Here is a 113056-nt window from a genome sequence, read left to right on the forward strand (position 1 = left end):
GCCAGAAGGCGTGGTCTGTGGTCTCGGTGTCGGCTGTGCGTCCGTTGGTCATCGTGCTCACTTCTCCTCCAGATGTTCGCGATCTTCGAGATATGCGGACTTCTCCACGAATCGTGATCATTTGCCGGGATCGTGCATCTGTGGCAGCGTCTCTTCCCCGCCGTGGCGGTCGCACCCGTGAAAGTCCCGGAGCGATGCCCCGGGGGTGGGCCCCGTGTCGCGGGACCCGGGGTTGAGCTGACGCGGAGGCGTGTCACCCGCGCTTCCGGCGCATCATTGGAGGTCACGATCGTTCTCGACCCCCCGATGGGGACGTACGACCACCTGCAGGGCGTACTCAGCGTGGAGTTCTCACTCCTCGAGTACGGCGATTTCGAGTGCCCGTACTGCCGCAGCGCGGCCCCCGTGATCCGAGAGCTGAGGGAGCGTCTCGGCGAGCGCATGGTCTTCGGGTTCCGCCACTTCCCGCTGGCCGAGATACATCCCTTCGCCCTGCCGGCCGCCCTCGCGTCGGAGGCTGCGGCCGTCAAGGGCCGGTTCTGGCCGATGTACGACCGGCTCATCTCGGGTGACGAGCCGCGGCTACGGCAGGAGGACCTGCGCCGCTACGCGGAGGAGATCGGCATCCCGCCGGAGCACGTGGTGTGGCCCGCCACCCAGTTCGTGGAGGACCGGGTGGAGGCCGATTTCAACTCGGGTGTCCGCAGTGGGGTGCGGGGCACACCCACGCTGTTCGTCAACGGAAAGCGGTACCACGGGACCGTGTCCGTCGGCGACCTGCTGACGGCGATCGAGAAGTCCGCCGGGCACGCCGAGAAATAGCGAGCCGACGCGGAAAACCGAACCGCACGATTCGAGAAGAATTCCTGGCCGAGATCACTTGTTGTGCCGGCTGGATCATGGTCATACGCTCTCGATCATGCCTCGGCACATTCTCGTGGCGGCCTCCCGGCGCCTTCTCGGCCCATGGAGAGAGATCGTCACGATTCGACACGCCGCTGTTGTGTGCATGGTCGTGGCGGTGATGCTGTGGATTACGTCGGCCGCCGCCGCCACGACACCCACACCGGCTGCCACGACATGGGAGTCCGACAAGCGCACCGAGCTGTTCTTCGGCGGCACCAGGCGGGACGACAGTGCGATCACGCCCGCGGAGTTCGAGATGTTCCTCGACAAGGACGTGACACCCGCCTTCCCCGAGGGCCTGACCTGGCTGCCCGTCCATGGCCAGTGGATGGGCGGCAAGCAGGACTCCTACCTGCTGATCCTGCTGTACCCGGACGACAACCGGCGGGCCGACCAGGACATCGAGGAGATCCGGTCCGACTACAAGAGCCAGTTCGGGCAGGAGTCCGTGCTCCGCGCGGACAGCACCGAGCGCGTCTCGTTCTAGGGACGGATCTTCGGTGCTCCTGGTCGCGCCCGGGCGCTCTATCGGCGGTCGCGCCGGCTGAATTCTTCGAGAAGGCTGAACGCGGCGGGCCGGACAGCGGCGATGACCTCGCCGTACTCGGAGATCTCGCTCATGAGCCGGGACACGTCGGGATTGCGGGGGGAGGCCCACGTGGTGGTGTTGCCGTCGACGAAGCAGACGATGTCGTAGTCGGCGCAGTCGCGATCGGACCGGTCGCGATCGGACCGGTCGTGATCGGACCGGTCGCGATCGGTTCCCCGCGATCGGTCTCCGACGCGGGTGACATCCACGGTCCAGCCCTCTGCGGTGAAGACGGACAACGGATCGTTGCCGCCGCCGTCCGCCGGGGCCGCGGTGAGGACGAGGAGGGCTCGGTGGGGTCGTTGTGGTGTCGTCATGGGCGGTCCTTCTGTCAGTGCTCCGGAGACCGGATCACGTGAGGCCTGTCCGGTGGTCCTGGATCTTCCGTCCGAACAAACCACTGACGTGCCGTTTCGCTCGTTCGAGCCTGACCGGGTGATAGAGGAGATCGGACCCGGAGAGTCACTGGTTGCCCTACCGGTCGCACCCGGGGTTGACCCCGGGCATCCCGGGGTTAGGCATCTCGAATGATCCGATGCGTAATCTGATCGAGAGGCCGGGCATACGCCGCTCGATTGGTAGGAAATACCCGATGGAGAGCCTACGGCGCGATCCGGACGAATTTCCGTCTGGTGTGGCGGAAGTATCGGCGAATTGTGGTTGCTCCGTTCGACGTATGGTGGAGGCGGTAATACACTCGCGATCTGTGTTGCTTTCACGGCGGTCCGTAGTCTCGCCGGACCGATCCGGTTCGGGCGCGTGGGCCAGGGCGGGCGGTGGCGCGGAGCTGCGCAGTGTGTCGAAGAGATATCCGGGTGTCGAGGCGCTCGTCGATTTCGATCTGAGGGTTGCCGAGGGCGAGTTCGTTGCGCTCGTCGGGCCGAGCGGGAGTGGCAAGACGACCGCGATGCGTTTGCTGGGCGGGTTCGAGCGGCCGGATTCCGGAAGCGTCTGGATCGGCGGTCGTGACGTCACGTGGTTGCCCCCGCAGAAGCGCGAGGTCAACACCGTCTTCCAGAACTACGCGCTGTTTCCTCACCTCTCCGTGGCCGAGAACATCGGATACGGCCCGAGGCTGCGTGGGGTGAAGGCCAGGGAGAGGCGCGCCTTGGTCGCCGGGCTCCTGCAGCTCGTGCAGCTCGAGGGTGTGCAGGAGCGGCGGCCTGCCGAGCTGTCGGGTGGCCAGCAGCAGCGGGTCGCCATCGCACGGGCTCTCGCGAACGAGCCGGCTGTGCTGCTCCTCGACGAGCCGCTGGGTGCGCTGGACTCCCGGCTGCGCGGGGATCTGCAGATCGAGTTGCGCAGGATCCACCGGGAGCTGGGCACGAGCTTCGTCTATGTCACACACGACCAGGACGAGGCCTTCGCCCTCGCCGACCGCGTCGTGGTCGTGCATGCGGGCCGCGTGGAGCAGCAGGGCAGCCCCGCCGAGATCTACGACGGCCCCGCGACGCTCTGGGCGGCGCGCTTCATCGGCGCGCAGAACTTCGTGACCGGACGGGTCGACGCCGTCCGCGGCTCGCGGTGGAGCATCGCCACGGACGTCGGGTTCCTGCATGCCGAGCACGCACACGGAACCCTCGCCGTGGGCGAGCCTGTCGTCGTCGCGGTGCGCCAGGAGCGGGTGGCGATCGAACCGAGCCCATCCTCCGCGGTGGACAACGCCGTGCCCGTGCGGGTGAACGAGGTCGTCGAAGTGGGTCCTGAGCTGCGGGTATCGGCGTCGACGCCCGGTGGCACGGCCTTTGTCAGCACAGCCCCGAGGTGGGGCAGCCACCAGAACCCCGGTGTCGGTGATGACGTGGTGGCCCATTGGCCCGCCGCGTCGGCGCACGTCTATCCCTCGTGATGAACGGTAGTCCTCGATGACCTTGCGCGACCGGAGAGGCAACGGGCCGACCGCCCGTTCCGCCTCCTCACTTCGGCTGACCCGCCGCAGCTTCCTCGGTGCCGCCGGAGCTCTGTCGGCCACCGCGTTCCTCTCCGCCTGTGGCGGCTCGGGTGGCGGTTCGGGTGGCAGCACTGCCCAGGCGTCGGAGATCGACATCTACAGCTGGGCCAACTACTTCGCTCAGAACAACCTGGCCGGCTTCACGTCGGCGACCGGTATCACGCCGAAGATCAGCACCTACGACTCCAACGACACGCTCTCGGCCAAGCTCAACAGCCCGGCGGGCACGGGGTTCGACCTCGTCATCCCGACGTCCGGATGGATTTCCGAGTACGCCTCCCGTGGCCTGATCCAGAAGATCGATCAGGGCAGGGTCGACCTGTCCGCGCTCGATCCCGCGCTGCTGAACCGGGAGTACGACCCGCACAACCAGTACTCGATCCCGAAGGACTGGGGGGTGTACGGCGTCATCTACGACCCGCGTGCGGTGGGCGGGGACATCACGTCGTGGCAGGACTTCCTCGACGCCGGTGAACGCCCCGGTGTGCAGGGCAAGATCCGGTTGGCCACCTCGGGATGGGAGAACGTGGCGATCGCGCTTTGGGCCAACGGCGAGGACTGGAACACCACTGATCAGTCGGTGATCCGGGCCGGCGGCGAGCGCATGAAGGACTGGGTCACCAAGACGAAGCCGCAGTTCACGAGCGCCAATGTCGATCAGATCGTCAACGGGTCGATCGTGCTGGCTGTGCACGACCAGTCGGGAGCGCGGCGTGCGATCGAGCAGAACCCCGCGCTGCGCTGGGCGGTTCCTGCTCCGACGAGCGAACTGTGGGTCGACTGCTATGTGATCCCGAAGGGCGCCCCGCACGTCGACGCGGTCTACAAGTTCCTCGACTACGAGCTGACGGAAAATGCGCAGATCACCGACACCCGGTTCATCGGCTACCCCACAGCGCTCGCCGGCCTGCGCGACAAGCTGCCCGCCGGCACCGACAACGTCGATCTCATCTTCGGTGGTCCCGGGGTGGACCTGTCGAAGCTCAGCACCTTCGTCGTGAACCCGGACACCGTGCCGATCTACCAGGACATCCAGACCGAGCTACATGCGCTGTCCTGATCCGGCGCCCCGCCGCCTGCGGGGGAGCGGGGCCGCTGTGCTGCCCCATCTGCTGGCCGCCGCGCCCGGGCTGTGGCTCACGGTCGTCTTCGTGGCACCACTGCTGGTGACCGTCGTCCTGTCCTTCGCCCACGCCGGCTTCGGCGAAGTGACCCTGGGCTTCACGCTCGACAACTATCGGATTGCGCTGAGCGGTCTGTACGCGCAGACCTTCGTACAGACGGTCGTGCTCGCCGTGGGCTGCAGCGCCCTCAGCGTGCTGCTGGGCATGCCGATCGCCTACTTCATCGCCCGGCACGCGGGACGGTTGGCCGGCCCGCTGCTGGCGGCGATCCTGCTGCCGTACTTCTCGAGCTTCCTCATCAGGGTGCTGTCGTGGCAGGTCATCCTCGCAAGCGGGGGCCCGGTCGACGTGGTCCTCCACTCGGCAGGCCTGCTGCACGCGCCGCTGGACCTCGTGGGCACCCGCACACCGGTGGTCATCGGCATCGTCTACGGCTACCTCCCGATCGCCGTCCTCCCGCAGTACGTGGTCTTCTCCCGCATCCCGCTGTCGACCACGGATGCGGCGGCCGATCTCGGGGCGGGGTCATGGCGCCGGTTCACCTCGGTGGTGCTGCCGCTCGCGCGACCCGGGGTGGCCACCGCCGCGCTCCTGACGGCCGTGCCGATGCTGGGCGAACTGGTGGTGCCACAATTGCTCGGCGGCGGCCGCGGCCTGCTGCTCGGGCAACTCGTGCAGTCGCAGTACGTCCAGTCCCAGAACTACGCGCTGGGTTCGGCGATCGCCGTGCTGATCCTGGCGGCGGTCGGCGTGCTGGTCGCCCTCCTGCTGCGCCTGACTCGCGGCTTCGACGAATCGCCGCCATGACGAGCGTCCGGTCCACCCGCACGGCCCTGGGTGTCGTCTGCGCCCTCGGGCTCGCCGTGCTGTACCTGCCGCTGCTCGTCTCCGTCCTCTACTCGTTCAACGTGGGCGTCGACGGCAAGCAGACCGCTCGTCTCACGGGCTGGTCGCTCGGGGCCTACGCCGACGCGTGGCAGGACGATTCGCTCCGCACAGCGGCACTCACCGGGCTCCAGGTCGCCCTCGTGGTGGCGGCCGTCTCCGGCCTGCTGGGCTCCGTATGGGGCTACTCGATGGTGCGCCATCCATCGGCACGGGTGCGCCGGGTGCTGGCCGGCCTGGCGTATCTGCTGGTCATCATGCCCGAGGTCGTGCTCGCCATCTCGCTGCTGCAGTTCGCCGGCAGGGTCGGCATCCCGCTCGGCTTCCTGACCCTGGCCGCCGCGCACACCCCGGTGACGATGGTGGTCGTCGCGCTCATCGTCCGGGCACGGGTGCTCACGCTCGATCGCCGGCTCGAGGATGCGGGGCGCGATCTGGGCGCGTCCGAGCTGCGGATCCTCGGCGACATCGTCGCTCCCGCCCTGCTACCGGCCGTGCTGACCGGCACCGTGCTGGCCTTCACCTTCTCCTTTGACGACCTCGTCATCTCGGCCTTCCTGACGACACCGTCCGTGAACACGCTGCCGGTGTACCTCTACAGCAGCCTCAACTACGGCACGACGCCCGCGGTCTACGCAGCCACCACGGCCGTGCTCGCGCTCACGATCGTTGCACTCGCCGTCGCGGGCCTCCTTCACCGCCGATCAGCCCGGCGGCGGCCGCGGGCGCTGCTGGTCCCGGGCGATTCGCGTATGGATGCGCGCCAACCTCTGCCGGCGAGCCGCCTGTCCGCATAACGTCGCGGCCATCCGTGACGCCGCATGAGGAGGCAGAGATGACGACTTTCACCGACGAGCGAGCGGCCGATGCGCGGGATTCCGTTGTCGAGCCGAGACGGCGATCATGATGATCGGGCAGGCACTCAACCGCGTCGAGGGCCCGTTGAAGGTCACCGGAAAGGCCACCTACGCCTACGAACAGTGGGACGAGGGCGGCGTTTCGCCCCTCTACGGTTTCATCGTCGGCGCGACGATCGGCAAGGGCCGCATCACCCGGATCGACACCGCTCGCGCCGAGGCCTCGACCGGCGTGCAGATGGTGATGACCCATCACGACACACCGCCGGAAGGCAGCCCGGATCACTCCGCTCGCCTCGAGTTCTACCGGGCGTTTCCGGCGCTGAGCGGTCCCGATGTCCATCATTACGGGGAGCCGGTGGCCCTGGTTGTCGCCGCGACGTTCGAGCAGGCACGGGCAGCGTCACACCTGGTGGATGTCGAGTACGCCGCTGAGGCGGGCAGGTACGACTTCGCCGCGTTCCAGGATCAGGCGTACGCCCCGGCGAAGCTGGTTTTCGGGATGCCCGTCGACACCACGGTGGGTGATTTCGCTGCCGGGTTCGATGCCGCCGAGATCAAGCTCGACCAGCGATACACCACTCCGTACGCGTTCTCTCTGCCGTTGGAGCCGCATGCGTGTCTGGCGGTGCCGCGGGGCGACGATCTGATCCTCTATCTCAGCACCCAGATCGTCGACGCGGCCCGTACATCGATCGCAGCCACCCTGCAGATGGACGCGGAGCGGATTCACATCGTCACCCCGTACGTCGGCGGGGGATTCGGGTCCAAGCTGAGGATCCATTACGAGACGATCCTGGCGGCGTTGGCGGCCCGCGCGTTGTGCCGGCCGGTCAAGATCGCGCTGACCAGGCAACAGACCTTCCACCTCGTCAGCCTCCGTCCCACGTCGAGCCAGCGGGTGCGCCTGGGCGCGGGACGGGACGGGCGGCTGGTCGCGATCGCCCACGAGGCCACGATGCACACCAGCCCCGAGGCGGAGTTCGTCGAGGCGACCGCCGTCACGACGCGCAGCCTCTACGCCGCGCCGGACCGGTTGACGAGCCACCTGATGGTCCCGCTGGATCTGGTGCGGGGTGAGTCCGTCCGGGCGCCGGGTGAGGCGCCGGGCCTGCTGGCGGTGGAGTCGGCGATGGACGAGCTGGCCCATGAGCTCGGCATGGATCCGGTGGAACTGCGGATCCTCAACGAGCCCTCCGTCGATCCCGAGCGTGGTGTGCCCTACAGCGAGCGGAAGCTCGTGGAGTGCCTGCGGGAAGGCGCCCGGCGGTTCGGCTGGGAGCGCCGCAGCGCTGAGCCCGCGAGCGTGCGCGACGGCCAGTGGCTGGTCGGGTACGGCATGGCCACGGCCATTCGCCGACACTCCCAGACAACGGCCACGGCACGGGTCCGACTCGAAACCGACGGAACCGCCGTCGTCGAGTCGGACATGACGGATATCGGTACCGGTACCTACACGATCCTGACCCAGGTGGCGGCCGATGGACTGGGACTGTCTCCTGAGCGCGTGCGGGTCGAGCTCGGCTCGTCCGAGTTCCCGGTCAGCATGGGGTCGGGCGGGTCGTGGGGAGCAGGCAGTTCGAGCACCGCCGTCCACCGTGCCTGTGCGGCTTTGCGCGAGAAGGTGCTGGCCGCGGCGTGTGGCGATGCGGGCTCCTCGTTGCACGGCCGGGACGCAGCGGACGCGGTGTTCTCGGACGGCAGGGTGAGCATCGACGGCGCCTCCGAGGGGCTCCGCGAGATCGTCGACCGCCTCTACCCCGAAGGGATCGAGGCGGAGGGATCGGTTCGCTTCATGTCGGACGAGCCGAACTACCAGAAGTACGGGATCCACACCTACGGGGCACAGTTCGCCGAAGTGGGAGTCGACACCGACACCGGGGAGATCCGTATGCGCCGGATGCTGGGCGTGTTCTCCGCGGGCCGCATCCTCAACGCGAAGACCGCGCGTTCGCAGTTGGTCGGCGGCATGATCTGGGGCGTGAGCGCGGCCCTCGACGAGGAGGGCGTTGTCGATATGCGGAGCGGCGCGTTCATCAACGCGGATCTTGCGCAGTACCTCGTGCCCGTCCACGCCGACGTTCCCGAGGTGGACGCCGTCATGCTCGACGGATTCGACGACAAGGCCAACGCTCTCGGCGCGAAGGGCATCGGGGAGCTGGGAATCTGCGGAGCAGGCGCGGCCGTCGCCAACGCCGTCTTCAACGCCACCGGGGTGCGCGTGCGCGATTTCCCCATCACGATCGAGAAGGTGCTACCCGGCCTGCCGCAGATCGACGTCTGATTCGACGCGGCGCCTGGATCGAACTGCGTTCGTGTCACCCGTTGGTCGGGGGCACAGCCTCCCGGGAAACGGTGAGGATGGCGATGTCGTCGTGGACCAGGTCGCGGCCGACCAGCTGAGCCATGATCACCGCACAGAGCCGCTCCGCGTTGTCGGTGGTCATCGCCTCGCAGAGCCGATCGAATCCGTCGTCCAGCGATGCACTCCGCCGTTCCACGAGCCCGTCGGTGTAGAAGCAGATGCTGCTGCCGGGCGTGAGGCTGGCGGCGGTGGAATGCCGCGGCCAGTGCGGGTCGACGCCGAGCGGCAGGTCGTGGTGGACCTCCAGGAGGGCGGCGTCGGCGCCCGGCCGGGCCACAGCCGGCGGGGGGTGCCCGGCGGTCGAGATCAGCAGCGTCTGGTGGTCGAGTTCGAGCGTGGCGCAGAGGACGGTGGCCAGCGTCGTCGATTCGAAGTGCCGGATGTGCTCGTCGACCTTGGCGAGGATGAGCGCGGGATCGTCGAGCTCCAGCGCGCAGGCGCGCACCACCGTGCGCAGCCTGCCCATCGTCACCGCCGCGGTGAGGCCGCTACCCGCGACGTCGCCCATCACGAGGCACAACCGGCCGGACGGGAGCGCGAAGACGTCGTACCAGTCGCCACCCACCGAGCCGTCGCCGGGCACGTAGCGGGCCGCGAACTCCAGGCCGGGTACGGACGGCAGTGCGGCGGGCAGCAAGCTGCGCTGCAGCGCGGCCGCGGCGGTGCGATCGGTGTGCGACAGCCGTGCCTGGGTGGCGAGGGCGACGCGGTCGCCGACGAGCTGCAGCAGGTGTGTGTCCTCCTCGGTGAAGCGCCGCGGGTGCAGGGTGCCGACGTGCAGGACGCCCAGGACCCTGCCCTCGTTCAGCAGCGGCACCCCCAGCAGTGAGCGGATGCCACGGCGGAGCAGGAGCGGGTTCTGCACGTTGCCGGTGTTGACCTCGTCGAGGACGACCGGTTGTTTCTCCGCTGCGATGCGGCCCGCGAACCCCTTGCCGAGGGGAATGCGCACACCCTGCTGCACCTCCTCCTCGATGCCCCGCGCAGCTGTCGCGACGAGCTGGCTGCCGGAGGGGTCGAGCAGGAGCACCGCCGCGGTGTCGACGTCGAGGAGCAGGCGTACACGTTCGAGGAGCGCGGTGAGGAGATCCTCGACGTCGAGGTGCGCGAGGTCGGCGTCGGTGACGACCTCGATGCGGTGTAACCGCTGCTCCGGTGACTCCACCGGCGCATCCTCCAACGACATCCGTCGATGCTATCGACCGCACCGGAGATGCCATCGGCATCGCGGGAGGCGGTCGCTCGGACGGTGCTTTGTACACCAGGGCGATCTGATCGACCCGGAGAGGGGCTGACCGGATCGCGGTGACGATCTAGGGTCCTTTGGAGAAAGAACGCGGACCGGCCGGACGGTACAGACGGGCAGGAGATCGCCATGCACGAAATCGCCATCCCTCCGGAGATCCTGGAGCGCGTCGTCAGGCGATGCGGCACCGAGCACCCGTTCGAGGACCTGGACCCCGCCCGCACCGCGTTCGTCGTGATCGACATGCAGGTCGGCTTCATCGACCCCGAGATCGGCCACGCGGCCTGCCCGATGGCGGAACGCATCGTGCCCGCGGTGAACCGCCTGGCCGCCGCCGTCCGGGACGCCGGTGGCGGCGTCTTCTGGGTGCAGAACGTGTACGACGCAAGCTGCGACACGGAGTGGAGCGTCATGCGGGGCATGGCCACTCCGGAGGCGCGGGCCCGTCGCGGGTCCGCGATGACCGAGGGCAGCGCCGGGCATGCGCTGTGGCCGGCGATGGACGTGCGGCCCGAGGACCGGCGCGTGTCCAAGCGTCGCTTCAGCGCCTTCATCCAGGGCTCGTCGGACATCGTGGAGCGGCTGCGGGCGGAGGGCTTCGACACGGTGCTGATCGGCGGCACGGTCACCAACGTCTGCTGCGAGAGCAGCGCACGCGACGCGATGATGATGAATTTCCGCACCGTGATGGTGGCGGACGCCAACGCGGCGATGTCGGACGCCGAGCACAACGCCTCGCTCGCGGCCTTCTGGCACATGTTCGGGGACGTGATGACCGTCGACCACGTCATCGCCCGTCTGACCGCAGACCGCCTCGCAGGCGCACCGTCCACATGAGCCGATTTCATCCCAAATAATGGGAGGATCGTTGCAGGATGTGGACGCTCGGGTTGAGGATCCGGGTGTGCGTGCTGCTCAGGAGACCTACACCCACGGCCACGCGGAGAGCGTGCTGCGCTCGCATCTCACGCGGACCGTCGACAACTCTGCCGCGTATCTCGCCGGCCACCTGCAACCCGGCACCGCGGTTCTCGACGTCGGTTGTGGGCCGGGGAGCATCACCCTCGACATCGCCTCCCGGGTGGCTCCGGGGCACGTCCTCGGGATCGACAGCTCGGCAGGCGTCCTCGACGGTGCCCGCGCGCTGGCCGCGCAGGCCGGCGCCGGCAACGTGACGTTCGCGCCCGGAGACGTCTACGCGCTCGACGCGGCGGACGACTCGTTCGACGTCGTGCACGCCCACCAGGTGCTGCAACACCTCGGCGACCCCGTCGCCGCGCTCCGTGAGATGTTGCGGGTCTGCCGCCCGGGCGGCGTCGTCGCCGCACGCGACGCGGACTACTCGGCGATGACCTGGTACCCGGCCGACCCCAGGCTCGACCGCTGGCTGGAGATCTACCGTGCTGTCGCGAAGAGCAACGGCGCGGAGCCGGACGCCGCCCGCCACCTGCTGGCGTGGGCACATGCTGCCGGCGCCGGCACTGTGGTCCCCAGCGCTTCCGTCTGGCACTACGCCACTCCCGAGCAGCGGGCGTGGTGGGGTGGGCTGTGGGCGGATCGGATCCTCAGTTCCTCGATCAGGCAGCAGGCGCTCGACGGCGGGTACGCCGGCGCCGAGGAGATCGCCGACATCGCGGCCGCATGGCGGGATTGGGCCGCGCACCCCGACGGCTGGTTCGCCATCGTGAACGGCGAGGTGCTCTGCCGCCCGTGACCACGGAGCGGGTTCCACCGCTGGTCGCTTGTACGATCGAGGAGTTCGGTCAGCGTCCGATGAGTGAACAAGCTGCGAAAAGCGAGGCTGTGATGGCGTCCGGAGCGGCCGGCACACAGGCCATCGAGATCGAGTTGTCGGCCATGATCGGCCACCTGCTTCGCGCCTGCCAGCAGCTCCATGTCGCCATCTGGTCCGAAGCCTTCCCCGCCGGTCTCACGTCCCCGCAGTTCGCCGTGATCCACGCGCTGGCCACGGAGGGCGAGCTCAACCAGACGACACTCCGGTCGCGCGCTCGTCTGGACCGTTCCACCGCGGCCGACGTGATCCGCCGCCTGGCGGCGCGGCGGCTGATCAGCCACGTGAAGGATCCCCGCGACGCCCGGCGCCGTCTCGTGCGCCTGACCAACGCCGGGCGGGCGGTGCATGCCGAGGCCGTCGAGCGTGCGTTGCAGGTCAACGAAACGATGCTCGACGGGTTCGACGACGCGCGGCGTACGCAGCTGGTCTCGCTCCTGAACGAGCTGCTCGACAACCACCGCGGGCTCCTGGGCTACCGCGACGACGACTGAGCTACGGCTCCCGTTCCGGCTGTTCCGGCGCCGGCGTCACCAGTCCGGCTGTTCGTGCCCGATGGCGAACCGCAGCGTGCTCTGCGACGGCGAACTGGGCGAGTTTCCAGAATCCGTCAGCATGCGGACGAATCTGGTTGTCGTTCAGTGAGTGACGTCGGCTGTGCTCCTTCGCACATTTCTCGCTGTGTTCGGCGATCATCAACGGAGTCGCGGATCCCTGCAAAACTCCAGCTAGATCGGGCCTGGGGGGGGCTGCTCGGAAGTGCGCCGTGACGTGGTCTCAGCTGGTCGCGCCCTGGCCGCCTCGTCGTGCCTTGACGTCAACTGGAGTCGATCCTAATTTCATCCGTATGCTGACGACAATGGTGAGCCTGGTCGGCGTCCCATGAGCCGCCCGGAACGCAGTGAGTTCCTCGTGATCGGTGGGGGTATCGGAGGCCTCACTGCGGCGCTCGCCCTGGCCCGGGCGGGCCGCCCGGTCCGCGTACTGGAACGGGCGGCCCAGTTCGGTGAGATCGGAGCGGGCCTGCAGGTGGCGCCCAACGCCTCTCGGGTGCTCGACCGCCTCGGCGTCCTGTCCGACGTCGTGCGCGACGCGTTCTTCCCCAGCCGGCTCGTCCTGGGCGACGCGATGACCGGCGAGCCGATCACGGCGTTGGAGACGGCCGACGCGTTCCGCGAACGGTTCGGTCACCGCTACTTCGTGACCCACAGGGCCGACCTTCACCGCGCCATCCAGACAGCGTGTGAGGAGAGCGGGCTCGTCGAGTTGCTGCCGTCGAAGCACGTGGTGCGCGTCGAGAGCCGGGAGGGCGGAGCGCTGGCCGCCTGCGCCGATGGCACCGAGTACGAGACCGCAGCGCTGGTGGCAGCCGACGGGCTTCACTCGACCACCCGCGACATGCTGATCGACGACGGCGCGCCCGTGGACTCCGGCTACGTCGCCTATCGCGGCACGGTGCCGGTCGAGGCCCTGGCCGAGCACGGCGGGCTGCGCGTGCCCGACGGCATGGTGATCTGGGCCGGTCCGGGTCTGCACCTGGTGCAGTACCCGGTGCGCCGCGGCGCGCTGGTCAACCAGGTCGCCACGTTCGACACACGCCGATACCCGTCGGAGGAGGACATCGGCAGGCAGGTCGACCGCGTCTTCGAGCGAACCTGTGCCGCAGTCGCCCACGGTGTCGGGCTCATGGATCACTCGCGGCGCTGGCCGATGGTGGACAGGGCTCCTACGGGCGGGTGGACCAGCGGACGCATCACGCTCGTCGGAGACGCGGCGCATCCGATGCTCCAGTACCTGGCACAGGGCGCCTGTCAGGCGATCGAGGACTCGGTCGTGCTCGCGGACAGCGTCACGGCGCATCCCGGGGACGTCGACGCCGCGTTCGCGGCCTACGAGGCCCTCCGCTTCCCGCGAACGTCCCGCGTCCAGACCACCGCCCAGACGTGGGGCGACATCCTTCATGTCGACGGCGTCAGCGCGATGATGCGGTCGGCGCTGCTCTCCCCGCGGGCGGGAGACGACTTCGGCATCGTCGACTGGCTCTACGGATACGACCCGACCAGCGTCGCCCGGGAGAATCTGCTCGCGCGGTGACCGCGACATCGGCGTGATGCCGATCCCGGCCTCGGAGGAAGGGGCTCGGCCATTTGCTTTCAGCCAGGCTGCCTGCGTATTCGGACGCACAAGCGGCGGTCGGACAGCTCAGCGGAAATGGATGTCGCTCAGGTTGATCCCGCCCATCAGGTGGTCGAGGTTCACCGTGCCGTCCGCGTCGGTCCGGTGGCGCGCCGCCTCGACGGGAGCCGCATGCCGTCGGCCTCCACGATGTCGTGGACGTACTGCACCCCGGCGAATCCGTTCGGTTGAGATGAGTTCGCCGAACGCTCGGGCGTGCGCTCGATCGACTCCATCCCATCCCACGCGGACGTTGCGAGCCAGTGCATCGCGTGAGTGGGATCAGGCGCTCGGAAATGCCTGAAAATGGTATTGGACCAGGCTCTCCGGGCGAATCAGTAGTGCTGCCGAAGTGGGGCTCAGTCCGCCAGGGCCGTGCTGTCGGGCACCACGATCGCGAAGATGTCGGCCAACGCGGCGAGGCTCGCGATCTGCAGAGCCGCCGCGCTGACCACCTCGCCCGTCACCGGGAGCGGTCGGGTCGCGGTGGCAGCGGCGACCACCGCCGGGGCGTAGCCGAGGTTGAACGCGCCGCGAGCGGTGGAGTTGATGCACATGTGCGTCATGAAGCCGGCGAGCACCAGGTTCTTCGCACCGCTCGCCTTGAGCCGTTCGTCCAGATCGGTGCCGATGAACGAGTTCGGGTGGTTCTTGACGATCACGGTCTCGCCCTCACGCGGCGCAACCGGGCCGGCGATGGCACCGATCTCGGCACGGATGTCGTAGGGCGAGCCTTCACCCCCGTCGTGCTGCACGTGTACGACCGGGATCCCGGCCGAACGCGCGCGGTCCAGCAGCGTTGCGCCCTCCTCGATCGCACGCGTGACGCCGTCGAGTTCGAGCGGGCCGCGCGTGTAGGTGTTCTGGAAGTCGATCATGATCAGCGTCGAGTCGGCGAGCTGCGCAGGTGCGCTCGGCAGGCCGCTGAGGGCACGCAGGGTCGTGACGTCGGGCGTCGGGCAACCTCGTGGCGGACGTGCGGGGGCGGCGCGCGCCGATCGGTGGAGCTGTGCTTCGCGGCTGCGCACACCTCGGACGAGGTCCATTCTGCGACGTTCCCGGCGTGGGCGCGCCGCCACTGTGGTCAGGTACCACCCGGCCCGGACGCCATGCTGTTGTGTACCGCCCCGCGCGGTCGGCCGGGGATGGCTGCCACCACGACGAACGCGTCGCCGTCGCCCCCGTGGAACTTTGGCGGGGGCGACGACGACGTGGGTCAGACGGTGATCGGAACGACAGTCGTGGGTGCGTCCGCGGTGGTGGCGGTGACCTCTTCGAACTCGGTCATGTTGTCGAGGTTGGTGCCCATCGCGATGTTGGTGACCCGCTCGAGCACGATCTCGACGACGACCGGGACCCGGAACTCCTCGGCCAGCTTCTTGGCCTCCTCGAGTGCGGGCAGGATCTCCTCGGGCAGCGACACCCGCAACGCCTTGCAGCCCAGTCCCTCGGCGACCTTGACGTGGTCGACGCCGTAGCCGTTGACCTCCGGCGAGTTGATGTTCTCGAACGAGAGCTGGACGGCGTAGTCCATGTCGAACCCGCGCTGAGCCTGGCGGATCAGCCCGAGGTAGGCGTTGTTCACCAGGACGTGGACGAAGGGCAGGTTGAACTGCGCGCCGACGGCCAGCTCCTCGATCATGAACTGGAAGTCGTAGTCGCCGGTGATCGCGACGACCTGGGCGTCCGGGTCGGCCTTCACGACGCCGAGCGCGGCGGGCACGGTCCAGCCCAGCGGCCCGGCCTGGCCGGCGTTGATCCAGTGGCGCGGCTTGTAGACGTGCAGGAACTGGGCCGCGGCGATCTGCGAGAGCCCGATCGTGGAGACGTAGACGGTCTCCGGACCGAAGCTGCGGTTCATCTCCTCGTACACGCGGTGCGGCTTGATCGGCACCGTGTCGAAGTGCGTCTTGCGCAGCAGCGTCCTCTTGCGCTCGTCGCACTCGTCGATCCACTGGCTGCGGTCGGGCAGGCTCCCGGCCGCGGCACGCTCGCGGGCCACCGTGACGAAGAGTTCCAGCGCGGCCTTCGCGTCGGAGACGATGCCGTAGTCCGGGGCGAACACGCGCCCGATCTGGGTCGGCTCGATGTCGACGTGAACGAACTTGCGGCCTGCTGTGTAGGTCTCGAGGCCGCCGGTGTGCCGGTTGGCCCAGCGGTTGCCGATACCCAGGACGAAGTCCGAGGCCAGGAAGTTGGCATTGCCGTAGCGCTGCGAGGTCTGGATGCCCGCCATTCCCGCCATCAGGCGGTGGTCGTCGGGGATCGTGCCCCAGCCCATGAGGGTCGGGACGACCGGCGTGCCCGTCAGCTCCGCGAACTCCACGAGCAGATCGGAGGCGTCGGCGTTGATGATGCCGCCGCCTGCCACGATGACCGGGCGCTCCGCTGCCGCGAGCATGGTGAGCGCCTTCTCGATCTGGGCGCGGCTGGCGGCCGGCTTGTAGACCGGGAGAGGTTCGTAGGTCTCGATGTCGAACTCGATCTCGGACAGCTGGACGTCGAGTGGCAGGTCGATCAGAACCGGACCCGGCCTGCCCGAACGCATCAGGTGGAACGCCTGCTGGAACGCGCCGGGTACCTGCGCGGGCTCCAGCACGGTCATCGCCATCTTGGTCAACGAGCCCGCGACCGTTGCGATGTCGACGGCCTGGAAGTCCTCCTTGTGGAGCTTCGCGACCGGCGCCTGGCCGGTGATGCACAGGATCGGGATCGAGTCGGCGGAGGCGGAGTACAGGCCGGTGATCATGTCGGTGCCGGCGGGGCCGGAGGTCCCGACGCAGACGCCGATGTTGCCGGCCTTCGCGCGCGTGTAGCCCTCGGCCATGTGCGCCGCACCCTCGACGTGCCGGGCGAGCGTGTGGCTGAGCGTTCCGTCGGCGCGGACCGCCGAGTAGAACGGGTTGATCGCGGCACCAGGCAGGCCGAACAGGTCGGTCACGCCCTCCTTGCGCAGGATCGCGACGGCGGCGTCGACTGTCCTCATGCGGGGCATGGGGGCTCCTCTCAGGAGGTGTGGGACTCGCCGGCGCGGCCGGAGAGCTCTTCGACGGACTTGAACAGGGCCGAGTGGTCGAGACCGCCGTGGCCTTGCGCGTTCAGCGACGCGATGAGCTGCGCGACTGCGGCACCGAGCGGGATGACCACGCCGGCCTCGCGTGCCGCATTGGTGACGATGCCCATGTCCTTGTGGTGCAGGGCGATCCGGAAGCCCGGGGCGAAGTTCCGTGAGAGCATGTTGCCGGCCTTGCGCTGCAACACCGTGCTGCCCGCGAGCCCGCCGCCCAGCACCTTGACCGCCGCTTCGGTGTCGACGTGGTGGGCCTCGAGGAAGACGATCGCCTCGGCGAGGAGCTCGATGTTGCCGGCGACGATGAGCTGGTTGGCGGCCTTGACGGTCTGGCCCGAGCCGGACGGCCCGACGTGCACGATCGTCGCTCCGACCGCGTCGAAGACCGGCGCGGCGAGCGCGAAGTCGTCCGCCGAGCCACCCACCATGATCGACAAGCTGCCCTCGATCGCGCCGGCCTCACCGCCGGAGACGGGCGCGTCGAGCACGCGCAGGCCACGTGCGGCGCCGACCTCGGCCATCCGGCGCGAGACGTCCGGCAGGATCGTGGAGAAGTCGATCACGAGGGCGCCATCACGGGCGTTGTCGAAGACACCGTCCTCGCCGGTGAGCACGAGCTCGACGTCGGGGGAGTCGGGGACCATGACGGCGATGACGTCAGCGCCCTTGACGGCCTCGGCGATGTTGCCGGCACCGCGGCCGCCCGCGGCGGCGACGGCCTCGATGGCCGCAGGCTCGAGGTTGTAGCCGACGACGTCGAAGCCGGCCTTGACGAGGTTGATGGCCATCGGGCGGCCCATGATGCCCAGCCCGATGAACGCGATCGTCTGCTTGGTGCTGCTCACGGTGTCCTTCTCCAAGAGTTGTCGTGGCGTCGACTGGTGCCGGGTGTCAGTGCGCTCCGCGCTGGTCCCTCGGCAGCCAGCCGAGGCTTTCCACCGTGTTGCCGCTGGTGGGCTTGTACTCCAGCGAGACCCAGCCGTCGTAACCCCTGGCACGCAGGTCCTCGAGCCGGGAGAAGAGGTCGAGCTCGCCGGAGCCGGGCTCGCCGCGGCCGGGGGTGTCGGCGATCTGTACGTGGGCGATGTCGGCGAAGTTTGCGGCGATGGCGGCGTCGAGGTCGTCGCCATTGCTCGCGAGGTGGAACAGGTCGCAGAGGAAGCCGACGTTGTCCGCACCGGCGGCGTGGACCCGATCGAGCACCGTGCGCACGTCCGACGCGGTCCGGAGCGGGTACGGCTTCGGGCCGCTCACCGGCTCGACGAGGACCGTCGCGCCGAACTCGGCCACGGCGTCCGCCGCGAACACCAGGTTCTCGACGGCGAGGTCGTCCTGCTCCGCGGGGGTCGCATCTGCGACGCGGACGCCGTACAGGGCGTTCAGGCCCCGGACGCCGAGCCGCGCGCCGATGGCCGCCGCCACCGCGACGTTGTCGCGGAACTCGGTGGAGCGCTTCGGGATCGACAGCGCGCCGGCGTCGGGCCCCGCGAGGTCGCCCGCGAAGAAGTTCAGGCCCACGAGCGCGACCCCGGCGTCCTCGATCGCGGTGACGAACGCGTCGACCTCGGCATCCGCGGGCACGGCCTCGGGGAACGGCCACCAGAACTCGACCGCATCGAAGCCCGCTGCCTTCGCGGCCGCGGGGCGTTCGAGCAGTGGCAGCTCCTGGAATAGGAGCGAGCAGTTGGGCAGGTAGCTGAGCTGCGGCGCACCCATGATCCACCAACTTCCGTACAGCGGAATAAAACTTCCCGAATACTGTATGGAAGGTAGGGCCGTCCCGGCGGGCGTGTCAACCGTGGGTCCATGGGAACGGGCCGTGAGCTGCGGCGATGCGCGCGATCGCGGATCCATTTCCATTCCGCTTCGTGGAAGTGGCAGAACCGACGCCCTTGCGCGGGTCGGACGAACCGGCCCGAGCGGCGACTACGGCGGCCGGCGCGGAAGGTGGATACGGCGACCGGCCGGCCCATCCAGGCTCCGTCGCCGAGGGCGCGATGCGTTGATCAACACTTCGGGCCCTGCAGCAGCACATGACCCGGTTCTCGACCCCGAAGCGGTGATCATGCAATGAGCCCCCGGTCGATCCCCGGCCTGAAGGCTCCACTCCCGGGAACTTGCAGCGAGCCTGTCGCCTGGCGGGCCGCACCGCGCGGGCGATCGACGAAGCCGACGCGCGATGCCAGGGCGACTATCGCCCCAGAACCTGGCTTCTGGCCGGCCGGTCAGCCTCTTGATCAACTTTTCGGGCCCCGTGGCAGGGCATGGCCCGGCTGCCGGTTCCGAACCGATGATCATGGGGAATCCGGCGCCCTCGCCCTCGCCCCCGCCCGCGGCCTCGACCCCGACCTCGACCCCGCCCGCGGCCTCGACCCCGACCTCGACCCCGACCTCGACCCCGACCTCGACCCCGACCTCGACCCCGACCCCAGCCTCGGGGTCCACCGTCCGGTCGGCGGCGACCCGTTGTCCGGGGTGATGCCGGGCCGGCCTTCACCCCTGGGCCTGGCATGTGGCCACCCTGCGGGGCTTTGATCAACTCTTCGGGCCCCGTGGCAGGGTATGGCCCGGCTGCCGGTTCCGAACCGATGATCATGGGGAATCCGGCGACCCCGGCCCCGGCCCCGCCCCCCGGCCCCGGCCCCGGCCCCGGCCTCGGGGTCCACCGTCCGGTCGGCGGCGACCTGTTGTCCGGGGTGATGGCAGGGCGACTATTGCCCCCGGACCTGGCTTCTGGCTGGCCTGCCGGCTCGGTTGATCAACACCTCGGACCCTGTGGCAGGGCACGGCCCGGCTGCCGGTTCCGAACCGATGATCATGGGGGATCCGGCGACCCCGACCCCGGGGTCTACCGTCCGGGCGGCGACCCGTCGTCCGGGGTGATGCCGGGGCGCTCTCGCCCCCCGGACCGGCGTCTGGCAGGCGGCCCGGCCGTTGATCAACTTCTCGGGCCCTGTGGCAGGGCATGACCCAGCTGCCGGTTCCGAACCGATGATCATGCGGAATCCGGTGCTCCCCGCCCTTGGCCTCGGCCTTGGTGATCCAGCGTTCGGAATCGGCGGTGGCCGGTTGCCTGGGGTGATGCCGGGGCGACTATTGCTCCCGGACCCGGCTTCTGGCCGGCCTGTCAGCCTCTTGATCAATTTTTCGGGCCCCGTGGCAGGGCATGGCCCGGTTCTCGACCCCGAAACGGTGATCATGGCGAATCCGGCGACCCGGCCCCTGGCCGCGCAGGTCCACCGTCCGGTCGGCGGCGACCCGGCGCCCGTGGGGGATTCCGAGTCGGCAGTCTCCGTCCGCCGGAGACGTGGTCCGGAACTCATGATCATCACTTCGGGCCCCGCAGCAGCACATGACCCGGTTCTCGACCCCGAACTGATGATCATGAGGACGATGAGCTGGCCCCGGCTGCCCAGCTCGCGGGCGGCCCGGATGCGGCGGCGAGCGGTGTGGTTACTTGTCGAACTCGCCCGCAAGCTGCTCGGACACCTGCCGCAGCAGCGGTACAGCGCGATGGATCAGTGCGTCGGTCATCCTCGGCGAGGGGCCGGAGATCGAGAATGCCGCGTGGGGCGTCCGGCCGGGCACGGCCACGGCCACGCACCGCACGCCGATCTCCTGCTCCTCGTTGTCCACCGCGTAACCCGCGGCCCGGACCATGTCGAGCTCTTCCTGGAAGAGGTCGATCGCGGTGATGGTGTGGATGGTCTGCGCCTGCATCGCCGAGCCTTCGACGATCGTGCGGACCTGCTCGACCGGCATCTGGGCGAGCATCGCCTTGCCCACCGCGGTGCAGTGGACCTGCGCCCGCCTGCCCACCTCTGTGAACATGCGCATGGCGTGGGTGCCGGGCATCTGTGCGGTGTAGACGATGTGGTCACCGTCCAGTGTCGCCAGGTTGGCACTCTCACCGATCTTGTCGACGAGCTGCCGGAGATACGGGAGCGCCCAGCTCCCGAGCAGGGTGCCGGCGTGTTCTCCCAGCCGGATGAGGCGGGGTCCGAGCGTGTACTCCCGCGAGGGCTGCTGGCGCACGTACCCGAGTTCCACGAGCGTGCGGATCAATCGATGGATCGTCGGCGGGGGCGTCTCCAGCCTGGCCGCGAGCTGCATGACCCCTGCCGTACCACCGAGGTCACTCATCGCCTCGAGCAGCTCGAACGTTCTCTCGACCGACTGAATGCGGCTCGCGCCGCGCTCGGTCGATTCGATCTGCCCGGCCACATGTCCCCCTCGTTCGCCAGCTGACTGCCAGCAACTTCCGACATGCGGAAGTATAGGCCAGTGCGATTGGGTGTCGGTCATCCGATTCTGCCCAGCCTGTGCCACGAGGGCATCGCGTGCCTGTGAGGTGAGCCCGTCCGAAATCGAGGTGGACTCTCACTTCCGTGATTCGGAAGTCGGGGCCTCGCGATCAGCGGCGGGCGAACCGGCGGCGGTAGGCCGGGGTCACGACGAAGACCGCGAGCGTCGCCATGACGACCTGGAAGAACAGCGCCCAGGTGGGCAGTCCGATGAGATGGGCGATGGCCGTGCCGCCGAAGGCGCCGACGACCGCGTCGAGGATCGAGCGCCAGGCCGGGATTCCCTGCCTGCGCGATGCGTACTTCCGTCCGACTCCACCGATGACGAGACCGATGACGAGAGCGGTGAGAATCGCGAAAAGGGCCGGGTCGATGGCGGTCGTGGTGGTCACAGTTTCCTCCCGGTGTGCCCAGCGGGCCTGATCGTGGAGGCCCGCTGCTGGTGGTCGGGCAAGAGATCCACCCCCTACACGGCCGGGCGTCGGAGCGGGTTCGGGCGCGCTCGCGCCCGATCGATCGCACCGTGGTCATCAGCCCCGGTGCCTGCTAACCACGAGCGGATCGCCCGCGCAGACCTATGACAGTGCCGCTCGCTCGATACGGGCGGCGGCCGGCCCGACGCTCCGCCCGCACCAACGGCCCGTCCACCCAGACCTAGCACACGGGAGTGCCGTTCGTTCAGCGCCCGGAGCCCGGAGCCCGGAGCCCGGAGCCCGGAGCCCGCGGCGCGGAGCCCGCAGCCCACGGACGCGTCCGGCCGTGTCGGTCCGGGCGCGAGCGCACCGCGTTCCGAGATCTGTGTTTCCGCCCTCGCGAGGGCGCGTGGCCACCTCTGACGGCGATCTTGGCGCGTTGATCGTTCCGAGATCCGCTTGTACGCCCCGGTGGGGGCAGATCGGCGGATCTCACCGCGATCTTGGCCGCGCCTGAGCGGCACGTCGGTGCAGATCGGACGGCCGTGCCGTTCGCACGTGGAGGTGGCTCAGGGCGGCGGGGCCAGCTCCTCGTCGAGGCTGTCGTTCACCTGCGTGAGCGTGTCGATGTGGTGTGCGAGCCACACCATGAACTGGGTGTCGGCGGAGCGGATGTCCATGCCCAGCACGCGGGAGACGCGGTCGAGCTTGTAGAGCGTGGTGTTGCGGTGCAGACCGAGGCGGCGGGCGGCGGCGTTGAGGTTGCCGGACTCGGCGATGTAGGCGAACACCACGCTCTCCAGGCTGCGGGCGTTGCCGTCGGCGCGGCGGAGCGGGGCGAGCATCTCGGTGGCGAAGGAGCGCCCGTTCTCGGAGTCGGCGAGGTCCCGGAGTGCGACGAAGATGCGCAGGTCGTCGTATCCGGCGACGGGCGGGACGTCGATCCGGCGGCCGAGCGCAAGTGCGGTGCGGGCCTCGCGGTAACTGGTCGCCACACCGCCCGCCCCGGTGCCCACGCGGCCGAACGCCACGCGGGCCTCGGCGTCGAGCCGCTCGCGCAGCACCCGCCGGACGGCACCGGCGACGTCCCGGACCGCCGCGGCGTCGACGCCGTTGGCGACCGGGTGGACGACGACGAGGTTGCCGCCGATCTGGGTGGCGAGGGTCGGCAGCGCCGCTTCGGGGTACAGCCGCTCCACCGCTCGGGCGGCGGCGTTGAAGCGGCGGACGGCGCGCACGTCGTCGGACGCCGGGGGGTCGAGCTCGGCCACGTAGACGGCGTACGTGCCGTCCACCGAGAACCCGTGGTGGCGCGCTCTGGCCTGCAGCTGCCCGCCGTCGGCGAACCGTCCGTGCACGAGCTCGACGACGAAGTCTCCGCGCGTGCGCTCCTCGGCCTCGGTCATCGACCGGATCCGCAGCATCTCGGAGCCGACGAGGACCGCTCCTTCCTCGGCGATGATCCGCCGCTGTGCCCGGTCGTGCGGGTCGCCGTACGGGGGTTCGAGGACGGCGACGAGCCCGCTGATCTCACCTCCGAACATCACCGCCGCGGCGATCGGGACCACCGCCGACCCTGCAGCGTCCACCGGATCCAGCACGGTCGCGCCGATGGGCAGCTCTCCGCGGACGAGGCCCTCCACGTGCCGGGCCAGGACCGCGGCCACGGGCGCCGGAGCTGGCTTGGTGCCGGCGGCCGTGGTCTCGTAGGCGAGCACGGTGCCGTCGAGATCCACGACCATCACGGGCGCTTCGCCCATCCGCGCCATCCCGTAGGCGAGCGAAGGGATGCCTGCGCCGCGGGCGTGGATCTCGCCGAGGGAACGGTGCACGCGATCGCTGTACTGCAGCACGTGGGTCGCCTGGGCGAGCACCTTCGTGGCGACGAGCTGGCTGACGGCTCGGTAGTCGGCGCTGGGCGGGAGCAGGGCGAGCGGCAGGCCCGCTGCGTCGGCGGCCGCCCTGGCCTCCGGGAACGAAACGCGCAGCTCGGCGGGGGAGGCGACGTCCGCGCGGCCGATCCGAACCAGCAACGCCACGGCGCCGGACGCCGCGACGCGCTCGACCGTGGCGGGGCCTGCTCCGTCGCGGAGGTGGTCGGCGTGGGCGTGCACCGCCACGCCCTCCTCGGCGGCGTCGGGGTCGCCGGTGATCTCCGAGAGGGGCAGACACCAGCGCACTGCACGGCCTGCGCCGGTCGCTCCGGCCACGAGGGTGTTGCGCAGCAGTGGCTCGGCGAGCAGATCGGAGACGGTGACGGGGTCCGGCGCGGGAGCGTGCCGGTGCAGCGACTCGTGTGGTGATCCCACGTACTCGGCCTGTGCCATGTGCCTAGATCCCGTCCGTGTTCGGGTGCACTTCGTCCAGTGCCAGCCATGGTGACCCGCCCGCACAATCGCCGGAAGCCGTCACACTCCACAATCCGTCGGAGGTTCTTCGTGCACTCCGCACCATCGGTTGCGTCGGCCGGGCTCTCGGTCCACCCCGGTCCGCCGTCGGACCGGTCCGTCGATCCCGCATCACCCGGCCGGGTCGTCCATGCGTACCGCACCTCCACCGCCGACGACGTTCGTGCCGCGCTGGCCGGAGCCGAGAGGGCTGCCCGGGAGTGGGCGCGGACCCCGCCGCTGCGCCGGGCCACCGTCCTGACCGGCATCGCCGACGTCCTGGAGCGCCGGGCCGACGAGGTCGCCGCACTGATCACCCGCGAGGAGGGCAAGCCACTCGGCGCCGCCCGCGGCGAGGTCGGCAAGTCGGCCGAGCAGTTCCGGCTCGCGGCGCAGCTCGCGTACCTCGTCGAGGGCAGCACGTACGCGACCGAGACACCCGGCACGTTCGCCTACACCCTGCGCGGGCCCCTCGGCGTCGTCGCGGCGATCACGCCCTGGAACTTCCCGCTCTCGCTCGCCGCCCGCAAGATCGCTCCCGCGCTCGCCGCAGGCAACACGGTGGTGTTCAAGCCGTCGCCGGTCACGGCGGGGGTCGGTGCGCTGCTCGCCGAGATCGCGGTCGAGGCGGCGCTTCCCCCGGCTGTTCTCCCCGTCGTCCAGGGCCATGACGCCGGGGCGATGGGTGCGCTGCTCGGTGACGTGCGGGTGCGCGGGATCAGCTTCACCGGCTCGGACGCCGTCGGCGCTCTGGTGCGCGCGCAGGCCCACGGGCACGCACGGCTGCAGTTGGAGCTCGGCGGCCGCAACGCCGCCGTCGTCTGCGCTGATGCGGATCTGAACAAGGCTGCCGCGGACGTCGCCGCGGGCGCGTTCGGGCTCACCGGGCAGGCCTGTACGTCGACGGACCGGGTGCTGGTCGCCCGGGTCGCCGCCGCCGAGTTCACGGCACTGCTCGCCGCGAAGGTGCGTGCGCTGAGGGTCGGGCCGGGGGACCGGTCCGGCGTCACGACGGGGCCGGTCGCGACGGCTGCGCAGTTCGAACGGCTCAGCGCGCTGAAGGACTCGGCGATCGCGGCCGGTGCGCGGGTGGTGGCCGAGGCCGAGCTGCTCGACGACCGTGACCCGGACGGCTTCTGGGTCGTCCCGACGCTCTTCGCCGACGTGCCCGTGGGTCACCCGCTCATCGACGGGGAGGTGTTCGGGCCGTACTGCTCCGTGGTCGCGGTCGACGACGCCGACGACGCGCTGCGGATCGTGAACTCCTCGACGCACGGCCTGGTCACCGCCCTGCACACCGGCGATCTCGCCGTGGCACACCGGTTCGCGGCCCAGGCAGCCTGCGGCATCGTGAAGATCAACGCCCCCACCACCGGCAACGGGGTCGCGCCGCCGTTCGGCGGCTGGAAGGCCTCCTCCGGCGGAGCCTTCCCGGAGGGCGGCCGGCAGGCGCTCGACTTCGTCACCGACACCAAGACCGTCTACCTCACCCACGGAACCCACGGAGAGAGCTGATGCAGACCATCCACCGCCTGACCCTCGAAGACGCGCTGGTGCTCCTCAAGGCCGCCGAGGCGGAGGCCGAGCGGATCGGCGTGAAGGAGACGATCTGCATCGCCGACGAGGGGGCGCACCCGATCGCGCTGCACCGGATGACCGGGGCGCGGCTCACCGGGGTAGACATCGCGATGGCCAAGGCGTTCACGGCCGCAGGCCACCAGCGCGCCACCCACCTGTTCAACGAGCCGCCGAACGGCCCGGCGCTGCCGGGCAACGAGGCGTTCGGCATCCAGCACATGCACACCGGCAAGTTCACGGTGTTCGTCGGCGGCTTCCCGATCGTCTACCGGGGCCAGGTCATCGGCGCGGTCGGGGTGAGCGGTGGCAACGGTGAGCAGGACAAGGCCGTCGGAGCCGCGGCGCTCGCCGCCTTCGAGGAGCACATCGCGGGTTCCGTCCCCGCGTAGGACCGGCCCCGTTCTCGGTCTGGAAGGTGCCCGCGCTGACCGCATTCGCCGAGGGCGAGGCCGGAGGCTGGGGGCGAGCCCGCCCGACCACCGCCGCGCGAGCGAGGATCGTCACGAGATGGGGAGTTCCGCCCTCGCAAGGGCGAACAACCGGATCTCGCGCCGATCATGGCGGCCGGGCTAGGGTCCCGGGTTGGGGCGACTCGCCCGCCCGCGAGTCGCCCCTCTTCCGGGGGTGTCAGCGGGGCGAGCGGCCCGCGAACGTGAAGACCAGGGCGAACAGGGCCGCGCCCGCGCAGACCAGCAACATCAGGGCGAAGGGGCCGGTGCCGGTCGGGGAGTCGCCGACGACGACCGCGACCACCGCCCCGCCGAGTGCGGCGCCGACGAAGCGCAGCATGTTGAACACCCCGAGGCCTGCGCCGGAGTCGGCATCCTGTGCCGAGCGGGTGGCGCCCGCGGCGGCCGGTGTCTGCGTGAACGCCATCCCCGCGCCGATCACCGCGGCCGCGCCGACGAGGGTGATCCCCGAGCCCACCCCGGCGCCGCCCATCCCGACGACGGCCGCGAGCGCCAGTTCGGCAGCACCGAGACCGAGCAGGCCCCACCGCAGCGCCCACCGAGGGCTCCAGCGCTCGGTCAGCATCCCGGAGACCGGTGCGAGCAGGGTCATCGCCAGCGGCAGCGCGACGATCAGGAGCCCCGCGGTGCGCGTGGCGACCCCGAGGTGGGAGGTCAGGTAGAGCGGGATCGTCAGCAGCGTGGCGGTGAGGCAGAACATCTGGCAGAGCGCAGCGACGGCCGAGCGGGCGAACCGTGGCTCGACGAGCAGGGAAGGCGGGACGAACGGCGCCGACCGCCTGCGCTCGACCAGCACGAATGCCACGAGCGCCACCGCGCCGCACCCGAATCCCACCCACACCACGGGTGAGGCGAGCCCGGCCGGTGCCACTGCCGATGCGCCGACCAGCACGAGCGCGACCCCCGCGGCGAGCGACAGCGCGCCCGCGAGGTCGAGCCGGACGGTGCGCGGCGGGGTGCGCGCCGCCCAGAGCCACGCCCCGATGAACGCGGCGACGGCGAAGGGCACGATCGCGACGAACACCGACCGCCAGCCGAAGGTGTCGGTGAGCAGTCCGCCGACCGTCGGGCCCGCGGCCTGCCCGGCTCCGTTCGCCGCCGCCCACCAGGACACCGCGCGACCGCGCCGCTGCGGCCCGGCGACCGCGGTGAGCAGCGCGAGGACGGTGGGCAGCACGAGCGCCCCGGACAGTCCCTGCACCGCGCGGAACCCGACGAGCAGCGGCAGCGTCGGTGCCGTCGCCGCGCCGAGCGCGCCGATCGTCACCCCGATCATCGACAGCAGGAACACCCGGCGCCTGCCGAGCCGGTCGCCGAGCCAGCCGGCGAAGGGCAGCACGACCGCGCAGGTCAGGTTGAACGCGACGACGATCAGGGTGCCGCTGGTCAGCGGCGCTCCGAGATCGGCGGTCATCACCGCCAGCGGCACGTTGACCAGCGTGTTCGCGATGGTGCTCGCGAAGGTCCCGACGACCAGCGCGGCAGCCACGAGCCCGAGCGGCCCTCCGGTGGTAGAGCTCGCGGGTCGATGTTGCTGTACCGCTCGGGTCACGTCTCGCCCTTGACGGCGGCGGTCAGTTCCACCTCGACGGGCGCGCCGCCCGGCAGCGCCCGCACCCCGACCGCGGCCCGGACGGGTAGCGCGTGCTCGCCGAGTCGCTCGGCCAGCACGTCCGACGCCCCATCGGCGACGGCGGAGAGCGCGGTGAACCCCTCGGCGCAGGCGATGTAGACCGTCATCCGGACGCAGCGCGCGATCCGGTCCAGCCCGCCCGCCGCCTCCGCCACTGCCACCAGGGCGTTGGTCGCGGCGACCCCGGCCGCAGCCGCGGCGGTGGGCACGTCGACGTCCTCGCCGACGAGTCCCACGACCGTCAGCACACCGTCGCGGCGCGGGGTCATCCCCGCGCTGTAGGCGAGCCCGCCGACCAGGACGGCCGCGGCGTAACGCCCTTGCGGCACCGGAGACGCGGGAAGGTCAGACACCGAGCGCCACTCCCTCCTGGCGAGAGTCGGAGCCGCCCGCGAGGAAGCCCCGTTGATGGTCAACGGATATCACCTGGGCGCTGCCGCCCGCGCCCCAGTCCCCGACCGGAACCACCGCATGCCCGCGGGCCCGCAGGCCGTCGAGCGTCGCGTTCCCGAGCCGGTCCTCGCAGCGGAGCTCGGCGGCGGAACCGAGATCCTCGGCGTCACTGCCGGGGAAGACCGAGAAGCGCGGCGCGTCGACGGCGGCCTGTGGGCCGGCGTCGTGGTCGAGCAGGTGGGAGATCAGCTGGGTGTTCCACTGCACCTGGCCGTCGCCGCCGGGGGTGTTGCCGACGTGCCGGAGCCGGCCCTCGTCGTCGGTCACGAGCCAGGCGTTCAGGGTGTGCAGCGGGCGCCGCCGCGGCCGGACCTCGTTGGGATGCCCCGGCACGAGGTAGGCGCCGCGGCCCAGCCGGTTGTTCAGGACGATGCCGGTGCCGGGGATGGTGATCCCGGCGCCGAAGGTGAACGCCAGCGAGTGGATCAGGCTCACCGCGCGGCCGTCGCCGTCGACCGCGACCATCGAGGTCGTGTCGCCCGCCGGGTCCGCCCCTGCCGGTGCGGGCAGGTCACCGGCCCGGATCCGGTCCCGTGCTCGCGCGATCGCGGTGGGTTCGCCGCCGCGGCGCCAGCCTTCCGTGTCGCTGCCCGCATGGGCGTAGCGGTCGGCGAAAGCGATCCGCGCGGCCCCGGCGAGCCAGTGCACGGCGTCGGCCGCAAGCGGCGGGCCGGCGAGCTCGCCCTCGCAGACGGCGAGCTGGTCGAGAACCATCCAGCCGGGCGTCGGCACCGGGGTCTGGTGCACCCAGTGCCCGCGGTAGCAGCGACGCAGGGCAGGCTCGGGACGGACCTCGCCACTCGCCGCCCACTCCTCGCCGGAGAAGGGCGCACCGAGCCCGGCGAGGAAGGCGACCGCCCGTTCGGCCTGCTCACCGGTGTAGAAGGCGGCGGGATCGGCCGCCAGCTGTTCGATCGACGCGGCGAGCAACGGCTGCGCGAGGCGGGTCCCCACGGCAGGCGCGCGCCGATCACGCAGCAACGTCGCTGCGGTGTCGGGATCGGCGGCGAGCCGTTCTGCGTGCCGGGCGAGGTCCCCGCTGGTCCGGGCGGTGCAGGGTAGCCCGGCTCGCGCGATCGCCACGGCGGGTGCCCAGAGCTCGGGCAACGAGCGGGTGGCGCCGGCGGCGTGAAGGGCGGACAGTGCGGCGACCGCACCCGGCACCGCGACGGACAACGGGCCGTACCGCGGGAGCCTGGTCAGCCCGGAGTAGTGCTCAGGCGTTCCGCCGTCGGGGCCGAAGCCGCTGCCGCAGAAGGCGCGGACCGAGCCGTCGGGCTCCCGGACCAGCGCGAACGCGTCACCGCCGATGCCGCACTGGCCGGGGAGCGCGAGCCATGCCACGGCAGCCATCGCGAGTGCGGCGTCAATCGCGTTGCCGCCGGTCGCGAGCACGTCCGCGCCCGCTCGGCTGATCGCGGGATGGCTCGCGGCGACCATCCCCTCGGCGCCGAGGGCGGCGGGCCGGAGCGCGTCCGGGAACGAGGCAGGGGGTGCCGTGACGGTCATACCTGCACGATGGACGGGCCTCGCAGAGACCAGTAGGTGAAATGTGCACAGAACCGGGCGGCGCCGACGTGCACTGTGCCTTAACGACAACGTGCACAATCCGAAACCCGTGCGCTGTGCACTGTTGTCGTAGCTGCGATCACGCTGGTAAGAGGACTGTGTCCCGCCACACAGCAGATGACCGCCGACGTCGGCGGGAAGGAGGCCGCGGTGGGACTGACCCCCGCGCACTGGGTCTACCTAGCGGGTGTGCTCCTGATCATCGGAGTCACCGTCGCACGCAAGAACGTCGTGGTCCCCGCCCTCGTGGCCACCGCCGTCACGGCGTGGGTCATGACGGGAAGCCCGGTCACGGGGATCCAGGCGATCTTCAACGCCAGCCTGATCGCAGCGTCCGAACTGTTCAACATCTTCTTGATCATCGCCATGGTCACCGCTCTGCTCGGCGCGCTCCGGGCGATGAAGGCCGACCAGCGCATGGTGACGCCGTTCCAGAAGGTCATGCGCGGCGGCTGGTCCGCCTACGCGGTGCTGGCCGTCGTCACCTACGGGATCAGTCTGTTCTTCTGGCCGACGCCCGCGGTGCCGCTGATCGGCGCGATTCTCGTGCCGGCCGCCATCCGGGCAGGACTCCCGGCGATGGGTGCCGCGATGGCGATCGCGGTCGCAGGCCAGGGCATGGCCCTGTCCAGCGACTACGTCATGCAGGTCGCACCCGGACTGTCCGCGACCGCGGCGGGTGTGGAGGGTTCGGCGGTCGCCGACGTCGCGCTCGTCCTGTCGCTGGTCACGGGGATCACCGCGCTGGTGATCGTCGGCGTCATGTTGCGCAGGCACATGCGCACCCCCGCCGAGGCCAACCTGGAGGAGTGGGAGGCCGGGGTCGTCGCCGAGCCCCGTCCGCCGCGCCGGCTCCTGCGTCGCATCTCGGTGTCGCCGGCCCGCGAGCTCGTCCCCGCGACCTCCGCCGAACGGATCGCCGAGCCGATCGCCGTGGTCGAGGAGAAGGTGCCGGTCGGTGCGACGGTCGGCGGGCCCCCGTCCACCGGGTCGGGAGGACCCGAGGACAACCCACCTCCCCCGGGCGGCTCCGGCTCTGACGGCGGGCAGGCCGACGACGCCGCGCCGGCCGACGACGTGGCGGATGCCCGCATCGAACGGCTGTCGAAGATCTTCTCGATCGTCGTCCCGATCGCCTTCCTGGCGATGATCGTCTACATGGTGCTCGGCAAGGTCACCGATCTCGTCCCCTCGCTCGAGGGCGGTTCGGCGGCCGCGCTGGTCGGCGGGCTCGCCGCGATCCTGGTGGTCGTCGCTGCGGCCTCATTGGACGGGCCGAAGAAGGCGCTGCAGTCCACCGGCGAGCACCTGACCGACGGCCTGGTGTTCGCGTTCCGGGCGATGGGCGTGGTGCTGCCGATCGCCGGGTTCTTCTTCCTGGGCAACGCCGACTTCGCGGGGAAGATCCTCGGTTACGAGGACGGGCAGCAGGCGCCTGGCCTGCTCGTCGACCTCGTCACCGCCTCGGAGCACTTCATCCCCGGTAACCCGATCGTCATGTGTTTCGGCGTGCTGATCATCGGGATGATGTGCGGGCTGGAGGGCTCCGGCTTCTCCGGGCTCCCGCTCACCGGTTCGCTCGCGGGCGCGCTCGGCCCGCATGCCGGCATGGATCCCGCGACGCTGGCCGCCGTCGGCCAGATGGGCTCGGTGTGGACGGGCGGCGGCGTGCTCATCGCCTGGTCCTCGCTGCTGGTGGTGGCCGGGGTGACCCGCGTGCCCGTGATCGAGCTGGCCCGGAAATGTTTCCTTCCCGTCGTGGCCGGTCTCGTGCTGTCCACGTTGGTTGCAGCCTTATTCTTCTGAGTGATTCCCGCGCATTTCCGCTCGGAAAGAAATGCACGACACCGGCCCCGGCGCTCCCTACCGGGGCCGGTGTCGTCTCCGGAGAGCCGTGTGCACACCCCTGCAAGATGGCCGCGGTCCTTGTGCTGAATGACCAGGATCCGGAAGCCCCACCGGATTAGCGTTCTCGTCATCGCCCCGTTCCACCACTTCCAGAACTCCCGAGGAGGGTTCGCCATGACCCTGACCGCAGACAGCGCTGCCGGCACTGCGGACGGAACGCCGGGTCTCCTGTCCCGTGACGACTTCCGTGCCGCGCTCGAGAACGCGATCAAGGGCCGTGAGGCCAAGAACGCGTCGTTCAGCAAGGCCTGGGCCGACGGTGAGCTGACCCGTGAGCACTTCGCCCGCTGGGCCGAGAACCACTTCCACTATGTCGGGCCGTTCGCCGACTATCTCGGCTACATCTACGGAAACACCCCGGACAAGTTCACCGACGCCAAGGACTTCACGCTCCAGAACATGTACGAGGAGGAGCTCGCCGACATCCGCCACACCGACCTCCTCATTCGTTTCGGTGAGGCCTGTGGCACCACGAGGGAACGCATCGAGGACCCGGAGAACATGAACGCGGTGACCCGCGGTCTCCAGTCCTGGTGCTACGCCGTGGCGATGCGGGAGCACTTCGTTGTGGCGACGGCCGCGCTGGTCGTTGGCCTGGAGTCGCAGGTGCCGAGCATCTACAAGAAGCAGATCATCCCGCTGCGTGAGTCCTACGGCTTCACCGAGGACGAGATCGAGTTCTTCGACCTCCACATCACCTCCGACGAGGTGCACGGCGAGCGCGGCTACCAGATCGTGCTCGACCACGCCGACACGCCGGAGTTGCAGCAGCGCTGCCTCCAGTACGTCCGCTGGGGCGCGGAGATGCGCTTCTCCTACACCCGTGCGCTCTACGACACCTACGTCGCGCCCACCCTCTGACCACCTCGCCGCGGCGGCCGCACCATCGCGTCCGCCGCGGTCCGACGCCCGGGAGCACCCGTGAGCGACACCGACACCGGGCAGTGGATCGCCACGGTCCCGCTCGCGGACCTGAAGCGCCGCAAGAAGCTCCGCGTCGAGGTGGGGGACCGGGCGGTCGCCCTGTTCCTGGTCGGTGAGCGGGTCTTCGCACTCGACGACACCTGTATCCACAAGGGACGGTCGCTGTCGCGCGGGGTGCTGTGGAAGGGCAAGGTCGTCTGCCCCGCGCACCAGTGGACGTTCGACCCCGAGACGGGAGCGGCCGACGACCAGGACGAGTGCCAGCCCGTCCACGACGTCCGAGTGATCGACGGCGTGGTGCACGTCAGCGCCCACCCCCGTCCATAGAGGAGACGACATGTCCGACCTACCGCGCAGCCTCGTCACGGTGGGCGCCGGTCAGGCCGCCGTCGCCGCCGTCCGGCTGCTGCGCCGGCGCGGTTTCGACGGGCGCGTGACCGTGCTGTCCGACGAGCTGCACGCTCCCTACCAGCGCCCGCCGTTGTCCAAGGAGTTCCTCCGCGGCGAGACCGAGCCGGAGGATCTCACCCTGCTCGACGAGGCCTGGTGCGCGGACAACGACGTCGAGCTACGCCTGGGCGTCCGCGCCGAGTCCGTGGCGGCGGGAGTCGTCCGGCTGATCGACGGCAGCGAGCTCACCACCGACGCGATCCTGCTGGCCACGGGTGTCAGCGCCCGGCGGCTGCCGGGCGTCGGGGGCGACCGGGTCGTGTACCTGCGCACCCTCGACGACGCTGCCCGGCTGCGCGGCATGCTGTCGGCCGCGGAGCGGATCGCCGTGGTCGGTGGCGGGCTGATCGGCTCCGAGGTCGCCTCTGCGGCCCGTGAATCGGGCATCGCCGTCACCGTTCTCGAGGCCGGGACGCTGCCGTTGATCTCCCAGCTCGGCCCGGAGATGGCCGGCTTCTACGCGGGCCTGCACCGGCAGCACGGCGTCGACCTGCGCTGCGGGCAGGAGATCGGCGCCGTCGACGAGACCGCAGGCGGCGTGGTCGTCCGCACCGCCGCAGGTGACGTCGAGGCCGACCTCGTGGTCGTCGCGGTCGGTGCGGTGCCGAACGACGAGATCGCCCGCGTCTCCGGGATCCCGGTCGACCCGGTTCGCGGCGGCATCGTCGTCGACGACGGGTGTCGCACGGCGGTCCCGGGCGTGTTCGCCGCGGGCGACGTGGCGAGCCGCGCCGTGGGCGACAGGTTCGTCCGCGTCGAGCACGTCGACAACGCCACGACACAGGGCACCGCGGTCGCGAAGGCGCTCATCGGCAAGCCCGCCGGTCCGGCCGACGAGGTGCCGTGGTTCTGGTCCGACCAGTACGAGCTGGGCCTGCAGTTCGTCGGCAGGCCGCGTCCGGGCGCCGAGATCGTGGTGCGCGGCAGCGTCGACGACCGCGACTTCACGGCCTTCTACCTCGCCGACGGTTGCGTGCACGCCGCGTTCGCCGTCGACCGCGGGGGAGACGTCCCGGCAGCCAAGCAGCTGATCGCGAGCGGCCTGCCGGTGTCACCGGCCGCCCTCGCCGACGACGACACCGACCTGTTCGACCTGCTCGACACCATCAGCGCCTGAGGAGAACGACGGTGGAGTTTCACAAGATCGCCCGCTCCGGTCAGATCCCCGAGGGCGTCGTCCGGCGGTTCTTCGTCGGCGACGTCGAGGTCGCCCTGTCGCGCTCCGAGGGCGAGATCCACGCGACGTCGAACTACTGCAGCCACCTCGACTGCCTGCTCTCGAGCGGCAAGGTGACCGACGAAGGTCTCCTGTGCTCGTGCCACGGCAGCGTGTTCGACCTGGTGAGCGGGGAGCCGCTCTGCCCGCCCGCGACCCGTCCGATCACGGTGTTCCCGGTCCGTGAGGAGGACGGGCACGTCTACGTCGGAATCGACGAGAAGCTCGCCGCGGCAGCCATGAAGCGGCGGGCGGCAGGCTCGCGCCGGCTCTCGGCACCCCGGACGACCTGACGGGGGCAGTCAGCCCGCAGCGACGGCCAGCCCCGCGAGCTGGTGGGCGAACGCGTCGAGGGCGGCTCGGGCGGCGTCGCTGTCGCGGTCGACGAGCCAGGCGAGCGTCACGCCGTCGGTGACCACGACGAGCATCCGGGCGAGCTGGGCGATCGGGAGCGTCCAGCGCACCGCGCACGCGTCGGCGATCTCTTCGAGCGTCTCCCGGGCGGTGCGGTGGTAGGCGGCGTACTGCTGCTCGGCGACGTCCGCGAGCTCCGGTTCGTGGAGCGCGTGCTGGGTGAGCGCCATCAGCACCGACTCGCGGTTGGGATCCTTCTCCACGGTCTCCCAGTAGCCGCGCAGCGTCGCCCGCAGCGACTGCGTGACGTCACCGCTGACGTGGACGTCGGCGCGTGCGGCCACGAGCCCGGCCATGGTCTGCGCGGTGAGCTCGGCGAGCAGCTCCTGCTTGGAGGCGAAGCAGTAGTGGAACGCCGCGAGCGGCGCGCCCGCCTCGGCGCACACCCGGCGGGTGGTGGCCGCGGCGAAGCCCTCGCTCCCGATCACCCGGAACGCGGCGTCGACGAGCTGCCGGCGACGCTCCCGAGCCGGTACCCGCGCCATGGCGACCCCCTCGATTCGGACTTCTGGGTCAATCGTCCCAGACGATTGACACACTCGCCTCTCCGTCGCACTCTGTGATCCACCTGACAAACAGGGGTCAGCGTGAGCGAGCTTGCGAGCGAACCAGTGTCACAGCGCCCTCGCGAAGCGTCGGCCCTGCGCCGAGCGCAGCGAGGGCATGCGATGAGTGAGTTCGGTTATGCGTCGCAGTTCCCGCGGGTGCTCCGGCGGTTCGCGCTCTTCGCGATCGCGTTCTCGATCGTCTCCATCACCACGGGGATCTTCGTCAACTACGCCTACGGGCTCACCCAGCTCGGTCCGGCGGCGGTCTGGCTGTGGCCGGTGGCCGCGGTCGGCCAGTTGCTCGTGGTGCTCGTCCTGGCCGAGCTGGCGGGGCACTTCCCGCTCGCCGGAGCCAACTACCAGTGGACCGCTCGCCTGGTGGGCTCCCGCTTCGGCTACCTCGTGGGGTCCCTGGGCGTGCTCTACGGCGCCGTCGGGCTGCCCGGCATCGCGCTGATCGGCCTGGCCCCGCTGACGGCCACCGTGCTCGGGCTGGACGCCGAGAACGTCCGGCTCCTGCTGTTCATCGCGGTGCTCGCGCTGGTGGTCGCCTACCTCATCAACGTCGTGCGGGTGCAGCTGGCCGCCCGCGTGAACAACGTGGCGGTGTTCGCCGAGATCATCGGAACCGTCGTGCTCAGCGTCGTGGTGTTCCTGGCGTGGGTGCGCGGCGGCGAGAATGCCGGTGACGGCCACGGTTTCGGCTTTTTGTTCACCACCGCCACGGGTGCGCCGCTCGCCGACGCGATCGTCGGCGGTGCGCTGATCGGGATCTTCACCCTCGTCGGCTTCGAGGCGGCGGCGGACATGGCCGAGGAGGCCGTCGACGCCCGGCGCGCGGTGCCCCGGGCGATGATCCTGTCCGTGGTGGTGTCCGGCGTGCTGGGCATGTTCGCGCTGGTCGGATTCACGCTGGCGATCCCCGACCTGCCCGCGGTCCAGGCGTCGCCGGTGCCGCTGGCCGCGATCGCCGAGTACTGGCTCGGGCCCGTCGTCACGAAGATCTTCCTGGCCATCGTCGTGTTCTCGATGTTCGCCCTGATCGTGGTCGCGGCGGCATCGAACTCCCGGCTGATCTTCGCGATGGCCCGCGACGGGATGCTGCCGTTCTCCGCCGCACTGCGGCGCGTCCACCCTCGCACCGGAACGCCCGTGCCCGCGCTGGTCGCGTCGCTGGTGGTCTGCCTGGTGCTGCTCATCTACGGCACCGCAGACGGCAACGCGTTCGCGGTGCTGGTGGGGGCCACGGCGCTCGTGCCGTACCTGGTCTACCTGCTCACCCTCGGTGGATACCTGGCCCGGCGGCGGGCACTCGTCGAGGCGGGCGAGGGCGGCTTCCGGCTCGGGGCCGCCGCCCTGCCTGTCGCGGGGCTGGCGCTGCTCTGGCTCGTCGCCGTGGTGGCGGCCCTGACGTTGCCGGAGGCCTTCCGCTCGGCCGACTACGTTGTGATCGGCGCGCTGGCGCTGGCCGGAATCTGGTACGTCGCGGCGCTGCGCCGGCGGCTCCGCGACGGCACCGCCGGCATCGGATCAGCTCGCCCCGACCCCGTGGAGATCGCATGACCTGGCGCAACTGGGCCGGTAACCAGCGCACCGACCCGCGTCGGACGGTCGTCGCGCGGGACGCCGACGAGGTCGTCGACGCGGTGAAGAAGGCCCAGCGCGACGGCCTGCGGGTCAAGGCGCTCGGCACCGGACACTCCTTCACCGGGATCGCCGTGCCCGAGGACGTGGCGCTGCGCCCGCCGTCGGACCCGGCACTGCTGCGGGTCGATGCAGCGACGGGACTGGTCAGCGCGCCCGCCGGGATGCCACTGCACCGGCTCAACATGCTGCTGTGGGAGCGGGGATTCGCCCTGCCCAACCTCGGTGACATCGACGCGCAGACCGTCGCCGGGGCGATCTCCACCGGCACCCACGGCACCGGCGTGACCCACCAGGGGCTCGCCGCGCAGGTGCGGGGGATCGAGATCGTGCCGGCCGACGGGTCGCTCGTGACGTGCTCGCCGACCGAGCGCCCCGAGATCTTCAGCGCCGCGCGCATCGGGCTGGGCGCACTGGGCGTGATCACGAGCGTGACGCTGCAGGCAGTACCGGCGTTCCGGCTGCACGCCGTCGAGACGGCGATGCCCCTGGACGACGTGCTCGCCGGCCTCGACGAGCTCGTCGCGGGCAACGAGCATTTCGAGTTCTACTGGTTCCCGCACACCGGGATCGCCGCCACGAAGCGCAACAACCGCACCGAGGCGGCCGGCCCCACCCGCGGGCGCGTCGCGGAGTGGGTGGGCGACGACCTGCTCGGCAACGGCGCGTTCGAGCTCACCTGCCGGCTCGGCGCGGCTCTGCCCAAACTCGTGCCGCGGGTCAACCAGCTGATGGCGAGGCAGATGGCCGCCGCCGAGTACGTCGACCATTCCTATCGGGTGTTCACCAGCCCGCGGCGGGTGCGGTTCCTGGAGATGGAGTACGGGATCCCGCGGGCCGCGATTCACGAGGCCCTCGCCGGGCTGCGGGCAGCAGCCGAGCGGCACGGCCAGGCAGTGACGTTCCCGGTGGAGGTGCGGTTCGCTGCCGCCGACGACGTGCCGCTCTCGACCGCCACGGGCCGTGAGAGCGCCTACGTCGCCGTGCACGTGTACCGCGGTCAGCCGCACGAGGCCTACTTCGGTGCCGTCGAGGCGGTGATGACCGCCCTCGGCGGGCGTCCGCACTGGGGCAAGCTGCACACGCAGACCGCGGCGACACTGCGCGAGCGCTACCCGGCGTTCGACGACTTTGTGGCGCTGCGCGACCGCCTGGACCCGGAGGGCCGTTTCACCAACGCCTACCTGAACCGGGTGCTGGGCGCACCGAAAGGTGAGCAAGGTCGGGTGATCGGGCCCTGATCAGCCCGATCACCCGACCTGTTTCACCACGTCGGGAAGGCCGATCTCAGTAGCTTTCGTGCACCTGGCCGCGCACAGCGCCGCCGGGGAACTCCTCGGTGTGCAGGTTGAAGTAGAACCGCTCCGGGTGGTCCTCGATCCGCTTCAGGAGATCGTGGTCCTTCACGGTCACGGAGCCGCTCGTGTAGTTGCGCCCGCCCGGGAGCTTCTTGCCGAAGAACGGGATCTTCACGTCACCGTTCTTGCCGGCCACACCCTCGTGGACGTGGCCCATGATCGGCGTACCGATGCCGGTCCAGCTGAAGTAGTAGTACACCTTGTCGCCCTGGATCCGCATACGCGCGATCGCGATGCCGTCCTTGTCGCCGACCTTCGGTCCACCCTTCACCGGAACCTCGTTCTTGCCCTTCAGCACTCCGGAGAAAGACCACGTCTTGTCGTAGTCGGCCTCGTGGTGCGCGCTCATCGTGGCGGCCGGAACGGCCGCCACGGTGACGGCGCTCGGCGCGGCGGCCGAGGGCTGCGCCGCGGCGGCCGTGCCGGCGCCCAGCGCCAGTCCGGCAACAGCCACGGTGGCTGCGACTCCGACGAGGGCGCGGCGGCTCAGGCTGCGGTTCATGTCGATCCTCCTGTTTGCGAGCCGATGCCCTGTGCACCGCCTCACGAGGTTGATCACGCAGCGACCGGCGCGCCGCGTTCAGCAGGATCAGGAGGTGAAAATCATGCCGTCCTACCACAACCGAAAGCGGGGCGCCTGCGTTCTCTCAGGGGTAGTGCTGGTAATGCGTTCATCATGAAAAGGTCGAGGTTCGGTATACGTGGGTTGATCAGCCCGCCCGTCGCTCGGCGCGACGAAGGGCCACCGGGATCGCCGAGGTCGTGCAGTAAGTCGAACAACGTGATCAGGCCGCATTCCCGCCGGGAAAGTCCTGGGCCGTCGCGACGTCGAAGCCCGGCCGGTTGTTCGGCGCCCGTTCGGTTGCGATCTTCCGTACATTCTCGATGCGGCGCATGGAAGGTCGTAACCGGCGGGAAGCGGGATTCGGAAACGTCTCGGTCGCGCGTGGAAATGCTCCACGGCATTCCCTGTGCGCCCATGATCATGGGCCGACTGTGTCCGGCGAAGATGGCGGTATCAGTGGTCGGAAAAAATACCTGAAATAATTACGAACGGATGATCGCTGTCAACCGGGCGTCAGCGACTGACCGTGCATCGTCCTGTCAGTCGAGTACGCCGTCGGTGACAGCGGCCCAGTCGTCGAGATCGTCCAGCCGGGCGTTGAGGGCTGTACGCATCGCGTTCGCACCGCTGCTGCCGAGGGCGAGGCGCAACGGTGCACGGTCACTGTCGACCGCGGTGATGATGCCGGCCGCGATCTGCTCGGCACTGACGAACGCACCCGGCGGCAGGGAGTCGATCTCGGCTTGTACCTGACGCACCGTGCGGTCGTAGTCGCCGATCGGCGTGGCGATCTCGAGGTTGTCCAGGAAGCTCGTCGCCGTCGGTGCGGGCTGGACGATCGTCACCCGGATCCCGAGCGGCTCCAGCTCGCTGACCAGCGCATCGCTCAGCCCTTCCACCGCGTACTTCGTGGCGGCCAGCAGCCCGACGCCGGGGTGCGCGAACTGGCCGTAGAAGGAGGAGCCCTGCAGCACGTGCCCGGACCGTTGCCTGCGCAGCACGGGCAGCGCCGCACGCAGGACGTTGAGCACCCCGAAGACGTTGGTGTCGAAGATCGCCCGCGCCTGCTCGTCACCTGCTTCCTCGACGGCCCCGAACAGGCCGTAGCCCGCGTTGTTGGCGACCACGTCGATGCGTCCGAACGACTCGACGGTCGCGTCGACGACCCGCTGCATGTCGTCCTCGTTGCGCACATCGGCGTCGATCGCGAGCACGGTGCCCGCGTACTTCTCCGTGAGGTCGCCGAGGCGTGCGCTGCGGCGGGCGACGGCCGTGACCTGGTCGCCGGAGGCGAGGACCTGCGCGACGAGCTCGCGGCCGATGCCGGAGGTGGCGCCCGTGACCAACCAGGTTCGCCGGCTGTTCGGCTGCGTCGTCGGGTCGGTCATCGGTCTCCTCCTGGGGCTCGGCTGTCCCCACGCTAGAAGGCGTTCCCCATGAACGGAAATAATTCGCGCGCTCGTGTCGGCGCCCATTCGATCAACGGTTCCCGGTGGTGGCTGTACGGCGTTTGGTGGGTCGATGCGACGTGGGCAGACAGCGCGCCCGGCCGCGATTAGTTTCTGATGTGGCTCCGGCGAACCGTTCGGCAAGGGGGGATATATGTCCGCAGCTGCGATGAATGTCGAGATGCGGCATCTGCGGGCGTTCACGTCCGTCGCGACGCACCGATCGTTCACGATGGCATCCCGCGAGCTCATGATCACGCAGCCCGCGCTCACCCGGACGGTGCAGCAGCTCGAGACCGTGCTGCAGGTCCGGTTGATCGCGCGCAACGCGCGGCCGGTGGAGCTGACCGATGTAGGACGGCGGTTCCTGGAGCGTGCCCGTCGGGTGCTCGCCGAGTTCGATCGTGCCATGGCCGCGACGAGCGACGAGCGGGAGTTGCGGCTGGGGTTCCACTGGGTGTTGCCGCACCCGTGGGCACAGCTTGCCATCGAGCGGTTCGAGCAGGCGACGGCGGCAACGGTGACGGTCTCACGCTGCGCCGACCTGGTTTGCGATCTGGGCGCCGGTGAGGTGGACGTGGTCGTCCTGCGCGGCGCCAGAGCGCTGCCCGGGCTCACCGCCGTTCACCTGTTCGACGAGGACCGCGTCGCCGCCGTCTCCGCGCGTTCTCCGCTCGCCGCGCGCCAGGAGTTGCACTGGGACGAGCTGGGCGAGCGGCCCCTGGTCGTGAACACCGTCTACGGGAGCACCCAGCCGGAGCAGTGGGCCCCTCGCCATCGCCCGCAGCGGATCGTGACCTGCTCGAACTTCGACGAGTGGCTCGAACTGGTCCGCGCCGACCACGGTGTCGGTGCCGTCCCTGCCTCGGTCGCCCGGCCGGGTTTGCACCCCGGTGTCGCCCTGATCCCCCTGGTCGGCGCGCCATCCGTTCCGGTGCGGCTCCTGTACCGGCTGCATCAGCCGGATCCGCTGCTTCGGCGCTTCCTCGACGCTGCGGTCTCGGCCGCCCACGAGCAGCCGGCCCCGACGGTCATGCCCTCGGGCCGTAGCTACCAGAGGGCATGACGGCCGCCTGCTGGTCCCGGATCACGGCGTGGGGGACTGCTCCGCCGCGATCATCCAGGCGCGCTTCTCAAGGTCGTCGATGATCGCGTGGAGCAGATCCGCGGAGGCCGGATCCGCGGCGTCGACCCTGTCGTGCACACCCCGCATGGTGTTGACGGCAGCGGTGATCCGTGCGGTCACGAGCTCGACCGTCTCCACCTTCTGTCGTGTTCCGCTGGGGTAGGCGGGCAGGCTCGTCGTCGCCGTGACCGTGTCCGACCGCCCGTCGGGAACGGTCTGGAGGGCGCGCATCCGCTCCGCGATGGTGTCGCTCGCCTCGCGGGCGGTGTCGACCAGCTCGTCCAGGCTGAGATGCATGGAGCGGAATCCGGGCCCGATCACGTTCCAGTGCGCCTGCTTGGCCTGCAGGTGCAGTTCTACGAGATCGACCAGTACAGCTTGGAGATTGTCAGCCAGTTCCGAGGGTGCAACGAACGGTCGAAGATCCTCGCTGCGGCGCCTGCTGGAGTTCTGGGTGGAGGTCATGCTGGTGATCGTAGATTCGGAAAGCGACCGCGGAAAATGCTTGTGATCGCGTCGGCATGCGTGGCGGGCATCGCGATCAATCGGTGACGCGACGAAATGGACATCCCGCTTATCGGCGAATTCGTTGCTTTGCGGTCGCAAACAGAGGAGTTACTCCGCACGTTCACCCCGGCGTGCCGCGGTCAGGTGCCCTGCCCGGCCTGGCGCCTCCCTCGCAGTGCCGACGCGATGGCGGCCAGCACCGCCAGTCCGGTAGACACGGCGAACACCAGCACCAAGCCCTGGTGGAACGGAGCCGAGAGCAGGTGCGGGAAGAACTCGCGGCCGGTGAGTGTCTGCTGGTTCGCCGCCGGCAACGACGTGAGCACGCCACTGGGCCCGAGCAGCGTCTGGATGGGGTTCACGCCCAGGATCGTCGCGAACAGCGACGACACCGGCGGCAGATCACCGATCTGCTGGGCGACGCCGTGCGGCACGCCCTGCTGCTGCAGGCTCGCCGTCAGCGAGTGCGGGAGGCCTGCGGCCAGCCCGGCGATCAGCAGCGTGAAGAACACGCCGATCGACAGCGACGTACCGGTGTTCTGGAACGTCGAGCGCATTCCGGAGGCCTCGCCGCGAGCCCGGGCGGGGACGCTGCTCATGATCGAGGCGGAGTTGGGGGAGCTGAACATGCCGATGCCGACCCCGTTGGCGACGATGAGCAGCGCGAAGACCCAGTAGTCGAAGTCGATGGGTAGCAGCATCAGGCCGACGAAGCTGCCGGCGAACAGGACCATTCCGCCGGTCGCGAGGCCGCGGGCGCCGATCCGGTCGGAGAGGTACCCCGAGATGGGACCCGCGACGAGGAAGGAGGCGGTCAGGGGTACCAGGAAGATCCCCGCCCACAGTGGCGTGTCGCTGTAGTCGTAGCCGTGCAGGGGTAGCCAGATGCCTTGCAACCAGATGATGAGCATGAACTGCAGCCCGCCCTGCGCGAGCCTCGTGGCGAAGCCCGCCAGGTTGCCTGCGGTGAAGGCCTGGATGCGGAACAGCGCCAACTCGAACATCGGCTCCGCGACCTTGACTTCGATCACGACGAACGCCGCGAGCGCGACCACCCCGCAGACGAGCGTTCCGAGCACCCAGGGGTCTGTCCAGCCCATCGAATGGCCGCCGTAAGGACGGATGGCCTCGGTGATGGCGACGAGGATCGCGCCCAGCCCCACGGCGAACGTGATGTTGCCCCACCAGTCGATGCGGACGGCGCCGGTCGGTCGTGTGCTGGTCTCCCGGAGCTTGCGGTAGGCCCAGATCGTCCCGAAGATCCCGACGGGGACGTTCACCCAGAACACCGCCCGCCAGTCGAAGATCGCCAGCACGCCACCGGCGATCAGCCCGACGAACTGGCCTGCCAGGCTGGCGACCTGGTTGATGCCCAGCGCGAAGCCGCGTTGGTCGCTCGGGAAGGCGTCGGTGAGGATCGCGGCCGAGTTGGCGGTGAGCATGGAGCCGCCGATGGCCTGCAGCGTCCGCCAGCCGATCAGCCATATCGCGCCATGGCCGCCGTCGAACGGGTCGAAGGACAGCAGGATGGACGCGAGGGTGAAGACGGCGAAGCCCGCGTTGTAGATCCGCACCCGGCCGTACATGTCGCCGAGGCGGCCGAGGGTGACGACGAAGATGGCCTGGACGAGCCGGTAGCCCATGATCATCCACAGCAGGTAGCTGACGTTCTCCGGCGCGAGCGGGTCCAGATGGATGCCGCGGAAGATGGCCGGCAGCGAGATGAGGACGATCGAGCCGTCGAGCAGGGACATGAACACAGCGGCGGTCGTATTGGCCAGCGCCACCCACTTGTAGCGGTCGTCCGGGCTCGCGTCCGCCGGGCGGCCCTCCAGCTCCGTCGGCATCAGTCGCCCTCGCCCGGCACCGGCGACGCCCGATCGAACCGCCCCGGCGCACCGATCCCGATCGGGCCGGTGCTCGTCAGCCGCGCACGGAGTACATCCGGGATCCGAGCCACTTGTCAATGCTAACTATGCGACCCGGGTCGGGCGCCCGAGCGCGGCGTGACAAGCGGGACACTCCTGCGCAACCTGGAGACCCGCGCCGGTGCGGGTGCCGGTCGGGCGGGTGGCCTCAGACGGCTGGTGCGAGCGGGATCGCTTCGGGGGAGCGCCAGGGGCGGACCCAGGCCTCTTCCTCGCGGGTGACGTGAACCCCGCAGCGAGGGCAGTCCCCGCCCGGCTCGACGGGCTCGCCGCACGTCCGGTGCACCACCTGCATGGGCGCGGTGGATTCCGCCGGGCCCGTGTGTGTGGCTCCCCAGTCATACATTGCATGCAGCACCGGGAGGATCGCCGCTCCGGCCTCGGTCAGCCGGTACTCGTTGCGGGTGCGGCCGCCGCTTTCGTCCCGGTACGGCCGCTTCGTGAGCAGGCCGTGCTCCACCAGCTTCCTCAGCCGGTCGGAGAGGATGTTGTCGGCGATGCCGAGGTCGGCCTTGAACTCGTCGAAGCGTGACATGCCGATGGTGGCGTTGCGCAGCACGAGCAGCGTCCATCGGTCACCGAGCACGTCGATCGCGCGTCCGATCGGGCAGGGACCACGGGCGTCCCCGCGTCGGGGTCCTGCCATTCGTCCTCCTGTTGTACTCCAGCTGGTTGTACTCCAGCTGGCTTTCTTCTCAATAGCTTACGACGTCGCTGCTGTCAACGATCCAGCATCCGCTCGCGCACGCGCAGGTGCAGGGTGGCCAGGTCGAGCAGCGGCGTCGCGACGCCGAGGGCGTGTCCGCGGTCGGCGAGGTCGGCCAGCACGTGCTCCACCTCGGTCCTCCGTCCCGCGACGACGTCGCGGTACATCGACGAGGCCAGGGGCGATCCGGGCTTGGTCACCGCGCTGCAGGTGTTCTCCAACGCCTCGCTGGGGACGGGGTGCCCGGCCGCCGCGGCGACCGTGGCGGTCTCGTCGAGCAGGCCGACAGCGAGGTCGGTGCCGCCCGGTGTGGCGGCGATCTCGCCGACCGGGGCGCGCATCAGGCACGTGAGCGCCCCGACGGTCGCGATGAGCGACCACTTCGCCCACATCTCTCCGACGATGTCGTCGGAGACCCGCACGTCGATTCCGGCACCGCCCAGGGCGGCCTGCACGGCCTTCGCGCATCCGGGCTGGGAGTCGGTTCGTTCGCCGACGGTGAGTTGCGCGGTCGGCGCCAGGACGACGACGTTGCCGTCCTCGTCGAGTGACGTGACGGTCAGCGCCACCCCGCCCAGAACGCGCTTGCGGTCGAAGCGGGCGTCGAGGACGTCCAGGTGGGCCATGCCGTTGAGAACCGGCACGATCGCGGTGTCCTCACCGACCGCCGGCGCCACGTCGTCCAGCGCCGCGGCGAGTGCGGTGGCCCGCAGGCCGAGAAGGATCACGTCCGCCGGGTCCTCGATGGCGTCCGCGGTGGTCACCCGGGGATGCACGACGTGGTGTTCGCCGCCCTCGGCGATGTGCAGACCGTCTCTGCGGATCTGCTCTGCCCGGCGCGGGCGCAGCAGGAAGGTGACGTCGCGACCGGCGTCGGTCAGGCGGGCACCGAAGAGTCCGCCGACCGCGCCGGCACCGACGATGAGGATTCGAGCGGGACGACGTGCGTTCGAGCTTGCACTCATAGCGAGCCCTCCGTCGAGACTGTGTGAGTTCGACGATGCCACTCTGACTATTGATCTGCAAGTAAGAAGGTCAGAAGGTCATGACACCGCGTTCGGTCAGCCGGGCGACGAGGAGGTCACCCGCGAGCGCCCCCGGGGTCCACATGCCACCCGCGGCGCCGGGAACGTCGTCGAGCAGGCAGCGGGCGACCTCGGTGACCATCGCCGCGGTCGCCTCGTCGCCTGCGTTGCCCTCACCCGCGACCGTGGTCCGCAGCCGACGTCCGTCGGTGTCGGTGCCGACCAGCAGAATCCGGTAGGTGGGCGCGGCCCCGGCGACCGGGTCGGCCTGAGCACCCCGTGCGGCGCCGGCCGCACGGGGTGCCACGATCGCCGCCATCACCGCGGTCATCTCCGCGGCGATCTCCCGGCCGAGATCTCCCGGGCCGGCGAGCATCAGCTCGTCGTAGGTGAAGTCCTCGCTCCAGGCGTGCCCCTGCAAGGCGTTCGAGCGGTGCAGGTTCGCCGCGTTGATCGGGCCCATCACCCACGGAGCCGCCCACATCCCGAGCCGGTCGTCGAACTCGGGCTGGGCGGGCCGGGGCTGTTCCGGGCCGCGGAAGCCTCCTGCCAGCACGAACGGGTCGTTCGACAGGGCGCCCAGCGCCGGGTCGGATCGTGCCGCTTCGGCCGAGGCCACGAGGCTCGCGATGCTCCCGGCGGTGAAGCCGCCGACGTCGGCGAGGGCGATCCGGCTGCTCACCCGCGGGAGCGGAACCCCCCAGCGCGCGAATGCCCTCGTCTCGAGGACGTGCACACCGAGCTCGAACGGCACGGACTCGAAACCGCAGGAGAAGACGATTCGGGCGCCCGTGCGCCGGGCGTCGGCCTCGAAGCGATCGATCATGCTCCGCATCCAGAGGGGCTCGCCGTTGATGTCGACGTAGTCCGTGCCGTTCGTCGCGCACAGCTCGATCAGCAAGGATCCGACGTGCTGGAAGGGGCCGACCGTGCTGAGCACCATCCGGGTGCGGGTCACGAGCGCGAGCAGCGACGGTGCGTCGTGTGCGTCGGCGACGATCAACGGCGTGTCCGGTGGGGCGCCGATCTCCTTGCTCAACCGCTGCAACGCCATCTCGTCACGGGCGGCCAATCCCCACCGCAGGCCGTGGCCGTGGCTCACGAGGCGCTCGGCGACGAGCCTGCCGGTGAATCCGGTGGCTCCCCAGACCACGAGGTCGAGCTCGGCGGGTGCGCGGCCGTCAGCAGAAATCACGCCAGCGGACCCTACAGATGCCCCCGGTGGACGGGACTCCCGTCGGACGAGCGAGGGCACCCGGCATCGGCGCGTCAGTCCTCGAGGAACGTCGCCAGCAGCGCGGCCACTCGCTTGTCGGCTTCGACGACGAGCATGTGGCTGCCGCCGTCGGCTCCGTCCACGACCTCCAGACGCGCGCCCGGTACGTGGTCGGCAACCCACTGTTGCCCGGCCAGCGGCACCACGCTCGCCCCGCCCGCGATGACGAGGGTGGGTTGCTCGATCCGCCGGACCTGGCGACGCCAGTCCTGGTGCGCGAGGTCGTCGAACAGCGCCGAGGAGAAGGCACCGTCGACGCGCAGGGCTCCGGTGATGACATCGCGCTTGCGCTCCTCGGGGAAATCGGGGAGGAACAGTCCCGACAGGAACTCGGGAAGCACGTGCTCGCGCGTCGCCGGGTTGGCGATGCCCGAAACGATCCCCGAGACCTGCTCCTCGGACAACGCCGAAATTCTGCGAGAAGACTCTTCGTCCGCGCCGGCCTCGTGGATCATCAGCGGGGTTTGGTCGGCGAACGCCAGCTTGTGCACCCTGGCGGGGCCGAACAGCTCGAGGTAGGCCCAGATCACCGAGCAGCCCATCGAGTGCCCGATGAGCGTCACGTCGTCGAGGGCCAGGTGGTCGAGAAGCTCGTGCAGGTCGAACGCCAGCCGGTGCAGGTGCCAGCCGGCCTCCGGGTCCGCGGACGCGCCGTGGCCGCGCTGGTCGTAGAGCACCCGCCGGTACCCGGCAAGCTGCTCGGCAACCGGGCTCCACAACTGGGAACTGCCCTGCCAGGCGTGCACGAACACCACGGGCGCGCCGGTGCCGTGGTCGGTGTAGCTGAGGCGCACGCCGTCGTTCGTCGTGAAGGTCGCGTTCACGCGATCCGCTCCTGAGGCTGGAGGCTGCTGGTCACCCTGAATCCTCGGCGCTGGACAACAAAAACAGCCACGACAGGGAGACGTACCCCACAACAAATAAGGGCGAATGTGATTATGGAGCCGTAAAGCCGTCAGGAGCACCTGCGGGGGAGAATTACGGCTCCACAATGCGAAGGACGCGCCGGCCACGGGTCCGTGGGTTTGCCCACGGCCCGTGGCCGGCGCTCGGGAGCGGACGTTTTCGCGCACGCATGCTTCTCTCAGTTCGCGGTCGGGAAGCTGTAGCTGGCACCCCCGCCCGTCTCGGAGTGGGGCCAGCGGGAGGTGACGACCTTGGCCCGGGTGTAGAAGCGGACGCCCTCGGGGCCGTGCACGTGCGTGTCGCCGAACAGCGAGTCCTTCCACCCGCCGAACGAGTAGTACGCCATGGGCACCGGGATCGGGACGTTGATTCCGATCATGCCCACGTGGACCTCGCGCTGGAACCGGCGCGCCGCTTCCCCGCTGCCCGTGAAGACGGACGTGCCGTTGCCGTACGGGTTGGCGTTGATCAGCGCGATCGCCTCGTCGAGAGTTTCGGCGCGCAGGACCACCAGCACGGGGCCGAAGACCTCGTTGCGGTAGACGTCCATCTCGGCCGTCACGTGGTCGATCACGGTGGGCCCGACGAAGTATCCGTCCTTCAGGGCGTCGGCCTGGATCGTGCGGCCGTCGGCCACGAGGGTGGCGCCCTGGCCCTCCGCCGAGGTGACGTACCCGATGATCCGGTCCTTCGACTGCTGGGTGATCACCGGACCCATCTCGCTGGTGGAGTCGGCGCCCGGACCGACCTGGACGGCTGCCGCTTTCGCACGCAGCGTCTCGACGAGCCTGTCGGCGGCGTCGCCCACGGCGACCGCAGCGGAGATCGCCATGCAGCGCTGGCCCGCGGAACCGAAGGCAGCAGCGGTCAGGTGGTCGGCGGCGAAGTCGATGTCGGCGTCCGGGAGCACCACGGCGTGGTTCTTCGCCCCGCCCAGCGCCTGCACGCGCTTGCCTGCCTGCGTCGCGCGTTCGTGCACGTAGCGGGCGATGGGGGTGGAACCGACGAAGGACACAGCAGCAACGTCCGGGTGGCCGAGCAGCGCGTCGACCGCCACCTTGTCGCCGTTCACGACGTTGAAGACGCCGTCGGGCAGCCCCGCCTCCGCCCACAGCTCGGCGAGCAGCACGGACGCCGATGGCACCCGCTCGCTCGGCTTGAGCACGAAGGTGTTGCCGCAGGCGATGGCGATGGGGTTCATCCACATCGGGACCATCACCGGGAAGTTGAACGGCGTGATCCCGGCGACCACTCCGAGCGGCTGCCGGAACGAGAAGCTGTCGATACCCGTGGAGACCTGGTCGGAGAACTCGCCCTTGAGCAACTGCGGGATCCCGCACGCGAACTCGACGACCTCGAGACCCCGTTGGACCTCGCCCCGTGCGTCGGCGAGCACCTTGCCGTGCTCGGACGTGATCAGCTCGGCGAGCTCGTCGGTGCGGGCCCGCACCAGCTCGCGGAAGGCGAACAGGATGCCCGTCCGTTTGCTCAGCGAGGTCTGCGACCACGAGACGAACGCCTCGGACGCGGCCCGGACGGCGAGGTCGACGTCACTGGCGTCGGCCAGGGCCACCTCGGCCTGTTGCCTGCCGGTGGCCGGGTCGTACACCGGGCCGACCCGGTGGGTCGTGCTTGCGGTCGGCTTGCCGCCGATCCAGTGGTCGATGGTTCTCATGGTCGTATTCCTTCGCTGACGATGCCCCCGGCGACGAGCCCGTCGACCGAAGTCGCGGGGTTGTCGTCGAAGAGGAACTCCCCGTGGGTTTCCGGGGTGAATGCCAGGCCGATGAACGCGATCACGATCAGTGCGGAGACCGCGGTCGTGGCCAAGGCAAGGCTGCCGCCGAACCACTGCGTCGCAATGGCGCCGGCGAGAAGTGGGCCGGCGGCGGTGAAGAGCCGGCCGATGCTGTTGGTGACCGCGAGGGCCGAGGCCCGCACCGAGGCGCCGAACAGCTCGGGGAAGAACACGGCGCTGCCCGAGAGCACGCCGAAGACGCCGAAACCGACGAAGGGCAGCAGCCACATGTAGGCCGTGAAGCTCGTGCCGAACGGGTAGAGCACGCAGACCGCGATGATGCCGATGACCAGGCTCATCACGAAGGTGGGCTTGCGGCCGATCTTGTCGGCGATGAACCCCCAGCTGGCGTACCCGATCAGGCCACCGAGGTTGAGCATGGCCGTGGCCCATGACACGTAGCCGACCACGGCGTTCCCGGTGATGCCGTGCTCCCCGACGATCTCGCGCACGATCTGCGGGGTCCAGGTGGTGACCCCCCAGAACGCGAACAGCGCGCCGATGCAGATGACCGTGCAGGGCAGGGTCCGCCGGAGCATCGGAGGCGTGAACAGCTGCGTGAGGACGAAGCGGTCGGCGGCGATCTTGCGGGCTCCCGCCGCCCGCTCCTGCTTGCGCACCGCACGCGCCGCCTTGACCGTCGCCGTCGACTCGGGCTCGTGGACGTGCTGGCGGATGAACAGCACGAGCAGGGCCGGAATGAGGCCGAAGGCGAGAGTGATCCGCCACCCGAAGCCGCCGACGAAGTTGTAGACGATCGCCGAGAGGAACGAGCCGATCGCCAGGCCGGACATCATGATGCCGCTGGCCTTGGCGCGGTGGCGGTTGTTCCACGCTTCGGCCACCAGCGCCGCGCCGATCGGAAGCTCCACACCGGATCCGATCCCGGCGATGAAACGCAAAACCGCGAAGTGCCAGAACTCGCCGGACAGCGTGGCCAGCGCGGTGAACACGGAGTAGGTCAGCACTCCGATGATCAGGACCCGGACCCGTCCGACGTAGTCCGCCAGCGCGCCGAACGCGATTGCGCCCACCGCCCAGCCGAACAGGAAGACCGTCACGGCGAGGCCGCTGTAGAACGAGGACGAGTGACCGAGCAGGTCGGTGGTCGCCGGGCCGGCGACCTGGGTGAACAGGCTGGAATCGAAGCCGTCCAGCGCCCACCCCATTGTGGTGGCGACCAGGACGGCCCATTGGTAACGGCTGATCTCATGACGCCAGGAGTGCGCGCCGGGGCGTGCGACTGCCATCGTCGGCTCCTTTGCCAGGCCGTTGCGGGGGATCAGGAATTCGTGGCGTCGCCGAGCAGGCGCAGGCGGCGCAAGCCGCCGACGACCAGGCGGTCGATGCTCAGCTCGAGGGCCTGGTCCTCGTCGAGGGAGCGGCCGGCCTGCAACATCTCCCGGATCTCGGCGTGGATGCGGGGATCGTGCTTGCGCAACGCGGTGATGCGCTCGTCGATGTCCTTGGTCAGCTCGTCCGGTCCGGAGACCACGGCGTTGAGCAGGCCCAGCTCCACCGCGCGTGCGGCGGTGATCTTCTCGCCGGTGGCGGTGAGCCAGAACGCCTGCCGCTCACCGACCACCTTGGGCAGCCAGGCCAGCACGAGTGCCGGTGCCAGGCCGATGCCGACCTCGGGGAACCAGAACTTCGCGGTCGAGACAGCGACCGCGACGTCACACGCCGCCAGGACGCCGACGCCGAACCCGGCTGCGTCGCCCTGCACCTGCGCGACGGTCACCAGCTTCGTCCGGCGCAGCGCGCGCTGGAGACCGACCAGCACCTCCGTCTCGGCGTGCAGATCCTCCGGAGTGGTGCCGGCCCGCTCACGGCCGAGGCAGAACGCCGAGCCGTCGGCCCGCAGCCGGAGGACGTGTGCGCCGGCCGGCGGGCGGAGCAACAGCTCGGTGAGCTGCTCGACCATCGCGATGCTCAGGAGGTTGTCCGACCCGTTGTCCAGCTCGACCTCGACGACGCCCTCGGCCGGCGTGGCGACGGTCAGGCCGCCCATCAGTTGAGCCTTTCCGTCGCGACGCCGCCGTACCAGTCGACGTCGTCCGGCGCCGTGCGGACGGTGATGGCGCGGACGTGGGTGAAGTCGTTGAAGGACTCCCAGCCGCCTTCACGGCCGACGCCGCTCTCGCGCAGGCCACCCCACGGCGACGACGGGTCGAGCCGGTGGTGGTCGTTGATCCAGACCATGCCCATCTCGAGCCGCCCGGCCACGCGGTGCGCACGGGCGACGTCCCGCGTCCAGACCGACGAGCCCAGCCCGTACGGCGAGTCGTTGGCCAGGGTGATGGCCTCCTCCTCGTCGTCGAAGGGGACGGCGACGACGAGCGGCCCGAAGATCTCCTCGCGGGCGACCTGCATGTCGTTGGTGACGTCGGCGAGGACGGTGGGCTCGATGAAGAACCCGCCGGGGAGACCGGGCACCTCAGCTGCGCGCCCGCCGGTGGCGACCCGTGCGCCTTCACTGCGGCCGAGCTCGACGTACCCGAGGATGCGTTCCTGGGCCCGCTTCGAGATGACCGGGCCGAGCTGAGTGGTCTCCAGTGCCGGGTCGCCGATGCGGATCGACCTGGCGACCTTCGACAGCGCCTCGATGACGTCGTCGTAGATGCGGCGCTGGATCAGCAGCCTGCTCCCGGCGATGCACGTCTGACCGGCCCCGATGAAGCCGCCGAAGGCGGCACCTCGGGCGGCGACGTCGACGGGGGTGTCGTCGAAGATCAGGACCGGGGACTTGCCGCCGAGTTCGAGCGTGGCCTTGGCGAACCGCTTGGCCGTCGCGAGCGCGATCGCCCGGCCGGGCTCCGTGCCTCCGGTGAAGACGGCCTTCTTGACCAGCGGGTGCTCGGTCAGCGCGGCCCCCGCGGTCGGGCCCAGACCGGGCACGACGTTGAGCACGCCGTCGGGGATGCCGGCCTCCTGCGCAATCTGGCCCAGCAGCAGCGCGGTGAGCGGGGTCTGCTCGGACGGCTTGAGCACCACGGTGTTGCCGGTGGCCAGCGCGGGGGCGAGGCTCTTCGACGCGATCATCATCGGGTGGTTGAACGAGGACAGGATCCCGACCACGCCCAGGGGGAAACGGCTGGTGTAGGCGTGGTAGTCGCCCCGCAGCGGGACGACCGACCCGCGGTCGGCCAGCAGCAGGGCCGCGTTGTAGCGGTACCACTCCGCGAGCCGGGTGATCTGCGCCCTGGTCTCCGTGATCGGCCGTCCGTTGTTCAGGGTCTCGAGCCGGTAGAGGTCGGTCATCCGAGCCTCGATACCGTCGGCGAACCGGGTGACCGCTCGTGCGCGGTCGTGGATCGGCAGGTCGCGCCACACCCCCGAGCGGAACGTTTCATCGGCGACCCGGACCGCCTCGTCGACGTCCTCCTCGCTCGCTCCCGCCACGTCCGTGAAGACCTCGCCGGTGGCGGGGTTGGTGACGGGGATCCGCGCGGCGCGGCCCTCCACGACACGCCCTCCGATGCGGAGCCCGGTCGGCAGGCCCTCGATCGGGTCGGCCCCCTGGGCCGACGGAGCGGTGATGGACATCGTTGTTCTCCTTGCTCGGTATACGGCTTGCCATTATCGGTATACGTCTGACGTTAGGCAGCGACAGTCGGAGTGGCAAGGGGCTACGAGGTTGGGGCATCTTGTGAGTTCATGACCGAAGTGCATACTTGCCGTGACGAACGGCGGGAGGTCACATGGCGGCGGCCGAGTCGGCTGCGGGGCGGGTCACGCGTGATCTGCGACGGCGGGTGCTCAGCGGCGATCTCAAGCCGGGCACGGTGCTGTCCCAGGCGCGCATCGCGGCGGAGTACGACGTGAGCCGGATGCCCGCGCGCGATGCGTTGCAGGTGTTGGCCAACGAGGGCCTGGTGGACCTCGGGCCTGCCACCTCCGTCGTGCGCGAGCTGTCGATCGCCGAGCTGCAGGAGCTCTACGAACTGCGCGAGGCCGTCGAGCCGCTGCTCACCCGGCTGGCCGTGCCGAACGTCGGCCGCGCCCAGATGGCGCAGATGGCTGCGCTGGTCGACGTGATGGAGTCGGAGGTCTCACCGGCCGAGTGGCTGGAGGCCAACGCGCGGTTCCACGCGCACATCTTCACCTGCGCCGACCGGCCGCGGATGATCGAACTGACGCAGCACCTCCGGCGCCTGACCGACCGGTACCTGTACCTGCACATCGGGGTGATCGAGAACCTCGAGCACCTGCACGCCGAGCACCGGGAGATTCTCGACGCGGTTCGGGCAGGTGACGCTGCTGCGGCCGCGGAGTTCACGCGCCTGCACCTCGTCACGTCACACGAGCTCATCCTGCGTCACCTGCTGGAGAACGAGCTGCTCGCACCGCTCTCCCAGGGCGGCTGACGGAATCAGCCCCGTTCTGTCGGGTGCCGCTACGCCACGGTCCGCAGGGGCCGGCCCGCGACCGCCGCCAGCAGCTGAGCGCGGGTCGGGCCGCCCGCGGGGTACGGAGGCGCCTCGACGTCGAGTGCCTCGATCTTGGCGCGCAGGGTGGCGGGGAAGACCGCCGGGTCGAGCGGTTCGATATGCAGCGCGCTGCGCATGTAGATGCGCAGCGCGTCGGCGTCCATCCGCACCAGCCGCTGCAGCGCCCGTTGCAGGTGCCAGGTCGCGCCGGTGGGCCGGTGGGGCGTGCCGGCGATGTCGGCCTGGATCTCGGCCATCCGGTTCCGGTCCTGGGCGAGCGTCCTCCGGTAGAGGGGGCCGACCACCGCCTCGATGGCCTCGGCGACGCGGGTTGCGAACTCGTCGGACCGGTCCGGCCCGACGTCGCGGAGCACGTCTCGCAGTGTGCACGCCTGGACGAGGCCGGTGGCCGAGCCACGGCCGAGCGAGGGGTTGGTCCGCACGGCGGCGTCACCCACGGCAACCAGGCCGGTGACCACCGGTGCCCCGTCGACGACGAACGACCGGCGCCGATCGGGGGAGCCCGCCATCACCTGGATGCCGGTGATCGGCGTGGACACCGACCGCAGCTTGCCGAGGTTGGGGAACAGGGCCAAGGCACGTTCCCAGGCGTCGACGTCCTGCAGCCCGCGCAGCTCACGGTCGTTGGACGCCACGTAGAAGCACAGGCTGTAGGTGTCGGCGTCCCCGTAGATGGTGAGCAGGGACATCCCTTCGTACGGGATGAGGCCGCCCGTGACCGGCACCGAGCCGGGTTCGTTGTTGCGGAACTGCCGGCAGTAGTAGATGAACCCGAGCTCCTCCGCCTGCTCGTCGGGGCGGCGGGCGCCGATCGCGTCGAGCATCCGGTCGACGGACGTGTTGCGGCCCATGGCGTCGACCACGAGGTCTGCGCTCAGCTTCTCGCCGCCGTCGATCACGACTCCGTCGACGTGCGGAACCCCGTGGACGCCCGGCGGGGCCGGCACGAGCGCGGCCACCTTCGCTCCTCGCCGTACCGTGACGCCCGGGGCGCGCGCCGCGACCGCTGACAGCGCCCCTTCCAGGACCGGCCGGCGTGCCGACATCCCCCGCAGATCCTCGTCACCGGCGCGGATGCCACCGGTCAGGGCGGTCGGCATCGTGTCGATCGGATTGATGCGCCGGCCGCCCAGCCGCTCGATCTCGTCGATCACCTCGGGCAGTTCCCGTTCCATCAGCTGTCGCCAGTAGGCGAGCATCTGGTGGGGCAGCCGGAACTGGCTGACGCCCGGTCGTTCCCAGGTGCGCCACAACGACTCGGCGTGACCGTCCGGCTCGGCACCGTCACGCTCCAGCACCGTGACGTCGTGACCGTCCCGGCCGAGCAGCAATGCCGTGGCGAGGCCGGTCAGACCGGCGCCGATGACGACGATGCGCGCCATTTCCGTTCCCCCTACATCCCCCGCGGGTCGCAGCCGTCACGAACCCGGGCCCCGTACCCACCATCGGCTTCCGGGCACGGTGGCGGTAGGTGGGGCCCGTCACGCTGCGCGACCCCCCAGGTCTCCGGCGGAACCGGCTACTCGGCCGGACGGACGTTCTGGTTGACGTGGAACACGTTGTCGGGGTCGTAGCGCTTCTTGACCTGGGCAAGGCGTTCGTAGTTGCCGCGGTAGGACGCCTTCACCCGGTCCTGTCCCTCGTCCATGAGGAAGTTGACGTAGGCGCCACCGGCCGAGGTCGGGTGCAGCTCCTCCCAGTAGTCGCGGGCCCAGCGCGAGATCGCCTCCGCGTTCGCCGGGTCCGGGTCGACGCCCACGATGACCCCCGCCCAGCCCCCGTCGCGGTAGGGGAAGGCCGTGGCACCCTCCGGCACCCGGGACGCGGCGCCGTCGATGGGGTACAGGTGCATGGTGGAGTGGCCCGACGGCAGTTGCGCGCCGTACTTGCGGTGCACGTCGATGGCGGCGTCGGAGATCGTGGTGAAGACGTCCGCACGCCAGTACCACTGCAGGCCGGCCGGGTACAGGGCGTCGAATGCGCTCTGCAGCACGGGGAACGGCATGTCGTGCAGGCCGACCACCAGCGGCGAGCCGAACGTGGTGATCGGTTCGAGCACCTCGTCGGCCCGGTCGTGCGGGCCGGTGTAGCACCAGACGATCGCGCAGGACTTGCGGCCCCAGAGCTCTTCGGGGAACGGCGGGGCGGGCGGGATGGTGATCAGCCCGATCCAGCCGTTGAGCTCCTCGGGCAGTGACGGGATCAGCTCCCGGTACCAGCGCATCACGGCGTCGGTGTCGGCGAAGTCGTAGAGCACCGGACCGCCGATGATCGTGCCGTTCTCCCCGATGTCGTGGCAGCGGAACGTGAACGACGTGACCACACCGAAGTTCCCGCCGCCACCACGCAGGGCCCAGTACAGGTCGCTGTGGGAGCTCTCGTTCGCCGTCACGAACGTGCCGTCGGCGAGTACGACATCAGCGGAGAGGAGGTTGTCGGCCGTGAGCCCGAAGCGCCGGGTGAGGTAACCGATCCCGCCGCCGAGCGTCAGGCCCGCCACGCCCGTGGACGCGATGAAGCCCGACGGGGTGGCCATGCCGAACGCGGCGGTGGCGTGGTCGACGTCGCCCCACGTGCATCCGGCATCGGCGCGCACGGTGCGGTTCACGGGGTCGACGGTGGTGCTACGCAGCAGCGAGAGGTCGATGACCAGCGCGTCGTCCCACACACCGAGCCCTGCGGCGTTGTGACCGCCACCCCGGACGGCGATCTCGAGGCGGTGGTCACGACCGAAGCGGACACAGGCGATGACGTCGGCGACGTCCCGGCAGCGGGCGATGGCCGCGGGCCGCTTGTCGATCATGGCGTTGTAGACGGAGCGTGCGTCGTCATAGCCCGGGTCTTGCGGCCTGATCAGGTCGCCGCGCAGGGCGGCGGCCAACTCGTCGTACGGAGTCACGGTGGTAGTGGTCATGACGACCTCCTCGACTGCGGCGCTCGACGTCCGAGCGACCCGGTTGCCGACGCTAGGAATCCGGCGTTCGCGCAGCGTTCGTGGTGGCGTTCGCGGGAGGACGCACACCGCGCTCGGCGAGGTCGTGATCGCAGCGCCGCAACAGCGCAATGCTGCCGTGGGCACGCGCCATCTGCGCCGCCGACAGCAATCGGGCGACGGCGGCGTCAGGGTCGTCGTGGGCCGCCCGCATCCGCATCACGTGCGGCATCCACCACAGGTCGTCCCGGGCCTGTCCCGCGACGAGTGCCGCGTCGAGGGTCGCCCGGACCGCACCGGCCCGGTAGTCACGGGCCGAGGCCTCGGCGAGCAGCGAGAGCCAGTAGGGCATGCGGGCGAATGCGCCCTCCGACCTGAGGTTCTCGATCCCGCGCCGTGCGAGGTCCGCGCCCGACCCGTCCGTGCGGGCCCAGCCGTCGAGGATCAACCCCCACTCGCGGTAGTACGCGAAGTCGTAGCGGTCGCAGAGCTCGCGCAGCTCGGCGACGGTGTCGTTCAGCTCGGGCAGGTCGTGCCGCATCTGGTGGGTGATGGATCCGTAGGCCAGCGCGACGGCCAGGTTGTACGGGTGCCCGATCGACCGGGCCAGCGCGATCGCGTCCCGGCAGCTCGCGGCGGCCTCGGCGTCGTGGTCGAGGAGCCAGTGGGCGTGCGCCGACCAGGCCTTGCCGTGCACGACGGGACGAGTCCCGACACTGAGCGAGGCGGCTGCGTCCAGTTCGGCGGCGACCTCGAAATGTCGCAGCGCCTCCTGCGGCATGCCGAGGCTGACGGCGGAGCCCCCGAAGGCGAAGTGGGCCGCGCCGTTCAGATCGGAGTCGGGTTCGACCACGGTGAGCAGGCGCTCCGCCGTGCGGTGAGCGTCGGCGATCCGTCCCTGGACGAACCGGGACGCCCAGAGCCCGATGAGGCCGCCCAGAACGGAGTCCTTGCGACCGAGCCTCTCGGCGAGGGTGACGGTGCGTTCGAGCGTGTTCTGCAGCCTGGGGGAGGAGTAGCCGTACCGGGCGTTGACCGGCGCCGCCAGGGCTTCGAGGACGCCCAGCTCCCGGCTGTCCCTGTCCCTGCCTGCTGGGAGGGCGCGCAGGATCGTCAGCGCCTCCTGATGCAGGCGGATCGCTTCGTCGTGGGCGAACCTGCCCGCCGCGACGTCGGCCGCGCGCCGGTAGTAGGTCACGGCCCGCTCCGCTCGTCCCCCGCGGGCGTACTGCTCCGCGAGCTGCGCCGAGACACCGTCCGTGTCGTCGGGGTGCAGCAGTTCGAGTCCCTGGGCGATACGCCGATGCAGCAACCACCGCTTCGGCGGGCTGATCTGCGCGTAGGCGGTGTCGCGCAGCAGGTCGTGGGAGAAGTCGTAGCCGTCGCGGAACTCGCGGATGATCCTGCGCCGCCACAGTTCGTCGACGGCGTGGACCACGTCGCCCGCGTCGAGGTCGCTCGCCTCGCTGAGCAGGTCGAGGGTGAAGTTCCGGCCTACCGCGGCCGCCAGCCCCGCAACCTCATGGGCCGTGGGCGTCACCTGGTCGAGGCGGTTGCGCAGCACCGCTGTGAGGTCGCTGACCGGGAGCGGCGCCGCCGCCGGATCCGCGCTGCCGAGATCGACCGTCGCCCGTGCCGCCTCGACGACGTACAGCGGGAAGCCGCCCGTGGCCGCCTGCAGCAGACCCGCGTCCTCGTCGGGGAGGGGCTGCCCCGAGATCTCCTCGGCGAGCCGGGCGGTGTCGGCGACCTCCAGCGGGCTGACCGGAAGCTCGGTCAGCATTCCGGTGGCCCGCATCCGGACAGCCCAATCGGCCGCTCCGGCTTCGTCGTCGAGGGTCTCGTCCCGCCGGGTGGCCGCCACCATGACCGGCCGGTCGGAGGCACGCCCGAGGGCGAACGTGAGGAACTCGAGGGTCTCCTTGTCGCACCACTGCACGTTGTCCAGCACCAGCAGCATCGGACGGCCGACGCCGAGCAGAGCCCGTGCCAGGCCCTCGTAGAAGCGGTGGCGCTGCCAGGCGTCCACCATGGCCCGCAGGCTGGCCCCCGGCTCCCCGCGACCCTCGGCCGAGGGCACCAGCCTGTCGACCTCGACGCGCCACACCGGTTCGAGCGCCGCCATCGACGACCGGATCGCCGGGTTGCGCAGCCAGTCGGCCACCGGCGCCAGCGCCAGGCGTCCCGAAGCCCCGAAGCACTGGGTGCTCGCCACCACCGCGCCCTGGCGCCGGGCCAGCTCGGCGACCTCGGCGACGAGGCGGCTCTTCCCGACGCCGGGATCGCCGCAGACCAGCGCGATGACCGGGCGCCCCGCGGCTGCACCGGCCCACAGCGTTCGGAGGACCTGCATCTCCCGGGTCCGTCCGACGAGCTTCGCTGCGGCGGGTCCCGTACGGGCTGGCGGGAGGTCGATCGTCGACGGCGGTGGCGTCGCGGGGTCGGCGCGGGCCATCACGCGCTGGAGTGCCGCGAGCGTCGTGCGGTCGGGTGCGAGGCCGAGTTCGCGCTCCAGGACCGAAGCGCAGTGGTGGTAGGTGCTCACGGCCCCGGCCCGGTCACCCAGGTCGGCCTGCAGCGTCATCAGGGACCGGTATCCGGCCTCCTCCAACGGACGAAGCTGGATACGCCGCCGTGCTGCCTCGGCCGCCCCGGCGAGGTCACCGGTGCGGGTCCGCGCATCGCGGCTCAGGTCGCACAGCTCCACGCACTGGCTCTCCAGCTCGGACCGGGCGTCGAGCAGCCAGTCGTCGTACGCGCCGGGCAGCAGTTCGCTCCGGTAGCAGCTGATGGCCGCGCCCGCGTGCGCGATCACCGCCTCGGTGTCGTCCGCCGCCGCCGCGGCGAGCGCGGCGCGGCGTTCGGTGTCGAAGGTGCGCACGTCGACGCGACAGGTGGGGGTGTCATCCCAGCACAGGTCCCTGGACGTGACGACGAGCGGCGGGTCGCCCAGGAGCTGCCTCAGGTGGTGGAGCTCGCGACGCAGGTTCGTGAGCGCCTGAGCGTCGGTGGACTCGGGCCAGAAGAGCCCGGCGATGCGCTGCCGGGACTGGGGAGACCCGGCATGGACGACCAGGAAGGCCACCAGCGCGAGGGAGCGCGACGACCGCGTCCGGACGGTGCCGGTGGCGTCGTCGGAGATCGACTGCTCGCCGAGGAGAGAGATGTGCAGCATCTCGTGCGCCTCCCGAACCGCGCTCATCCGCACCGGGACTCCGCCGCGGTCCTCATGTCCGCTTGTGCGGCACCCCCGCGTTCGGGACCAAGTTCCGTTCCACGAACGCGTACGCCTCAGCGAGGTCGCGGACACCGGCCGGGCTGTTACCCACCGACGGAGCGGCCTTGATGATCGCCTTGAGCACTGCCTCACGGGCCTGCTCACTCAGGCTCTGATCAGCCATGCCGACAGACGCTACTCGGGCGCGCACAGAAAACCGCCATCGCACACGAGGCCGGACGTGCACGATGGCGGAGTTTCTGTTTGTTTTATTCGTTCGCGATCAATGATTCGTTCGTGGTCACTGCCCGGCCTTGACGCCCGGCTCGCCTGCCTCGTACTGGATCAGGTTGCGCGGGACCGCACCGGGAAGCTGCGCCGAACGGTGCTTGCCGACCGGCAGGACGGCCCGCTTGAAGGTGGCCTCGAGCATCATCGCGCTGCCGAGGTACCAGGCGAGAAGCGCGGAGACGAGCAGCACGTAGGCGGCCACCGTCTGGACCACCGGCACGCCGCCCATCAGGGCGATGGCGAGGAGGGTGGATCCGGCGGCCAGGGTGCCCAGCACTGCGGTCAGCGCGTTGTTCTCCCGGGTGGCGGCGACTGCGCCCACCCACGTGATCGCGGCCAGAACCACGAACCAGGAGCCGAAGGCGACGGACGCCGTACCGCTGGTGGCGGCGGCGGGCAGCACGCCCACCGCGATCAGCAGGTTGTACAGGCCGTAGCCGATCCAGAACGAGCCCCAGATGCCGTGCATCGCCGTCGCCACCGCGTCGCAGGCCCGGTAGGCCCACATGCCGGCGAGCAACTGCGCGATGCCGCCCGCCGCCAGCGCGAAGGGGAACAGGATCAGTGGAGTCTGCGAATCTCCGTACCAGCCGGCCAGGTTGGCGGCGACCATGAACGTGGCCGCAGCGAAGCCGAACAGTCCGAGGATCGACGGTGCGGCAACGGGTGACAGCGCGATCGTGGTGTGCTCGCGCCAGAAGTTGTAGTCGGGCGCATCGGCGAGTGCCGAACGCCCATTCGTACCGGTGATCATTTCTTGCCTCCCAGGTTCCACGCCGGGCTCCGGCCAAACCCGGCGGCCGTCCGGGATGCGATTCCCGAGGCGACTCGGCGAGCTTCTCCTTCTGCTCGGAGAAACCCACACCTGGAAGAACGCCGGAACTGCTGATGAAAAGCCCGTTCCGGCTGTCTACAACCTCACACGGCCTTTCGACCGAACTGCTGGGGAGATCGGGCGGGAGCGTGGCTCCGTCAGGAGGCGCGCCGTCCAGGCAGCGAAGGGATCCGCGGTTTCCGGCTCTTCTGGTTGCCGAGCCGGCGGACGAGCTTGCGCAGTCTCTTGGGCTTGAGATCGCGCATCGCTCGTTCGAGCGCATCCTGGCGCTTCGTGAGCCTCTTCAGCTGCTTCTTCAGCGACGCCATTCGACGCCTCCCCTCATCGGTTCCGGATCCACGCTCCCGCTTGTGTCCCCGTCCAGCCTCGGTCGAAACGGCCTTACGCGACGGATTCCGCGGGCTGGTCGGCCCCGGCGACGGCCGCGAGCAGCTGGGCCCGGGTGGGGCCCGCGGGCGGGTAGCTGGGACCGTCGGCCTTCTCCGCCTCGATCCGGGCACGCAACGCGGGCGGGATCGCCGTCACGTCGAGGGCCTCGATCTGCAGCGCGGACCGCATGAAGAAGCGCAGCACGTCGGGCTCTTGCATCATGATCTGCCGGACCCTCCGCTGCAGCGCCCAGGCCTCGCTCGCCGGCGGGTAGGGCGTGCCTGCGATGTCCGCCTGGATCTCGGCCATCCGGTTCTGGTCCTGATCGAGCGTCAGCCGGTACATCTTCCCGACGACGGCGTCGATCACCTCGTCGAAGCGGCGTGCCAGCTCGGCCGGCCGGTCCGGTCCGACCTCACGGAGCACGTCGCGCAGCACGCACGCCTGTGCCATGCCGATCGACGAGCCACGGCCGAGCGAGGGGTTGGTGCGTACGACGGAGTCACCGACCGCGACCACACCGGTGGCCACCGGCTCGCCGTCGACGACGAAGGACCGGTGCCGGTCCGGACCACCGGACATCACCTGGACGTCGGTGAGCGGTGTGGACATCGCCAGCAGCGGGACGAGGTCGGGGATCAGGGCGGCGGCGCGGTCCCAGGCCTGCACGTCCCGCAGCGCGCGCAGCTCGCGGTCGTTGGACGCCGCGACGAACGCCAGGCCGAACGTGTTCTCGTCGGCAGGCACCCAGAGCAGCGACATTCCCTCGTAGAAGAGGATCGCGCTCGGCGCCGGCCGCGGGGACTCGTTGCGGAAGTGCCGGCAGTAGTAGACGAAGCCGAGGTCCTCGCTCTGCTCCTCGGGACGCTGGGCGCCGATCCCGGCGAGCATCCGGTCGATCGTGGTGTTGCGCCCCATCGCGTCGACCACCAGGTCGGCGGGCACCGTCTCACCGCCGTCGATGACGACGCCGTTGACGTGCGGGACGCCGCTCGCGTCCGCGGCGGCCACCAGCGCCTCGGCCTTCGCTCCACGCCGGATCGTGACGCCGGGGGTGCGCGCAGCCACGGTCGCCAACGCTCCTTCCACGACCGGCCTGCGGGCCAGCATCATCCGCAGATCCTCGTCGCCGGGGCGCGACCCGCCGGTCACCGCGGGCGGCATCATGTCGAGGGGTCCCATGCGGACGCCGCCCAGCCGCACCAGTTCGTCGATGACCTCGGGCAGCTCCCGTTCCATCAGTTGACGCCACAGCGCCTGCATGATGTGGGGCAGCCGGAACTGGCTGACGCCGGGCCGCTCCCAGTTCTGCCACTGCCCGTCCGCGTCGCCTTCCGGCTGTCCGGCGTCGCGCTCCAGCACCGTGACGCTGTGGCCGTCGCGTGCGAGCAGCAATGCCGTGGCGAGGCCGTTCAGGCCTGCGCCGATGACGGTGATTCGTGCCATCTCTCGTTCCCCCCACATTCGTTCCCGGCTTCCACCGTGTCCCGACTAGGACGGCCGGCGGTACGTGACTCGTGACACGCGAACGGATGGTTCCAGCGCTTTTGTGCGGTCCGCCCAAGATGTGGGGGCTTGCAGGGTCAGGATTTGTGCGCTCAGCTCAGGATGCGCGGGGTTGGAGCACCAGAGCGCCGTCCACCACGTCCACCACGACCCGCTGCCCCGAGGCGAGGTCGCCGGCGATGATCATCCGGGAGAGCTTGCGGTCGAGCTCGCGGGCGATCGTGCGGCGCAGCGGGCGGGCCCCGAGCTCCGGCTGGTGACCGCGCTCGGCAAGCCAGTCGACCGCGTCCTCGGTGACGTCCAGCGTGATGCCCTGGGCGCTCAGGCGCTCCCCGGTCTCGGCGAGCATCAGGTGAGTGATGCGCCGCAGCTCGGCGCGGTTGAGGGCGTGGAACAGCACGATGTCGTCGATCCGGTTGAGGAACTCCGGACGGAAGTGGGCCCGCATAGCGGCGAGCACGGAGTCGCGGACCTCCTCGGCGGGGCGCCCGGCCTGCGCCGCGGCGAGGAGCTGGTGCGCCCCGAGGTTGCTGGTCATGATCACGACCGTGCTCGTGAAGTCGACGGTGCGCCCGTGGGCGTCGGTGAGACGCCCCGCGTCGAGCACCTGCAGCAGCGTGGCAGTGACGTCGGTGTGGGCCTTCTCGATCTCGTCGAGCAGCAGCACTGCGTACCGGGTGCGTCGCACGGCTTCGGTGAGCTGACCGGCGTCGTCGTACCCGATGTGTCCAGGTGGCGCCCCGACCAGCCGCATCGCGCTGCTGCGGTCGGCGTACTCGCTCATGTCGAAGCGCAGCAGCGCGTCGGCCGAGCCGAAGAGGGCCTCGGCCAGTGCCCTGGCCAGCTCGGTCTTGCCGACGCCGGTGGGGCCGAGGAACAGGAACGACCCGATCGGACGGTCGGGGTGCGCCAGCCCGGCCCGGCCGGCGCGCACCGCGTCGGCCACGGCCTCGACGGCGTCGTCCTGCCCGACGACGCGGCGGTGCAGCAGTGCCTCCAGGTCGAGCAGCCGCGTGCGTTCGGTGGCGGTGATGCGGGCGACCGGGATGCCGGTGATCTGCGCGAGCACCGCGGCCACGTCATCGGCGGTGATGTCGACGGTCCCGGCAGGGGTGGCTGCCGCGGCCGCCTCCGCGATGTCGATCTCGCGGGTGAGCATGTGTGCGCGCTCGAACTCCTCGGCGTCGACGGCGACGTCACGAGCCCGGCGCAGCTGCTCAACGCGCTCGTCGGCCGCAGGGTCGGTGTGGTCGCGACCGGCGTGGATCCGGGCGCGTGCGCTCGCGCGGTCCACGAGGTCGATCGCCTTGTCCGGCAGGAACCGGTCGGTGAGGTAGCGGTCCGACAGCTCCGCAGCTGCGACCAGCGCCGCGTCGCCGATGCGGACGTCGTGGTGCTCCTCGTAGCGCCTGCGCAGCCCGCGCAGGATCGTGACCGTCGCCGCGACCGTGGGCTCGCTGATGCGGACCGGTTCGAAGCGTCGCTCCAGGGCGGCGTCCTTCTCGATGTGCTTGCGGTAGTCGTGAAGCGTCGTCGCGCCGATGAGCTGCAGCTCGCCGCGCGCGAGAGCCGGCTTGAGCAGGGTGGCGGCGTCCATCGCCCCGCCCTCGGCCGAACCGGCGCCCACCACGGCGTGCAGCTCGTCGACGAACAGCACGATCGACCGTTCCGCCCCCACGACCTCGTCGATGACTCCGGTGAGCCGTTGCTCGAAGTCGCCGCGGTACCGGGTGCCCGCGACCATGCCCGCGAGGTCGAGCGAGACCACGCGCACGTCCTTGAGCTGGTCCGGCACCTCGCCGTCGGCCACGCGCTGGGCGATGCCCTCGACGATCGCCGTCTTGCCGACGCCGGGGTCACCGACCAGCACCGGGTTGTTCTTGGTGCGGCGGGCGAGCACCTCGAGGACCTGCTCGATCTCCGCGTCCCGGCCGATGACGGGGTCGAGCCTGCCCTGCTGCGCCGCTGCCGTCAGGTCGCGCCCGAACCGGTCCAGCCGCGGGGTGCGCGCGTGGGTGCCCGGTGTCCTCGGTGTGGTGTCCGGACGGGGCATGGCGCCGCCCAGCGTGGTCTCCAGGTTCCCGATCAGACGCTCGAACAGCTCGTCGAAGGGTCCGGGTCCGGGGCGGTCCTGCGGCACGTCCACCTCCACGAGGATGTATCCGACCTCGATGGTCCTCCCTCGGCGGCCGGTCCGCCCAGGTTGGAGGCTGCGAATGCCCGCGCTTTTACGCGATGCGCATCAGAAGCTGCAGCGACCGCCCCACCACTCCGAGTGTGGTGCGGGCACGCGCGGCCGGCGGCAGGAGCGGGCCGGGGGCGCCGCGCTGCGGGTCGGCGGTGTCGAGGACGATCTCCCACGCGGCGCCGTAGGCGGGGCCGGGCAGCGTGAACGCCACGACGTCAGGGCTCGGGTTGACCAGCAGCAGGAACGAGTCGTCGCGCAGCTTGCGGCCCCGGCGGTCCGGCTCGGGTATCCCGTCGCCGTTGTAGAAGATGGCCAGGGCGCGGGTGCCGCCGTCGGTCCAGTGCGCATCGCTCATCGGCACGCCTGCCGGGGTGAGCCAGGCGAGGTCCTCGAGGCTGGTGCCCCGGACGGGGCGGCCCTGGAAGAACCGGCGGCGCCGGAAGACCGGGTGGTCGCGGCGGAGCCGGACGAGCCGTGCGGTGAAGTCGGTGAGCGAGTGGAACCCGTCGGCCCGCTTCCAGTCCACCCAGGAGATCGCGTTGTCCTGGCAGTAGGCGTTGTTGTTGCCGTCCTGGGTGCGGCCCAGCTCGTCGCCGTGCAGGAGCATCGGGACACCCTGCGACAGGAACAGCGTGGTCAGCATGTTGCGCTTCTGCCGTTCGCGCAGCTCCTGGATCGTCGGGTCGTCCGTGGGGCCCTCGGCGCCGCAGTTCCACGAGCGGTTGTCGTCGGAGCCGTCGCGGTTGTCCTCGCCGTTGGCTTCGTTGTGCTTGTGGTTGTACGAGACGAGGTCGTGCAGCGTGAACCCGTCGTGGGCCGTGACGAAGTTGATCGAGGAGTACGGACGGCGCCCGCTGGACTCGTACAGGTCCGACGATCCCGTGAGCCGGGAGGCGAAGTCGCCGACCGTGCCCGGCACGCCCCGCCAGAAGTCGCGCACCGCGTCGCGGTAGCGGCCGTTCCACTCCGTCCACAGCGGAGGGAAGTTGCCCACCTGGTATCCGCCGGGGCCGACGTCCCACGGCTCGGCGATGAGCTTGACCTGCGACACCACCGGATCCTGCTGCACCAGGTCGAAGAAGGCGGCGAGCCGGTCGACCTCGTAGAGCCCGCGCGCGAGGGCCGCGGCCAGGTCGAAGCGGAAGCCGTCGACGTGCATGTCCAGCACCCAGTACCGCAGGGAGTCCATGATCAGCTGCAGCGTGTGGGGGTGGAGCACGTTGAGGGTGTTTCCGGTGCCGGTGTAGTCGGCGTAGTAGCGGGGGTCGTCGGCAAGCCGGTAGTACGCGTGGTTGTCGATGCCGCGAAACGAGAGCGTGGGGCCGAGGTGGTTGCCCTCCGCGGTGTGGTTGTAGACGACGTCCAGGATCACCTCGATGCCGGCGTCGTGCAGCGCGCGCACCATCGCCTTGAACTCGGTGACCTGCTGGCCGCGCCCGCCGCGGGCCGCGTAGCGGTGGTGCGGCGCGAAGAAGCCGATCGTGTTGTAGCCCCAGTAGTTGGCCAGTCCACGCTCCACGAGGACGTGGTCGTCGAGGAACTGGTGCACGGGCATCAGCTCCACCGCGGTGACGCCGAGCTTCTTGAGGTGCTCGACGACGGCGGGATGGGCCAGCCCGGCGTAGGTGCCACGGAGGGCGGGCGGTACCTCGGGGTGGAGCACCGTGAGGCCACGCACGTGGGCCTCGTAGATCACCGACTCGCTGTAGCGGGTGCGCGGCGGCCGGTCGTTGCCCCAGTCGAAGAACGGGCTGATGACCACGGCCCTGGTCTGGTGGGGCGCGGAGTCGTCATTGTTGCGGCGCCCGGACTGGCCCCAGCGGTAGTCGAACAGCGACTCGTCCCAGTCCACGGGCCCGTCGAACGACTTGCCGTAAGGATCCAGCAGGAGCTTCGCCGGGTTGCAGCGCAGCCCTTGGGCCGGGTCGTGGGGGCCGTGCACGCGGAAGCCGTACCGCTGCCCGGGCCCCACGCCCGGCAGGTAGCAGTGCCAGATGAAGCCGTCGACCTCCGAGAGCTCCACCCGCTGCTCGATGTCCTCGTCGTCGAAGAGGCACAGCTCGACGCGGGTGGCGAGCTCCGAGAAGAAGCCGAAGTTGGTGCCCAGACCGTCGTAGGTGGCACCCAGGGGATACGCGTCCCCTGGCCAGACTTCCACCCGATCATCCTGCCCCGGGAGGTGCCTGCCACGCTGCCGTCAATCCGGTGATCGTCGGCTCTCGATCAGCGCAAGGTGGCTTGTGCCTGTTGTGCGCGGACAGCGATGGGGGCGCCTGCCAGGTCCTCCTCGTTGCACAGCAGTTTGACGTCGTAGTAGGGCCCGGTGTCGCTGTCGTCGTAGTCCAGGTGAACGGCGATGACGTCGAGCGGCTCGCCCAGCCACTCCTGTGCCTGGCGCAGCCAGGCCGCCGACCGTTCCAGCGCGGTCGGGAGGTCGTCGTCGCGGAACTGCACGGGCCGGTAAGGCACCTGCTGGACCTCATCGCGCACATGTGAAGGTCGCGGAAGGTCGGTTGCCACGCCGGTCTCGTCGAGATCGAGTTCGATCGCCTGCTCGGTCACGCTGACCAGGGTGGCCCGGTGAGTCCGCACGGGCAAGCGGACGCCCGCGACACGCCCACCACGACCGGACGAAACGCAGGCGGAGACGCCGGCCGGCGATCCGCGGCGCGTGCAGGCCGTGTCCAGTGGCGTCACCGGTTGGTGCGGTCCCGCGACCACCTCCGGGTGAAGCCTGCCGCCGTGTGGTGTCCGCGGTGCACGGGGCGTGATCCGATCCCCTCCGCGATCGCTGATCACGCCACGGGAGGTCCGGATGCGGGCACGGGGAGCCGGCCGCGGACATGCGCTGTTCGCGTTGCTCGCAACGGCACTGCTGGCGTTCGCTCCGCCTGCCGTGGCCGAGCCGGCGCCCCCCACACCGACACCCGAAGGTTCGCCCGATCGTGTCCTCGGCGAGGTCGGGCCCGAACAGCCGGTCGCGGTCGGCGTCGTCCACCAGGGGTTCACCACGACCGCCGCGGCCGGCCAGGTGATGGGTGACGTCGTGGTCGCCGATCTGACCTCGCCCGGGATCCGCGCCGACCTGCTCACCCCTGGCACGATCGCCGCGCGCTCGTCGGTCGCCGAGATGGCCGACCGCACCGGCGCGGTCGCGGGCATCAACGGCGACTTCTTCGACATCGGCCGCACGAACGCCCCCGCCGGACCGGCCGTCGCCGGCGGCCGCCCGTTGAAGGCCGCGGTGCCGGACGGCAGGCGGATGGGGCCTGCCGTGCCCGGTGCCGAGATCGAGCACGTCTTCGCGGTGGGGGTCGACCGGGTGGGCCGGATCGACCGCCTACGGCTGGCGGGCACGGCGACCAGTCCGCGGGGGACGTTCCCGATCATGGCGCTCAACCAGTACGCCGTGCCGGTCGGCGGGATCGGCGTGTTCACCCCGGACTGGGGCGTGGCCGACCGGGCCACGACGCTGTGCGGCTCCGACGTCGACCGTGACGCGCCCTGTGCGGCCGACCAGGCCGAGGTGCTGATCCACGAGGGGGTCGTGGTGCTCGCCGGCCCGCCGGTCGGCGGGCAGATCCCGCAAGGCGACGTCGTGCTCACCGGTCGGGACAAGGGCGCAGCCATGGTGCGCTCGTTGGAGATCGGCGACCGCGTGCAGATCGACTACGCGCTGGTGGCGGCCAGCGGTGTGCAGCCGCAGTTCGCCATCGGGGGCAGCCCGATCCTGATCGACAGGGTTCCCGTCGCCGGGCTCGATGACCGCGAGCGGGCGCCTCGCAGCGCCGTGGGCACGAGCCCGGACGGGCACTACATGTTCCTTCTCACGCTCGACGGCCGGCAGACCGACAGCGTGGGCGCGACGCTCGCGGAGCTGGCCACGGTTCTGCGGGCGATGGGCGTCGACGACGCGATCAACCTCGACGGCGGCGGCTCGTCGACGCAGGTCTTCCGGGCGCACGGCGCGTCCGAGGTGACGATCGTCAACGATCCGTCCGGTTCGTCGCCGCGCCTCGTGCCGAACGGCATCGGCATCTACGCCGGCTGATCGCGACCCCGGCCGTGCGCCGGTTCGCTCGTGCGGGCAACGTGGGGGCCCCACGACGACGTTGCGAGGAGTGAACCGTGACGAGTGCCGAGCTGCTGACCGACGCCTACGGCCGGATCCGTGAGGAGGTCAACGGCGCTGTCGACGGCCTGACCCCCGAGCAGTTGGCCTACCGCGTCGATGGCACAGCCAACTCGATCGCCTGGCTGGTCTGGCATCTGACGCGTGTGCAGGACGACCACATCGCCGCCGTGGCCGGGTTCGAACAGGTCTACACCGCGCAGGGCTGGGCCGAGCGCTTCGGCTTCCCTTTTTCCCCGTCCGCGATCGGATACGGGCACAGCTCGGCCGACGTCGACGCCGTGCGCGTCGACTCTCCGGACCTGCTGGTCGACTACCACGAGGCGGTGCACGCGCAGACCCTCCGGTTCATCGAGGGCATCAAGGAAGAGGAGCTCGGGCGGGTGGTCGACGAGAGGTGGGACCCGCCGGTGACGCTCGCCGTGCGGCTGGTCAGCGTGGTGAGCGACGACCTTCAGCACGTCGGACAGGCCGCCTTCCTGCGCGGGGTGCTGGAGCGGCGGTGACCCGCTGAGGCCGGGTCGGCCTCAGGCGGCCCGGCCCGGCGCGAGGCGGGCGAACGGGGCAGGCACGATCTCCAGACCGCGCCGTTCGGAACCGGCCGGCTCCGGCGCGGCCGCGACGTCGTCGTCCAGTGGGTCCGGACCGCCGGCCGGGCGGACGCCGTCGATCAGGCGATCCTCCAGGTGCGCGAGCCAGAGGGGCGCGGCCAGCAACACGAGTGGGACAATGATGGCGGCGATCCACATGCTGCCTGCGTACCCGCTCTGCCCGGCCGACCCAACCGGTCCCACTCCATCGTGCCGGTCCATGCCGGATGGGATGGCGACATCTTGGCGAGAGTTGCCCATCGTGACGAGTGCGCCGTGGCGCCCATCACGGACGGGTGAGCCTTCGAGTAGTTGACGTGGCACGAACTTCGTGGATAGTTTGTTGATGCGTCATCAGAGCCCCTCGTGGGGCTGGAGCTCGCATCAGGAGTACTCACCAGTCATGACCAAGATCGCGATCATCCTCGGCAGCACGCGCCCCGGCCGTAATGGCGAGGCAGTCGCCAAGTGGGTCCTCGACATCGCGAAGCAGCGCAGCGATGCCGACTACGAGCTCGTGGACCTGCTGGACTACAACCTGCCGCACCTCGACGAGGCGGTGCCCCCGTCGATGGGTCAGTACAGCCAGCCGCACACGAAGAAGTGGGCGGAGAAGATCGGCTCGTTCGACGGTTTCGTGTTCGTCACCCCGGAGTACAACCACTCCACGTCGGGTGCGCTGAAGAACGCCATCGACTTCCTCTCCGCCGAGTGGAACAACAAGGCGGCGGGCTTCGTCAGCTACGGCGCGGTCGGTGGAGCCCGTGCGGTGGAGCACCTGCGCCTGGTGATGGGCGAGCTGCAGGTGGCCGACGTCCGCAACCAGGTCGCGCTGTCGCTGTACACCGACTTCACGAACTTCAGTGAGTTCACCCCGGGTGCGCACCAGGCCGACACGGTCACCGCCATGCTGGACCAGGTCGTGGCCTGGAGCGCCGCGCTCGCACCGCTGCGGAGCGCCTGACCGCAGCGTTTCCGGCTCCCCCATCGACCGGGGGGCGGCGAGGGAGCAACGTCCCGCACCCGATGCACGGGTGCGGGACGTTTCCGTGTCCGGAGAACTTGCGTGGTGCGAGCTCGGCACCTCGGCAGCCATGATCAGCGGTTGGGGGTCGGTGGCCGTGTTATCAGCGGCTGGGCGGCCCGAACCGGTGATCTTGGGATCGTGGGGCGGGGGAGTGGGCGGCTGGGCCGCTCGTTCCACCTCGTGACGCGCCGTCGGCGGGCGCCCACCCGGAGTCCGCGCCCGCCCGTCGGAACGGGGCTTCCTTTGTGGGGATTCCGACGTCGAACGCGGTGTCACGGCGCGCTACCGGGCCTCTGTGAAAAGCTGAGATGTCCGACTTTGCGAAATGGTGCCCGGCGCGCCGCGCTATGATGATGTATCAACAACTGGGTAGGCTGAGGCTGTGAGTGAACCGCGGTGGCTCGACGAGCGAGAGGCACGCGTCTGGCGGAGCTACGTCGGCCTGAAGTTGCATCTCGAGGCCGAGCTGGAACGTCGGCTCGTGCGCGACGGAGGGCTCTCCAGCGCCGAGTTCACTCTGCTGGTGCCGCTGTCCGAGACGCCGGGCGGACTGCTGCGGGCGCGCGACCTCGGGCGGATGGTCGGCTGGGAACGCAGCCGGATCTCTCATCAGGTCGCTCGCATGGAGAAGCGCGGTCTCGTCGTGCGTGAGGAGTGTCCCGAGGACGCACGCGGATCGATGGTGCGCCTCACCGAGGCCGGCAGGGCGGCCATCGTGGCGGCGGCGCCCTCGCACGTCGAGGCCGTCCGGAGCCTCTTCTTCGACGCGATCGCGGACGACGAGCTGGACGTCATGGCCGGGGCGTTCGAGCGCGTGCTCGACCGGCTCCCGTGCGACGTCGGATAGCTGCGGAATACCGTCTAGGGGTATCCGGTTGGGAAAACCGGAGGTGATTCCGTTGCACGAGATCGACAGGTACCGGCTGGCCGGGCTCCACCTCGACATGGGTGACCCGCTCGAGGCGTTGACGCTCCTCGAACCGATGGCCGACGGGCTGCGTGAGCACGCGGCCGGGCAGCTGCTGTTGGGACGGGCGTACTACCACTCGGCCCAGCTCGGCAAGGCGCAGGAGGCCCTGGAGCGGGCGGTTTCGCTGGCTCCGACCGACGCCTACGTGCGCTTCATCCTCGGGCGCACGCTGCAGCGGCGCAGCAGGCACGAGGAGGCCGGCGTGCAGTTCCGCATCGCTGCGGCTCTGGACGACCGTCCGGAGTACTGCGAGCACCGCGATGCCCACGCGCGGGACACCGCGGCGGCCTGAGCCGTCAGCGGTCCCGTAGGTCCCGAAGACGCTGGAGCTTGCCGACGGAGCGCTCCAGCGTCTCAGGGTCGACGACGTCGCACCCCACCGTGACACCGACGGTCTCCTTGACCGCGGTGACGAGCTCGCGTGCGGCGTCGAGCCTGCGCTCGGCCGGCGTCTCCTGGCGCGCCTCGACGCGAACGGTCAGCGCATCCATCCGGCCCTCTGTGCTCAGCACGAGCTGGAAGTGCGGCGACAGCCCCGCGGTGCGCAGCACGATCTCCTCGACCTGGGTCGGGAAGAGGTTCACCCCGCGCAGGATGATCATGTCGTCGCTGCGGCCGGTGATCTTCTGCATCCGTCGCATCCTCGGTCGTGCGGTGCCGGGCAGCAGCCGGGTGAGGTCACGCGTGCGGTAGCGGATGATCGGCAACGCCTGCTTGGTGAGCGAGGTGAAGAGCAGCTCGCCCTCCTCCCCGTCCGGCAGTGGCGCGCCCGGGTCGTCGCCGAACGGGTCGACGACCTCCGGGTAGAAGTGGTCCTCCCAGATGTGCAGGCCGTCCTTCGTCTCCACGCACTCCTGCGAGACGCCGGGGCCCATCACTTCCGAGAGCCCGTAGATGTCCACGGCGTGCATGTCCATGCGCTCCTCGATCTCGAGGCGCATCTGCTCGGTCCACGGCTCGGCCCCGAAGATCCCGACCTGCAACGAGGAGGAGCGCGGGTCGATCCCCTGCTTCTCGAACTCGTCGACGATCGTGAGCATGTAGCTCGGCGTGAGCATGATGATCTCGGGCCGGAAGTCCTGGATGAGCTGGACCTGCCGCGGGGTCATCCCGCCCGAGACCGGGATGGCCGTGGCTCCGAGCTTCTCGATCCCGTAGTGCGCGCCGAGACCGCCGGTGAACAGGCCGTACCCGTAGGCGTTGTGCACCTTGTGCCCCGGCCGTCCGCCCGCCGCCCGGATCGAGCGGGCCATCACGGTGGCCCAGGTGTCGATGTCGCGTTCGGTGTAGCCGACGACGGTCGGGCGCCCGGTGGTGCCCGACGAGGCGTGCACCCGCCGTACCTGCTCCTGCGGCACCGCGAACATCCCGAACGGGTAGTTGTCGCGCAGGTCGGCCTTGGATGTGGTGGGGAACTTCGCGAGGTCGGAGAGCTCGCGGCAGTCCTGCGGGTGCACGCCGGCCGCATCGAAACTCGCGCGGTAGTGCGGGACGTTCTCGTAGGCGTGCCGCAGCGTCCATTGCAGACGCTCCAGCTGCAGGGCGCGTAGCTCGTCGACCGACATGCGCTCCGCAGGGTCGAGCAGCTCGGCAGGCGGAGCGTCGCCGAGCCTGCGCGTGGCCGGTGCTGCCATCACACCTCCTTCTTGGCCACGAGCGTGAGGACGTCGTAGCGGGCCACGGACTCGCCGTCCTGACGCGTCACGTCCGCGTCCCAGCGCACCTCGCCGTAGCCGGCGGTGTCGCGCGGGGTCACCTGCTTGCAGGTCAGCGACACCGTCAGGGCGTCGCCGAACTTGACCGGCGTCAGGAAGCGCAGCCGGTCGACACCGAAGTTGGCGAGCACGGGGCCCGGGTCGGGGTCGACGAACAGGCCTGCGGCCAGCGAGACGACGAGATACCCGTGCGCCACGCGTTCGCCGAACAGCGGGTTCGCCGCGGCCGCCTCGGCGTCCATGTGGGCATAGAAGGTGTCGCCGGTGAACTCGGCGAAGTGCTCCACGTCCTCCTGCGTGACGGTGCGCGGGCCGCCGACGATCGTGTCGCCCACCCGCAGCTCCTCGAGGTGCTTGCGGAACGGGTGGACGTCGGTCTCCGTGCGCCGCGAGCCCGCCACCCAGCGGCCGGTGATCGCCGTGAGCGTGTCGGGGTCGGCCTGCACGGCGGTGCGCCGCATGTGGTGCAGCACCCCGCGGATGCCGCCCATCTCCTCCCCGCCGCCTGCCCGGCCCGGGCCGCCGTGGACGAGCTGCGGCATCGGCGAGCCGTGGCCCGTCGACTCCTTCGCGTCGGCCTGGGTGAGCACGAGCAACCGGCCGTGCCACGGGGCGACGCCGAGCACGACGTCGCGTGCGAACGCCGCGTCGCCCGTGACGACCGAGCCCACGAGGCTGCCCTGGCCGCGTGCGGCGTAGTCGATCAGCTGCTCGGTGGAGGAGTAGGGCAGCACGCTCGAGACCGGCCCGAACGCCTCCACCTCGTGGGGTTCGGCGCGGTCCGGGTCGCCGGTGAGCAGGATCGGGGAGATGAAGGCGCCGCGCTCGGCGTCGGCGTCGACCACGTCGACCTTCTCCGGGTCGCCGAAGACGATGCGCCCGGCGTCGGCGAGGGCCTTGACGCTGCGGCGCACCTCCTCACGCTGTTCGAGGCTCGCGAGGGCGCCCATCCGCACGCCCTCGGCGGCCGGGTTGCCGACCACGGTGGACGCCAATCGGGCCGACACCGCCTCGACCACGGCGTCCACATGCTCGGCAGGCACGAACGCGCGGCGGATCGCCGTGCACTTCTGGCCGGCCTTGACCGTCATCTCCTGCAGCAACTGCTTCACGTAGAGGTCGAACTCGGGCGTGCCCGGCACCGCGTCCGGTCCGAGGACCGAGAGGTTCAGGGAGTCGGCCTCCGCCGAGAAGCGCACGCTGCGCCCGACGATGCCGGGGTGGGTGCGCAGCTTCGCGGCGGTGGACGCAGAGCCGGTGAAAGCGACGAGGTCCTGCTCGGTGAGGTGATCGAACATGTCGCCGACCGAACCGGCGACGAACTGCAGCGTGCCCTCGGGCAGGAGTCCGGAGTCGACGATCAGCTCGACGAGCGCGGCCGTCAGGAACGCCGTGGGGCTCGCCGGCTTGACCACCGACGGGACGCCGGCGAGAAAGGCGGGGGCGAACTTCTCCAGCGGCCCCCACACCGGGAAGTTGAACGCGTTGACCTGCACCGCGACTCCGCGCAGCGAGGTGGCGATGTGCTGGCCGGCGAACGTGCCGCCACGGGAGAGCGGCTCGACGTCGCCCTCGACGTAGATCGTGTCGTTCGGCAGTTCGCGGCGGCCCTTGCTCGCATAGGCCTGCAGCACGCCGATGCCGCCGTCGATGTCGAACTTCGCGTCGAACGGAGTGCCGCCGGTGCGGGCGGACACCGCGTAGAGCTCCTCGCGATGCTCACGCAGGTGCCCGGCCAAGGCCTTCAGCAGTCCCGCGCGCTGGTGGAAGGTCAGTTCCCGCAGCGCCGGGCCGCCCACGCGCCTGCCGTGGTGGAGCACCGCGGCCATGTCGATCCCGGCCGAGGAGATCCGGGCGACCTCCTCGCCGGTGACGGCGTCGAAGAGTGGGCGGCCCTCGTCGGAGGGGGAGTGCCAGCGGCCCTGGACGTAGCTGCGCAGAACAGGTGACATCAGGGGAGCCCTCCCGGGATGTTCTACCGACCGTTCGTTCGAACGCTAGCACGCAGGGTGCGTGCCGAACAGTGTCGATCCTCGCCCGCGCGTGTCTCGACCGGTCGTTCGTTCGGGCTTTACCATGGCCCCGTGACCGATGACCCAGCCGTGCTGATCACGCGCGACGACGCCGACCCGGCCGTCGCCGTGCTCACCCTCAACCGGCCGGCGCGGTACAACGCGCTCACCACGGAGCTGAAGACCGATCTGCTGGCCGCCGTGGAGGATCTCGGAAAGGCCGAGGACGTCCGCGCGCTCGTGCTCACCGGCGCGGGCAAGGCGTTCTGCGTGGGGCAGGACCTGGGAGAACACGCCGAGGCGCTGCGCGCCGACCCGTCCACGGCCTTCGACACCGTCACCGAGCACTACAACCCCATCGTCGCCGAGCTCGCCGACATGGACTTCCCCGTCGTCGCGGCGATCAACGGCCCGTGCGTCGGTGCAGGCCTCGGGTTCGCCCTCGCGTGCGACCTGCGGATCGCGGCCGCGGGCCTGAAGTTCTCCACCGCGTTCACCGGGATCGGGCTCACCGCCGACTCCGGGCTCTCGGCGAGCCTCGCCCACGCCGTGGGTGTCGCCCGGGCCACCGAGCTGCTGCTGCTCGGCGAGCCGTTCACCGCGGAGGACGCGCAGGCCTGGGGCCTGGTGCGAGCGGTCGTGCCACCCGAGGACGTGGTCCCTGCCGCGTTGGAGCTGGCCCGCCGCCTGGCGGCCGGCCCCACGAAGGCGTACGCCGAGGTCAAGCGCGGGGTCCGGTTCGGAGCCGTGTCCGCGCTGCCGGACGTGCTCGCCGCGGAGGGCGCCGCGCAGGCCCGGCTGGCCACAACCTCCGACCACGCCGACGCCGTCGAGGCCTTCCTGGCCAAGCGCCGCCCGACGTTCCGGGGGCGCTGATGACCACCGAGGCGGCGGGACGCCGGGTCCGCAGGCCCAGCGGGGGAGCCGCCTCGTTGCTCGAGGTGGCGGTGGCGGAGTTCAACACCCGCGGCTACGACGCCACGAGCATGGAAGATCTCTCCCGCGCCGCGGGGATCACGAAGTCGTCCTTCTACCACCACTTCACAGGCAAGGAGGCCTTGCTCCGCGCAGCGCTGGAGCGCGCGCTGAGCGGGCTCTTCGGGGTGCTCGACGAGCCCGCCGCCACCACCGGCACACCACTGGCGCGCCTGCGCCACATCGTCCGTGGGCAGGTGGCGGTGCTGCAGCGCGACCTGCCCTACGTCACGCTGCTGCTGCGGGTGCGCGGCAACACCGAGAGCGAGCGGTGGGCGCTGGCGCGCCGCCGCGCGTTCGACGCGCAGATCGCGGCACTCGTGAAGGAGGCGGTGGCCGCCGGGGAGATCCGGCCCGGAGTCGAACCCGCTCTGGCTGCGCGGCTGCTGTCGGGCCTGGTCAACTCGGTGGTCGAGTGGTATCGGCCCGGGCGTCCGGGCACGGCCAACCTCCCGGACGACGTGGCCCGCGCGGTGTTCGAGGGGATCCTGCCGGCAGCCGGCTGATACCCCGCACCCGAACGTCGCGCGGGCCCGGAACGACGGTGATCACGAACGACGGTGATCAGGTCACTCAGTTGTCGTCGTCATCGTCGTCCTTCGCTCCCGGCGGAGGTGCGGGGAACACGTGGTGTTGCGGCGCGGGCATCACGGAGTCGGCGCCCTTCACGCTGTGCCAGATCGCCTCGTTGAACGTCTGCTCGTCGATCTGGTCCTCCTTCGTGAGGGGCTGGGCGTTGGAGGTCGCCGCGTCGGGCGCGTTCGCCGGGTTCGTCTCCTTCATGTTCTGTCTCGGTTTCACCGCCGTGTACGGGGTGAGGTTCGGAGTGGACGTGAAGGCGGCCAGCATCGGCGTCGCGTAGGCGTCGAACTGCGTGAGCGGCTGGAGCCCGAGGATCAGCTCCATCGTCCGCAGCATCGACGCGGTGCTGTAGAAGGTGGAGTCGACCTTGCCCGTCTGGCTGTAGGGGCTGATCACCTCGGCCACCGTGCGGTGTGCGTCGACGTGGTCGGGTCCGTCCTGCGCGTCGTCCTCGGTCACGAAGATCGCGGTGGATCCCCAGTACTTGGAGTGCGAAACCGCGTCGACGACCTGGCCCACCGCCCAGTCGTTGTCCGCGACGTAGACCCTCGGCGTCGGGGAGCCGGTCTTCGTCCCGGCGTTGTGGTCGTTACCCAGCCGGAGCAGCTCGACGGTCGGCAGGTTGTCGTTCGCGACGTACCTGTCGAACTCCTTCTTCCACTCGGTGTAGCGGGGGCTGAGGCAATGCGCCGACGGCACCGGTTTGAAGGTCCCGGGAGAGTCGGGGCAGCTGAGGTCCCAGCCCCGGTAGTTGGCGTCGGTGTGCGCGGCGAGCACGGGGTCGGTCGCCTTCGACCGCCCGTCCTTCAGCGTGTCGACGTAGTAGCCGTAGTTGCGGAACGACACGTGATTCTCGGCCAACCGGTCCCAGATGTAGGCCTTCGCCGGGTCACGGTTCGGTGCGATGGCCGGGTCGGAGCTCTCCGACGGGTAGGGCGCGTTCCGATCGGAGTAGTTGCCGGGCCAGACCTGCTCGGAGTAGGGGTTGGAGTTCGCCGCCACCGTCCAGTTCCAGCCCTGGGCGCTGACCTCGGCGTCGGCGTAGAAGTTGTCGAAGTCGCCGAACGTCTTCTCCAGGTTGCGGGAGTTGGGGGCGGACTCGTCGCCGAACAGGTCGAGCGAGGGGTCGCCGTTGCCCTTGCCCAGGTTGCCGAACTCCTGGTCGTAGGTCCGGTTCTCCCGAACGATGAAGATCACGTGCTTGATCGGGGTCTGCTCGCCAGGGTGTCGCGGGATGATGCTCATCCCCTGGTCACCACCGCGCACCGCAGCTCCGTCGGCGAATCCGTCATTGGTCCGCACCTGTTGCGTCCAGGTCTGCAGCTGAGCCGGGTCCGGCGTGGTGATGGCGGAGAGCGTGCCCACCATCATCGAGCCGCTGTACTGGTCCGCCGCAAGAAAGGTGGAGTAGGGGTTCGGGTGCCCGGGCCCGTTGTTCGGTCCGGCTCCCAGTCCTTTCGCGTTGGTGACGAGCATCTGGTTCCCGTGCATCACGATCGACGTGGGGTACCAGCCGGTGGGGATCAGCCCGTTGACAGCGCCGGTACCGGTGTCGACCGCGGCCACGTCGTTGTTGCCCGCGTTGGCGACGTAGAGCGTGTGGCCGTCCTGCGAGAGCGCGAGCGCGTCGGGGTTGCTGCCGACGGGCGCGTCGGGGTAGGGCGCGAGGCTGATCGTGCGGGTCACCTTGTCCGAGGCGGTGTCGATGACGCTGACCTCGTCGGAGTCGCCGTTCGCCACGTAGAGGGTGGAACCGTCGGCCGAGGTGATGATCTTGTTGGGGTGGGTGCCGACCTTGATGCTCCGCTGCGCCACCGGCATCGCACCCGACACGTCCACCACGGCCACGTCGTTGCCGCCCTGGCTGGTGACGTAAGCGGTGCGGCCGTCCTTGGAGAGCGCCACGCCGTAGGGCCGGTGCCCGGCCGCGATCGTGTGCACGGCTCCCGTGCCCACATCGATCACGCTGACGGCGTCGGCCTGCTGGTCGGCGACGACGAGCCGAGCCCCGTCGGGCGTGACGGCGATGCCGGCCGGGAACGGGTTGACCTTCGCGCCCTTCGGGGTGCTGGTGGGCAGGGCGAACGACCCGTTGGCGACGAGGCCGTGGTCGCCCACGCCGTAGCTGCGCACGAGGTTGTTGCCACCGCCGCTCGCATAGAGCGTGTGGCCGTCGGGGCTGAAAGCGAGGCCCGTGTACAGGGCCGCAGGGTCGGGGTAGTCGACGGTCTGTGTGACATCACCGGTGCTCGTGTCGATCAGTTGCAGCGACTGGACACCCTGACCGTCGTTGCTGATGACGAGATGGCTGCCGTCCGGGGACAGTGCCTCGCCCAGCGGTAGGTCACCGAGGTCCGTCTGCTGCCCCGCCGGCGTGACGGTGAAACCGATGGGCGTGAGCGTCGGCCCGCCCGGGGCGGGGCCAGGCTGGGGCGGCGTGGCTGCAGCAGCCGTGCCGCCGATGGTCAGCGTGGCCGCCAGGACGGCCGCCGCAGTGATCGATCGATGTCTGCACCGCATAACCGTGTGCCTCCTTCTCGGCCGGAGGTCGGCCGTACTCCGAGATGGACGCTAGGAGCGGGCGATGGCCTGCTCCGCGCGTTGCGGTGAACGAGACGTGGATGGGGCGACACCGCACGATCGGGCTCGGGCATCAGGGACGTGGCGCCCGCTGGTGATCGTGCGTGAGATCTCCGGACGAGACGGTCCGACACCGACAAACTTTCTTGTCTTGACAGATGAACTTGTCGGTGCGAGAGTTTCCGCATGTTCGACATCGCAGTGATCGAGGACCCGGCCGCGGCCGAGGCGTCGCTGGACCCCATGCGGTCCCGGCTCCTCGCCGCGCTCGCCGAGCCGGCCTCGGCGACGATGCTCGCGGCCCGGGTCGGCCTGGCCCGGCAGAAGGTCAACTACCACCTCCGGGCGCTCGAACAGCACGGCCTGATCGAGCTGGTCGAGGAGCGCCGCAAGGGCAACGCCACCGAGCGGGTCATGCGGGCCACCGCGGCGTCGTACGTGATCTCGCCGGTCGCTCTCGCCGCCGTCAGCCCCGATCCGGCCGGGACGCCGGACCGGTTGTCGGCACGGTGGCTGCTGGCGGTCGCCGCCCGGCTCGTCCAGGACGTCGGCGAGCTGATCACCGGCGCGGAGCGGGCCAGGAGGCGGGTGGCCACGTTCGTCGTCGACGTGAGCGTCCGCTTCGCCTCGGCGAGCGATCGGGCCGCCTTCGCCGAGGAGCTGGCGGCCACCGTCAACGGCCTGGTCGGCAAATACCACGACGAGCAGGCTCCCGGCGGTCGTGACCACCGGGTGGTGCTCGCCCTGCACCCCAGCGTCAACCCCCGTACCGGCACCACCGAATCCGAGGAGTCCTGACATGACCACCACGACCGGCCCCGCCCTCGACCAGGCACTCCCGATCACGGAGACCGGACCCGCCACGGCCGCGCGCGTCCGGCGCAGGCAGCGCGCCAAGGCGGTGGGCGTCGCGGTGGCGGCGAGCGGCGTGCTCTACCTCGGCGCTCGGGCGGCGGGCACGGATTTCGTGCTCACCGACCCCGGCGCGACCGTGTCACACCCGCTGATCCTGCCGGAGATCATCGTCTTCGCTCTCGTCTTCGCGCTTCTCGGCTGGGGCACCCTCGCCCTGCTCGAGCGCGTGACCCGCCACGCGAAGATCGTCTGGAGCGTGCTCGCCGGAACGGTGCTCGCGGCCTCGTTCATCCCGGTCTTTCTCGAACAGGCCACAGTGGACACCCGGGTCATGCTCTGCCTCATCCACGTCGCCGTCGCGGTCGCGCTGTTGCCGATGCTCCGGCACCGCCGCGCCCGTTGACCCCCGCTCGACAACACAGCTCGGCCTGCTCGGCCACTCCATCCGGATCACCACCCCGAGAGAGGTTCACCATGGGACACAAGTTCGAGCTCACCAAGGAAATCGAGATGGCGGCCGGCCCGGAGCAGATCTGGGACGCCATCGCCACCGGCCCGGGTATCGACTCCTGGTTCATGGGTCGCAGCGAGGTCGAGCCCGGCGAAGGCGGGCGCACCCGGTTTGCCATGGCCGGCTACGTCGAGGAGTCGACGGTGACGGCATGGGAACCCGGGAAGCGGTTCGCGCACCGGAGCGAACCAGGGCCGGACGGCACCTTCATGGCACTGGAGTACCTCATCGAGGGGCGCGACCAGGGCGCCACCGTGCTGCGGATGGTGCAGAGCGGTGTCCTTGGAGACGACTGGGAGACCGAGTACGAGGCCATGGGCCTCGGATGGGACATGTACCTGGCCACGCTGGCGGCGTACGTGACGCACTTTCCCGGCCGTACCGGCACTCCCGTCTCGGCGTTCCGGCCGGGTGCCGGCGACCCGGACCAGGTCTGGGCGGCCGTGGCCGGCGCGTTCGGCCTCACCGGCGCCGTCACCGAGGGCGAGCGGGCCCGGCTCGAGCTACCCGGGCTGCCGCCGATCGACGGCGTGGTGGACCTCGCCGGCCTGCCGACGTACTTCGGTGTGCGCACTCCGGACGCCCTCTACCGGTTCCTGCACTCCGGTACGGACCGCGGCAACGCGCTGGTGGTCGGGCACCACATCTTCGCGTCCGACTCGGATCCCGCCCGGACCGACCAGGCCTGGCAGGAGTGGCTCACCCGCCTGCCGATCGCCTGACCAGGCAGCCTCGCGCCGGCGAGCGAACGGCCCACCCAGCCCGCGGGTTCACACGGTCCTCGCAACACCTCGACCTGAGGAGTTGCGGGGACCGTGTCGTTCTCAGGTGATGTCGAGCGGGCCGTCCGCCGTTCCGCTCCTAGGGGTGGTTCATCTCCTGCATGTTCTGCGACGGCTTCACCGCGCTGTACGGCGTGAGGTCCGGCTTCGAGGTGAAGGCGTTGACCATCGGCGTCGCCGCCGCGTCGTACTGGGTGAGCGGCGGCAGCCCGAGGATGAGCTCGACCGTCCGCAGCATCGAGACGGTGCTGTAGAAGGTGGAGTCGACCCTGCCCGTGTGGCTGTACGGGCTGATCACCTGGGCCACCGTGCGATGGCCGTCGACGTGGTCGCCGCCGCTGTTGGAGTCCACCTCGGTCACGAAGATCGCGGTGGAGGACCAGAAGTCGGAGTGCGAGACGGCGTCGACGATCTGGCCCAGCGCCCAGTCGTTGTCGGCGACGTAGGCCGCCGGCGTCGGCGAGCCCGGCTTCGGCCCGGCGTTGCGGTCGTTGGGCAGGCTGATCAGCTCCGCTGCCGGCAGGTTGTTGTCGGCGACGTAGCCGTCGAACTCCTTCTTCCACTCCGCGAAGCGCGCGTTGCCGCAGTTCACGCCCGCCGCCGGGGCGAAGCTCCTGGGGGAGTCGGGGCAGGTGAGGTCGAACCCGCGGTAGTTGTGGTCGGTGTTCGCGTCCAGCACCGGGTCGGCGGCCTTCGCCGACCCGTCCGGCTGGATGTTGGTGAACACGCCGTAGTTGCGGAACGGCACGTGGTAGTCGGCCATCTGGTCCCAGATGTAGGCGTGCGCCGGGTCGCGGTTCGGCGCCGTGGCCGGGTCCGTGCCCTCCGGGGGAAGGGGCCCGGTGCGGCCGGAGCTCACGGCAGGCCAGGTCTGCTCGGAGTAGTCGTTGGAGTTCCCGGCGACGGCCCAGTTCCACCCCTGGGCGCCGACCTCGGCGGGGGAGTAGAAGTTGTCGAAGTCGCCGAACGTCCGGGCCAGCCTGCGTGAGTTCGGTGTGGACTCGTTGCCGAACACGTTGAGCGCCGCGTCGCCGTTGCCCCTGCCCAGGCTGCCGAGCTCCTCGTCGTAGCTCTGGCCCTCACGCACCACGTAGATCACGTGCTTGATCGGGCTCTGCACGCCCGGCTTCAACGGGACCACACCCGAATCCCGGACCTTCGCGCCCTTGTTCGTGCCCTCGGACGGAGTGCTCATGCTCTCGGGCCTGGGATTCGGGTCGGGGAACCCGTCGTTGTCCCGCACCTGCTGGGTGAAGTCCTGCAGGTGCCCGGTCGGCACGGGGACGCGCGTGAGCGTGCCCACCATCATCGAGGTGACGTCCTGGCTGAGCACCTCCATGTCGGGGCGGTTCGGGTTCGGGTGACCGGTCAGGTCGTTGGGTCCGGCGCCGAGGCCCTTGGCGTTGGTGATGAACAGCTGGGTCCCGGTCCACGCCAGCGAGGTGGGGTGCCACGAGGTGGGGATCATGCCGTTGAAGTGACCCGACCTGACGTCGATGAAGGCGACGGCGTTATTGCCCGAGTTGGCGACGTAGAGCGTGCGACCGTCCTCGGAGAGCGCGATGGCGTCGGGGTTGCTGCCGATCGGGGCGTCCGGGTAGGGGGAGACACTGATCGTGCGGATCGTCTTCTCCGTGGCGGTGTCCACTACGGAGAGCTCGTCGGAGTCGCCGTCGGCCACGTACAGGATGGAGCCGTCGGCCCGCGCGATGAGCCGGTTCGGGTGGGTGCCTACCGGGATCGACCCGCGTTGCACGGGCTCCGGCCGGCTCAGGTCCACCACCGAGAGTTCGTTCCCGCCCTGGTCGGTGACGTAGGCGGTGTGGCCGTCGTGCGAGATCACCACGTCGTAGGGCCGGTGGCCGATCGGGGCCGAGTGCACGGCGCCGGAGGCGAGTTCGACCACGCTGACGGCGTCGGCCAGCTGGTCGGCGACCACGAGCCGGGAGCCGTCCGGGGTGACGGCCATGCCTGCCGGGAACGGGTTGATCGGCTGGCCCGTCGGGCCGGTGGTCGGAAGAGGAATCGATCTCCTCTCCGTCAGTCCGGTCGCGCGAACGCTGTACGCGCGGATCAGGTTGTTACCGCCGCCGCTCGCGTAGAGCGTGAGGCCGTCCGGGCTGAACGCGAGTCCCGCGTAGAGGGACGCGGGAGCTGGGTATTGCAGTGTCTGTGTGACGTCCCCCGTGCTCGTGTCGATCAGCTGGAGCGACTGCACACCCGCCCCGGCATTGCTGACGACCAGTCGGCTGCCATCAGGAGCCATCGCAGAGTCGATCGGCATGCCGGCCAGGTTCGTCTGCTTGCCCGCAGGGCCGATGCCTTGGCCGATCGGTGAAAATGAGTGTGCGTCGTTGACCTGTCCACCTTGGCCGGGCCCGGCCTGTGGTGGAGGAGTCTGTTGTGGCTGCGCCTCGGCCGTGCTAGCGAAGCCCAACATGGCCACAAGGGCCACTCCGGTCACGATCCATCGTCTACCCCCCTGGTTCATATGCCTCTCCTTCTCGGCCGGATGGGCCGGCCGCGTCCACGTCGGACGCTAAGAGGGGGTGGTGGATCTGCTTGCTTATTCAGGTGAACAAAAGGTTGACGGCAGGGAACCAGGTGATCGGTCTCGGGCATCGAGGACGTAAACAGCTGGCACCTTGCGTGTCGCGAGCGGCTGGTGCACCATTAACCGAACGAACATTCGGTTGGAGGGAAGTCGGATGGACGCGCTCGAGGCCCGGTTCGAGGAGACGATCGCCGCCGACCAGCGGATCGAGCCACGTGACTGGATGCCGGTGGCGTACCGCCGCACGCTGATCCGGCAAATCGCGCAGCACGCGCACTCGGAGATCATCGGCATGCAGCCGGAGGGCAACTGGATCCTGCGTGCCCCTTCTCTCCGCCGTAAGGCGATCCTGCTGGCGAAGGTGCAGGACGAGGCCGGGCACGGCATGTACCTCTACGCGGCGGCGGAAACGCTCGGCGTGGACCGCGAGGAGCTCACCGAGAAGCTGATCGAGTCGAAGCAGAGGTACTCCTCGATCTTCAACTACCCCGCGCTGAGCTTCGCCGACATCGGCGTGATCGGCTGGCTGGTCGACGGCGCCGCGATCTGCAACCAGGTGCCGTTGTGCCGCTGCTCCTACGGCCCCTACGCGCGGGCGATGATCCGGATTTGCAAGGAGGAGTCGTTCCATCAGCGGCAGGGCTACGAGCTGCTGCTCGCGATGGTGCACGGCACCGACACCCAGCGCGAGATGGTGCAGGAATCGACGAACCGCTGGTGGTGGCCGTCCCTGATGATGTTCGGGCCCCCCGACGGAGACTCGCCGAACACACAGCAGTCGATGGCGTGGGGCATCAAACGTCACACCAACGACGAGCTGCGCCAGCGGTTCGTCGACATGACGGTGCCGCAGGCCACCGCGCTCGGCATCACGCTGCCCGACCCCGATCTCCGGTGGAACGAGGAGCGGCAGGCGCACGACTACACCCAGCCGGACTGGGACGAGTTCAAGGCCGTTCTGTCCGGCTCCGGGCCGTGCAACGCGCAGCGGCTGGCGCACCGGCGCCGGGCCCACGAGAACGGTGCCTGGGTGCGCGAGGCCGCCGGGGCCTACGCCGAGAAGCAGGCGGCACGGGCCGCGCGGACGGAGGCTGTGGCATGAGCGAGCGTGCGAGCGAATCATCAGTGCAGCGCGAGCGTGCGAGCGAATCAGGGGCGCCGCGCGACTTCACGGCGGAGGGCGGCCACGGTGCCGTCCCGACGAGCGGCGTGGAGACCGGGTCGGGCGAGCGGAAGCGGCGCAGCTGGCCGCTCTACGAGGTGTTCGTCCGCGGCAAGCGCGGGCTCAACCACGTGCACGTCGGCTCCCTGCACGCGCCGGACAGCGAGATGGCCCTGCGCAACGCCCGCGACCTCTACACCCGTCGCAACGAGGGCGTGAGCATCTGGGTGGTGCGGGCCGAGGACATCGCCGCGTCCAGCCCGGATGAGAAGGACCCGTTCTTCGCCCCGGCGGGCGACAAGATCTACCGGCATCCCACCTTCTACGCGATCCCGGAGGAGGTGCCGCACCTGTGACCGCGCACTCGCACACCGAGGAAGAGGACGCGACCAACGCCTACCAGTCGCTAGCCGAGACCGTGGGCCACGACGACCCGCGCTGGGCGTTCGGGTCGGGCGTCGAGGACGTGCAAGGCGAGATCGACTCGCCCGTGCCCGACGGCGTCGACGCCGGTGACCTCGCCCAGTACTGCCTCATGCTCGGTGACGACGCCCTGATCTGCAGCCACCGCATCTCCGAGTGGGTCAGCAACGCGCCCGAGCTGGAGGAGGAGGTGGCGCTCGCCAACATCGCGCTCGACCTGCTCGGCCAGGCCCGTGTCCTGCTCGCCAGAGCCGGGCACGTCGAACACGGCGGGCGCGACGAGGATGCACTCGCCTACCTGCGTACCGAGGGGGAGTTCCGCAACGTCGCTCTGGCGGAACTGGGCGACGAGCTGGACTTCGCCAGGGCGATCGCGCGGCTCCTGCTGTTCTCCACCTGGCGGCTCGCGTTGCTGCAGCGGCTGCTCGACTCGCGCGACCCCGTGCTCGCGGCCGTGGCGGGCAAGGGCGTCAAGGAGGTGGCCTACCACCGTGACCACGCTGCCCGCTGGACGGTGCGCCTCGGCGACGGCACCGCGGAGTCACATCGGCGGATGCAGGACGCCCTGGAGATCGTGTGGCCGCATGTGGAGGAGCTCTTCCGCTCGTCCGACGTCGAAGGGCGGCTGGTCGAGGCCGGCGTCGCGGTCGACCCGGAGCAGCTGCGGCCCGAGGTCGACGCCGTGCTCGACGAGGTGCTCGCGGCTGCCACGCTGACGCGTCCCCAGCGCCCCGCGATCGGCACCATCGGTGGCCGTGGCGGGCGCCAGGGCCTGCACACCGAACAGCTCGGGCACGTCCTCGCGCAGATGCAGAGCCTCGCGCGTCAGCACCCGGGGGCGACATGGTGACGGAGACGGTGCGCGGCAGCGAGGCCGCCGACGTCCGCGCCCGGGCGGCCGCCGCCACCGTGACGGATCCGGAGATGCCGATGCTCACGCTGGACGACCTCGGCGTGATCCGGCGCATGGACGTCGAGGGCGATGCGGTCACGGTGACGATCACGCCGACCTATTCCGGCTGCCCGGCGCTGGAGATCATGAGCGACGACCTGCGCACCGCTCTCGCCGGGGCGGGGTTCGCCCGTGTCGAGGTGCGCACCGCGCTCGCCCCGCCGTGGAGCACGGACTGGATCTCCGACGAGGGGCGGCGCAAGCTCGCCGAGCACGGCATCGCACCGCCGGGCCGGGTCGGTCCGCGCCGGTCCGGGCCGGTGCCGCTCACGCTCACCGCGCCGGCGCAGTCGGTCCGCTGCCCGCGCTGCGGAGCATCGGCCACCGAGGAGATCTCCCGGTTCGGCCCCACGGCGTGCACGTCCCTTCGCCGGTGCCCCGCCTGCCGGGAGCCGTTCGAGCACATGAAGGAGCTCTGAGCCGTGTCGGCCACCGAGATCGCGATCCCGGATCGCGCCGACGACGTCGTGGCGCCCACCGCGGGCGGTTTCCGGCGCCTGCGCGTGGCCGCCGTCGAGCGGCTCTGCTCCGACGCCGTGGCCGTGACGTTCGAGGTGCCCGACGATCTGCGCGACACCTACGCGTTCCGCCCGGGCCAGTACCTGACGCTGCGCACCTTCGTCGACCAGGCCGGGGGGCGGCGGGAGGAGCGCCGGTCCTACTCGATCTGCGCCCCGGCCGGTGGTCCGCCGCGGGTCGGGGTGCGGCGGGTGGCTGGCGGGCTCTTCTCCGAGTGGCTGGTCGACCGGGTGCAACCCGGCGACGAGGTCGAGGTCGCCCCGCCGGCCGGCTCGTTCACGCCTGACCTGGAGCCGGACACCCACCACGGCCTGATCGCCGCCGGCTCGGGAATCACTCCGGTGTTGTCGATCGCGGCGTCGGTGCTGGGCGCCCACGCCGACACCCGCGTCACGCTGCTCTACGGCAACCGCCGCACCGACACGGTGATGTTCACCGAGGAGCTCGCCGACCTCAAGAACGCCTACGGTCCACGGCTGCAACTCGTGCACGTGCTCTCCCGCGAGCCGATGGCGGCCGAGATCTTCTCCGGACGTCTCGACGCAGCGCGGCTGCGCCTGCTCCTGGGCGCGCTCGTCGACACCGAGGACGTCGACCAGTGGTGGCTCTGCGGCCCGCTCGGGATGACGAGCGACGCGCAGCAGGTGCTTATGGAGCTGGGCGTGGCGAAGCAGCGGGTGCACCGCGAGCTGTTCTACGTCGACGAGCCGCCACCGGAGCCGGTGCGGGACGAGCCGGTGGAGACCGGGGCAACCAGCGACGTCACCGTCATCCTCGACGGACGTTCGACCACCCTGACCCTCCCGCGGCGCGAGTCCATCCTGGACGCGGCGCAGAGTGTGCGCGGCGACCTGCCGTTCGCGTGCAAGGGCGGGGTCTGCGGCACCTGCCGGGCGCGGATCACCGAAGGTGAGGTGACCATGCGGCGCAACTTCGCCCTGGAGGACGACGAGGTGGCGGCGGGTTTCGTCCTCACCTGCCAGTCCCGCCCGGCCACCCCCACGGTGACGGTCGACTACGACAGCTGACTCTCGATGTCGCAGACGGCACTACCTGCGGCACGGACCGTTCACGAGGCCTTCCGTCCCTTCGCGGGGGTCGTTCCCGCCGCCTTCGCCACAACCCGTTCCAGCTCGGCGCGGTTCATCGACGAACGGCCCCGGACGTCGAGGTCGCGCGCCATCGCCGTCAGATCGGCCTTGCTGAGCTCGGAGAGGTCGCCGTCCGGCGCGGCCTTGCCGGCCTTCTTGCGGGCCGTGGTCGCCGCCTTCTTCCGGCGTCCGGTGCGCTCGTCCTTCCGGCCACCGCGGGCCTCCGCCACGCTGGCTTCCAGCGCGGCGATCAGGTCGGACATCGCCGTCGGCTCGGGTGGCTCCGACTCGGTGACGATCTCGCGGCCTCGGCGCTTGTCCTCGATCAGCTTCTCGACGCGCTCGGTGTAGGTGTCGCGGAAGTCCTCGGGGCGCCACGGCCCGCTCATCGACTCGATCAGCGACGTGGCCATCTCCAGTTCCTTGCCCTTCGCCTGTGACCTTCCCGGCAGGTCGTCCAGGTCTGCCGGGTCGCGGATCTCGTCGGCGAAGAACAGCGTCTCCAGCGCCAGCACACCCTCGTCGGCACGGACGGCCGTGAGGTACTCCTTGCCGCGCATGACGAACGTGGCGATCCCCGCCCGGTTGGTGCGCGCCATCGCGTCGCGCAGCAGGGCGTAGGGGCGGCCGTACTGCTCGTCGGCCGGGGCGAGCCAGTAGGTCTTCTGGAAGAAGATGGGGTCGATCTCGTCCAGGTCGACGAACGTGACGATATCGAGCGTGCGGGAGCGGCCCGGAGCGATCTCCGCCAGCTCATCGGGCTCGACGATCACGTAGTCGCCGCCGCCGACCTCCTTGCCCTTGACGATGTCGGAGTACTCCACCTCCTTGCCGGTCCGCTCGTTGATCCGTTGATTGCGGACGCGGTCGGCAGTGCCGCGCTGGAACTGGTGGAAGTGGATCGTGTGGTCCTCCGTCGCACTGAACAGACCGACCGGTATCGACACCAGCCCGAAGTTGATGGACCCCGTCCAGATCGCTCGTGCCATCCCTCGCCTCCCGTCGTCCCCGGCCGAGTACCCGATCAGCACCGCCTTAGTGCTGGTCGAGCCTGCGTTCCAGGTCCCGCACGCGCCGCTGCGCCTCGCGCGCCGCGCGGTCGGCCGCACCGACATCCCGCTCGGCCGAGCGGGCTCGCGTGCGCGTGTCGCGCTCGGCCTTCTCCGCGGCCTCGATGCGGCTGCGCAGCTCGCGCAGCGTCCCGGCCGCGTCGTTCGCGGCGCGTTCGGCGGCGGTGCGCTCGCGCTCCGCCTTCTCACGGGCGGCGTCGGCGTCCGCGGCCGTGGAACGCGCCTGTTCGAGATCGCGCCGCAGTCGCTCCTCCCGGTCCGGGCCGGTGTCACGGTCCTGCCTCGCCGCCGGGGGCGTCGTCGATCCCAGGAGACCACCGGCCTCGGCGGGATCGAGCGCGGAGGTGAGCCTGCCGCCCGCGACGGCCTCCGCGGCGGCGCTGCTGTTCACCGCGGCGGTGAACGTGTCCTCCAGTTCGCGGGTGACCGCGTCACTCGCCGGGTTGCCTGCCGACCGGGCCAGCGCCCTCGCCTGCTCGACGAGGCCGTGCACCACCTCGTGGCGTTGCTGCGACAGCCTGCGCAGCGCCTCGCCCTCCAACTGGTCCTGCGCCGCGCGCAGCCCGTCCCCGAGGTCTACCAGCGCCCTGACCTCGTCGGGATGCTCGCGGGACAGCAGGTTGGTCAACCACGCCGCGGTCGACGGGCGGCGGAGGGCCTGGATCTGCTCGGCGAGCTTCTTGTCGCCGCTCTGCCGGGCGCGTTTCGCGGCGGTGTTTCGCGCAGCCGTGAACTCGTCGCGGGGCAGTGCGTAGAGCTCGTCGGCCACCGGGTCGAGGTCCGCAACCATGCCCGGGAATGCCCCGCCTGCCCCCAGGCGAATCCGCGGAACGTCAGCTCGGCAGCCGGACCAGGCCTGCGGCGCCGTCCACCGTCACCTGCTGGCCGGTCCGGATCCTGGTGGTCGCGTCGGCGACCCCCACGACGGCGGGGATGCCGTACTCGCGTGCGACGACGGCGCCGTGCGAGTTCGGCCCGCCCATCTCCATCACCAGGCCACCAGCGGTGAGGAAGAGCGGTGTCCAGCCCGGGTCGGTCGACGGCACGACGAGGATCTCGCCCGGCTCCAGGTGGGCGCCGATCGGGTCGAGCACCACCCGTGCAGGGGCGGTCACGGTGCCGGCGGACGCAGGGGTGCCGGTCAGGGCACCCTCGGCGTCGACGGGCCGGGAGAGCGTCTCGGGTTCGGTCCCGTCGGACAGGAGCATCCGCGGTACGTGGCGACGGCGCAGCTCCCGGTCGTAGGTCTCCCGCCGCTCGGCGACGGTCGCGCGGTGGTCGGCCCCCGCGAGCGCGGAGCGCGCCTCGGCGAGGTCGAGGAAGTACACGTCGGCCGGGTCGCTGAGCAGCCCACGTGCCGCGAGCAGTTCGCCCACGACCTGGAACTCCGCCCGCGCATACGCCAGCAGCCGGATCACGAAGTCCTTGTGCGTCTCGCGCATGCCGACGAGCTGGCGCACCCGCCGCAGCGCGAGCCGCACCGCGAACGCCCGGACACGGGAGCGGCGGCGGACCCGTTCGACTGCCGCGGCGACGGCGGCATCGGCGGCCAGCGCACCGCGGGCGAACACGGCGTCCGGGGCGAGCTCCGGGTCGTCGAGACGCAGGTAGTTGGCCAGCACACCCAGAACGTGGGACGGATCGTCGGACCAGCGGGGCATGCCGAGGTCGATCTCGGCGACGGCGCGGTGCCAGTGCCGGGCCAGGAACGCCCTGAGGCCCTGTTGCAGCACGGGTGGCAGCGCGCCGTCGCGGTAGCAGCAGGCAAGCTCGGCAGCCGGTGTGCCGCGCAGCGCCTCGGCGGCGCCTGCGTCGCCGCGGAGCCGGGTGGCCAGGGCCCAGAGTTCGAGGTCCATCTCCGTGGTGGTGTTATGAGGCAGCGAGCGGAGCACCTCGTGCGAGGCCGCCCCGTCGAGATCGTCGCCTGCCAGCTTGCGCGCCACCGCGAGCATCGCCAGCCCGGAGACGAACACCGGCGCGACCCTCGGCATGATCGGGAAGAGCTGGGTCAGCACCCGCTGCACGTGGTCGAGCCGCTGTTCCGGGGCGGCGTCCGCCGGCAGCGCAGAGAGTGTGCGCAGCCGGTGGCCGATCCGGTCGACCCGCTGCCGCGCCGCGGCCGGGCGCAGCAGCGACAGGGCGAGGAGCGCCGGCACCCGGTGGTGCACCAGCACCTTCGCCACCCGCCGGACGAACGGCCACCGCGACGTCGTTTGCACGGCGAGCGCGGGCTCGTCGAACAGCGCCCGGAGCACCACGGCGGAGCGCGCCTCCATGATGTCGAGCATCCGGGGGAGGATCGCCCGGCCCACCGCGCTGCGGACGCCCGGGGTGATGTCGGCGAACGCCCGCCCACCTGCCGTGACGAACGCGGGGGGCCCCGCGACCGGGTCGGCGATCGGCACACCGAACGCGGCCGCGGGCACGGACGTGATCACCCGGAACGCCGACAGGCCCATCGGGGTGATCGGCCGCGTCAGCCCCTGAGCGAGGCTGGCGCAGAGGTACACGCGCAAGCCGTGGCCGGTCGGCTGGGGGAGCGGGTGCAGCGTGGTGATCGGCCGCGACTGGGTGAGCCACAGGGCGCCGTCACCGTCGATGGCCCACTCGATGTCCTGCGGGGCGCGGTAGTAGGCCTCGACGCGCCGCCCGAGCGTGACGAGAGACGTGATCTGCGCATCCGTCAAGCTCGACCGGGCCGCTCCGCCTGACCTGATGACCTGCTCGGTGCCACCGCCTGCCACCGGCCGCACCTCGACGGCCTTGTCGCCGAGCCGGTGCTCGACGATCCGGCCCTCGCCCTCGACGACGATGTGGTCCGGGTTCACGGCACCCGACACCACGGCCTCGCCGAGACCGGGGCTCGCGTCGATCACGGTGCGGGTTCGCGTGCCCGTCACGGGGTCGGCGGTGAAGAGCACGCCGGCGACTTGCGCGTCGACCATCCGCTGTACGACGACGGCGAGCCGCACCACATGGTGATCGATCCCCGCGTCGGCGCGGTAGCTCACCGCCCGGTCGGTCCAGAGCGAGGCCCAGCAGCGGTGCACGGCGTCGAGCACGGCGTCGATCCCGACGACGTTGAGGAAGGTGTCCTGCTGCCCGGCGAAGCTCGCGGAGGGCAGATCCTCCGCGGTGGCCGATGACCGGACCGCGACTGGGACCTTCTCACCGAGGGCCAGGTAGGAGCGGCACACGGCATCGGCGACTCGTGCCGGCACGGGCGTCGCCAGCAGCGCAGTGCGGGCCCGCTCGCCGAGGCGCGCGTCTCCGTCGAGCTCGCTCTGGAGCCCGGCAGCGGCCGCCACCTGCGAATACGCCTCGGTGGTGACGACGAACCCCGGCGGCACCGGGAAGCCCGTGCCGATCAGCTCGCCCAGGTTCGCGCCCTTGCCGCCTGCTCTGGAGAGCTCCCGCGAGCCGAGATGGTGCAGGTCGACGACGAGCTCGTTCACGGCCATACCGGACGATAACGCCGAATTTCCTCGAACTCAACAGTCGTTGAATAATGTGCTACTGATCGTGATCATTGATCGATTCGCCATGAGCGGAGCGTGATCGGATCTGATGCACGAGTGGCCCCTGGCGCGCGCTGTGAGGTGGGTGTCAGATTGCGCGATGCCCGAACGAGTGCGTCACGAGCGCAGCCGATCCGAACGCGTCAACCACGACTCGTCCTCCACCGATCCCGCCCCTGTCGTCGTCGGGACCGGCCCGGTCAGCCCGGACGAGATCCTCGCCGTGGCCCGGGAGGGGGCCGGCGTCGTTCTCTCCGCGGATGCGGAACGCACGATCGCCGAGAGCCGCGAGGTCATCGAGGCACTCGCAAGCGATGTGCGGCCGCACTACGGGGTGTCCACGGGGTTCGGTGCCTTGGCCACCCGGCACATCCCGCCGGAGCTCCGGGGTCAGTTGCAGCGCAGTCTCGTGCGGTCGCACGCGGCGGGGTCGGGGCCGGAGGTCGAGCGGGAGGTGGTGCGCGCGTTGATGTTGCTGCGCCTGTCCACGCTCGCGACCGGCCGGACCGGGGTGCGTCTCGAGACCGCGCGCGTGTACGCGGCGATGTTGTCGGCGGGGATCACGCCGGTGGTGCGGGAGTTCGGGTCGTTGGGGTGTTCGGGCGACCTCGCGCCGCTGGCGCACTGCGCGTTGGCGGCGATGGGCGAGGGCGAGGTCCGAGACGCGGCGGGGGAGTTGCAGCCGGCCGAGCGGGCGTTGGCGGCGGCCGGGATCGCGCCGGTGGTGCTGCAGGAGAAGGAAGGGCTGGCGCTGATCAACGGCACCGACGGGATGCTGGGGATGCTGGTGCTGGCGTGCGCGGACCTGCGGCGGCTGTTGCGCACCGCGGACGTCGTGGCGGGGATGAGCGTCGAGGCGCTGCTGGGCACGGATGCGGTGTTCGCGCCGGACCTGCAGGCGTTGCGCCCCCATCCGGGGCAGGCGGAGTCGGCAGCGAACATGCGGGTGCTGCTCGCCGGGTCGGAGGTGATGGCGAGTCATCGGACGCCCGAGTGCACCCGGGTGCAGGATGCGTACTCGTTGCGCTGCGCCCCTCAGGTGCACGGCGCCGCCCGCGACACCCTGAGCCACGCCGAGGCGGTGGCCGGCCGCGAGCTCTCGGCGGCCATCGACAACCCGGTGGTCACGCAGGACAAGCGCGTGGAGAGCAACGGCAACTTCCACGGCGCCCCGCTGGGCTATGTGCTGGACTTCCTGGCGATCGCGGTGGCGGACGTGGCGTCGATGAGTGAGCGGCGCACGGACCGGTTCCTGGACGTCGCCCGCAACCAGGGTCTGCCCGCGTTCCTGGCGGACGACCCGGGCGTCGACTCGGGGCACATGATCGCCCAGTACGCCCAGGCGTCGATCGTGGCGGAGCTGAAGCGGCTCGCCGTACCTGCCTCTGTGGACTCGATCCCGACCAGTGCGATGCAGGAGGACCACGTCTCGATGGGGTGGGCGGCCGCCCGCAAGCTGCGCTGGGCGTTGGAGGGGCTGACGCGGGTGCTCGGGGTCGAGCTGCTCACCGCCGCTCGTGCGCTGGACCTGCGGGCGCCGTTGGATCCTGCTCCGGCCACGGCCGCCGTGCGCGACCGCCTGCGGGCCGAGGTGTCGGGTCCCGGACCGGACCGGTGGCTGGCACCCGAGATGGACGCGGCTGCAGATCTCGTGAGTACGGGAAGCGCCCTCGGCGCCGCGGAAGCGGTGACCGGCCCGCTGCGCTGACGCGCGGCGGAAAGCGCCACAGGCAGGGCAGACTCTCTGCGATGGCGGACGAGGTGGACGGCGAGGGCGGGAACCCTCCGCATGTGACGCAACCGGCGTGGAAGCGACAGACGCGCGGGGAGCACCGGTGGCCGGCAGCGGCGGCGGTTGTTGTCGCGATCGTGCTGCAGCTGATGCTGCCCAATCCGGTGGTGCCGCAGGCCCGCTACGTCCTCCCGGTGCTCGAGGTCGTGCTGCTCATCGGGCTGGGGTCAACCCCTTCCGCGTCGACGGTGAGTCGGCCGCGCTGCGAATCGGTGGCCTCGTCCTGACCGGGCTCGTCGTGCTTGCGAATGCGTGGTCGGTGGTGCTGCTGGTCGGGGAACTGGTGGCCGGCCGGCCCGAGACGCCTGCGCAGCTGCTCATCGGGGGCGGCGGGATCTGGGTGATCAACGTGCTGGCGTTCGCGCTCGTCTACTGGGAATTGGATCGTGGTGGTCCGGCGGCGCGGGCGAACGCCGTACGCGATCTCCCCGACTTCCTGTTCGTGCAGATGCAGAACCCCGACTTCGCGCCGCGCGACTGGGAGCCGGCGTTCGTCGACTACCTGTACCTGTCCTTCACCAACGCGACGGCCTTCAGCCCCACCGACGTGATGCCGCTCTCGCGGTGGGCGAAGATGACGATGACGGTGCAGGCGGCCGTCGCTCTGCTCGTGGTGGTGCTCGTCGTCGCTCGGGCGATCAACGCTCTGTCCTGACCTCGCGGCGTAGCAGCAGGTACTCGCGTACCACCATGATGATGATCAGGATGTCCACGACGGCCAGCAGCGGCAGCACCACGGAGCCCGTGCGCACCGCGCGGTACAGCTCATAGGCCACGAACACGCTGAGCACCACCGCCGCCACCGGGTAGGCGGGCATCCAGCGTCGTAGCAGCGCCACCACCAGCCCGAGCTTCACCACGCCGTGCAGCCCGAGGTAGAGGATCACGAACGTGCGGTTGCCGGAGGCGAACTCCGCCGTGCCCGCCACGAGGTGTCGCGCGAGGAAGCCGTCGGCAGAGCCCACCAGATCGCGGCTGATCACGTCGGCCACGAGGTGGTTCACCAGCGTGGCGGGCACAAGTAGCAGCACGATCGCGCCGATCAGCTCGATTGCGCCGTCCAGGCCCTTGACGAACATCGCGAGGCGGAAAAGCCGCTCGGTGCGGCGCGCCGCCGGGACGTCAGCCACGGCGGCGCACCGGCGTGCCCGTGATCACCTGCTCGAAGATCTGCATGGTTCGCCTCGCTCGATCGCCGTCGGCGCGGAGTAGCGCCGGTTCCAGCGTAGGTCGCGCCCATGCGCGCGCTCGGTACCCGCTGGTCAGCCCCCGGCCGGCCGTCGGTCAGAGCGACTTCGCGACCTCGACCAGCTGGTCCAGCGCCATTCCCCAGCCATCGATGAACCCCATGTCCTCGTGGGACTTCTTCGCCGAGGCGTCGGCGTGGATCGCCGTGGCGGTGTACTTCGTGCCGCTGCCGTCGGGCTCCATGCTGATCACCGCGGTGAACGGGAAGCCGCCCTCGACGATCACCGGACGGAACCCGGGGCCCAGGCCCGAGGTGAAGACCAGCCTGGAACCCTCCTCGACCACGAGGATGCAGCCGCTGCTGGGGTACTCGTCGCCCTCCGGCGAGCGCATGGTGGTGTCGAACCTGCCGCCCGGCTGTAGGTCGATCTCGCAGGCGGTGGTCGTCCAGGGCTTGGGGGCGAACCACTGCTTGAGCAGCTCGGGAGTGGTCCAGGCCTTCCAGACCAGCTGGGGCGCGACGTCAACGGTGCGCTCCAGCACGAGGTCGAGCTCGGGGTTCGGGGTGTAGGTCGTCATTTCTGCTGCTCCTTGAGGTCGTGGAGAAACGAGTCGAGCTGGTCGAGGCGCTGGGTCCACAGGGCTCGCTGCGCAGCGAGCCAGGTGCCGATGTCCTCGAGTGGCTGTGGCGCGAGCCGATAGGTCCGCACGCGTCCCTTCTTGTCCGACGTCACCAGGCCGGAGCGCTCGAGGACGTTCAGGTGCTGGGTGAACGACGGCAGTGCCATGTCGAAGGGACGAGCCAGATCGCTGGTCGTCGCGGGCCCCTGGCTGAGGCGCTCGACGACCCGGCGGCGGGTGGGGTCGGACAACGCGTGGAAGACGCCGTTCAGATCTGTCTCGGCCACGCCCTCCCCACCATCTCGTCGCTTAGGCATGTGCCTAAGTATCCAGAGCCACGTCACTTAGGTCAACCCCTAAGTAACGTGACGGTCCGACTACCGGCGGCCGGCGATTTCGCGCAGCGGTTCCTGCAAGGTCTCGAAGACGCTGGGGTCAGTGACCCGCAGTTCCGTGAGCAGGGCCTCCGTCGCTGCTCGCAGGGCCCGGGCGAGTTCAGCTGTGTCGAGACTTCGCACGAACGCCTCGCCGATCGGACCGGTGACCTCCGGTGGCAACGCGTCCGCACCCTTGGCGTACGAGGTGGGAAGCCCGCGACGGTGACAGGCAAGCGTGATGGTGTGGTCGCGGACGGCATTGATCCAGTGCTCGGCCTGCCAGGGGGCGCCACGTTCGATGGCGATCCGGGCGTGAAGGACGTGATGCCAGCTCAGCCCGATGAGATGACCTGGATCGACGGGTGGCAGTGCTCGCCGCTCTACCGGAGTGCCGAAGACGACCTGGAAGCCGCCGCCGCCGACCGGACCGAAATCACGGCCGGGGGTGAACCCCAGGTCGATCTCCAGCGGCCCGTCGAGGAGGAATGCGCGGTAGATCTGCGTGCCCGGCCGGAGATCGAAGTGGTGAAGAGCGCCGAGTTCGCGGTAGACGAACGAGCTCCAGTCGCCGAGCACCGCCTCCACCTCGATGCCGTACGCAACCCCGAGGAACAGGTCGATGTCCGACCAGCGGTCTTCACGGCCGCTCGCCGCCGACCCGGTGATCGCGGCCCCGACGATCCGCTCGTCGTCGCGGGCTCGATCGAGTAGCTGCGTCCGTACCCGCTCGCGCCGATCCACCTCGACCATGGGCGACGATCGTAGGGCGATCTCACTTACTCCTGAGAGGGCCGTGCGCTTCGACCACGGCCGGCCGTCGCGTCGGCGGCATAGCCGGCGAGGTCGTCGGCCATCCGCTGCATCACCCCGGGAAGGACGAAGGGCATGGCCCAGCCGATCCCGGGGCCCTCGTATGTTCTGGCACGTCCGATGACGGGCTTCGGGACCCTGCCGTTTGCTCCGGCATGTGAAATCCAGTCCCCTGGCCCCGGCTTCGGTGGTCCACCGTCCGGAATCTGCGGCGCTCCGTTGTCCAGGGTGCTGCCGAGGCGACGATTGCCCCGGATCTGGCTTCTCGCCGGCATGCCGGGGCGTTGATCAACGTTCCGGGCCCTGGGGCAGGGCATGACCCGGTTCCCGACCCCCAACTGATGATCATGCGGAACCCGCTGCGCCCGACCTGTCGGAAATCGGCGGCGACCCGTCGTCCGCAGGGGATACCGAGCCGGCAGTCGCCGTCCAGCCTGAGACGTGGTCGGGAACTCATGATCATCACTTCGGGCCCTGCGGCAGGGCATGACCCGGTTCCCGACCCCGAACCGGTGATCATGAGGAAAAGGGTCGGTCCCGGCGGCACGGCTCGCGGTCGCCGATGGACAGTTACCGACCCGTGGGCGCCGAGCGCGGGCGCGGATCGACCGCGGCACTGGGAAGATGAGGGGACGCTGCAGAGAGGCCCGCACGAGGAGGTCGTGATGTCGGACGTTCCCAACGTGGCAGGCCGTGCGCCGCTCGTACTGGACGAGGACGAGGCCCTCGAACTGCTGGCCTACCTCGTGACAGCCGCGCGGACACAGGTCGACGAGGCCGCCGAGTACGGCCCGCTGCGCCTGCTGACGGCCGCCCGGCGCCTGGGGGCGGCGATTGCTCCGCGCGCGTCGGCGTCGACCGCGCAGTTCGTCACGGGACCACTGGTCGCAGCACCCGATCTGGCCGTGCCGCGTGACGGACGGGACGAGTACGCCGCCCGGCTGGACGAGCTGTGCCGCGCCCTCGGGACGCACCTCACCGGCCACTTCGCCGGGCAGCCGGGAGCCGCGCCGTGACCGGGCAGGAGGACGCCGTGCTGGCCGCCATCCGCAGCCGCCGGGTGGTACGGGCGATGAGCGGCGAACCGGTCGCCCGCAAGGACCTCGAGACGGTCCTGGACGCCGGCCGCTGGGCGCCGACCGCGGGCAACCGGCACCTGCAGCGCTTCGTGGCTACGGACGACCCCGCGACCCTGCGCGTGCTGCGCATGGTGTCGCCGGGCATGATCCAACGGCCCGCGGCCGCGATCACGATCTGCACCGACCGCCGGCTGGCCGCGGAGTACGGCTTCCCGCCGGGCGCGGCGGGCCTGCACGTCGACGTCGGGACCGCCATGGCGACGCTCCTGCTCGCCGCGCATGCGATCGGCCTCGGCGCAGGTCCGGTGAGCTCCTTCAGCCGAGCGGCGGTGGGCGAGGTGCTGCGGCTACCGCAGGGCTGGGTGCCCGAGGTCGTCGTCTGCCTCGGCCATCCCACCTCCGGGGCACCGCAGCCGATGCACCCGCAACCCCGCCTGACCTGGCGCGACCTGACCACCTGGGTGCCACACGACGACGGAGCGTGACCGGCTTCGACCGGCCCGATCATGCGGGCGTCGATGATCTTGCGGCGGGTCACATCACATGCATGTTGTCGATCTCGAATATGAAGTCGGATCCCCGCTCGGTCACAGACATCTCCAACGACAAGTCGCTCAGCGACTCGGCGGTGGTCCATAGCGGAAGGACGACCGCCCACCCGCTCCCGTCGCTGAACCGGAAACTGTCGGTCCCGGGATGGGCCCGCTTTCTGGCCAGGGTGGCACATTCTCGCAGCAGCAGGATCGAAGACTCAGTGCTTGGCCAGGGATCGGGCGATCACCAGGCATTGGATCTCGTTGGTGCCCTCGAAGATCTGCATTATCTTGAGCGCGGGTTGGGCCGACCAGCGCCGATCAAGGCTGGAAGGGCTCCGCTGCGGCGATCACACCGTTGGTGCACGTCGAGCGCCCGTTCACGTCCGGCAGCGTCCGCCTGCCCCGCAGACGTTGTCACTCAGTTGGTCACTCAGACGGGGCCTGGCTGGTTCTGCCGGGGAGGCAGAGCGTAGCTATCAGTCCGATGAGGCCGATGCCTGCCAGGACGATCATGGCTGCCGAGTACGCGTGGCCCGGCGTGGTGAGGCCGACGACAAGGATCGTGCCGGCAATGGCGGTGCCCAGGGACGAGCCCAGGTTCGACACGCTGCGCGACAGACCGGAGATCTCCCCCTGTTGTTCCTCGGGGAACGCGGACTGCACGACGTTGACCGAGGGGGTCAGCATCGTTCCGAGGCCCAGGCCGATGAGCAGAAGTCCTGGGGCGAAGGCCCAGACGTTCGACGAGAACCTGACCATGACGAGCAGGACGCCGATCCCGCCGAGTGTGACGACGAAGCCCGCCATGATCAGGCTGCGCTGTGGATGTCTCTTGGCGAGCCTTTCGGCGGCGAGGGACGACACGAGGATGCCGGCAGTGGCGGCGGTGAAGATCACGCCTGTCTGGATTGCGTTGTAGCCGCGGACGACCTGGAGATAGGCCGAGACGACGAACGCGACTCCCATGAGCAGCAGCCACTGGACGTTCTGCGTGACGAGCGCGAGATTCGAGGTGCGGTTCCGGAACAGGGCGGTGGACAACAGCGGCTCTTCACCGGCTCGCTCCTTGGCGCGGACGTGGAGGAAGAACCAGACAAGGACGAGGACTCCGACGACCAGCAGGATCGCCATCAGTGTCAGGTTGTTGTCCGCCTGCAAGATTCCCATCACGAGGCACGCCAGGCCGGCGGCCGACAGGATCGTTCCGACCACGTCGAAGGGCCGAGTGGGATCCGGCAGTACCGGATCAGCGATCCGGCGACTGAGCAGCACGATGATCACGATGATCACGGCCTGAAATATGAACGCCGCACGCCAGCTGATGCCGGTGGTGATGATGCCGCCGATCAACGGTCCTGCAGCCGCGCCGATGCCGCCCATCCCGGTGATCACCCCGAAGGCCCGTGCGCGGGACGTGAAGTCGCTGAAGAGCATTGTCGTGAGGATGTAGACGGGTGGGATTAAGAGAGCGGTTCCCACGCCTTCGAGGATGGAGTTGCCAAGTATCAGGATGCCGAGGCCGGGAGAAAACGCGCTGACAAGGGCGCCGACCCCGTAGATGGCGAGGCCGAGCAGGAAGCACCGTTTCCGGCCCCAGCGGTCGGTCAGCTTGCCGCCCGGGATCATGAAGGCCGCCATGACGAGCAGGAAGACCGTGATCGCGATCTGGACACCTTGCACGGTCGTGCCCAGATCCCGGCTGATGTCGTTGATCATCACGTTCATGTTCGAGCCGGCGAAGCTGCAGATGAACTGAGCAAGGGCAAGCGGGATCAGCATGCGCCGCAGCGGAGCAGTCGGCCGTGGAGGGCTGACGTTCTCTGCCATGATGCCCGCCGATCCAAACCTTGCGTAGCCAGCAAGATGCGCGTCACCAGGCGATCGGCGTTCGGGCTGCGCTGAGACGACCGCGCGACCGCCTGACGTGCCCGAGCGTTGGCGGAAACTCCGCGCTCACACCGACCGCCTGGCCGACCGTTCGTTCGTACCCTCTCCACGCGACAGCTCGCGCACCTCGCTCCTGTGCCGGGTGACGCTCGGACAGGGTCCGCCGAGTCCGGCTCGGACGCCTCGCCCATGCGGGGTGAGCGCCAACAGGCCGACGAAGGCGTGGTCGTTCAACTGAGTGCTACACACCGTCATCGCGTCGTCGTCGACGCCCCTCCGCCCCCCTCCAACGCATGTCTCCTCGTTGCCCAAGGGCGGAAGAATCAACGATCTAGCCCCTGGCCAGGGATCGGGCGATCACCAGGCGTTGGATCTGATTGGTGCCCTCGAAGATCTGCATGATCTTCGCCTCGCGCATGTAGCGCTCCACGGGGAAGTCGCGGGTGTAGCCGTAGCCGCCCAGGACCTGTACCGCGTCGGTGGTGACCTTCATGGCGGCGTCGGTGGCGACGAGCTTGGCGACGCTCGCCTGACGGCTGTAGTCGCGGCCGGCGTCGCGACGGCGGGCGGCGTCGAGGTAGGTGGCGCGGGCGGAGTCGACGGCGGCCGCCATGTCGGCGAGCACGAAGCCGAGGCCCTGGTGGTCGATGATCTTCTTGCCGAACGTGGTGCGCTCGTTGGCGTAGGCCGAGGCGGTGTCGAGGGCGGCGCGGGCGAGTCCGGTGGCGACGGCGGCGATGCCGAGCCGTCCCGAGTCGAGGGCTGCGAAAGCGATCTGCAGGCCCTGGCCCTCCTTCCCGATGAGCCGCTCGGGTTCGAGCACCGCGCCGTCCCAGTGCGCGGTCGTGGTGGGGATGGCGTGCAGGCCCATCTTCTCCTCGGGCTTGCCGAAGGAGAGCCCGTCGGCCGTGCCGGGTGCGAGGAAGCACGACACGCCGCGTGAGCCCTCCGACGTGCGGGCGAAGAGCGCGTAGAAATCGGCCTTGCCGCCGTGGGTGATCCACGCCTTGGTGCCGGTGATCCGGTAGCCGTTCTCCACCTTCTGGGCGCGGCAGGTGAGAGCGGCAGCGTCGGAACCCGCCTGCGGCTCCGACAGGCTGTAGCCGCCGATCAGTTCACCGGCGAGCATCCTCGGCAACCAGCGTTCCTGCTGCTCGGGCGAGCCGAAGGTGGCCAGCGGGAAGCACGAGAGCCCGTGCACGCTCACCGCGACGGCGACCGCTGCCCACCGCGCGCCGAGCTCCTCGAGGACCTGGAGGTAGACCTCGTAGGGCTGGTCGCCGCCGCCCATCTCCTCGGGGTAGGGCAGCCCCAGGAGCCCGGCCTGGCCCAGCGTCGCGAACAGGCCGTCCGGATAGGTCTCGGCACGCTCGTGCTGTTCGACGCGGGTGGCGAGCTCCTTGTCGGCGAGTTCGCAGGTCAGTGCGAGCAGGTCCTCGGCCTCCTGGGTGGGAAGCAGCCGGTCGACGGCCATCGGGACTCCTAACGGTACTGAGATAGATACTTCAGTACCGTCTAGGATAGCCGCCATGTCGACCCCCGTCAGGCGTGGTGCGGCCCGCCGTGAGCAGCTTTTCGACACGCTCGAAGAGCTGTTGCTGGCCGAGGGTTTCGCGCACTTCACCCTCGACGACCTCGCCGCGCGGCTGCACTGCTCGAAGCGCACCCTGTACGCGCTCGCGGGCAGTAAGGAGCAGTTGGTGCGTGCCGCGGTCGTGCACTTCTTCCGGGGTGCCACGGAGCGCGTCGAGGCCGCTCTGGCCGCGCAGAGCGACCCGCGCCGGCGAGTGGGTACCTACCTCGGCGCAGTCGCCACGGAACTGGCGCCGGCATCGCCCCGGTTCGTCGAGGACGTCGCCGCGTTCCCGCCCGCCGCGGAGGTGTACGCGCGCAACACCCGTGCCGCCGCCCGGCGCGTGCAGCAACTGGTCGACGAGGGCGTGGAGGCGGGGGTCTTCCGTGACGTGCACACCGGGTTCGTCGCGGACGTCGTGACGTCGGTGATGGTGCGCATCCAGCAGCGGCAGGTGGCCGCGGCTACCGGGCTGGACGACGCGGAGGCCTACGCGCGCCTCGCCGAACTCCTGCTGCACGGGCTCGGCGTCCCCTGACGAGCGGCACATCCGCCCTGGCCTACCGAGCGACCGTGCCGCTCGTCAGGGGACTCAGGAGCGGACGAGCCGGGCGATCGCGTCGGACGCCTCGCGCACCTTCTGGTCGGCCTCCTCGCCGCCCGTGGCCGCGGCCTGGACGACGCAGGTGGCGAGGTGCTCATCGAGCAACTCGAGCGAGAACGCCTGAAGGGCCTTCGTGGCGGCGGCGACCTGGGTGAGGACGTCGATGCAGTACTTGTCCTCCTCGACCATCCTCTGCAGGCCGCGGATCTGCCCCTCGATGCGGCGGAGCCGCTTGAGGTAGGCGTCCTTGTCGCTGCTGTAGCTGGCCATGCCGCCGAGGCTACACCCCCAGGGGGTACTTGAACCAGGAGCCGCGGTGGCGAGCCCGAGGCCGCGGAGCCCCCCTCGGTCCCGCGGCCGTCGAGCCTGCCCGATACAGTTCGTACCGCAATTGACCCCGCCTCGTCACGGTTGTCCGGGGTCGCAAGATGAGACAGTCCCTCGGCTGGGGGAGTCGCCGGCCAGGGGTCAGACGAGGAACCTGTAGGCCGTGGTGCCCGGCGCCACCAGCTGAATCTTCAGCGGGCTCGCCTCCATCCGCTTCCACAGCGGCTCGTACCCGTCGCGATCGGACAGCTCGATCCCGCAGAGCGCCGCGCCGGTCTCCCGGTTGTCGCGCTTGACGTACTCGAACAGCACGATGTCGTCGTCGGGACCGAGTACCTCGTCGAGGAAGCGGCGCAGCGCGCCCGGCTCCTGCGGGAACTCGACGAGGAAGTAGTGCTTGAGCCCGCGGTGCACCAGCGAGCGTTCCACCACCTCGGCGTAGCGGCTGACGTCGTTGTTCCCACCCGACAGCAGGCAGACGACCGTGTCGTCGTGGCGGATGTCGAGCCCGTCGAGGGCGGCTGTGGCCAGCGCGCCTGCGGGTTCGGCGATGATGCCGTCGACCTGGTAGAGGTCGAGCATCTCGGTGCAGACGCGTCCCTCGGGAACGCTCCTGAGCTCGGCTCCGCAGTCGCGCACCAGCGGGAAGCTCACGTCGCCGACCCGGCGCACCGCGGCGCCGTCGACGAACGAGTCCAACTCGGGCAGCACGGTGGGGGCGCCGGCAGCCAGCGCGGCGGCCATGCTCGCGGCGCCCGCCGGCTCCACGCCCACGATCCGGACCTCCGGGTGGTGCGCCGCGAACCAGCCGCCCACTCCGGCGAGCAGCCCGCCGCCGCCGACCGGCACCACGATGACGTCGGGTGCGCGACCCAGCTGAGCCACGATCTCGATGCCCACCGTGCCCTGACCGGCGATGGTGCGTGGGTCGTCGAACGCGGGCACGACGGTGGCGCCGGTACGGACGGCGTAGTCGGAGGCCGCCGCGGCCGCCTCGTCGTACGTGTCGCCGCCGACGACGAGCTCGACGGCGTCGCCGCCGAGCGCCGCGATCCGCTCGCGCTTCTGCCGCGGCGTGGTGCTCGGGACGTGCACCCGGCCGTGGATCCCGAGCTGCCGGCACGCGTACGCCACGCCCTGGCCGTGGTTGCCCGCGCTGGCACAGACGGCGCCGGCGGCGCGCTCGTCGGCATCGAGCTGAGCCAGGAGGTTGTACGCACCGCGCAGCTTGTACGAGCGTCCGACCTGGAGGTCTTCGCGCTTCAACCACACCTGGGCGCCGATGGCGGTGGTCAGGCGTTCGTTGTGCAGCAGCGGGGTCTGGCGGGCGACGCCGGTGAGCCTGGTGGCCGCGGCGTCGACGTCGGCGGCGGAGAACACCTGGTCAATCCTCCCCCTGTGGCGCGTCACACGTGTCAGGAGGGTCGGCTCGCCGTTCTCAGAGGCGAGTGCGGGGCCGTAACGGGAGTCCCGCCGCGCCGTAGCAGGCGTCGATGAGCTCGGCCGTGGCCACGGCGTCGTCGGCGTCGGTGGAGACCGGCTCGCCCCCGCGCAGGTGACCGGCGAAGGCCTCTAGCTGGTAGGCGTAGGACGGGCGGCGGCCCAGCTCCTCGACGCGTTCAGCTCTGCCGGCCGTCACCGTCACGCGGTCGTCGCGGTGGGGCAGCACGAAGTTGGCGGCGCTCACCTCGCCGCGGCTGCCGACGATCCGGGCGGTCATGCGGTCGGCGTCGGCCGTCATCGCGCAGCGGACGATCCCCGTGGCTCCGCCGGGGAATTCCAGATCCGCATCGAGCCACTCGTCCACGCCGGGATTGCCGGCGCGCTCACCGGCCCGGGCGGCCACCACCCGGGGTTCGCCGCCCGCCAACGGCGCCAGCGCGCGGTGCATGTGCAGCCCGTAGCAGCCGACGTCCATCGTCGCGCCGCCTGCCAGCGGGAACGACCACCGCAGGTTGTCGGCAGGGGGCGGCGGGATCATCATGTCGATCTCGACACGGCGCAGCTCGCCGATCTCCCCGGACGCGAGCACGTCGAGCAGTCGTCGTGCCACCGGGTGGTACAGGTAGTGGAAGCCCTCCATGACGACCACTCCCGCGCGGGCGGCGGCGTCGCGGACCTCGCGGGCCTCCGCGGCGTCACTGGCCGAGGGCTTCTCGGTGAGCACGGGCTTACCCGCCGCGATCGCCGCGAGGTTCCACGGCCCGTGCAGTCCGTTGGCCAGCGGGTTGTAGATCGCCTCCACATCGGGGTCGGCGACCACGTCGGCATACGAGTCGAGCACCCGCTCGATGTCGTGCTCGGTCGCGAAGGCCTTCGCCCTCGCCTGGTCGCGCGCGGCGATCGCCACCAGCCGGGCGCCGGTGAGACGGGCGGGTTCGACGATCGCGGCGGCGGCGATGCGTGCGGCGCCGAGGACGCCGATCCGGAGAGGTTCCACGTCCTTGATCCTGCCTCGACGTCGGGATCTCCTCGCCACAGACCCGTGGACGACGTCATCGTCCCGATAGCGCGTATTTATTCTTCTTGGCCACGACGGTCCTCGGCGTCGTTATTCAGAATATTGAGAACTGTTTTTCGGTGGTTCGTCGCGTTATGGTTTCCGCGGCAATCGCCGGCGGGGGGAAGAAATGCGGGTTCTGCTGACGAGTCTTCCGGTCTACTCCCATCTGGTGCCGATGGTGGTTCCGGTCGCACAGGCTCTCCGGGCTGCGGGTCATGAGGTGGCGGTCGCCACCGGTGCCGCAATGGCCCCGCACCTCGAGCGGGCCGGGCTGCCGCACCTGGTGCTGCCGCGGATGCGCACGATGGAGGAGCTGCGTCGCATCTCGTTGCGGCCCGATGGCACGCCGGCGCCCGAGGCCGCCACGCTGGGACCTGGCGAGGCGGTCGGTCGGATATTCGCCGGCGCCACCGCGGTACGTGCAGCGAGCGACATGCTGGAGATGGCGCCGGCATTCGGGCCGGATCTTGTGGTGCGGGAGTGCGGGGAGTTCGGAGGTCACCTGCTCGCCGAGACGCTCGGGCTGCCCTGCGCCACCCTGGACATCGGGCCGCTGGGGCCGGTCGCCGACCCGGGCCTGCTCCCCTCGCTGAACGAGGCGCGGGACGTCGTCGGCCTGCCTCCGCTCGACGACGTGTCCGTCCTGACCCGCGAGCCCTGGTTCAGCTGGATGCCCGAGTCGTGGTACCCGGACGCGTCGCACGGCGCTCCCCGCTGCTATCGCGCTCCCGCCTCGCAAACGGATGAGGCGCTCGATCCGGCGATCGTGAGCCTTTCGTCGGACCGCCCGTTCGTGCTGGCCGGCCTGGGTTCCGTGAGCTCCGCGACGCTGGCTCCCGAGGCGTCGCCACTGCCCCGCATCGTCGATGCCCTCGCGACGTTGCCCTGCACGGCGGTGGTCGCTCTGGGATCGGGCGTGGATCCGTCCGAGTGGTCGGGGTCACGGCCCCCCAACGTGCACCTGACGTCGTTCGTGCAGCAGTCGCTGCTCCTGCCCGCCTGTGATCTCTTCCTGAGCCATGTCGGCGCCAACAGCGTCCGCGAGGCGCTGGCCTCCGGGGTTCCGATCGTGGCGATGCCGCTGTTCGCGGAGCAGCCGCTCAACGCGCAGCGGTTGACCGACCTGGGCCTCGGTGTAATCGCCGACAAGAACTCCGATGCGACGACGGTCGCGGCGGCCTGCCGGAAGGTTCTGGAGGATCCCGCGTTCCGGCGGAGCGCCCGTGGCTTTCAGCGGACGATTCTCGGGCTCCCCGGCATCGGCCGGATGGTGGCGGATCTGGCCGCCATGGTCGCCTGAGGGCCCTGTGCGCAACCGGAACCGGGTGCCGCCCCGGGCAGTGAGACGGCGGCTCCCCGGGCCTGCCGGTGGTTCAGTGGATGTGCTTGCGCCAGTCGGCGGGCACACGATCGGCCGGGCCGGGCACGCTCTGGTCGAGCGGACGGTGCTCGGGGTCGGCGAGTTCGGGGCCGTCGAGCATCTCTTTGCTGCGGTAGTCCCAGTACCAGGACTCGCCGGGCTCGAAGGTGCGGACGTACGGGTGTCCGGTGGCGCGGAAGTGCGCGGTGGCGTGCTGGGCAGGCGAGGTGTCGCAGCATCCGACGTGGCCGCACTGGGCGCATCGCCGCAGGTGCACCCACCAGCCCCCGGCCTCGTTGCATTCGGCGCAGCCCGTGCCGCTCGGTGCGACGGCGGGATCGATTCCGTTCTGTGCTGACATGCGCATCTCCTTCTTATGGCTGACATGCTCATCATGGCCGGGTGGAGGGTTCCGGTGAGGACCCGACCCGGGTACCGTCCCAATTGATCAAAGCTTTGATCGAAAGGGAGGCGTCAATGGCGACGAAACCATTCGCATCGTCCGCGGACCTGTCGGCGAAGGAGCAGACCCTCGAGGTGCTCGCCGACGGCGTCTACGCGCTGACCGCCCAGGGCGACCCCAATATCGGCGCCATCGAGGGGGAGGACTTCCTCGTCTGCTTCGAGGCGCTCGCCACCCCGGTCGCGGCGCGGAAATGGCTGGCCCGGCTACGCGAGCACACCGACAAGCCGGTGCGCTACCTCGTGTTGAGCCACTACCACGCCGTGCGCGTGCTCGGCGCGTCCGCGTTCGACGCCGAGATCATCGTGGCTCACGAGAAGACCAGGGCGCTGGTGGCGGAGCGGGGCAAGGAGGACTGGGAGAGCGAGTTCGCGCGGATGCCACGCCTCGCCGACGGCGCCGACTCCGTGCCCGGCCTGACCTGGCCCACCCTCACGTTCTCCGACCGGATGACGATCGACCTCGGCGGCGAGCGGGGCGACCTGGTGCTGCAGTACTGCGGTCGCGGGCACACCGAGGGCGACATCGTGGCCTGGCTGCCGCGGCACCGGATCCTGTTCGCCGGCGACCTCGTGGAGGCCGAGGCGGCCCTCTACACCGGCGACGCGTTCCACCGCGAGTGGTCGACCACCACGCTCGACCGGGTCGCGGCCCTCGGGGCGGAGATGCTGGTCGGCGGGCGCGGAGGCGTGAGCCGCGGGACGTCCGCCGTCGGATCGGCCATCGACCAGACGCGGTACTTCCTGCAGGTGCTGATCCGCGAGGTCACCGGCGTGCAGCGGCGCGGCGGCACTCTCAAGGACGCGTTCGAACGCAGCCACAACGCGCTCGTCGACCAGTACGGGCACTGGCCGATCTTCGAGCACTGCCTCCCGTTCGACGTCTCCCGTCTGTGGGACGAGCTGTCCGGCGTGGAGCGCCCGATCATCTGGACGGCCGAGCGGGACCGAGAGGTCTGGGACCAGCTCCAGTCATGAACGGGCCGGCGGGCGGTGACGTGGTGGTCGTCGGGAACGGGCCGGTCGGCCAGACCGCCGCGTTGCTGCTCGCCCGCTGGGGCGTGCGAACGGTGGTGCTGGACCAGCGGCCCGGCCGCGACCACGTCGGCTCGAAGTCGATCTGCCAGCAGCGCGACGTCCTCGACATCTGGGACGCCGTCGGCGCCGGGGCGCGGATTGCGGCCGAGGGCGTCACGTGGACCACCGCGCGGACGTTCCACCGCGGCGCGGAGCTGTTCAGCCACACCTTCGTCGACGCGGGCCGCTCGCCGTTCCCGCCGTTCGTGAACATCTCGCAGTCGCGCACCGAGGAGATCCTCGACGAGTGCATCGCCGCACAGCCGCTGATCGAGGTGCGGTGGGGGCAGCGGGTGGTCGCGCTCCGGCAGGATGCCGACGGGGTCGAGCTGACCTGCGACGACGGCACGAGCATGGACGCGTCGTTCGTCGTGCTGGCGGCGGGGGCGCGCTGCGACGAGTTGCGTGCTCTGCTCGGCGTCACGTTCGACGGGCATTCCTTCGATGACCGCTTCCTCATCTGCGACATCCGCACCGACCTGCCCGAGCGGGCGAGCGAGCGGCACTTCCACTTCGACCCGGAGTGGAATCCCGGCCGTCAGGTGCTCGTGCATCCCTGCCCGGACTCGACGTTCCGCATCGACTGGCAGGTGTCCGCGGAGTTCGACCTCGACGCCGAGGTGAGCTCGGGCGCCATGGACCGGCGGATCCGCGCGGTGATCGGGGACCGTCCCTACGAGGTGGTGTGGCAGTCGGTGTACCGCTTCCACTCCCGCTGTGCCGATCGGATGCGCGTCGGGCGAGTGCTGCTCGCCGGCGACGCCGCGCACCTGGTGTCCCCGTTCGGGGCCCGGGGGCTCAACTCCGGGGTGCCCGACGCCGAGAACGCGGCCTGGAAGATCGCGTTCGTCCTGCGGGGCTGGGCGCCGGAGCAGCTGCTGGAGAGCTACCACCACGAGCGCCACGCCGCCGCACGGGAGAACCTCGCCGTCACCACCGCGACAATGGACTTCCTCGTGCCGCGCACGCCCGAACAGGCCGAGCACCGCCGCGACGTGCTCTCCCGCTCCCCCTCGGATCCGGCCGCTCGCGCGCTCGTCGACTCCGGACGGCTCGCGGAGGCGTTCTGGTACGCCGACTCACCGCTGACGACACCCAGTTCCGCCCGTCCGTTCGCCGGGCGTCCGGCGCGCGGGACCGCACCGGCTCCCGGACCCGGGATCCTGGTCCCCGACGGCGTCTGGGACGGCGCGCACCGCTTCCGGACGCTCGCCCGCGACGGGTTCCTGCTGCTCACGATGCCCGGCGCCGACGTGGCGGCGGTGCGTGAGGCCACGCAGAGTGTGTCGGCGCCGGTGCGTGTGCTGGAGCTCGCGGCCGGGGACCCGACGGGTGTACTGACCGGGGCACTGGACGCGCGGCCAGGAGAGGTCTGGGTGGTGCGGCCCGACGCGCACGTCGCCGCTGTGCTGGAACGACCGTCGTCGGCCACCATCGTGGATGCACTGCACCGCGCGCTGGCGATTGTCATGGACCGGGAGGAGAACGAACATGGCGTACTACCGACGGTCCGGTGAGGTGCCGCCCAAGCGGCACACGCAGTTCCGGACGCCCGACGGCGGGCTCTACTACGAGGAGCTGATGGGGGAGGAGGGCTTCTCGTCGGACTCCTCGCTGCTCTACCACCGCAGCATTCCCTCGGCGATCGTCGACGCGAGCCCGTGGGAGCTCGCGGGCGTCGACACCACGCCGAACCACCCGCTGATTCCACGGCACCTGAAGCTGCACGACCTGTTCCCGGGCGAGGACTGGAAGGCCGTGGACGCCGTGATCGGGCGGCGTCTCGTGCTCGGCAACGCCGACGTGCGGATCTCCTACGTCGTCGCGGGGGAGTCGTCGCCGCTGTACCGCAACGCGCTCGGCGACGAGTGCGTGTACGTCGAGTCAGGGTCGGCCACCGTCGAGACGGTGTTCGGGGTCCTGGACGTGCGGCAGGGCGACTACGTGATCCTTCCGCGGTCCACCACGCACCGCTGGGTGCCCGTCGGTTCCGGGCCGCTGCGGCTCTACGTCATCGAGGCGAACTCGCACATCGCCCCGCCCAAGCGTTACCTGACGCGCTTCGGTCAGCTGCTGGAGACCGCGCCGTACTGCGAGCGCGACCTGCACGGCCCGGGCGAGCCGCTGATCGTCGAGGGCACGGACGTCGAGGTGCTGGTGAAGCACCGGGGCAGCCGGGGGGTCACGGGCACGCGGTACGTCTACCCGACCCACCCCTTCGACGTGGTCGGCTGGGACGGCTGCCTGTACCCGTACACGTTCAACGTCTCCGACTTCGAGCCGATCACGGGCCGGGTGCACCAGCCGCCGCCCGTGCACCAGGTGTTCGAGGGCGACGGGTTCGTGATCTGCAACTTCGTGCCGCGAAAGGTGGACTACCACCCGTTGTCGATACCCGTGCCGTACTACCACTCCAATGTGGACTCCGACGAGGTCATGTTCTACTGCGGCGGGAGCTACGAGGCCCGCAAGGGTTCGGGCATCGGGCAGGGCTCGATCTCGCTGCACCCCGGCGGCCACAGCCACGGCCCGCAGCCCGGGGCGTACGAGCGCAGCATCGGCGTGCAGGAGGTCGACGAGCTCGCCGTCATGGTCGACACGTTCCGGCCGTTCGAGCTCGGTGAAGGCGGATGGGCCTCCGAGGACCCGGGTTATCCCTGGACGTGGTCGGGACGGGGACCCGGCGCGTGATCGAACTTCCCGGGAGCACGCTGTTCGGCGCGGCGAACCTCCCCTACGGCGTGTTCTCCGTGCCCAGAGACCCCCGCAGGCGCGTCGGCGTCGCGATCGGCGACCACGTGCTCGACGTCGTCCCCTTGGCGGAGTCGGGCGGGGCCACCGAGCTGGTGTCGTTGCTGGCCGCCCCCACGCTCAACCCGCTGCTGGCCGCTGGGCGTCGCACGTGGACGGAGCTGCGCGAGCGTCTCGTGGAGTGGGTCCACGGGCCCGCGGACGCGCTGCGGCCCCATCTGCTGGCGGCCGACGACGTGCAGCTGCACCTGCCCGTCGAGGTCGGGGACTACGTCGACTTCTACTCCAGCGAGCACCACGCCAGGAACGTCGGACGGATCTTCCGGCCCGGTTCCGAACCGCTCTCGCCGAACTGGAAGCACCTCCCCATCGGCTACCACGGGCGCACCGGGACGATCGTGGTGTCCGGCACCGACATCGTCAGGCCCAAGGGGCAGCGCCGGGGCGACGACGGACCGGAGTTCGGGCCCTCGACGCGGCTGGACATCGAGGCCGAGGTCGGGTTCGTCGTGGGCACGGGCACGCGGGTCGGCGAGTCGGTCGGGGTGGGCGACTTCGCCGAGCACGTGTTCGGGATGTTCCTGCTCAACGACTGGTCAGCGCGCGACATCCAGTCATGGGAGTCCACGCCGCTCGGGCCGTTCCTCGGCAAGTCGTTCGCCACGTCCGTCTCGCCGTGGGTGGTGCCGCTGGACGCACTGGAGGCCGCCCGCGTCGCGCCGCCGCCGCGTGACCCACCGTTGCTGCCCTACCTGCGCGACGTCGACGAGCGGGGGCTGGACCTGG

The 113056-nt window shown here is 70.4% G+C and carries 103 protein-coding genes (1 of these 103 cut by a window edge); 48 read left to right on the plus strand and 55 right to left on the minus strand.

The window, feature by feature from the left end:
• Window positions 1–306: 306 nt before the first annotated feature.
• Together MMF94_RS26010 and MMF94_RS26015 are read left to right on the plus strand one after the other, a co-directional pair.
• Window positions 307–822, plus strand: coding sequence for a DsbA family protein (locus MMF94_RS26010; RefSeq protein WP_241039815.1), 516 nt, complete (start codon window positions 307–309; stop codon window positions 820–822).
• 97 nt (window positions 823–919) lie between these two features.
• On the plus strand, window positions 920–1393 hold the full coding sequence (locus tag MMF94_RS26015; RefSeq protein ID WP_241039816.1) for a DUF3574 domain-containing protein: 474 nt from the start codon (window positions 920–922) through the stop codon (window positions 1391–1393).
• 38 nt (window positions 1394–1431) lie between these two features.
• Here MMF94_RS26015 and MMF94_RS26020 read toward each other — a convergent pair whose 3' ends face one another.
• Entirely contained in the window at window positions 1432–1812 is a 381-nt protein-coding gene (locus MMF94_RS26020) for a type 1 glutamine amidotransferase family protein (protein ID WP_241039817.1), read from the minus strand.
• A gap of 479 nt (window positions 1813–2291) precedes the next feature.
• On the opposite strand from MMF94_RS26020, the gene MMF94_RS26025 reads away from it, so the two are divergent.
• The 5 genes from MMF94_RS26025 to MMF94_RS26045 all read left to right on the plus strand — a co-directional run bounded on the left by MMF94_RS26025 (window position 2292) and on the right by MMF94_RS26045 (window position 8596).
• Window positions 2292–3344 (plus strand): ABC transporter ATP-binding protein, encoded by a 1053-nt coding sequence (locus MMF94_RS26025; RefSeq protein WP_241039818.1) that lies wholly within the window; start codon window positions 2292–2294, stop codon window positions 3342–3344.
• 16 nt (window positions 3345–3360) lie between these two features.
• A complete protein-coding gene (locus MMF94_RS26030; protein ID WP_241039819.1) occupies window positions 3361–4506 on the plus strand; it encodes an ABC transporter substrate-binding protein in 1146 nt (381 codons plus the stop codon).
• Between the two features lie 37 nt (window positions 4507–4543).
• Complete coding sequence (locus tag MMF94_RS26035; RefSeq protein WP_241039820.1) at window positions 4544–5377, plus strand: ABC transporter permease; 834 nt, start codon at window positions 4544–4546, stop codon at window positions 5375–5377.
• The gene (locus MMF94_RS26040; RefSeq protein WP_241039821.1) at window positions 5374–6252 is read left to right on the plus strand and encodes an ABC transporter permease; all 879 of its coding nucleotides are present in this window, start codon (window positions 5374–5376) and stop codon (window positions 6250–6252) included. The genes MMF94_RS26035 and MMF94_RS26040 overlap by 4 nt, the downstream gene beginning before the upstream one ends.
• Before the next feature lie 106 nt (window positions 6253–6358).
• Window positions 6359–8596: a xanthine dehydrogenase family protein molybdopterin-binding subunit gene (locus MMF94_RS26045; protein WP_241039822.1), complete on the plus strand. Its 2238-nt coding sequence runs from the start codon at window positions 6359–6361 to the stop codon at window positions 8594–8596.
• Between the two features lie 34 nt (window positions 8597–8630).
• On the opposite strand, the gene MMF94_RS26050 is transcribed toward MMF94_RS26045, so the two are convergent.
• A complete protein-coding gene (locus MMF94_RS26050; protein ID WP_241039823.1) occupies window positions 8631–9863 on the minus strand; it encodes a PP2C family protein-serine/threonine phosphatase in 1233 nt (410 codons plus the stop codon).
• 189 nt (window positions 9864–10052) lie between these two features.
• On the opposite strand from MMF94_RS26050, the gene MMF94_RS26055 reads away from it, so the two are divergent.
• The 4 genes from MMF94_RS26055 to MMF94_RS26070 all read left to right on the plus strand — a co-directional run bounded on the left by MMF94_RS26055 (window position 10053) and on the right by MMF94_RS26070 (window position 13809).
• Window positions 10053–10760 (plus strand): isochorismatase family protein, encoded by a 708-nt coding sequence (locus tag MMF94_RS26055; RefSeq protein ID WP_241039824.1) that lies wholly within the window; start codon window positions 10053–10055, stop codon window positions 10758–10760.
• Between the two features lie 67 nt (window positions 10761–10827).
• Complete coding sequence (locus MMF94_RS26060; protein ID WP_241039825.1) at window positions 10828–11637, plus strand: methyltransferase domain-containing protein; 810 nt, start codon at window positions 10828–10830, stop codon at window positions 11635–11637.
• A 92-nt stretch (window positions 11638–11729) separates the two neighbouring features.
• Window positions 11730–12209, plus strand: coding sequence for a MarR family winged helix-turn-helix transcriptional regulator (locus MMF94_RS26065; protein ID WP_241039826.1), 480 nt, complete (start codon window positions 11730–11732; stop codon window positions 12207–12209).
• A 388-nt stretch (window positions 12210–12597) separates the two neighbouring features.
• Window positions 12598–13809, plus strand: coding sequence for an FAD-dependent monooxygenase (locus tag MMF94_RS26070; protein ID WP_241039827.1), 1212 nt, complete (start codon window positions 12598–12600; stop codon window positions 13807–13809).
• Between the two features lie 161 nt (window positions 13810–13970).
• On the opposite strand, the gene MMF94_RS26075 is transcribed toward MMF94_RS26070, so the two are convergent.
• The 8 genes from MMF94_RS26075 to MMF94_RS26110 all read right to left on the minus strand — a co-directional run bounded on the left by MMF94_RS26075 (window position 13971) and on the right by MMF94_RS26110 (window position 24004).
• Window positions 13971–14126 carry a hypothetical protein gene (locus tag MMF94_RS26075; RefSeq protein WP_241039828.1) on the minus strand — a complete coding sequence of 52 codons (156 nt, stop codon included), beginning with the start codon at window positions 14124–14126 and terminating at the stop codon, window positions 13971–13973.
• A gap of 123 nt (window positions 14127–14249) precedes the next feature.
• Window positions 14250–14936 (minus strand): cysteine hydrolase family protein, encoded by a 687-nt coding sequence (locus MMF94_RS26080; RefSeq protein ID WP_241039829.1) that lies wholly within the window; start codon window positions 14934–14936, stop codon window positions 14250–14252.
• Window positions 14937–15106: 170 nt separating this feature from the next.
• On the minus strand, window positions 15107–16885 hold the full coding sequence (gcl, locus tag MMF94_RS26085; protein WP_241039830.1) for a glyoxylate carboligase: 1779 nt from the start codon (window positions 16883–16885) through the stop codon (window positions 15107–15109).
• An 11-nt stretch (window positions 16886–16896) separates the two neighbouring features.
• Window positions 16897–17805 carry a 2-hydroxy-3-oxopropionate reductase gene (locus MMF94_RS26090; protein WP_338104366.1) on the minus strand — a complete coding sequence of 303 codons (909 nt, stop codon included), beginning with the start codon at window positions 17803–17805 and terminating at the stop codon, window positions 16897–16899.
• A 46-nt stretch (window positions 17806–17851) separates the two neighbouring features.
• Entirely contained in the window at window positions 17852–18676 is an 825-nt protein-coding gene (locus MMF94_RS26095) for a hydroxypyruvate isomerase family protein (RefSeq protein WP_241039831.1), read from the minus strand.
• A gap of 1737 nt (window positions 18677–20413) precedes the next feature.
• Window positions 20414–21184, minus strand: coding sequence for an IclR family transcriptional regulator (locus tag MMF94_RS26100; RefSeq protein WP_277398829.1), 771 nt, complete (start codon window positions 21182–21184; stop codon window positions 20414–20416).
• Between the two features lie 190 nt (window positions 21185–21374).
• A complete protein-coding gene (locus tag MMF94_RS26105) occupies window positions 21375–21656 on the minus strand; it encodes a GlsB/YeaQ/YmgE family stress response membrane protein (RefSeq protein ID WP_241039832.1) in 282 nt (93 codons plus the stop codon).
• A 590-nt stretch (window positions 21657–22246) separates the two neighbouring features.
• Window positions 22247–24004, minus strand: coding sequence for a helix-turn-helix domain-containing protein (locus MMF94_RS26110; RefSeq protein WP_241039833.1), 1758 nt, complete (start codon window positions 24002–24004; stop codon window positions 22247–22249).
• 111 nt (window positions 24005–24115) lie between these two features.
• On the opposite strand from MMF94_RS26110, the gene MMF94_RS26115 reads away from it, so the two are divergent.
• Together MMF94_RS26115 and MMF94_RS26120 are read left to right on the plus strand one after the other, a co-directional pair.
• On the plus strand, window positions 24116–25579 hold the full coding sequence (locus tag MMF94_RS26115) for an aldehyde dehydrogenase family protein (RefSeq protein WP_241039834.1): 1464 nt from the start codon (window positions 24116–24118) through the stop codon (window positions 25577–25579).
• Window positions 25579–26031 carry a GlcG/HbpS family heme-binding protein gene (locus MMF94_RS26120; RefSeq protein WP_241039835.1) on the plus strand — a complete coding sequence of 151 codons (453 nt, stop codon included), beginning with the start codon at window positions 25579–25581 and terminating at the stop codon, window positions 26029–26031. The genes MMF94_RS26115 and MMF94_RS26120 overlap by 1 nt, the downstream gene beginning before the upstream one ends.
• 238 nt (window positions 26032–26269) lie before the next feature.
• Here the strand turns inward: MMF94_RS26120 and MMF94_RS26125 are convergent, their stop codons facing one another.
• The 3 genes from MMF94_RS26125 to MMF94_RS26135 are packed head-to-tail and all read right to left on the minus strand — an operon-like array spanning window position 26270 to window position 29707.
• Entirely contained in the window at window positions 26270–27664 is a 1395-nt protein-coding gene (locus MMF94_RS26125; RefSeq protein ID WP_241039836.1) for an MFS transporter, read from the minus strand.
• Complete coding sequence (locus MMF94_RS26130; RefSeq protein ID WP_241039837.1) at window positions 27661–28098, minus strand: RidA family protein; 438 nt, start codon at window positions 28096–28098, stop codon at window positions 27661–27663. The genes MMF94_RS26125 and MMF94_RS26130 overlap by 4 nt, the downstream gene beginning before the upstream one ends.
• Window positions 28091–29707 carry a gamma-glutamyltransferase family protein gene (locus tag MMF94_RS26135; RefSeq protein ID WP_241039838.1) on the minus strand — a complete coding sequence of 539 codons (1617 nt, stop codon included), beginning with the start codon at window positions 29705–29707 and terminating at the stop codon, window positions 28091–28093. The genes MMF94_RS26130 and MMF94_RS26135 overlap by 8 nt, the downstream gene beginning before the upstream one ends.
• Window positions 29708–29917: 210 nt before the next feature.
• On the opposite strand from MMF94_RS26135, the gene MMF94_RS26140 reads away from it, so the two are divergent.
• From MMF94_RS26140 to MMF94_RS26160, 5 genes are all read left to right on the plus strand, one after another.
• A complete protein-coding gene (locus MMF94_RS26140; protein ID WP_241039839.1) occupies window positions 29918–31573 on the plus strand; it encodes a hypothetical protein in 1656 nt (551 codons plus the stop codon).
• A gap of 216 nt (window positions 31574–31789) precedes the next feature.
• Window positions 31790–32536 (plus strand): iron-containing redox enzyme family protein, encoded by a 747-nt coding sequence (locus tag MMF94_RS26145; RefSeq protein WP_241039840.1) that lies wholly within the window; start codon window positions 31790–31792, stop codon window positions 32534–32536.
• 60 nt (window positions 32537–32596) lie between these two features.
• A complete protein-coding gene (locus MMF94_RS26150; protein WP_241039841.1) occupies window positions 32597–32926 on the plus strand; it encodes a Rieske (2Fe-2S) protein in 330 nt (109 codons plus the stop codon).
• Window positions 32927–32936: 10 nt separating this feature from the next.
• Window positions 32937–34166, plus strand: coding sequence for an NAD(P)/FAD-dependent oxidoreductase (locus tag MMF94_RS26155; protein WP_241039842.1), 1230 nt, complete (start codon window positions 32937–32939; stop codon window positions 34164–34166).
• An 11-nt stretch (window positions 34167–34177) separates the two neighbouring features.
• Window positions 34178–34558: a Rieske (2Fe-2S) protein gene (locus MMF94_RS26160; protein WP_241039843.1), complete on the plus strand. Its 381-nt coding sequence runs from the start codon at window positions 34178–34180 to the stop codon at window positions 34556–34558.
• A gap of 9 nt (window positions 34559–34567) precedes the next feature.
• Here MMF94_RS26160 and MMF94_RS26165 read toward each other — a convergent pair whose 3' ends face one another.
• Window positions 34568–35164 carry a TetR/AcrR family transcriptional regulator gene (locus MMF94_RS26165; RefSeq protein ID WP_241039844.1) on the minus strand — a complete coding sequence of 199 codons (597 nt, stop codon included), beginning with the start codon at window positions 35162–35164 and terminating at the stop codon, window positions 34568–34570.
• A gap of 183 nt (window positions 35165–35347) precedes the next feature.
• Between MMF94_RS26165 and MMF94_RS26170 the strand changes: the two genes are divergently transcribed.
• Window positions 35348–36790 carry an APC family permease gene (locus tag MMF94_RS26170; RefSeq protein WP_241039845.1) on the plus strand — a complete coding sequence of 481 codons (1443 nt, stop codon included), beginning with the start codon at window positions 35348–35350 and terminating at the stop codon, window positions 36788–36790.
• Window positions 36787–38112 (plus strand): D-arabinono-1,4-lactone oxidase, encoded by a 1326-nt coding sequence (locus tag MMF94_RS26175; RefSeq protein ID WP_241039846.1) that lies wholly within the window; start codon window positions 36787–36789, stop codon window positions 38110–38112. Before MMF94_RS26170 ends, MMF94_RS26175 begins: the two co-directional genes overlap by 4 nt.
• A 46-nt stretch (window positions 38113–38158) precedes the next feature.
• Here the strand turns inward: MMF94_RS26175 and MMF94_RS26180 are convergent, their stop codons facing one another.
• Complete coding sequence (locus MMF94_RS26180) at window positions 38159–38731, minus strand: CHRD domain-containing protein (RefSeq protein WP_241039847.1); 573 nt, start codon at window positions 38729–38731, stop codon at window positions 38159–38161.
• A gap of 602 nt (window positions 38732–39333) precedes the next feature.
• Window positions 39334–40182, minus strand: coding sequence for an SDR family NAD(P)-dependent oxidoreductase (locus MMF94_RS26185; protein WP_241039848.1), 849 nt, complete (start codon window positions 40180–40182; stop codon window positions 39334–39336).
• A gap of 214 nt (window positions 40183–40396) precedes the next feature.
• On the opposite strand from MMF94_RS26185, the gene MMF94_RS26190 reads away from it, so the two are divergent.
• Window positions 40397–41308: a LysR family transcriptional regulator gene (locus MMF94_RS26190; RefSeq protein ID WP_241039849.1), complete on the plus strand. Its 912-nt coding sequence runs from the start codon at window positions 40397–40399 to the stop codon at window positions 41306–41308.
• A 21-nt stretch (window positions 41309–41329) separates the two neighbouring features.
• On the opposite strand, the gene MMF94_RS26195 is transcribed toward MMF94_RS26190, so the two are convergent.
• The 10 genes from MMF94_RS26195 to MMF94_RS26240 all read right to left on the minus strand — a co-directional run bounded on the left by MMF94_RS26195 (window position 41330) and on the right by MMF94_RS26240 (window position 53060).
• Window positions 41330–41833 carry a Dps family protein gene (locus MMF94_RS26195; protein WP_241039850.1) on the minus strand — a complete coding sequence of 168 codons (504 nt, stop codon included), beginning with the start codon at window positions 41831–41833 and terminating at the stop codon, window positions 41330–41332.
• Between the two features lie 182 nt (window positions 41834–42015).
• Window positions 42016–43722, minus strand: coding sequence for an MFS transporter (locus MMF94_RS26200; RefSeq protein WP_241039851.1), 1707 nt, complete (start codon window positions 43720–43722; stop codon window positions 42016–42018).
• Between the two features lie 229 nt (window positions 43723–43951).
• Window positions 43952–44449, minus strand: a complete 498-nt coding sequence (locus MMF94_RS26205) for a winged helix-turn-helix transcriptional regulator (RefSeq protein WP_241039852.1) — start codon at window positions 44447–44449, stop codon at window positions 43952–43954.
• A gap of 74 nt (window positions 44450–44523) precedes the next feature.
• Window positions 44524–45474, minus strand: a complete 951-nt coding sequence (locus tag MMF94_RS26210; RefSeq protein WP_241039853.1) for a ketopantoate reductase family protein — start codon at window positions 45472–45474, stop codon at window positions 44524–44526.
• Window positions 45475–45544: 70 nt separating this feature from the next.
• Window positions 45545–46729: a saccharopine dehydrogenase family protein gene (locus MMF94_RS26215; protein ID WP_241039854.1), complete on the minus strand. Its 1185-nt coding sequence runs from the start codon at window positions 46727–46729 to the stop codon at window positions 45545–45547.
• Between the two features lie 74 nt (window positions 46730–46803).
• Window positions 46804–47634, minus strand: coding sequence for an alpha/beta fold hydrolase (locus MMF94_RS26220; protein ID WP_241039855.1), 831 nt, complete (start codon window positions 47632–47634; stop codon window positions 46804–46806).
• A 260-nt stretch (window positions 47635–47894) separates the two neighbouring features.
• Window positions 47895–49391 (minus strand): CoA-acylating methylmalonate-semialdehyde dehydrogenase, encoded by a 1497-nt coding sequence (locus MMF94_RS26225; RefSeq protein ID WP_241039856.1) that lies wholly within the window; start codon window positions 49389–49391, stop codon window positions 47895–47897.
• Window positions 49388–50764, minus strand: coding sequence for an MFS transporter (locus tag MMF94_RS26230; RefSeq protein ID WP_241039857.1), 1377 nt, complete (start codon window positions 50762–50764; stop codon window positions 49388–49390). The genes MMF94_RS26225 and MMF94_RS26230 overlap by 4 nt, the downstream gene beginning before the upstream one ends.
• 32 nt (window positions 50765–50796) lie before the next feature.
• Complete coding sequence (locus MMF94_RS26235) at window positions 50797–51525, minus strand: enoyl-CoA hydratase/isomerase family protein (RefSeq protein WP_241039858.1); 729 nt, start codon at window positions 51523–51525, stop codon at window positions 50797–50799.
• On the minus strand, window positions 51525–53060 hold the full coding sequence (locus MMF94_RS26240) for an aldehyde dehydrogenase (protein ID WP_241039859.1): 1536 nt from the start codon (window positions 53058–53060) through the stop codon (window positions 51525–51527). Before MMF94_RS26240 ends, MMF94_RS26235 begins: the two co-directional genes overlap by 1 nt.
• Before the next feature lie 155 nt (window positions 53061–53215).
• On the opposite strand from MMF94_RS26240, the gene MMF94_RS26245 reads away from it, so the two are divergent.
• Window positions 53216–53881 carry a GntR family transcriptional regulator gene (locus tag MMF94_RS26245; RefSeq protein WP_241039860.1) on the plus strand — a complete coding sequence of 222 codons (666 nt, stop codon included), beginning with the start codon at window positions 53216–53218 and terminating at the stop codon, window positions 53879–53881.
• A 29-nt stretch (window positions 53882–53910) separates the two neighbouring features.
• On the opposite strand, the gene MMF94_RS26250 is transcribed toward MMF94_RS26245, so the two are convergent.
• From MMF94_RS26250 to MMF94_RS26295, 10 genes are all read right to left on the minus strand, one after another.
• Window positions 53911–55347 carry an FAD-dependent oxidoreductase gene (locus MMF94_RS26250; RefSeq protein ID WP_241039861.1) on the minus strand — a complete coding sequence of 479 codons (1437 nt, stop codon included), beginning with the start codon at window positions 55345–55347 and terminating at the stop codon, window positions 53911–53913.
• 137 nt (window positions 55348–55484) lie between these two features.
• Complete coding sequence (locus tag MMF94_RS26255) at window positions 55485–56879, minus strand: FAD-binding oxidoreductase (RefSeq protein WP_241039862.1); 1395 nt, start codon at window positions 56877–56879, stop codon at window positions 55485–55487.
• A gap of 52 nt (window positions 56880–56931) precedes the next feature.
• Entirely contained in the window at window positions 56932–60099 is a 3168-nt protein-coding gene (locus MMF94_RS26260; RefSeq protein ID WP_241039863.1) for an ATP-binding protein, read from the minus strand.
• 25 nt (window positions 60100–60124) lie between these two features.
• On the minus strand, window positions 60125–60298 hold the full coding sequence (locus tag MMF94_RS26265; protein WP_241039864.1) for a hypothetical protein: 174 nt from the start codon (window positions 60296–60298) through the stop codon (window positions 60125–60127).
• A gap of 117 nt (window positions 60299–60415) precedes the next feature.
• Window positions 60416–61159, minus strand: coding sequence for an acetate uptake transporter (locus MMF94_RS26270; protein ID WP_241039865.1), 744 nt, complete (start codon window positions 61157–61159; stop codon window positions 60416–60418).
• A gap of 218 nt (window positions 61160–61377) precedes the next feature.
• Window positions 61378–61548: a hypothetical protein gene (locus tag MMF94_RS26275; RefSeq protein ID WP_241039866.1), complete on the minus strand. Its 171-nt coding sequence runs from the start codon at window positions 61546–61548 to the stop codon at window positions 61378–61380.
• Window positions 61549–61621: 73 nt separating this feature from the next.
• A complete protein-coding gene (locus tag MMF94_RS26280; protein ID WP_241039867.1) occupies window positions 61622–63055 on the minus strand; it encodes an FAD-dependent oxidoreductase in 1434 nt (477 codons plus the stop codon).
• A 157-nt stretch (window positions 63056–63212) separates the two neighbouring features.
• The gene (locus MMF94_RS26285; RefSeq protein ID WP_338104369.1) at window positions 63213–65261 is read right to left on the minus strand and encodes an ATP-dependent Clp protease ATP-binding subunit; all 2049 of its coding nucleotides are present in this window, start codon (window positions 65259–65261) and stop codon (window positions 63213–63215) included.
• Window positions 65262–65343: 82 nt separating this feature from the next.
• Window positions 65344–67461 (minus strand): glycogen debranching protein GlgX, encoded by a 2118-nt coding sequence (glgX, locus tag MMF94_RS26290; protein ID WP_241039868.1) that lies wholly within the window; start codon window positions 67459–67461, stop codon window positions 65344–65346.
• Between the two features lie 65 nt (window positions 67462–67526).
• Window positions 67527–67865 (minus strand): hypothetical protein, encoded by a 339-nt coding sequence (locus MMF94_RS26295; protein WP_241039869.1) that lies wholly within the window; start codon window positions 67863–67865, stop codon window positions 67527–67529.
• A 253-nt stretch (window positions 67866–68118) separates the two neighbouring features.
• On the opposite strand from MMF94_RS26295, the gene MMF94_RS26300 reads away from it, so the two are divergent.
• Entirely contained in the window at window positions 68119–69354 is a 1236-nt protein-coding gene (locus MMF94_RS26300; RefSeq protein WP_241039870.1) for a phosphodiester glycosidase family protein, read from the plus strand.
• Window positions 69355–69431: 77 nt separating this feature from the next.
• Entirely contained in the window at window positions 69432–69941 is a 510-nt protein-coding gene (locus MMF94_RS26305; protein WP_241039871.1) for a mycothiol transferase, read from the plus strand.
• Window positions 69942–69962: 21 nt separating this feature from the next.
• Here MMF94_RS26305 and MMF94_RS26310 read toward each other — a convergent pair whose 3' ends face one another.
• A complete protein-coding gene (locus MMF94_RS26310; protein WP_241039872.1) occupies window positions 69963–70247 on the minus strand; it encodes a hypothetical protein in 285 nt (94 codons plus the stop codon).
• A 181-nt stretch (window positions 70248–70428) separates the two neighbouring features.
• Here MMF94_RS26310 and MMF94_RS26315 point away from each other — a divergent pair, with 181 nt between their 5' ends.
• From MMF94_RS26315 to MMF94_RS26325, 3 genes are all read left to right on the plus strand, one after another.
• Window positions 70429–70989 (plus strand): NADPH-dependent FMN reductase, encoded by a 561-nt coding sequence (locus tag MMF94_RS26315; RefSeq protein ID WP_241039873.1) that lies wholly within the window; start codon window positions 70429–70431, stop codon window positions 70987–70989.
• A 445-nt stretch (window positions 70990–71434) separates the two neighbouring features.
• Window positions 71435–71899 carry a MarR family winged helix-turn-helix transcriptional regulator gene (locus MMF94_RS26320; protein WP_241039874.1) on the plus strand — a complete coding sequence of 155 codons (465 nt, stop codon included), beginning with the start codon at window positions 71435–71437 and terminating at the stop codon, window positions 71897–71899.
• Window positions 71900–71951: 52 nt separating this feature from the next.
• Complete coding sequence (locus tag MMF94_RS26325; protein ID WP_241039875.1) at window positions 71952–72314, plus strand: tetratricopeptide repeat protein; 363 nt, start codon at window positions 71952–71954, stop codon at window positions 72312–72314.
• Between the two features lie 4 nt (window positions 72315–72318).
• Here the strand turns inward: MMF94_RS26325 and paaK are convergent, their stop codons facing one another.
• Window positions 72319–73587 carry a phenylacetate--CoA ligase PaaK gene (gene paaK / locus MMF94_RS26330; protein WP_425564050.1) on the minus strand — a complete coding sequence of 423 codons (1269 nt, stop codon included), beginning with the start codon at window positions 73585–73587 and terminating at the stop codon, window positions 72319–72321.
• 68 nt (window positions 73588–73655) lie between these two features.
• Complete coding sequence (gene paaZ / locus MMF94_RS26335) at window positions 73656–75689, minus strand: phenylacetic acid degradation bifunctional protein PaaZ (RefSeq protein WP_241039877.1); 2034 nt, start codon at window positions 75687–75689, stop codon at window positions 73656–73658.
• 132 nt (window positions 75690–75821) lie between these two features.
• On the opposite strand from paaZ, the gene MMF94_RS26340 reads away from it, so the two are divergent.
• Window positions 75822–76625: an enoyl-CoA hydratase/isomerase family protein gene (locus MMF94_RS26340; RefSeq protein ID WP_241039878.1), complete on the plus strand. Its 804-nt coding sequence runs from the start codon at window positions 75822–75824 to the stop codon at window positions 76623–76625.
• On the plus strand, window positions 76625–77230 hold the full coding sequence (locus MMF94_RS26345) for a TetR/AcrR family transcriptional regulator (protein WP_241039879.1): 606 nt from the start codon (window positions 76625–76627) through the stop codon (window positions 77228–77230). The genes MMF94_RS26340 and MMF94_RS26345 overlap by 1 nt, the downstream gene beginning before the upstream one ends.
• A gap of 67 nt (window positions 77231–77297) precedes the next feature.
• On the opposite strand, the gene MMF94_RS26350 is transcribed toward MMF94_RS26345, so the two are convergent.
• Window positions 77298–79826, minus strand: coding sequence for a bifunctional YncE family protein/alkaline phosphatase family protein (locus tag MMF94_RS26350; protein WP_241039880.1), 2529 nt, complete (start codon window positions 79824–79826; stop codon window positions 77298–77300).
• A 246-nt stretch (window positions 79827–80072) separates the two neighbouring features.
• Here MMF94_RS26350 and MMF94_RS26355 point away from each other — a divergent pair, with 246 nt between their 5' ends.
• From MMF94_RS26355 to MMF94_RS26365, 3 genes are all read left to right on the plus strand, one after another.
• Window positions 80073–80684 carry an ArsR/SmtB family transcription factor gene (locus tag MMF94_RS26355; RefSeq protein ID WP_241039881.1) on the plus strand — a complete coding sequence of 204 codons (612 nt, stop codon included), beginning with the start codon at window positions 80073–80075 and terminating at the stop codon, window positions 80682–80684.
• A gap of 1 nt (window position 80685) precedes the next feature.
• Window positions 80686–81144, plus strand: coding sequence for a DUF6069 family protein (locus tag MMF94_RS26360; protein ID WP_241039882.1), 459 nt, complete (start codon window positions 80686–80688; stop codon window positions 81142–81144).
• Window positions 81145–81215: 71 nt separating this feature from the next.
• Entirely contained in the window at window positions 81216–81974 is a 759-nt protein-coding gene (locus MMF94_RS26365) for an SRPBCC family protein (RefSeq protein ID WP_241039883.1), read from the plus strand.
• A 139-nt stretch (window positions 81975–82113) separates the two neighbouring features.
• Here the strand turns inward: MMF94_RS26365 and MMF94_RS26370 are convergent, their stop codons facing one another.
• The gene (locus tag MMF94_RS26370) at window positions 82114–84318 is read right to left on the minus strand and encodes a bifunctional YncE family protein/alkaline phosphatase family protein (protein ID WP_241039884.1); all 2205 of its coding nucleotides are present in this window, start codon (window positions 84316–84318) and stop codon (window positions 82114–82116) included.
• Window positions 84319–84742: 424 nt separating this feature from the next.
• On the opposite strand from MMF94_RS26370, the gene paaA reads away from it, so the two are divergent.
• From paaA to paaE, 5 genes are all read left to right on the plus strand, one after another.
• On the plus strand, window positions 84743–85690 hold the full coding sequence (gene paaA, locus MMF94_RS26375; RefSeq protein WP_241039885.1) for a 1,2-phenylacetyl-CoA epoxidase subunit PaaA: 948 nt from the start codon (window positions 84743–84745) through the stop codon (window positions 85688–85690).
• Between the two features lie 107 nt (window positions 85691–85797).
• The gene (paaB, locus tag MMF94_RS26380) at window positions 85798–86106 is read left to right on the plus strand and encodes a 1,2-phenylacetyl-CoA epoxidase subunit PaaB (protein WP_241039982.1); all 309 of its coding nucleotides are present in this window, start codon (window positions 85798–85800) and stop codon (window positions 86104–86106) included.
• Window positions 86103–87023 (plus strand): 1,2-phenylacetyl-CoA epoxidase subunit PaaC, encoded by a 921-nt coding sequence (paaC, locus tag MMF94_RS26385; RefSeq protein ID WP_241039886.1) that lies wholly within the window; start codon window positions 86103–86105, stop codon window positions 87021–87023. Before paaB ends, paaC begins: the two co-directional genes overlap by 4 nt.
• Window positions 87017–87544: a 1,2-phenylacetyl-CoA epoxidase subunit PaaD gene (paaD, locus tag MMF94_RS26390; protein WP_241039887.1), complete on the plus strand. Its 528-nt coding sequence runs from the start codon at window positions 87017–87019 to the stop codon at window positions 87542–87544. Before paaC ends, paaD begins: the two co-directional genes overlap by 7 nt.
• A gap of 48 nt (window positions 87545–87592) precedes the next feature.
• The gene (gene paaE, locus MMF94_RS26395; protein ID WP_241039983.1) at window positions 87593–88672 is read left to right on the plus strand and encodes a 1,2-phenylacetyl-CoA epoxidase subunit PaaE; all 1080 of its coding nucleotides are present in this window, start codon (window positions 87593–87595) and stop codon (window positions 88670–88672) included.
• A gap of 41 nt (window positions 88673–88713) precedes the next feature.
• Here paaE and ku read toward each other — a convergent pair whose 3' ends face one another.
• The 3 genes from ku to MMF94_RS26410 are packed head-to-tail and all read right to left on the minus strand — an operon-like array spanning window position 88714 to window position 93266.
• Window positions 88714–89724, minus strand: a complete 1011-nt coding sequence (gene ku, locus MMF94_RS26400; protein ID WP_241039888.1) for a non-homologous end joining protein Ku — start codon at window positions 89722–89724, stop codon at window positions 88714–88716.
• A gap of 46 nt (window positions 89725–89770) precedes the next feature.
• A complete protein-coding gene (locus tag MMF94_RS26405) occupies window positions 89771–90595 on the minus strand; it encodes a hypothetical protein (RefSeq protein ID WP_241039889.1) in 825 nt (274 codons plus the stop codon).
• A gap of 43 nt (window positions 90596–90638) precedes the next feature.
• On the minus strand, window positions 90639–93266 hold the full coding sequence (locus MMF94_RS26410) for a PEP/pyruvate-binding domain-containing protein (RefSeq protein ID WP_241039890.1): 2628 nt from the start codon (window positions 93264–93266) through the stop codon (window positions 90639–90641).
• Between the two features lie 157 nt (window positions 93267–93423).
• Between MMF94_RS26410 and hutH the strand changes: the two genes are divergently transcribed.
• The 3 genes from hutH to MMF94_RS26425 are packed head-to-tail and all read left to right on the plus strand — an operon-like array spanning window position 93424 to window position 95770.
• Window positions 93424–95031, plus strand: coding sequence for a histidine ammonia-lyase (gene hutH / locus MMF94_RS26415; protein WP_241039891.1), 1608 nt, complete (start codon window positions 93424–93426; stop codon window positions 95029–95031).
• A gap of 41 nt (window positions 95032–95072) precedes the next feature.
• Entirely contained in the window at window positions 95073–95342 is a 270-nt protein-coding gene (locus MMF94_RS26420) for a hypothetical protein (RefSeq protein ID WP_241039892.1), read from the plus strand.
• Between the two features lie 11 nt (window positions 95343–95353).
• Complete coding sequence (locus MMF94_RS26425; RefSeq protein WP_241039893.1) at window positions 95354–95770, plus strand: hypothetical protein; 417 nt, start codon at window positions 95354–95356, stop codon at window positions 95768–95770.
• Here the strand turns inward: MMF94_RS26425 and MMF94_RS26430 are convergent.
• The 4 genes from MMF94_RS26430 to MMF94_RS26445 form a co-directional block, all read right to left on the minus strand.
• Window positions 95754–96245 (minus strand): DUF2127 domain-containing protein, encoded by a 492-nt coding sequence (locus MMF94_RS26430; RefSeq protein ID WP_241039894.1) that lies wholly within the window; start codon window positions 96243–96245, stop codon window positions 95754–95756. The two genes, MMF94_RS26425 and MMF94_RS26430, sit on opposite strands and share 17 nt — an antisense overlap.
• Before the next feature lie 154 nt (window positions 96246–96399).
• On the minus strand, window positions 96400–96882 hold the full coding sequence (locus MMF94_RS26435) for an SRPBCC family protein (RefSeq protein ID WP_241039895.1): 483 nt from the start codon (window positions 96880–96882) through the stop codon (window positions 96400–96402).
• Window positions 96879–97211, minus strand: coding sequence for an ArsR/SmtB family transcription factor (locus MMF94_RS26440; protein ID WP_241039896.1), 333 nt, complete (start codon window positions 97209–97211; stop codon window positions 96879–96881). The genes MMF94_RS26435 and MMF94_RS26440 overlap by 4 nt, the downstream gene beginning before the upstream one ends.
• Window positions 97212–97301: 90 nt before the next feature.
• Entirely contained in the window at window positions 97302–98051 is a 750-nt protein-coding gene (locus MMF94_RS26445) for a nucleotidyltransferase domain-containing protein (protein WP_241039897.1), read from the minus strand.
• Window positions 98052–98776: 725 nt separating this feature from the next.
• On the opposite strand from MMF94_RS26445, the gene MMF94_RS26450 reads away from it, so the two are divergent.
• Together MMF94_RS26450 and MMF94_RS26455 are read left to right on the plus strand one after the other, a co-directional pair.
• Entirely contained in the window at window positions 98777–99127 is a 351-nt protein-coding gene (locus tag MMF94_RS26450; protein WP_241039898.1) for a DUF6092 family protein, read from the plus strand.
• Window positions 99124–99675: a nitroreductase family protein gene (locus tag MMF94_RS26455; protein ID WP_241039899.1), complete on the plus strand. Its 552-nt coding sequence runs from the start codon at window positions 99124–99126 to the stop codon at window positions 99673–99675. The genes MMF94_RS26450 and MMF94_RS26455 overlap by 4 nt, the downstream gene beginning before the upstream one ends.
• Window positions 99676–99724: 49 nt before the next feature.
• Here the strand turns inward: MMF94_RS26455 and MMF94_RS43790 are convergent, their stop codons facing one another.
• From MMF94_RS43790 to MMF94_RS26465, 3 genes are all read right to left on the minus strand, one after another.
• Window positions 99725–99934 (minus strand): DUF7668 domain-containing protein, encoded by a 210-nt coding sequence (locus MMF94_RS43790; RefSeq protein ID WP_420852450.1) that lies wholly within the window; start codon window positions 99932–99934, stop codon window positions 99725–99727.
• 218 nt (window positions 99935–100152) lie between these two features.
• A complete protein-coding gene (locus tag MMF94_RS26460; protein WP_241039900.1) occupies window positions 100153–101505 on the minus strand; it encodes an MFS transporter in 1353 nt (450 codons plus the stop codon).
• A 439-nt stretch (window positions 101506–101944) separates the two neighbouring features.
• On the minus strand, window positions 101945–103087 hold the full coding sequence (locus MMF94_RS26465) for an acyl-CoA dehydrogenase family protein (protein WP_241039901.1): 1143 nt from the start codon (window positions 103085–103087) through the stop codon (window positions 101945–101947).
• 55 nt (window positions 103088–103142) lie between these two features.
• Here MMF94_RS26465 and MMF94_RS26470 point away from each other — a divergent pair, with 55 nt between their 5' ends.
• Window positions 103143–103724, plus strand: a complete 582-nt coding sequence (locus tag MMF94_RS26470; RefSeq protein WP_241039902.1) for a TetR/AcrR family transcriptional regulator — start codon at window positions 103143–103145, stop codon at window positions 103722–103724.
• A 54-nt stretch (window positions 103725–103778) separates the two neighbouring features.
• On the opposite strand, the gene MMF94_RS26475 is transcribed toward MMF94_RS26470, so the two are convergent.
• The 3 genes from MMF94_RS26475 to MMF94_RS26485 form a co-directional block, all read right to left on the minus strand.
• On the minus strand, window positions 103779–104060 hold the full coding sequence (locus MMF94_RS26475; protein WP_241039903.1) for a metal-sensitive transcriptional regulator: 282 nt from the start codon (window positions 104058–104060) through the stop codon (window positions 103779–103781).
• A gap of 198 nt (window positions 104061–104258) precedes the next feature.
• Window positions 104259–105506, minus strand: a complete 1248-nt coding sequence (ilvA, locus tag MMF94_RS26480) for a threonine ammonia-lyase IlvA (protein WP_241039984.1) — start codon at window positions 105504–105506, stop codon at window positions 104259–104261.
• A gap of 49 nt (window positions 105507–105555) precedes the next feature.
• Complete coding sequence (locus MMF94_RS26485; protein WP_241039904.1) at window positions 105556–106557, minus strand: Gfo/Idh/MocA family protein; 1002 nt, start codon at window positions 106555–106557, stop codon at window positions 105556–105558.
• Window positions 106558–106747: 190 nt separating this feature from the next.
• On the opposite strand from MMF94_RS26485, the gene MMF94_RS26490 reads away from it, so the two are divergent.
• Window positions 106748–107920, plus strand: coding sequence for a glycosyltransferase (locus tag MMF94_RS26490; RefSeq protein WP_241039905.1), 1173 nt, complete (start codon window positions 106748–106750; stop codon window positions 107918–107920).
• Between the two features lie 73 nt (window positions 107921–107993).
• Here the strand turns inward: MMF94_RS26490 and MMF94_RS26495 are convergent, their stop codons facing one another.
• Entirely contained in the window at window positions 107994–108341 is a 348-nt protein-coding gene (locus tag MMF94_RS26495) for a UBP-type zinc finger domain-containing protein (RefSeq protein WP_241039906.1), read from the minus strand.
• A 116-nt stretch (window positions 108342–108457) separates the two neighbouring features.
• Here MMF94_RS26495 and MMF94_RS26500 point away from each other — a divergent pair, with 116 nt between their 5' ends.
• The 4 genes in view from MMF94_RS26500 to fahA are tightly spaced (each overlapping or abutting the next) and all read left to right on the plus strand, a layout consistent with a single transcriptional unit that may run on beyond the window.
• Window positions 108458–109420, plus strand: coding sequence for an MBL fold metallo-hydrolase (locus MMF94_RS26500; RefSeq protein ID WP_241039907.1), 963 nt, complete (start codon window positions 108458–108460; stop codon window positions 109418–109420).
• Window positions 109417–111036, plus strand: coding sequence for an FAD-dependent monooxygenase (locus tag MMF94_RS26505; protein ID WP_241039908.1), 1620 nt, complete (start codon window positions 109417–109419; stop codon window positions 111034–111036). The genes MMF94_RS26500 and MMF94_RS26505 overlap by 4 nt, the downstream gene beginning before the upstream one ends.
• Window positions 111011–112210 (plus strand): homogentisate 1,2-dioxygenase, encoded by a 1200-nt coding sequence (locus MMF94_RS26510; protein ID WP_241039909.1) that lies wholly within the window; start codon window positions 111011–111013, stop codon window positions 112208–112210. Before MMF94_RS26505 ends, MMF94_RS26510 begins: the two co-directional genes overlap by 26 nt.
• A protein-coding gene (gene fahA / locus MMF94_RS26515) for a fumarylacetoacetase (protein WP_379660442.1) crosses the window boundary here: on the plus strand, window positions 112150–113056 show its 5' portion. Its footprint extends 344 nt past the window's final position; the window shows 907 of its 1251 coding nt (coding positions 1–907); its start codon is at window positions 112150–112152; the stop codon falls past the right edge of the window. Before MMF94_RS26510 ends, fahA begins: the two co-directional genes overlap by 61 nt.

Origin of the sequence: Pseudonocardia alaniniphila (assembly GCF_022524485.1) — a bacterium.
GTDB lineage: Bacteria > Actinomycetota > Actinomycetes > Mycobacteriales > Pseudonocardiaceae > Pseudonocardia > Pseudonocardia alaniniphila.

Excerpts from the sequence above, each read along its gene's own strand:
- MMF94_RS26240 (WP_241039859.1), bottom strand. The coding sequence starts at position 53,060 with ATGTCCATCACCGCTCCGTCGGCCCAGGGGGCCGACCCGATCGAGGGC.
- MMF94_RS26360 (WP_241039882.1), top strand. The coding sequence starts at position 80,686 with ATGACCACCACGACCGGCCCCGCCCTCGACCAGGCACTCCCGATCACG.
- MMF94_RS26195 (WP_241039850.1), bottom strand. The coding sequence starts at position 41,833 with ATGACCTCCACCCAGAACTCCAGCAGGCGCCGCAGCGAGGATCTTCGA.
- MMF94_RS26260 (WP_241039863.1), bottom strand. The coding sequence starts at position 60,099 with ATGAGCGCGGTTCGGGAGGCGCACGAGATGCTGCACATCTCTCTCCTC.
- MMF94_RS26405 (WP_241039889.1), bottom strand. The coding sequence starts at position 90,595 with ATGGTTGCGGACCTCGACCCGGTGGCCGACGAGCTCTACGCACTGCCC.
- MMF94_RS26155 (WP_241039842.1), top strand. The coding sequence starts at position 32,937 with ATGTCCGACCTACCGCGCAGCCTCGTCACGGTGGGCGCCGGTCAGGCC.
- MMF94_RS26460 (WP_241039900.1), bottom strand. The coding sequence starts at position 101,505 with ATGCTGATCCCGCTTGCCCTTGCTCAGTTCATCTGCAGCTTCGCCGGC.
- gcl (WP_241039830.1), bottom strand. The coding sequence starts at position 16,885 with ATGCCCCGCATGAGGACAGTCGACGCCGCCGTCGCGATCCTGCGCAAG.
- MMF94_RS26475 (WP_241039903.1), bottom strand. The coding sequence starts at position 104,060 with ATGGCCAGCTACAGCAGCGACAAGGACGCCTACCTCAAGCGGCTCCGC.
- MMF94_RS26270 (WP_241039865.1), bottom strand. The coding sequence starts at position 61,159 with ATGATCACCGGTACGAATGGGCGTTCGGCACTCGCCGATGCGCCCGAC.
- MMF94_RS26245 (WP_241039860.1), top strand. The coding sequence starts at position 53,216 with ATGGCGGCGGCCGAGTCGGCTGCGGGGCGGGTCACGCGTGATCTGCGA.
- paaZ (WP_241039877.1), bottom strand. The coding sequence starts at position 75,689 with ATGTCACCTGTTCTGCGCAGCTACGTCCAGGGCCGCTGGCACTCCCCC.
- MMF94_RS26465 (WP_241039901.1), bottom strand. The coding sequence starts at position 103,087 with ATGGCCGTCGACCGGCTGCTTCCCACCCAGGAGGCCGAGGACCTGCTC.
- MMF94_RS26070 (WP_241039827.1), top strand. The coding sequence starts at position 12,598 with ATGAGCCGCCCGGAACGCAGTGAGTTCCTCGTGATCGGTGGGGGTATC.
- MMF94_RS26185 (WP_241039848.1), bottom strand. The coding sequence starts at position 40,182 with ATGACCGACCCGACGACGCAGCCGAACAGCCGGCGAACCTGGTTGGTC.
- MMF94_RS26300 (WP_241039870.1), top strand. The coding sequence starts at position 68,119 with ATGCGGGCACGGGGAGCCGGCCGCGGACATGCGCTGTTCGCGTTGCTC.
- MMF94_RS26365 (WP_241039883.1), top strand. The coding sequence starts at position 81,216 with ATGGGACACAAGTTCGAGCTCACCAAGGAAATCGAGATGGCGGCCGGC.
- MMF94_RS26145 (WP_241039840.1), top strand. The coding sequence starts at position 31,790 with ATGACCCTGACCGCAGACAGCGCTGCCGGCACTGCGGACGGAACGCCG.
- MMF94_RS26445 (WP_241039897.1), bottom strand. The coding sequence starts at position 98,051 with ATGGTCGAGGTGGATCGGCGCGAGCGGGTACGGACGCAGCTACTCGAT.
- MMF94_RS26020 (WP_241039817.1), bottom strand. The coding sequence starts at position 1,812 with ATGACGACACCACAACGACCCCACCGAGCCCTCCTCGTCCTCACCGCG.
- MMF94_RS26315 (WP_241039873.1), top strand. The coding sequence starts at position 70,429 with ATGACCAAGATCGCGATCATCCTCGGCAGCACGCGCCCCGGCCGTAAT.
- MMF94_RS26010 (WP_241039815.1), top strand. The coding sequence starts at position 307 with ATGGGGACGTACGACCACCTGCAGGGCGTACTCAGCGTGGAGTTCTCA.
- MMF94_RS26450 (WP_241039898.1), top strand. The coding sequence starts at position 98,777 with ATGTCGGACGTTCCCAACGTGGCAGGCCGTGCGCCGCTCGTACTGGAC.
- MMF94_RS26230 (WP_241039857.1), bottom strand. The coding sequence starts at position 50,764 with ATGGCAGTCGCACGCCCCGGCGCGCACTCCTGGCGTCATGAGATCAGC.
- MMF94_RS26510 (WP_241039909.1), top strand. The coding sequence starts at position 111,011 with ATGGCGTACTACCGACGGTCCGGTGAGGTGCCGCCCAAGCGGCACACG.
- MMF94_RS26350 (WP_241039880.1), bottom strand. The coding sequence starts at position 79,826 with ATGCGGTGCAGACATCGATCGATCACTGCGGCGGCCGTCCTGGCGGCC.
- MMF94_RS26120 (WP_241039835.1), top strand. The coding sequence starts at position 25,579 with ATGCAGACCATCCACCGCCTGACCCTCGAAGACGCGCTGGTGCTCCTC.
- MMF94_RS26500 (WP_241039907.1), top strand. The coding sequence starts at position 108,458 with ATGGCGACGAAACCATTCGCATCGTCCGCGGACCTGTCGGCGAAGGAG.
- MMF94_RS26435 (WP_241039895.1), bottom strand. The coding sequence starts at position 96,882 with ATGACGACCTACACCCCGAACCCCGAGCTCGACCTCGTGCTGGAGCGC.
- MMF94_RS26225 (WP_241039856.1), bottom strand. The coding sequence starts at position 49,391 with ATGAGAACCATCGACCACTGGATCGGCGGCAAGCCGACCGCAAGCACG.
- MMF94_RS26200 (WP_241039851.1), bottom strand. The coding sequence starts at position 43,722 with ATGCCGACGGAGCTGGAGGGCCGCCCGGCGGACGCGAGCCCGGACGAC.
- MMF94_RS26255 (WP_241039862.1), bottom strand. The coding sequence starts at position 56,879 with ATGACCACTACCACCGTGACTCCGTACGACGAGTTGGCCGCCGCCCTG.
- paaD (WP_241039887.1), top strand. The coding sequence starts at position 87,017 with ATGGTGACGGAGACGGTGCGCGGCAGCGAGGCCGCCGACGTCCGCGCC.
- MMF94_RS26505 (WP_241039908.1), top strand. The coding sequence starts at position 109,417 with ATGAACGGGCCGGCGGGCGGTGACGTGGTGGTCGTCGGGAACGGGCCG.
- hutH (WP_241039891.1), top strand. The coding sequence starts at position 93,424 with ATGCCCGAACGAGTGCGTCACGAGCGCAGCCGATCCGAACGCGTCAAC.
- MMF94_RS26095 (WP_241039831.1), bottom strand. The coding sequence starts at position 18,676 with ATGGGTGCGCCGCAGCTCAGCTACCTGCCCAACTGCTCGCTCCTATTC.
- MMF94_RS26170 (WP_241039845.1), top strand. The coding sequence starts at position 35,348 with ATGAGTGAGTTCGGTTATGCGTCGCAGTTCCCGCGGGTGCTCCGGCGG.
- MMF94_RS26210 (WP_241039853.1), bottom strand. The coding sequence starts at position 45,474 with ATGAGTGCAAGCTCGAACGCACGTCGTCCCGCTCGAATCCTCATCGTC.
- MMF94_RS26080 (WP_241039829.1), bottom strand. The coding sequence starts at position 14,936 with ATGGACCTCGTCCGAGGTGTGCGCAGCCGCGAAGCACAGCTCCACCGA.
- MMF94_RS26470 (WP_241039902.1), top strand. The coding sequence starts at position 103,143 with ATGTCGACCCCCGTCAGGCGTGGTGCGGCCCGCCGTGAGCAGCTTTTC.
- MMF94_RS26250 (WP_241039861.1), bottom strand. The coding sequence starts at position 55,347 with ATGGCGCGCATCGTCGTCATCGGCGCCGGTCTGACCGGCCTCGCCACG.
- MMF94_RS26030 (WP_241039819.1), top strand. The coding sequence starts at position 3,361 with ATGACCTTGCGCGACCGGAGAGGCAACGGGCCGACCGCCCGTTCCGCC.
- MMF94_RS26055 (WP_241039824.1), top strand. The coding sequence starts at position 10,053 with ATGCACGAAATCGCCATCCCTCCGGAGATCCTGGAGCGCGTCGTCAGG.
- MMF94_RS26040 (WP_241039821.1), top strand. The coding sequence starts at position 5,374 with ATGACGAGCGTCCGGTCCACCCGCACGGCCCTGGGTGTCGTCTGCGCC.
- MMF94_RS26265 (WP_241039864.1), bottom strand. The coding sequence starts at position 60,298 with ATGGCTGATCAGAGCCTGAGTGAGCAGGCCCGTGAGGCAGTGCTCAAG.
- MMF94_RS26050 (WP_241039823.1), bottom strand. The coding sequence starts at position 9,863 with ATGTCGTTGGAGGATGCGCCGGTGGAGTCACCGGAGCAGCGGTTACAC.
- MMF94_RS26075 (WP_241039828.1), bottom strand. The coding sequence starts at position 14,126 with ATGGAGTCGATCGAGCGCACGCCCGAGCGTTCGGCGAACTCATCTCAA.
- MMF94_RS26275 (WP_241039866.1), bottom strand. The coding sequence starts at position 61,548 with ATGGCGTCGCTGAAGAAGCAGCTGAAGAGGCTCACGAAGCGCCAGGAT.
- MMF94_RS26110 (WP_241039833.1), bottom strand. The coding sequence starts at position 24,004 with ATGGCACAGGCCGAGTACGTGGGATCACCACACGAGTCGCTGCACCGG.
- MMF94_RS26205 (WP_241039852.1), bottom strand. The coding sequence starts at position 44,449 with ATGGCAGGACCCCGACGCGGGGACGCCCGTGGTCCCTGCCCGATCGGA.
- MMF94_RS26165 (WP_241039844.1), bottom strand. The coding sequence starts at position 35,164 with ATGGCGCGGGTACCGGCTCGGGAGCGTCGCCGGCAGCTCGTCGACGCC.
- MMF94_RS26410 (WP_241039890.1), bottom strand. The coding sequence starts at position 93,266 with ATGGCCGTGAACGAGCTCGTCGTCGACCTGCACCATCTCGGCTCGCGG.
- MMF94_RS26495 (WP_241039906.1), bottom strand. The coding sequence starts at position 108,341 with ATGTCAGCACAGAACGGAATCGATCCCGCCGTCGCACCGAGCGGCACG.
- MMF94_RS26180 (WP_241039847.1), bottom strand. The coding sequence starts at position 38,731 with ATGAACCGCAGCCTGAGCCGCCGCGCCCTCGTCGGAGTCGCAGCCACC.
- MMF94_RS26175 (WP_241039846.1), top strand. The coding sequence starts at position 36,787 with ATGACCTGGCGCAACTGGGCCGGTAACCAGCGCACCGACCCGCGTCGG.
- ku (WP_241039888.1), bottom strand. The coding sequence starts at position 89,724 with ATGGCACGAGCGATCTGGACGGGGTCCATCAACTTCGGGCTGGTGTCG.
- MMF94_RS26345 (WP_241039879.1), top strand. The coding sequence starts at position 76,625 with ATGACCACCGAGGCGGCGGGACGCCGGGTCCGCAGGCCCAGCGGGGGA.
- MMF94_RS26310 (WP_241039872.1), bottom strand. The coding sequence starts at position 70,247 with ATGGACCGGCACGATGGAGTGGGACCGGTTGGGTCGGCCGGGCAGAGC.
- MMF94_RS26045 (WP_241039822.1), top strand. The coding sequence starts at position 6,359 with ATGATGATCGGGCAGGCACTCAACCGCGTCGAGGGCCCGTTGAAGGTC.
- MMF94_RS26490 (WP_241039905.1), top strand. The coding sequence starts at position 106,748 with ATGCGGGTTCTGCTGACGAGTCTTCCGGTCTACTCCCATCTGGTGCCG.
- MMF94_RS26015 (WP_241039816.1), top strand. The coding sequence starts at position 920 with ATGCCTCGGCACATTCTCGTGGCGGCCTCCCGGCGCCTTCTCGGCCCA.
- MMF94_RS26420 (WP_241039892.1), top strand. The coding sequence starts at position 95,073 with ATGGCGGACGAGGTGGACGGCGAGGGCGGGAACCCTCCGCATGTGACG.
- paaA (WP_241039885.1), top strand. The coding sequence starts at position 84,743 with ATGGACGCGCTCGAGGCCCGGTTCGAGGAGACGATCGCCGCCGACCAG.
- MMF94_RS26065 (WP_241039826.1), top strand. The coding sequence starts at position 11,730 with ATGGCGTCCGGAGCGGCCGGCACACAGGCCATCGAGATCGAGTTGTCG.
- MMF94_RS26190 (WP_241039849.1), top strand. The coding sequence starts at position 40,397 with ATGTCCGCAGCTGCGATGAATGTCGAGATGCGGCATCTGCGGGCGTTC.
- MMF94_RS26370 (WP_241039884.1), bottom strand. The coding sequence starts at position 84,318 with ATGCCGATCGACTCTGCGATGGCTCCTGATGGCAGCCGACTGGTCGTC.
- paaK (WP_425564050.1), bottom strand. The coding sequence starts at position 73,587 with ATGTCGGTCGACGAGCTACGCGCCCTGCAGCTGGAGCGTCTGCAATGG.
- MMF94_RS26355 (WP_241039881.1), top strand. The coding sequence starts at position 80,073 with ATGTTCGACATCGCAGTGATCGAGGACCCGGCCGCGGCCGAGGCGTCG.
- MMF94_RS26235 (WP_241039858.1), bottom strand. The coding sequence starts at position 51,525 with ATGGGCGGCCTGACCGTCGCCACGCCGGCCGAGGGCGTCGTCGAGGTC.
- MMF94_RS26135 (WP_241039838.1), bottom strand. The coding sequence starts at position 29,707 with ATGACCGTCACGGCACCCCCTGCCTCGTTCCCGGACGCGCTCCGGCCC.
- MMF94_RS26280 (WP_241039867.1), bottom strand. The coding sequence starts at position 63,055 with ATGGCACGAATCACCGTCATCGGCGCAGGCCTGAACGGCCTCGCCACG.